The organism is Bacillus sp. FSL K6-6540 (assembly GCF_038007545.1).
Genome location: NZ_JBBOXH010000001.1, coordinates 7076542 through 7191884 on the forward strand (window position 1 = coordinate 7076542; position 115343 = coordinate 7191884).

The following is a 115343-nucleotide window of genomic DNA, read 5'->3' on the forward strand; positions in this document are numbered from 1 at the left end:
GGGTTACGCAGAGGGTCAGCAAGGAAAAATACAGCAGCCTCTTTTCCCTATTCCCCAGTAAAAATAAAATGAGTGCATAAACGGAATGCATAAGAAAGATAACGGCTCCCAGCGTTTGCATCGAAACCGAGAGTTTCATTTCTTTGGCCACGGCTTCCTCTGAACCCAATTTAATGGACCTGGCTATGCCGCTGCTTCGGCTATCCACATAATTGGCCGCCTGAATCACTAATTCGATGACGCCGTTGCCGTCCGCCGTAAAGCTTGCAGAATACGGCAGGTTCTTCGCGGTATAGGCTTCCTTCGTGTCCGCCACCCGCCCGGATTCGGCAAGCAAACGGCCATTGACATATAATTCGGATGACGAACGTACGCTAGGCACGCGAATGCTATAATTCAGCTTCTCCTCGGGATTCACTAGAATACGCAGGCGATAGGAAGCAAATCCATATGGAGACGCTTTGCCATTACCATGCAGAGCTTGATTCCATCCCCCCGGAACCGCAATCAGCTTCGGCGGCTTCGGCCCGCCTGATGTATCCTGCCCGCTCCCATCCAGCAGCCACTGCATGGGATAAAACTCCCACTCTCCGTCAAGCAACAGAATGCCGCCTTCTTCGGCATCCCATTCGCGCAAATCGAGATACCCCTTCTTTATCGTCACCTGCTGTTGATCAGGGAACACTTCCACCCACAGCAGGCGCATGCTCGATAGAATCACTATGAGTAATCCTATTAACCATAAAATGTGGCTCTTTTTTATTTGGTGACTTGGTGGGCTCTTTGCCAAGAGATATTCCTCTCCTAATCCACTTTAACGTAAGCATAGCTCCATTATTTACAATTGCAAACCCAAATGAAAGAACAACCATTGATGACTACCATGCCATCAATGGTTGTTTGCGTTACTCTTATTTATCGGTCAGACCGGTCACTTTCAGCATTCTTGCCATCAATGCCGTCCTCAGCACGCGTCATTTGCGCAGCATCCATATAGTGTCCTACATCAGATTAACAACCCTATCTATACAAAATCTATACACGACGCGCTGGCTCAGGGCGTAAACGGCGATTCTATGACCGATCGGGGCGATATAAATAACCAAAAAAGAGTGTTCCCCAATTAAGGGAAACACTCTTTCTAGTCATCCGCATTATTTCAAGCCCAGCACTTCTACATCGTAAATCCGTGCAGCCGTGTCCCCGCCCTGTGTCGCCTTCTCGATCTGAAGACGCACGTACCGTGCGGAGGTAAGTTCGATGGCATGGCTGCTGATCCCTTGCGTGTTGTCCTTGACCGAGACGGCATCCTTCCACTCCTTGCCGTCCGAGCTTACTTGAATGGAGAAGGCCCGCGTGTTGAACGCGGCCGGCTCGCCTCCGGCTTCCGCGTGCTTGATCACGAATTCGCTGACCTTGTGCTCGGCTCCCAAGTCTATCGTCAACCAGTGCGGTCCGTCTCCGACGGCACACCATTTGGTGGCGGCATTGCCGTCCACTGCAAATGGCGGCGCTTCCTTCTCGTTCACAAAGCTGGATGCGGACGCGCTTTTGCCTAGAGCAAGGTTGCCGACGCCGTTCTCGGCTTCCCGGGTTACCGTGATGAGCTTCTTCTGGATCCGATCCTCGCCAACGCTATTTTTAGCGGTCAGCGTGACCTCATACGTTCCTTCCTCGGGATAGGTCACTTTAGGATGCTGGTCCGTGCTGGACGCCGGCTGCCCGCCAGGGAAGCTCCAGCTCCAGGACTCCGTCACTTCCGAGGAAAGATCCGTGAATTGCACCGTTTCTCCCGGCGCAATCAGGGTTTTATCCGCCTTGAAGGCTGCCGTCGGCTTCGGATATTCCGGCCAGTCGAAGCTGGCGGATGCCGCTTTTCCTTGCTGGTAGTGGCGGTTTACCGGAATCACAACCATTTTGGTTGCCTCCTCCTTAAGCGAACGCTTCATTTCCGGTACGTAATAAACGGTATTTCCCGTCATGCCCATCAGTTCGTACTTGCCGTCCGGATGGACGCGGTAAACCTGATAGTACAGAACGTCTTCATTCTGTTTCGGCGCTTCCCACGACAAGCGCGCATCCCCATATATTCCATCGCGGAAATCATTCTCGGTTACCTTCAAATCGTTCACCGCGTGCGGTTTCTTCGCCTTGTCGTTCACCTGCGTAACCGCCAGGCGGCCGATGTTGGCCCGATAATCCGCCTGATCCGCCGCGGACTCGAATTGAAGCGAGATTCCGGTGATCGTACGGCCTTTATACTTGTTCAGCTTGACGCTTCCCTGCTTCCAATCCTGATTCGCGCCCGTCGCGGTCCACTTGCCAGGCTCGAAAAATTCGTACCGATCCGGCGCATCGGAGAATGCCAAGCCGATCTTCACCTTGGCGTCGTTGGCATTGTCGGCATACACGAGCGATACTTCCGTGGTCGCTTCCACCGGGATATTCGCCTTGTACAGCTTGAGATGGGTGGAGGAGCCTTTGCTTACGGCACCCGCCACTTGAAGCGAGCTGCCGCCGTAATAGGACTTGCCGAAATCAAATCCCGGTTTCAGGGCCTCGCCTTTGCCGTTAGTCTCCGTGATCCATCGCCAGGTCGGCAAAATATCCTGCAGGCTCCGGTTGCTCCAATCGCGGCTTCGCATCACTTTGCCGTCCACCGCAAACAAATGGCCGTTGCCCGTATTGAAATGGGTGACGAATTCGGAGTCGGTCAGCACGGTTTTTGCAACGACATCATGGGCAATCCCTCTCCAGGCAAGCGGATCGGTCCCTTCGGGTTGTAACGTGTTCGCCGGATTCATTCCGGGTCCCACCCAGAAAATCTGCTCCTTATTCATGTACTCCTCATGGGTTTCGGAGCTGTTGTACGCCCAATCCGGACGGTAAATGCCCAGGGAGGTCGTGGCTTTCTTCCCGTCCGGGAACAGAACCGGCCAATTGAACCTGCCTTCGTAGCCCTTCGCCTCCACGTCGATGCCGGCATATAGATCATACGGACTGCGGCCAAGCTCTGCCGCTTTGGCCGGGGAGTTCAAGAACGGAGTAATGTAATCGTATTGGCCGTTCTTCTCGTCTTTGAACTGCCATCGGAAATCGAGGAACATATTGTCGGAAACCCGCTGATTTCCCTTTTGGAAGAACATTTCGTTCTTATCCGTCAAAGCGCCCTGCCACTTCACCGGCCCCTCCTCGATCATGGAATCGTACCAGATCACTTCCATGCCGGGCGCTTGGTTCTGCTGCAGGTAAGTCAGAAACTCAGCCATCTTGGCCGCATCTTCCGGCGTTCCGCCCTGCGTTTCCTGATTGATGAACCAGCCGTCGAATCCATAGTACGTCGCTACCTCGATCAGCTTATCCGCAACCGGGAAGGTGCCGTCCTCCCGCTGCTTTAACAGATCATGCAGCCACTGGATTTTGCCCCCGTGCTCGGTTTGCGGCAAGAAAACGGTTCCAAAAACAGGAACCCCATTCTTATGGGCCGCATCGATGACGTCGCTGCTTGGCGGAACTATTAATCCTTCGCCTGCGGAGCCGCCCCACATGACCAGCTTGTCGATGTACTGCCAATTGCTGAACGTATAGGTATGGAACTTCTCAGAGCCTTGCGAAGGAGCTCCGCTTGTGCTCGGATACATGGAAGCGATCGATAGCACCTTTACTTCTTCCTTGGCATTGCCGTTTACTTTGCTTCCTTGGATGCGCTCATCCTCCAGCTTCACCGTTCCCCGGTTAAAACGGGCATCCTTGTCCTTGGACGGCGACCATTCCAGCAGCGTGTTCGGATACCAATACGACGAATGCGGCTGGGCCGCTTCGGCTTCCCCGGCAAAGCCCGTCAGGGATGCGGCAAGCAACGCCGTGCTCATCCAGGCCGCCATTCTGCGCTTCCACTGGGTTCTTGCGTAATAATCCGGTTTGATTCGTTTCATGGGAAAACCTCCTATTATTCGAAGATCATTTCGCTTACGCACATTGGAGCCTTTGTCAGTGAAGAAAGAAAGGACAGAGAGAAACGGCCGTAAGGAACAGCCGCTTCTACCCTTCATCCCCTTTACGGATTACTTGTTTTGAGCCTTCCACTCATCGAACTGCTTTTGAGCTTCGGCGATCACTTTGTCGATGCCGGCATCCTGGAACTTTTGTTTAGCTTTCGGCAGATATTCTTCAGGATCGACGGAGCCGGTGTACAGCGCCGGAATAAATTCCTTGGCTACGTTCGTGATGGCCGCGACCTCCGTTTTGACCGGAGCCGTGTCGAAATTAAAGCCGAACGTAGGCGCCACTACGGCAGAGGTGTTGAATTTCTCGAATGCTTCCCATTTGTCCTTCGGCTCGCCTTCGTGAAGGTACGTCAGGAACATGTTGCCGAGCGCGAAACCAGGCATCGCGTAGTTCTCCTGCATGGCAGGCATATCCTCAATATACGGCTCTTCAAGCTTCTTGTAGTGCGTTCCTTCCAAGCCGTATTGAATCATGTTCCGGAGTTTCACGTCCGTGTTCAGCAGGTTCAGGAACATCATCGCCCGCTCCGAATTTTTGGAGTAAGAAGAAATGGCCATCATCGAACCTGCTGCGGAGCTGGTGTAAATGACAGGATCATGCATCGGTCTGGTCACGATGTCATAGCCCGCGTTTCTGGACCAGCCAAGCTCTGCGTATGGCTGCGTAATTTCGCGGTCCACGAGCCATTTGCCGGTTTTGATGTTGTCGATGCCGTCCAGCGTTGCGATGTCCTCACGCACATAGCCCGCTTTATAGTATTTGCGCATGGTCTCAAGCGCCGATTTCAATTCAGGCGAATCCAGCAAATTCACGAATTTAAAGTCCTCGGTGTCCAGATACATGCCGATCGGAATTTCATCGCCGAGCGGGTAGTCAAACGGCATGTACGGTTTAAAGCCTTTCGGTACGGCAAGCGGCGTAATTTCCGCAGGCTCGTTCTCTTTAATCGTTTTGAGAAGCGGTTCCAGATCTTCAAGCGTGGTCACCTTGGAAATGTCCAGGTTGTACTTATCCAGATACTTTTTGTTGAAGCGCCATACAAATTGCTGTGCCAGTTCCTTGTTGGCCGGGATGCCATAGTTGACGCCGTTAACCTTCGTTCCTTCCAGGAAACGGGGATCCAGTACTTCTTTAATGCCTTTTCCGTACTGATCAAGCAGTTCGTTCAGCGGCTTAAACGCGCCTTTTGCCGCATTTGGAAGGTAATCGAACGCCCACGAGCTGGTGAAGGCGATGTCGTAATTCTCGCCGGAGCTCGTAATCACCTGCATCCGCTGGCTGTAATCGCCCCAGTCGATCATGCTGATTTCGATTGTTGCATTGATTTTTTCCGTCAAATATTTATTGATTTCCTCTTGAACCATAGGCAGGTCTTTCTGGTTTGGCCCGATCATGTACATTTTCAGTTTGACCGGATCCAGTTTGGAGGCATCAATGGTGCCGTCGCTTTGGACAGCCGCCTCTTCCTTCGCTGGTTCACTTGGCTTACTGCCGCCTTCCTTGCTGCCGCAGGCCGACAGTACAACGGTCAGCAGAAGCACGAGAGCAAGGGACAGTAAAGAAATCTTCTTCTTAAACATGAGTTTTTCCCCCTGTGTCACTTAATGGTTATTGCTATATTGATACCGCTTACACACCCGAGACATGAAAGCCGGATTTCTCCGGCAGTGTGCGCTTGCGGGTTCAACCTTATGAAATTATCCTTTGACCGAGCCTACGGTCAGACCCTGGACAAAATACCGCTGGAAGAACGGATACGCCATGACGATCGGCAGCGTGGCCAATACGACCATCGCCATCCTTACCGTCTCCGTCGGCAGGCCGGCGGCCACATCGAACGAGCCGATATTCTGCGCATTCTTCGTCAGGAAGTCCATGTTCTTCTCGATCTGCATGAGCATGAACTGCAGCGGTGGCGTTGCCTGCGGATTGTTATAATACAGCAAGGCGTTAAACCAGTCGTTCCAGTAGCCCAATGAGCTGAACAAGCCGATGGTGGCGATCCCCGGCAGCGAGACCGGCAGGACGATACGGATAAAGGTCAGAAATTCGCCGGCGCCATCGATTTTGGCGGACTCGATAATCTCATCCGGAATCGTCGTTTGAAAAAAGGTCCTCATGACGATGATGGAGAACGCGCTCAAGGATAGCGGAAAGATCAGCGCCCAGATCGTGTTCTGCAGATGCAGGAACTGGGTCATCACGATATAACCCGGTACCATGCCGCCCGAGAACAACATGGTGAAGAACGCCAGAAAGCTGAAAAACCCTCTAAATTCAAAGTTTCGGCGGGACAAGGCATACGCATAGGTCGTAACCAGCGCCAGACTCACCAGCGTTCCCAGTACCGTGACCAGGAGCGTCAAGCCGAATGAGGACAGCAATTCGCTTCCCGTTTTGAAAATATACTCGTACGCGGCCGTGCTGAACTGACTCGGCAGCAGCCTAAAGCCTTCCAGGACCAGCGTCTGTTCGTCCGTCAGGGAAATAATGATAACAAATAGGAACGGAAAGATACAGGAGAACGAGAAGAGCCCGATCACGATATTGAAAATCGTATTCCACAAAGGGGAGATGGCATTATAGTCTCTCTTCCTTGAACGCTTGGCCGACTGGCGGGCGGTTTGCGTTGATAGCTGCGACATTGATGTTACACCTCCCTCGGATTAGAAAATCGCATGATCTTTTTCGATTTTTCGAACGATATAATTGGCAACCAGAATCAGAACCAGTCCGACAAACGATTGGTACAAGCCCGCTGCCGTGCTCATGCCGATGTCTCCCATGTTGATCAGCCCGCGGTAGACGAAGGTATCGATGACGTTCGTAACCGGGTACAGCGCCCCCGAATCCTTCGGAAGCTGGTAGAACAATCCGAAATCGGAACGGAAGATGCCGCCGATTGCCAGTATGGTCAGGATGATCATGAGCGGCTTCAACAGCGGAATGGTGATGTACCGCACCTGCTTCCACTTGCTGGCGCCGTCGATGACGGCCGCTTCATAATAAGACTTGTCGATCCCTGTGATAGCCGCAAGATAAATAACGCTGTTGTAGCCTACGCCTTTCCAGATGCCGACAAAAATGATGATGAAGGGCCAATACTTCGCTTCCGAATACCAGCTGATCGGCTCTCCTCCGAAATAGGTAATGATTTGGTTCAGCGTTCCTTTGTCCACGCTCAGAAAGGTGAACGCAAAATAACTGATGATGACCCACGACAAAAAATGCGGCAGAAACATGCCGGTCTGATATACCTTGGCCGTCCGCTTGTTGACAAGCTCGCTCAGCATGATCGCAAATCCGACCGCAATGACCAGGCCCAGAATGATAAAGGCGAGGTTATAAAGAATCGTATTTCTCGTAATGATATAGGCATCATTGGTCGTAAACAGATACTCGAAGTTTTTGAATCCTACCCATTCGCTGTTGAACACGCTGGCGAAGAAACCGTCCGGGCTGATGCGGAAATCCTTAAACGCGAGCACGGTACCGAACATGGGCAAGTATGCAAAGATCAGAAACCAAATGGTTCCGGGCAGTATCATCAGCAGCATGAACCGGTTGCGTATAACCTTTTTGATGAACCCCGACATGGGCACTCCTCCTCTTCCCTGTTAAATGCAAGCGATGCGACCGAAGCTTTAAAATCTCCCATGATCGTTGTCAATGCGGCTTTATCCAAGAGCCGGCCGTTATCTTCTCACTCGTCCTTTAACTACTTTCATTGTGCCAAGTAAGCGCTGCCGCCCTCAAGTTGAAAAATACTAGAACGGGATGGATAAATTAAAGAATCCTCCACAAACAACAAGAAAAACAGGCCAAAGCGGATTCGCCTTGAGCCTGTCGCAAAGAGAAACGTTGGTGTTAGATCCGATACATGGACCTCATCTCGGTTGGAGAAACGCCCGTATATTTTTTGAACTGCCTGTAAAAGTACGAGCTGTCCGTGTAACCTACGCTGAAAGCAATATCCGCCGTCTTCTGATCGGTATGCAGCAGGAGCTGCGTCGCTTTCTCGATGCGGTACTGGTTCAAATAATCCGAAAAGCTTGCGCCGACCTCCTGCTGAAAGAGCTGCCCCAAATAATTCGGATGCATCTGCAGCCGCTGGCTCAGCGTCTTCAAGGATAGCTCTTCCGGATAATGGTGCTGCACCTGCTCGACAAGGAACGATACATGGAGGCTGTACCCCTGTTCTGCTTCCTGCAGGCGCTGGAGGCTGCGCTCGACAATGCGCCATACATGGCTTCGGAGCCCCTGGAGCGTATTGATCCGGTGCATTGGCGTGAACACCTCGCTGTAGTCGGGGCTTTTCTCCACGTCCTTTGCCGCTATCATCAGTTGGACTGCCGCATTCATGCAGGCTCCCCTGGGTACCGTCTGCGCCCCGCTGCCGCCGTCAAGAACGGATTCGATGTAGGCCTGCAAGGACGAAACATCGCCTTCGATCAGCAGCTTCGCAAAAGCATCGGGGCGAACCGACGGCGAAGATGCCGGATCGGACTCCGGTTCCGCAGGCGGATGGTACAAGGTCTCTTCATCTCCTGCAATCAGGCAGGCGTTGAAATGGCCTTTCGCTAGCCTGTAGCTCTCCTGAATATCTTTAAAATCATGGACAGCCGCATGACCTTCGGCGCACCACATACGCAAGCCGGTCAACTGCCGCAGCTTGGCCATGGCTCCTCGCATCCCCTCCCGCGCAGCATCCTTCCGCTCCTTCATCGAGGCCGTCAAAACAACGATGTCGTCATCCGCATCGGGAAAACAAATGACCTCATGATCTCCCCCAAGCTCCTCCGAAAGAGCTTGGCAGCATTCATCCGCCAGGCTGGTCAGGCGGAAGAGCTGAGATACCGAGCGCTCGTCGGATATGAGCCGCAGCACGTTAACCTGGTATGACGGATAATGCAGCGGAATGCCGAGAAGTTCGGCTCTTTGCTTGAGCTCCGAGCTTTTGATTTCGCCACTCACCCATCGCTGCAAAATATTGCTGCGGAGAACCTTCCAATCCTCCTCGGAGCGAAACCGCTTCAGCTCCTCGCGTTCCCAATCGCCCCGGATATGCTTGATCGTTGCTTCCAGCTCCTCGATGTTGATCGGCTTCAAAATGTAATTTTGGATGCCGAGCGTGATCCCTATCTTCACATATTCGAATTCCTCATACCCGCTAAGCACAATGAACTTGGTGCGGGGATGCATGGCTTTCACCTTCTTAATGAGCTCGAGTCCGTTCATTCTTGGCATCATAATATCCGTGATCAGCAGATCCACAGGCTCTTCCCTCAATTTCTCTAACGCCTGCAGCCCATCGTTGGCCGAACCGGACACGTGCAGATCGTATTCCTGCCAATCCACAATCGTGGCCAATCCCTGAGCAATCAAAGGCTCATCATCAACAAAAAACACGCTCCTCATGTCGTCTCCCCCTTGCGAAGCTTCGGTATTTCCATGCGGACCTCGGTTCCCCGCCCCTCCGTGCTGCAGATGGTCACGCCGTAATCGCTTCCGTAATTCAGAACGATCCGTTCATGCACGTTCATCAGCCCGATCGACCGGTAGCCCTTGTCCGGAGGCTGGAGAACCTTGTCCAGCGTCTGGCGGATCTGGATCAGCTTGTCCTCCGGTATCCCCGTTCCATTGTCCGAGACAGTAATCACGACCCGGTCCTCTGTCCCATGGGCCCGGACTGAAATTTTATTGTTGTCCTCGAGCGGACGGAATCCGTGAACGATATAGTTTTCCACGATCGGCTGGATGAGCAGCTTGATAATGCTAAGGTTTTGGATTTCCGGGTCGACCTCAATTTCCGTCTCCAGCCGCCCTTCATAGCGGATGCGGAACAAGTCGAGGTAAACCGAGCACATATCAATCTCCTCTTCAACGGTAACCATCGTGCTCTTCTTCACCATGTTCTTGAACATGACCGACAGGCTGTATATCATTTGGCCCACTTCCTTCGCTCCCACGAAATACGCCTTCATGCGAATGGATTCCAGCGTATTGTATAAAAAATGGGGATTGATCTGCGACTGCAGGGCAACCAGCTCCGCGTTTTTTTGCTTGATTTCCGAGGTGTACATCTTATCGATGTACTGCTCCAAACGGTCGCCCATGTCGTTGAACCGGCGGGAAATTTGCTGCAGTTCGTCTTCGCCGGACATCTGGATGCGCGTCGACAGATCGCCTTCGCCGATGCGGTTCATCGAGCGGATGATCCGCTGCACTTTTTTGGAGAATTTTCGAACGATCGTGAACGTAATTGCAAAGCTGGCCGCCATAAATACAAGCGTGACCAGGATCAGTCCGGTCCTCAAACTCTCCGTATTCTCCTCGATCGAGGATTTCGACACGATACCCACCACCGACAAGCCCGCATTCCCGACATTCAACATGTTCACCTTGGAGGGTTCGTCCAGCTCCACCCAGTCTCCGGCTTTTTCCGGTTCCAAGTGGTAGGGATAGGTTTGACCGTAATACACATCCTCCGAGTCGTAAATCACGGTTCCCTGGGCGTTCAACACCATGATCCGGCCTTTGACCGAAGCTCTGCTCTCGAGCCAGGTCGATATTTGCCGGGCGTCGAACTCCACGTTCAACATGCCTACCCGTTCCAGGGTCCAAGGGTCCTTCAGCTCTCGCGAATAGGAATAGGACCTTGCACTGGAGCCTGCGACTGAACCTGAAAGCTCGTTTAGCGGCATGGTATCCCAGCTGTGCTGCTCCCGGCGGGCGAACCAGTTCTCCCACTTGCTTTTGGAACCGGATTCATTATTCAGCTGCTGGTTGGTCCGGCTGATGTGCATATAAAAATCGTTCGGATAACTGTAGATGGACACGCTTTTGGCGCTGGGCTCCTGCTCCAGGTAATTCTTCAGCAGGGTATTGAAGGACCGCAAACGCTGCTCCCCCGTCTTGGTGTACAAATCCAGGCGGTATTTGAGGTAACTTTCATATTCGTTGTTCAAAAAATAGATCAGCTCGTCGCTCAGCGTGGCGTCGCCGTAAATCTGCTGGAATATATTTTGGATGCTCTCATACTGCCGGCTCAAATAGATATTCAGGACATGCGCGGATTTGAGATTGGCGTCCGTCTGCTCGCGGAGTATGCGCTGCGTCTGGTATTGATAGACCAAGGTCGCCGCAATCGCAAACAGCACGATCATGACGGCCGAATACAGCACGACGATTTTGTTGAACATTTTTCGCTTCAGATGGTTTAAATAAAATTGGCGCAGTCTGAAAATATGTAACACACCCTGTTCTATAATGGTCACTTCGGCACCCAGTGTACACCGTTTCCGTAAACCCGGCAATTGCATTCTGCATCTCTGTGAACGAGCACTGCTGTACTGGGACGGCATGGATGGGCTGTGCCGGAAACGGCAGGCTGGATTCCGTTCGTCCCCACCGAACGTGTTATTGAGACGATCTGCATGATACTGGATGTGGCGAATCCCTCAACTGGTCCGCATAGGATATCCAGAGACTAGCAGGAGGTTTTGCTGAAGAGAACGCAAAAGGAGGGCACCGCAGGTTTTTGAGGATCCGCCGCTTATGAAGAAGGCATGGCATGTCGCTGCTTTCAGATAATGTCCATCTGTCGCGAAACTAGAGGAATACCCTGCTGGATGTTGAATATTTATTAAGGATCCGTGTTAGCTACTGTCGTGTTCATGATGAATGAAACCCTTACGAACCGAGGATATGACTGATGAAACTTCAATTCCTATATAATGAATATCTGAATCTGAAATTCAATCGAGGATTACCGTCCACTCCGATAGGCGGCTTTGCATACGGCCTTCTTGAGGACGGTGGCGCTGCATTATTCTTTGCCGAGCGTAACGATGAGGCTTTTGTGGAGTGGACGTATGAATTGCAGCCGAGGGACGCCCATTATGTTGCGAGCCCGGATTGGAAGCCTGTGCTGTCCGATTCTTTTAAACAGCTGGACGTCTATGATGAATTGGTATTCTATTATCTGCTGTTTACGATCAATGCAACGACGTCCATAGCCAAGATCAACCCGTACAATGCCATGAATGATTTCATGAAGAACTATGCTTTCTTTCAGTTGTCTCAATTGAACGGTGTCACCCGCTTGAACGAGGAACAGAAGCTGCAATTAAGAGACTTTTTCTTCTTTTTCTACCTATACGCGCACCCGGTGAATGAGGAGACCCTCTACGCCTTTTCATTCCGCGGGCATGATTTGATCCATACCAAAACCAACATTCATGTTGAGCATTATGTAACTGCATATCACGATTACTACAGCGAGCATCTCGACAAGCACAAAGATCAAATATTCATTGCTCCCCCTGAAATCCAGGCATGCAAACATCTTACGTTGGAGCTGTTAAGGTCCATCGAGGGCAAATCGGCCAAGCTGGAGATGCCACCGGAAGAAGGATTAGAGGCCCTGCTGCGGCTGATCAATGACGTTGATGGTTTTATGCACATGCATTCGGTGGATAAAACGACCCTATTCGGGATCATGAGCGATTTCCTCTCGGACGCTCGCTCCACCCCTTACCGCGATCATTGCTTCCGTATGCTGCTTCAGAATTATGCCTGTTATGTCCTTTATTTTGAGTTTGAGCAAATTCATCATTTGGTGGATTATTTTAAAGATACGCCGGTATGGTGCGAGAGAATGATTAATTCCCTTTTTACGGATGCTATCTTTATGCAGAAGATCCTGCGGCATCATCGTATCGAGATTGCCGATTATACGAACGTGATTGCGTTCTTTAATGAGGAGGCTCGGAGGATTTATTTGTAATCGCTAAGGGAGATGGGCACCGACTGCATGGTGAGAACCGACATCTAACCTACTCTCAGTAAGGGGGAGAACAGACACTTGGAAAAGGAATTCATACTGACACATAAGCTGTTGACCCTGCTCGATTCCGAATATCGGTGGTTCACCCTTGCCGAGATTGAAGAGCAAATTGGCGTATCGGACAAAACCATTCGTAAAATTATCGATGAAGCCAAGCAGGAGCTTCCTCCTTCCATTCATTTTGAAATTTCGCGGGGAAAAGGCGTTATTCTCCATTACGATAAACGAAATGTCGCGATTGGCGAGGTCATCTCTTCCATGTACAGGCAGAGAACCTTCTACCAGCTGCTGGCTGTGCTTTTTGCCGAGGGAGGGCGCTACTCGCTGGAAGAACTGGCCGACAAGCTGTATATGAGTTCTTCCTCGCTGAAAAAGCTGATCATCCGGCTGAACAACCATGAATTGAAGCCATACCATTTGCGCATTGCGTATTCCATGCCAGAGGTCAAAGGCAGTGAAATCAGTATCCGTTATTTTTACTGGAAAATGTTTTACGATGCCTATGAATTCTCCGGCTGGCCATTTGCCGACATAGACCAAGCTCAGATCCATGAGTACATAACGGCAATCGAGTCGGAGAATGACATCGTGTATTTCCTTAACGCTAAGCGGAGCTTGTCTTTTCTGGCGGCAATCATGATTACCCGAGTGCTGCAGGGCAAATATGCGGATGTTCCGAGTGGACCATATGACTGGGAGAACCGCATGCTTCACGCCTCTGTTGCCGCATTAGCCAGAGGGCTGGAACAGCGGTACGCTATTCATTTGCCGCTGGACGAAATCCGGTTTCTGCAGGCCATGTTCAGCTTGGGCCAATACAATTATTATGATGAAGCGAAAGTCAGCTCGATGATATCGAGGGAGAAAGCAAATCTCGTGGAAATCACGGAGGAAAAATATCAAATCCTCAATCATTTCCTCATGCTGGCGCTTGCAGCGTTCCCTGCGATTGAAATGAACGACCGGTTCATCTGGGAAATCGGAGATTTCTTCGAGAAGCTCCGGCTGGAAAATGCGCTTCCCGATCTGATCGCCGTCTCGGCAAGCAGCCTGACGGAATATGTCCTAAGGGATTGCCGCCCCATGTACCAGGTCGTAAAGAGCTGCATGCAGGAATGGAGCCAGCGCTATCCGGGCATTCAGTATAACGACTATCATCTGACGAAGCTGACGCTGTTGATCAGCTCCAGCCTGCGCTATAACAGCAAAAAGGCTTTCCTGCTGATCGGCGAGGAATTCTCCATCCGCCATTACGTCGCCAAGCTCATCAAGAATGAAATCGGTGACGAGCTGATCATCAACACCTCCATTATGGAGGGGCTTACCGATGAAATGATTCAGAAGCACGGCATCGATTTCGTGATCAGCACGTTCCCCGTTGAGCTGCATACGGTGCCCGTGGTCATTATTTCAACGATACCGACCAAACGGGATTTAGAAAATATCCGCAAGGAATTAATGCAACCATGAGACCTCATGGTTGCATTTTTCCGTTAAGCTCCGTAACTTTCTGGTCTTGGTTATCCCTCCGATTCTGACTATGATGAAGGCATACAATATTAAAGCGCTTTCTTAAGAGGGAGGCCAGTAAGCAGGAGGAGCAAGATGAGCATACATTTGGGAGCACAACAGGGAGATATCGCAGAACGCGTGCTGCTGCCCGGCGATCCGCTGCGGGCGAAGTTTGTGGCAGAGCACTTTTTGGAGGAGGTATATTGTTACAACGAAGTGAGAGGCATGTACGGGTACACCGGCCTTTATAAAGGAGTTCCCGTTTCTGTCCAAGGTACGGGAATGGGCAACCCGACCATGAGCATATATGCGACGGAGCTGATTCAGGATTACGGGGTCAAAAAGCTGATCCGCATCGGTACTTGCGGCGCCATGCAAAAAGAGCTTCAGGTCCGCGACATCGTACTGGCCCAAGCCGTATCCTCGGACAGCAATCTGATGGAAAAAATATTTCATGGCTGCAATTACGCGCCAACCGCCGATTACGGCATGTTAAGCAAAGCCCATCAACTGGCTCAGGAGAAGCAGGTGAATGTCTTTGTCGGTAACATCTATAATTCCGATGAATTTTATAGGGAAACTTTGGACCGTCTTCATAAATTCATGGAGTTCGGCGTGCTCGCGGTCGAGATGGAAAGTGCCGCCCTATACACGCTGGCAGCTAAATACGGTGTCAGGGCCCTATCCATATTGACGGTAGGCAGTCATCTGCTGACCAATGAACGCTCGTCCCATCAAGACAGCGAGAAGTCCTTCCACGACATGGTCGAGGTCGCGCTCCATACCATCTTAGCGGACGAATAGGGATTGCTTGAAAACTAAACTATGCTCTAGGGGGAAAAATCAATGGGAATCAAACGCGGATTTAAATATGATTTTTCGTTGTTGGCCATTTTGTTGATCCCGATCGGGATCGCCATCAACTTTGTCGGTGCGCAAATCATACTGCTGCTCAAGCTGCCGATTTACCTGAACACCATCGGGACGATTCTGACGGCCATGATCGCCGGTCCTTGGGTCGGTATGATTACGGGGGCGAGCACCAATCTTGTTGTCGGCATAACGAACCCGGTCTCGTTCGCATTTACGCCTGTACAAATGGCCGTCGGTCTGGTGGTCGGCCTGCTCTCCATGAGAGGCATGTATACGAAGCTGTGGAAAGTCATCTTGTCTTCATTCGCTGTCGTACTGACCGTTCTGATCGTGGCCTCTCCGATCCAGGTGCTGATGTTCGGCGGAGCGACCGGCAACTCTTCGGATGCCGTGGTTGCTACATTCCTGGCCTCCGGTCAGCAGATCTGGACAGCGGTATTCTCAACCAAAATCCTGGTGGAAAGCGTCGACAAAATCATCAGCAACGTCATTGCCTTTGTCATCGTGATGAAGATGTCCCCAAGGTACTTGTCCAAGCTCAATTACGGTGCAGCTTTTATCAAAAAGAAATGACGTATAGTCCGTAATGGATACGCTTTCATAAAGGAGGGGTTCTTGTGAATAACGAACGGTCCTTGTTGAGCCGTCTTTATCCAACAACCAAGTTTATGATTATCATCGCTTTATGTTTGGCCGCATTTATCGTGCCCGGCTACGGGTTCAGCTACGCGGTTCTGCCGATTTGCATGGTGCTGGCCTACTTCGCCGGCAGCTTTAAGGAGTTTTCCAATCTGGCGATTAAGGCTCTGCTGATGATTGTTGTGTTCATCTTTATCCTGCAGAGCTTCTTCTATCCCGGCAACGACATTCTGTGGAGCTGGAGCATCTTCTCCATCAAGCGGGAAGGACTGGAATTCGCCCTGTTCCTGACATCCAAAATCGTGGCGGTCGCATCGGCCTTCATTCTGTTCTTCCGCATCACCAAGGTCAAGGATTTGGTCCATTCCCTGGAACAGATCGGCCTGCCGTCCAAAGTAACCTATGTCATCTTGTCCACCTTGCAGCTCATCCCGGAGATGAAAAAGCTGACCCACGTCATCATGGATGCCCAAAAAACACGAGGCGTTGAAACCGAAGGCAAGCTGCTTGTCCGCATGAAGGCCTTCCTGCCCACCCTTAGTCCACTCATTCTCGGATCCGTGGCCAGCACGGAGGAACGAGTACTGACGCTGGAGTCGAGAGCCTTCTCGGCCAATGTCAAAAAAAGCAGCATCTACAAACTGGAGAAAACAAAGCATGACCGGCTGGTTCGAATGCTGCTGGTCGTACTGCTTGCTATCTTAATCGTCTGGAGAGTTGCGCTATGAGTATCATTACGATCAAGAATCTGTCCTACCAATATCCGATCAGCGAGTCCGATGCACTCAAGAACGTGAATGTAACAATCGAAAGAGGCAAGCTGTATGCACTGATCGGGGCCAACGGAGGCGGAAAAACGACCCTGTGCAACGTCATTCGCGGGTTTATCCCCCACTTCTATAAGGGGGATCTGCGCGGCGAGGTGCTGATCGAAGGCAAGGATATCCGCGAATGGGAAATGGGCGAGCTCTCCCAAAAAATCGGCTATGTGTTCCAGAATCCTTTTACACAGATCAGTGGCGTGAAGGATAACGTGTTTGAAGAGATAGCATTCGGCCTGGAAAATCTGGGCATGGAGCCCGCACTGATCCGGGAGAAGGTAGATCAGGTCATCAACATGCTGGAGATCGGTTATTTGCGGGACAAAAACCCGTTCGAGCTCTCCGGCGGCCAGAAGCAGCGGGTTGCGCTCGCCTCCATCATCGTCATGGAGCCGGATGTACTGGTCATTGACGAGCCGACCTCGCAGCTTGATCCGAAGGGAACGGAAGAAGTGTTCAAGATTATCGAGCTGATGAAGAAAAAGGGGAAAACGATCATTCTCGTCGAACATAAAATTGAGCTGATCGCCGAATATGCCGACAATGTCATCCTGCTGAACGAGGGTGAAGTGGCCATGCAAGGCAGCTCACAGGAGATTCTTACCGATGAGCGTGCCCTGGCATTCGGAGCCGCGCTCCCCCAATACTCGCTGTTCGGCCTGGACATGCGCAAACGGGGGATGGATCTCGGGAGCATCCCCTTAACGGAAAAAGAAGCCCTTGAGGCCGTGAAGACATGGATGAAGAAGGGGGTTAACGCATGAGCTTTCTGACTTTGACGAATGTTTCCTTTGCCTATCCGAACGGCTACAAAGCGGTGGATGGCGTCAACATGTCCTTCCGAAAGGGGGAATCCGTTGCCATTGTCGGCCAGAACGGGGCAGGTAAAACGACCACCGTCAAGATGATGAACGGGCTCCTCAAGCCTTCCGAGGGGGATGTCGTCATTGACGGCTGGAATACGCGGGATTATACCACCGCGCAAATATCGCGGAAGGTCGGCTACGTGTTCCAGAACCCAGACGACCAGATTTTTCATAACGATGTGTACAGCGAGATTGAATTCGGCCCCCGCAAGCTGGGCCTACCGGAAGAACAGGTCAAAGCGAATGTCATGAAGGCGGCGGAGCTGGCAGGCGTCGTTCCGTTTCTAAAGGACAATCCTTACAATTTGCCCTATTCCATGCGTAAATTCGTAACGATTGCCTCCGTCATTGCGATGGATTCCAGCGTCATCATTCTGGATGAGCCGACGGCAGGTCAGGATCTTCCGGCCATGGCGCGGCTCGCCCATCTGATCGAGGCTTTAAACCAGGAAGGAAAAACCATCATCACCATCACGCATGATATGGAATTTGTCGTGAACAACTTCCAGCGGGTCATCGTCATGGCGAACCGTCAGGTCATTGCGGACGACGACAAGCGGGCCATCTTCTGGAATCCGGATGTGCTGGAGCAGGCGATGCTGAAGCAGCCGCATATCAGCAGGCTCAGCCACTCCCTGAATATCGGCGATAACATCCTGGCGATACCGGAGCTTGCGGACGAGCTTGCCAAGCATAAGTGATGGAGTAAGGGAGTGACAAGAATATGGAGCAGGAGCAGGTTAAACACATCCTCTTGGATGTGGATACCGGCGTGGATGATGCCCTGGCGCTCATCTTTGCCGTGAAGTCCAATAAGCTGCATATAGAAGGCATTACAACGGTATTCGGCAATGTGGACGTGAAGCAGGCGACGAAGAATACGCTCCAGGTGCTCGAATTGGCTCAGCCCCGGTACGAAATTCCCGTTGCCATGGGAGCGGATGCCCCTTTGTTTCGCCCTCGCCGGGAGAACGTAACCGCCATTCATGGAGCCAACGGCCTGGCCGGATATGAACTGCCGGAGGCGCGCCGATCGCCGGTGAACGAGAGGGCATCCGATTTCATCGTGCGGAAGGTGCGGGAACAAGCGCATGACATTACGCTGGTCTTCACCGGCAGGCTGACTAATTTGGCGGTGGCGCTCGCCAAGGACCCGTCGATCGCGCAGAAAGCCAAGCTGGTGCTGATGGGAGGGGCCATCAAAGTGCCGGGCAATATAACGCCCGTGTCCGAGGCCAACATCCACGGCGATCCCGAAGCGGCGCACCGGGTGTTCGAGTCCGGGATTCCGATTACGATGGTGGGCCTGGACGTGACCGGAAAGGCCAGGTTCGGCGAAGCTCATTATCAACAGCTCATGAGCGGCTTCACGGAGGAACAGGCAGAGTTAAAAGCTTTCATGCAGCATATATTCACCTTCAGCTTTGAGGCAAGCGACCGCTTGAACGAGGGCAGATACCGGCTGATGCATGATCCGCTGGCGCTGGCTGTCGTCGAGGACGCTTCCCTGGTGGAGATGGAGGATTATTACGTCTATATCGAGACAAAAGGACAGGTATCTTCCGGCGCAACGCTGGTCGACTTCAGACGCCCGCAGTCACGGACTAATGCCTCCGTCTGCATGCAGGTCCGTGAAGAGGTATTCCTGCAACATTATATCCAAACGGTGCTATCGTAACCGTCAGAGGAAGGAGCATGATTGATGCATCGAATCGTCTTGGATGTGGATACCGGCGTTGACGACGCGCTGGCGATTGCCTACGCTGTCCGGTCTTCGGCTCTCGATATCCTTGGAATAACGACTTGCTTCGGAAACGTACCGGTGGAGGATGCAACCCGGAATACGCTCCATGTGCTGGAACGGCTTGGCGCAGCCGGGGTTCCAGTCGCCATGGGGGAAGCCGCCCCCTTGTTCCATCCCTCGATGAAGTCGTATCCCGTCCAGTTTCATGGCGAGAATGGGCTCGGCAACTTGGCATTTCCCGATCCTGCAGCCAAGCCGGTCTCAACATCCGCCGCGGCCTTTATGGTGGATCAGGTCCGGCGATATCCGAAGCAGGTAACGCTCATCTGTGTCGGCCCGTTGACCAATCTGGCTGCGGCCATTCTGCAGGCGCCGGAGATAGCGTCGCTGGTCCGTCAGATTATCGTGATGGGCGGAGCCGTGGGCGTGGCGGGCAACCGCCGGATGCATGCGGAAGCGAATGTATACTCCGACCCGGAAGCGGCCCAGCTCGTTTTCCAATCCGGAGCTCCGATTACGCTGGTCGGACTGGATGTGACCATGCAGACCGAGCTCAGTCTAAAGGATATCCAGCGCTGGAGAGATCTGGATTCGGACCTGACCCGCTTTTTGGCCGACATGACTTCCTACTATATCGGAGGCTACCGGGAAGCCTATGGCGACCGGACCGGCTGTGCCCTGCATGATCCGCTGGCGGTAGCCGTGGCGATCGACCCGACCTTGGTCGAGGTCCAGCCGATGGTGCTCCAGGTAGATCTGGAAGGCATCCACTCCTATGGCAGAACCATTGCCGATCTGCGTCCGCGTTGTACCGACCAGCCGAACGTTAACGTCTGCATCGGCGTCGACGCCAAGCGGTTTCAGGAACATTTTATGGAGACCTTGATGAAATAAGCTGCAGCAAAAGGAGCGAACGCCGGGTGCGTTCGCTCCTTTTTATGTCCCCCTCCCTGCTCTCTCCTCCCACTTCGCCCTCAAACCTTTCAAATCCTAGACAATGAATCTTAGCAAATTGGGTCTTCTTCTTACGGCCAGCGGGTGATAGGTAATCCTTCAAATTCATGCCAACTCCCCCGCAGCTCCTTGACGGTGGCATTCTCCTTCTGCGGGAATAATCCTTCGACTACGACATTGCCAAAACCAAATAATACGAGTGGCTACTTCTGAAGGAGCTGCGACTGCAAATGCGGAAGGCATGCCACTCGGGTTGCAGGCTTATCGTAAGCACGGGTTGGCCGGCGTTTCAGCAAATAGGTGACGTAAACCGAGTGGATATCCATGCCCGCTTCCCTCATGCCGAGTTGGAGGGTTTCCTGGGTCCCGCACAAGAAGGGATTTCCTTCCCGGTCCTCCCTGGCTCCCGGATTATCCAGGATCAGCATCAGTGAGCCTTGCGGATTGCCTTCCCCCCAGATGACGCGATTCCGCTGTTTGCACAATTCGCAGCGTTCGCAATGCTTCATATCTTCGGGCGCTTGCGATGAAAGTCCTCGTCTAAACGTTATGCATGGTATGGTCCAAGGGTTGATTATCCGAGAACAAATCCGGATTGTCCTTGAGCATTTCCGTTATGACATCCGCCACCGCGGCCGCATCGCATACCCGGACGACGGCATCGCCAAGATGCCCCTTATGCATCGCGCCCCGACTTTCCAGGACCTCATCGACCTTCCAAAAATGCTCTGACCACGACAACCCGCAATGTCTGCGGGAAGGCACCGGGATTTCCGTTCCATCCGGTAAAACAGTGTACAGCTTCTCATGGCCATCCGTTAACCTGCCCGGGATGTCCACCCACTCCTCGACTCCATGAATAAAAGTGTTGCGCTTTAAATCGACACCCACTAACAAAATCGTCGCCTTGCGGTCAAGCAGCTTGCCCCAAGCGGATCCTCTAGCGCATGGCGTGTCGAACCGATGGTCGTCGTTTGTGAACGGGATGGCATCCCGCCCTAATGCCGCCACGGAATGCGTGGGGTGCAGCGAACGCACCACATCCGGACGTTTGCGAAAAAGCTCCGGCAGGATTCCGACGCAGGATGGGGATTGGTCCACGTAAAATCTCGGATTATCCGCATTAATATAAGACCACGTGTGGGTAGGCAGCACCAGCAGCCCCTCTTTCATATACGCTGTCAGCGCATCGAGGACCGTGTCCGCGCCGCCTTCGATCGGCCCTATACTCTTCATGGAAGAATGGACTAACAGCGTACCTTTTCCGTCAATGCCCAGCTGCTCTAATTGCCTCATTAAACTTTCCCATGTGTGCATGTTCTTCTCCTCCCGGGCCAGGATATCTAAACTGGCTGTCACTATTATTTTTTGATGATTTCCCAGTGCATTTCGGCGGATGTATCTCTTTTGATAGGCTTTTTACATAAGATAGGTCCATCATATAGAGGACTGGGAATATTTGCAATGTTCCTATGCATGTTGGTTCTAACGTTCCAAGCTTTACCTCTTGCGCCTCATCGGTTACACATACTTTCTTCTATACATCAAGGTAATCTGATCCGCAATGTATTCGGCGCTATGTTCGGTACCATCCTTAATCCACCACATAATAATCCCCAGAAGTGATGAGGCCACAATATCAACGGAGGCAACCCGACTTGTGGAATGGATGTTTCTTGCGTCTCTGCGTTGTTCTATCGTGTTTTTCAAAAGGTTCGACAAGTGGGTTTTGAAGCCTGTATGCTCAACCAACACGGCGAAAATGTTCCGGTATTCATAAAAATAATTTAAAAATGTAATTAGCTGCTCCCGCTCGTTTCTGCTCTTCACTTGTAATAGCGGCTCGACTTTCATGGACAGGTCGTCAAAGATCTCATGCACGATCTGGCGCAGCAAATCATTAATATCCTCATAATGCAAATAAAACGTGGCGCGATTTAGCTCTGCGCGGGTTGCAATTTTTTGGACGGTCAATTGAGAGATTTCCAGATTGTCGGCCAGTAATGAAAAAACGGCCTGTTTCAGCAGCTTTTTGGAGCGAACGGCTCGTGGATCCACTCTTTTATGTTCAGGCATGTCATCCCTCGATTATCGTTTATTTGACAGTTCATCGACCGATCTTCCCATACTGTCGTTTAGTCGACAGTTTCAGCAGAATTGTAAATAGGAATCGTTCTTCAATGCTGTTAAGATATATTTTATTGACACAGTGTCGAAAAAGCAATGAAGAGAGGACCGCAGCCATGCAAGAAGACATAAAGAACATAAATAAAGGGATATTACTAACCATCTTAATCCTTGGTTGTTTCTTATCCACGCTCAATCAAACGCTGTTAAATGTCGCCTTAAGCAATCTAATGGATGTATTTGATGTCACGGCAGCCACCGTCCAATGGATTTCAACGGGATTTATGCTGGTCAACGGGATATTGATCCCGTTAACGGCCTATTTAATGAAACGCTTTACCACGCGGCAATTATTTATAAGCGCCATGTCGTTTTTATTGATCGGTTCAGTCATCTGCGCGGCGGCGCCAAGCTTTGTTGTGCTCTTGTTAGGACGGATGGTCCAAGCAGCCGGTGCAGGAATCGTGATGCCCCTCATGATGAGTGTTGTGCTCGCCATCTTTCCCGTTGAAAAACGCGGCAGTGCTATGGGGCTGCTGGGACTGGCCATGATTTTCGCTCCGGCCATTGGGCCGACGCTCGCGGGATTTATTGTCGAATACCACTCTTGGCGGTGGTTATTTATCGGTCTCATCCCACTTGTCATCATGGTCATCGCATTGGCATTCAAATATTTGGTCAATGTCTCCGAAACGGCCAAGTCAAGGCTTGATGTGGGAAGCGTTCTTCTATCAACCATCGGATTCGGCTTTATTTTATACGGCTTCAGCAGTGCAGGCAGTAAAGGCTGGGACGATGCCATGGTCATCCTGTCCTTAGGCATCGGGATCGTGGTCACGGCCATATTCTGTATGCGACAAGTCAAGTCCGATGATCCCCTGTTGAACCTATCTGTCTTCAAAAACAAAATCTTTACGTTAACGTCCCTAATTAACGTATTAGTCACGATGTTGATGTACGCGGACATGATCTTACTGCCTATTTATCTGCAGGATGGTCGTGGTTTTACGGCATTCGATGCAGGACTGCTCTTATTGCCGGGTGCGGTTGTCAATGCGCTGATGTCACCCGTCACCGGCAGGTTATACGACCGTTTCGGTGCAAGGCCGCTGTTCATCATTGGTTTGCTGTTTATTATTCCATCCATGTGGGCGGTAACAGATTTAACTGAGTCGACCACGTATATGTATTTGATGATTCGTACCATTGGCCTGCGGATCGGATTAAGCTTCATTACCATGCCGCTCAATACGGCCGGTCTCAATGCGCTGCCCAAACACCTCGGTACGCACGGTACCGCGGTAAACAATACCGTTCGCCAAATTGCCGGCGCCATTGGTACTGCCGTCGTGATCACGATTTATACCGTGCAAGCAACCAGCCATGCAGCTGATGTGATGCAGAACAATCCTACAACGACTGCTGAGCTCCTTAAATCCCTTACATCCATCTTAGGGGCAAGCGACGCCTATTACTTCATGATGATCCTGGCCGTCATCGCGTTAGTTATAACATTATTTATGCCGATGAAAAACAAAACCAGGATCGAACAAAAGCAAACGCTATAAACCAAAAAAACTCTTCGAAGCCCGCCCGCATGCGAGAATCGAAGAGTTTTTCTTAGTGGCTTCTCAGAGCATGCTCGATTCGCTTATCCGGCATGAACCAGATTACGGCAACAAGTACGAAAAAGAAGCCGGATATCCAAACACTCACATATGCGGTCAAGGCCGCCGTCAAGTAGAGTAAAGGAGAGAGTTTCCCCTTCCGATTTTTACCCATCGTTCCAACGAATGAGGAATCGCCGGAATGCTGGTTCATAATCATGCGCTGAAGCAGCCAGTACGAGAGCGCAGCTAGGAATAGAATGATCCCGTACAGCGCCGTGGGTGTAGGTGCAAAATGGCTTTCTCCCATCCATGCTGTCGTAAACGGTACAAGGGATAGCCAGAATAAGAGCAGCAAGTTGAGCCACATCAACCTTCCGTTCATCGTTCGAACCATATGCAGCAGGTGATGGTGATTGTTCCAGTAGATGCCGACATAGACGAAACTGAAAATATAACTAATTATTTTGGGGCCAAGCTCGACTAGCGCATGCCAGTCATGGCCTTCCGGCACTTTGAATTCCAGCACCATGATCGTAATAATAATGGCCAACACGCCATCGCTGAATGCTTCCATCCGATTTGCTTTCAAATCGTCTCACCTTTTCCCCTCGCAACATATGTCTCTTATTCCATTATAGAGATCGTTTGTCCTGAGTCTACCTACTTTTCACCTGAATTTTCAGGTCGGCGAACAATAAATCATGACCACCCGTCCGAGCTCGCACTTCAATCCTATACAGCTTATTGGAAGGATCAAAAGAAAAAGGGGATAGTACCGCAAGAGCTTGAGCCTGAACTTCTAGCACTGGCATTAACCGCTCTAACGACGTATCCCATTATCTTCAGCAATATTGCCAACATCATTACTGGAGTCGAGTCGACTGACCCCGAATTTCAAGCGAGATGGTCAACATTTCTTACCAAACTAAGTGAATATATTTTAACAAGTAGCGACTGAAGGTTGCGATAGCCGGCTAATATCGGTTATATAATTCTTCGATACCCGACTTTAAGCGAGAGCATTCAAATTCGGTTGTGCTCACGGCTCAGCTGACGGAGAAATCAGCAAAGGAAGATCCGCCTTGATAGGCGCTACAGATCTCTACCGGTGCCTTCCGTTACTAAAACAAAAATCGCCGTCCGATTCCCCGGCAGGGATCGTGAACGGCGACCATTTTAGAGTCATCACCTAGGCAGCAGTCATTTCGGGTCAATGCCGATATCACTTTACAAAGCTAGTCGGCCAATTCCGCCAGCACCTTGCCAAGTCGGTCAAGCAGCTGTTCATTCGCTTCTACGCAGATGGGCTTAGCTTTTTCAAAATCCTCTTGTTTCTTGAAACGTTGACGGAAGGTGACCTTGGTGCGGCCATCGAAGCCCTCAAAGGTAGCCGTCACCCGAAATTCGTGAACGTTTAGATGATCAATCACGACCCGCTCCGTCGGCACGAACTCAACAAAGACATTATGGTTAGGATAATCCACGCCATCCGGTCCGTGCATGGTGAACTTCCACGTACCTCCCGGCCTCATATCGCACTCGTGAAACGTATTGCTGAAGCCTTTGGGCCCCCACCATTTTGCTAATAAATCAGGGGTTGTCCATGCCCGATACACAATCTCCTGCGGGACATCGTACTCGCGCGAAGCGATAAATTCATTCTCACCTATGGTCATGTTCCTACCTCCCCTTCTACTACCTTGCCCAGTGTCTCCAACATGATGTTAGTCCCGTGTTCCCGTATTTCTGGCGTATCATGTCCGTCAAAGAATGCACCTTGCTCTGTGAAAATCAACTTCGTACCACCCTCTACCTTGATAAGCTCGACCGTTGTGATCGAGACGGAGACACGTACGTCACCTGAATCCAATGTGTACGTATAGACAATACGCTGCTCTGGAACAAGCTCCTGGTAGCTGGCATCGAAGGTAAAGACCGGCCCTTCCGGCGGCCCGCCGCGGCTGTACTCCCGTCCCCCAACCTGGAAATCGAAGATCTCTGGCTTCGAAAACCACTTGGCTTTAGCAATCGGGTCGGCCCATGCTTGATAAACCCGCTCCGGTGGAGCGGTATAAATCCGTTCTACAACGAAGGTTCCATGCTTGACGAATCGTTCGTTCATTCATTTTCCTCCTTATGTTTCGAAAGTCCATTCTCTTCGGCAAGAAAATCTCCCAACAGGTCCAAATGCCGCTCCCAACTCGTTTGCCGCTCAATGACCGGTTTCTCAAATCTCATCTTCATCGCCTGCAGAAGGCTCGTGAAATCTTCAACCGTTAATTCCGCCTTGCCCTGCATAAGCTTGGATACATATCTTAGCTGCTCCAATAGCTTCTGCTGTAGTTTAATCTGTTCTTTGATTTGGTCTATCTGCAGTTCTACGATCTCAAGCGGACTGATCTGCCCGCCATTTAAAGCCGATTTAATCTCCTCCAGAGATAATCCCAGCTCCTTAAGCGACAATATCTGGTGCAAACGCGACAAGTCCAATTCATTGTACAGCCTATGGCCGGATTCCGTTTGTCCTGACGGAGAGAACAACCCGATTTGATCATAAAACCGCAGGGTTCGGACGGTAAGCCCCGTCAGTTTGGCGAGATCCCCGACCTTCCAATGTCTCTTCATGAACCATCTCCACTCTTTGGCGCTAGCTATGTACCGGTAGCTCTATTGTAAAACATTACGTTACGTAAGGTTCAAGTGAAATCGTGACGCTCTGCCAGAATTTTTTTTCGCCCTAATTTTGAACACAAGCTGTAGGTCCAAGCTTATGACGATCCTCCAGAATGAAAACAGCCTTTGCTAACAACTAGGAATTAGCAAAGGCTGTCATATTTCATTCTCTACTCCCCTTACTTGGAGTCAATACGCCCCAGCGGGATGGCGCTCTCTTCCAGAGCCGCACGAGCTGCCGGCCAGCTGAAATCTTCAAGGTCGAGCGCGTTGCGAAGGTAGGCCAACGTGAGCCGCTGGATCAAGGCAACTCGTTCGGGGCTCTCATCCGTCGTCTCCGCGACGCTATAGCCGGAGATCCCGCCGAGCGAGTGCTCTGCCCCGAAGAGAGTGAGCAGGCTCTTGCTGCCCGGGCTCAGGAAGTACGGGTCGGTGAACCAGTCCGGCCCCCGAGTGGACAGTCTGGACTGGTCATGGTCCCCCGCTACCACGAGGGTCGGCGTGCTCATCTTCGCGAAACTCGGATTCATGAAGGGAAAGTGCTCTGCCGCGAACGGACTCAAGTCAGCTCCACCCTTGCCAGTCGTGGCAAGCAGCACGCCCGCCTTGATGCGCGAGTCGGACATATCCTCTCCCGGCTCGCCGTTGTGATCGAGGACTCGCGCGCCGAGCAGCATGCTCACCGTCTGGCCTCCCCAGGAGTGGCCGGCTGCGGCGATGCGGCTCCGATCGAGGCGCCCACTAAGACCGGGAACGGAAGCTTCGATAAGATCAAGCTGATCGAGGATGCGCTTCAGGTCCTCGACTCGGAAACGCCAGATCCGTGGCGTGCGGGGATCGTCAGGAGGAAGATTCAGCGTCCTCGAGTCGAGATGAGTGGGTTGAATGACCACGAAGCCGTGAGCAGCCCAGTAGTCGGCCAACGGGCCGTAGCCGTCCAGCGACCAGCCAAAGCCGTGCGAGAAAACAATAATAGGCAATTCACTTCCTGCCGCGGGTGCAGACACTCGCACTTGCAGATCCTCGCCGCGCCCTGGGGCCGATAGAACTACCGGTTTCACCGAGATGACCGGAGCAGACACACTGATGTTGATTTCCATAATAAATGTTCCTTTCTTGGAGAAAGATTGACTCAACCGTTGGTGGGAAGAAGCGGTCAAGCAGTATCCTGATAAAAACCGAATTTACAGGTTGATGCGTCAACCAAAGTAACGATAACACATTGTAGTTGACACGTCAACCATGTTATGATGTTTCTATGGATAAGAACGAGCTGAACGAAGAAGAAATGCGAATATGGCACATGTGGAAAGGCTCCTTTCAGAGCATTTTCGGTCGTGTAATAAAAGAGATGTCTGAACACACAGGACTATCAGAGGGTGATTATGGAGTATTGGATCGGTTAGACCTTTTGGGGAACGGAAGCCTTCGCCAACAGGAATTGGCCGACTCGATGAACTGGGATAAGAGTCGATTGTCACATCATCTGACGCGAATGGAAAAACGCAGACTTGTGATGAGGAAACCATTAGACACGGATCGTGGTGTCCAAGTCGTCATCACTCCCGCCGGAAAATCGGCATTGGATGATGCCCGTCCCATAGTCTCCAAGGCAATACGCAAACATTTCCTTGACCAATTAACGGATCAAGACATTGAGTCGATTACGAAGCTTGCGGAAAGGACAAAATCAGGGTCTTCACCGTCTTGTGAAGCCCCGTCGACATGACTGCGTTTTTGAGATTCATGAAGTGGATAAGTGGATCGGTACTCAATGAAAGAAAAGAACTCTCCAGGTTTGGAGGGTTCTTTCATTTTTTATCCACATACTTCGCCCATATCGACAGTACGCTGGTATTCCGCCTAGTAGACGTTATTGTGCGCTTGTGCGTCGATTCCGTTTTTGCTTCCGGGCAAAAAAAACCGCGTCCTCCAAGGGAAGAACGCGATATAAAACAACTTGATTTCCTGTTTCAACATCGTCATAAACGCTTTCGGGCGACCACCGCTAACCGGCCGTTTTCGGTCGAGTACTCGCACGTGGACAGTACAATAAGCTTGTCGCCATACCGGGCTGTTACGCCCGTGTCATAAAGAGCGAGTTTTTTGATGTTGTGAACATACGAATCGAACTCGGCGGGCGTACTTACATTCTCAATCTGGTAGTATTTAAAAACGTCGTCCGATTTGCGATAAACTTGTGACAGAATGACGGCAACAATCTCATACTCTTCCTTTTCGTAAAGCGTGCTGAACTGGAACGTGGCATGCTCTCTATAAAAGCTTTCGTTCTTGTACTTCATTAAATCTTTAAACATCCAGCCGCTTTTCATGTGATGGCCATGAATCAGCAAAATGTCCGAACCATTGGTCCGGCTATGCGCGTCCAAAAAGGGGAGGCCGCCTTGGTTTTCCTTTTTATCGAAATCATGATTGAGATAGTAATCCGCATCCTGTGGATTCTGCATGACCGGGTACTCAATTCGGGTACCGTCCATCTTCAGCCAGCCGACGATGTCCGAGTTCCTCTCGTAAAGCTCTCGAAATTCGGGAAGCATGACCGGCTCATTCGCCTTATTGAACAAAACGGAGGGGGATGCAGCCCCTCCGCCTTTGTCCGACCCTTCCTCCCAAGCTGTTGCCAGCTCTTCGATTTTCTGCTGCTCCGCATAATCCCGCAAGAGAGTTCTCGAAAAATTAAAGAGCGAAAATACCAATACAAGGAAAGAAACGGCGATAAGAATTTTTTTGGTTTTGCTCATTTCTTACCGCCTTTCCGGTCACTGGATGTGCGTTTTCTTTTTGTTACCGAGTAGACAGAGCCCGATCGTCATCAAGGACATCAGCGCCAAAGCCAGATAGAAGATTGGCGACACGCTGTTGTCTCCGGTTTTCGGAGCATCGTCCAGCTCGTTAATTCCATTGCCCGCACCCTTATCGGCCAAGTCGCTGACATCAGGCACGTTGTCGTTGTTATTCCCATTGTTGACGTTGCCAGGCTCGGAATTACCAGGCTGGTCAGGAATAGGGCTGACAGGGCCTGGATTCTCCGGCTCTGGAACAGGGTTAACAGGGCCCGGATTCTCCGGCTCTGGGGCTGGGTTGACAGGGCCCGGATTCTCCGGCTCTGGAGCTGGGTTGACAGGGCCTGGATTCTCGGGCTCTGGGGCTGGGTTAACAGGGCCTGGGTTCTCTGGCTCTGGGGCTGGGTTAACAGGGCCTGGGTTCTCTGGCTCTGGGGCTGGGTTAACAGGGCCCGGTCCGCCGCCGGTTTTTATCGGCTTCATTGGCACGTCGTATCTTACAATGTCAAAATCGACAGAAATCGTATCACTCCTGTGCGTCTCGTATCCGTCCTTCGTTACGATCAGATAGTAATCCGCTTCAGGAAACACCATGTATGCATAGAAGCCATTGGCGTCGCTTTCCTGCTCCGGGCTCTTGTTGTCATGCGGCGCAAAATTCGGAACCGGAGGGAGCGTTACTTTCGTATCCGGAATGCGGCCGTTATCTCTATTCCGCTGCGTATCCGCATAATACAGCGTAACTTTGGCTCCAGCAATTTTCTTGCCAGTGGTGGCATTTCCTGTCGTTTCATCATAAACCGTACCGTAAGGGTCGACCAATGCCTCGGAAATATTCAGCTCTCCGTTAGCCTTCACGTCAAGCTGCGTCACTTTGAAGAGCAGTTCCTCGCCGTTTTCAGCTTGATAGCGAACTTCCATGGTGTACTGCTGCGCGCTCAGCTCTTCGTCTTCTATGGAGAAGGTGCCGTTCGAAGCCAGCGGGAACGCCTTAGGACGACCGTTCTCCTGAATATAATTGCCGTCCTTGTCCTTCAAATAGATACGCATCTGGCTGGTGAACGAATCGTTGAATAGCTCTGTTGTCCCATCCAACTGCTTGAACAGAACGATCCCTACCGCCGTTATGACCGCCGGAACGGTCTCGTCTTTCACGTTGCCATCCACATTTGCTTTTTGCGTGAACTCGATAGGCACATCTTTTCCGCCTACCGTATACACCTTCGTATACGTGATCGTATAGTCGGTGTCCGCCTCGGCAGGGACGAAATATTCACCCTTCTCACTCGTCTGAATCGTCTGCTTCTCACCTGTCTTCAGATTGGTCACCGTGATGGATGCATTCGGAATGACTTCTCCTGTGTTGTTGTCACGCAGCACGCCTTCCAGATACGGGCGAGTATTTTCAAAGTGTGCCTCTGCCAATGTTTTCTCCGGAATGGTGCCTGTGTGTTCGAGACTCTCAGGATCCGTCACATAGCCGTTCTTCGAATAATCATCCTGGGTCACCGTATACTTGAGATACGTCGGAAGACCTTCTATAACGAGCGTCTGGCCGTCGGTAAGCTCGAAGGTATCCCCGCTCGTGATTATTCCCTTGCTGCCGTCCGATTTCTCATAGGCGTAGGATTTGTCCGATCCCTCACCTGTGAAGGTGAGCGTGTACTGGAACGGCTTCGACTTGTCGTCGTCTTTGCCTTTAACCGTGTTGCTGATAAGCAGGCTGCCTTCGATAACTCGCACATTTGTGAACGGGGCAACTTCATCTTTCCCCACCATGACCCCGGTATACTGCCGTTCCTTAGGCGTGGTCACGTATTCGTCAGTTGTGTAGTCCTTCTGCGTCACCGTGTATTTCAGATCCTTAGGCAGTCCTACAATTTCCAGCGTCTCTCCATCCTTAAGTGTGAAGGATTCGCCGGACCTGATCGTGCCCGGTGTACTCGTCGCGCCATCCGACTTCGTATACGCGTAGCTTCCATCCTTGCCTGCTTCTTCAAAGGTGACGGTGTACTCGAACGCCTTCGTCTTGTCGCCGCCGTTGCCCATGACCGTATTGCTGACGGTCAGCTTGTTGACGGTCCGTTCATTGATGAAGTCCGCCTTATGATCGCCTTTATTCTCGATTGTGCCGGACAGCTCTCTGGTCCCCGGCGTGGTGATATAACCATCAACGGTCGTATAATCGGCCTCGGTTACGGTATAGACCAAATCCGCAGGCAATGTCGGGAGCGTCACAGATTCCCCGTGCTTGAGGGTAAACTTGCCTCCGCTCTTGATCGTGCCAAACGTATTATCCGACTTCTTATAGGTGTACTCTCCGTCCTTGCCTTCGCCGGTGAAGGTCACGGTGTATTCAAAATCCTTGGAAGCATCGCTGCCGTTGCCTTCCACCTTATTGCTGATGGTCAGCTTACCCTGGGCCGGCGTAGGCACGACCAGCGGATTATCGGAGGTTACTTTTACTCCATCTACCCAAATAGGCTTGCCTGGCGTATTTCCTACATACACTTGATACACATGGGTGATCGGCAGCCAGGTATTCAGATCAATGTAGGTTTCCTTCAGCTCGTAATAACCCGGATCCGGGAACAGCAGATTAAGCTTCCCTCCACTATCGGTTGTTCCTTCTGCAACTTTCGTTCCATCGCTCTTCTTGTACAGTGTAAATTGTACGCCCTGCAGCGGCTTACCATCGGGATCTACCTTTTTCAGGGGGAGCAGGGCATTGGAGCTTGAACTGCCGGCTACGTCTGAATTGTCCAGCGTGCTTTCACTTTTGGCACTGACCGTTTTCAGCTTATCATCGCCCATCAGCTTTACCTCGTTGCCCATTTTGTCGCCAGCTTTCGCTTTAGACGGATCAACCTCAGTTTGGTACACAAACTGGTAAAACTTATTAGGGTCTTTCATTTTGAATAGGAGAACCGTGGTGCCTCCCGCGCCTGGTGCAGCTTCTACTTGAACTTCACCATTCGGGTCGCTGAGGTCCAGCGCTGCGCCCTCTCGTTCCAAAGCACCGCTGGCAGACAGTTTAGCAGGATAGACTGCCATACTAGGCGCTGTCAGCACAAGCTTTCCGTTTTCTTCATAGCGCAGGTTCATACCTGCACCTAGGGTATCCTGCAAATAAACGCCCTGCGTCATGTTGAATGGCGGGGTATAGTTCACCGTCCATTCCAGCACGCCTGGAACTGGCTTCGTTACCGACTTGCCCAGGGTCTGAATAGGTACAATAACCTTGCGCTGTTCAGTAAGGACCTTCTCCACGCCGCCCCATGTCATGTGCAGGTCGGCTTTGTTATACAACACCTGCTTGTCTACGCCGTTGGCGGTGTATTCCTCCAAATATTTCTCCAGAGCCGCATTGGAAGGTCTAGCCTTTACTAAAATGACATATGGGCTTTCCAATTTAGAGAAGGTGAACGTTCCCTCGTTTCCATTATGGGAAAAACTTACTACATGAGCACTGGTACCTGGTTCAATAAGTGTTCTGGCATCGTTTCTAACACCATATTCTGTACCTGAACCATTGTCCGAATATCCTTTCCAAAGCTCAAAATCCTTACCTTCAGAAAACGGCACGAATTCCCAGCCTTCGGGCAGTGTGTCCACTAGCTTGATATTGCTGATGACTCGATCGCCGTCCTTAGCCATTTCCTCTGTGTTATATCCAGGCATATTTACCCCTAAACGGAAAGTGACCGTTTTGGTTGTCCTGTCATAGGCAGAAATCGTCCATGCTTCATTGTTATCGTTTCTAATATAACTGCTAACGTTATTCGGGCTAACATTTTCAGGCGTACCATCTGCTTGCAATGGCTTTGACGCAAAGAGCATATCCTTGTTCAGCATACGCAGATGCAGGTTGGTGCTGTTTTGCGCTTGTTTTACGGTGTCGCCGTCAATGAGCAAAGCCCGATTCCAGCTTGTTTTCCCTGCGTTGATATCCTGCCTGAAGAGGATGTCTGGGTTGGTCTCAAGTGCACGGAAGCTGAAAGATGCAGCTTTATCGGTGTATCCGGTCACCTTGATCAAATCCGCCACCACTTTACCGTTCACGGTTAAAGGAATAGCCTTCATGGTCAGGCCGGTTGCATTGGTCTTTAAGGTTCCTTTATGGTACTTTTTCCAAAGCTGCGCGGAATTCACATTTCCTTTGATTTTTGCAATCGTTTCCGCGCTCACCTCGCCGGTTTCATCCACAGCGTTGTCCAAGACGCTCAAATCTCCGTCATGCACCAGCACATCATATACCGCCGCATTAGGCAGGGCATACTGTGGCGTTAGATTAACGGTCCATGTGATGCCGCCCAGGTTATAATCCTCCATCGAAATAGAGCCTGTTTTTGCAAACGTGTGCGCGCCGATGTTGACAATTGCCTCATCCGTCACTGCGTTAGGTCTTGTACCGGTCACGACATCGTTGTTCTGTATGCCATCTGGCGTATTCAAATTCCAGTTGGCACGAGGATCTATTCTGAAGCTGGAGCCGCTTGTTACCTTGCTCTTAATCACTAATTCTACTCTACCATTAATATGCCCAAAGGAATAAACGCCGTTCGAATCTGGTGTAATTGGTGTTATTCCAGGTGAAGCGCCATCCTCCCATGTCTGCCATTCAGCTGATAAAAAGTCCAGCCCAGCAGGCAATACATTGGTGATAGTAAAGTCTTTTAACCCTTTTTTGTTATACTGGTTAACCGCGACCTTCCATGTAATGGTTTCATTCGGATGGTCATAAGAGCCCGATGCTTGAATCCAGTCGGGTGCAACCCACGTTTCCCGTACTGCACTGGCTTTAACGTCAGCACTCGTATCCCTCAGTTCAACTTTTGGGTCAAAACGCTGTCCGCCATTTCGACCGGGATCGATTGCCACGCCCCGATACTCTTTATAATACAGATCCTTATGAAACCATGCTTGATACTCGACCTTAGGGTCCACTCCCGTTCCTGCCGGGAAGATGTAGCTCAGACTGCCATCTACATCAATGTTCGGGTCTACCTTAGTGCCGTTTACCGTGAAGGATCCCGGGACATAGACCATACGGTAGTCGGAAGGCTTCGTATAGAACGTCAGTCCATCTACCGGCAACTTCATTGTTGCATCAAGCACATCAAAAGAGGATGGAGTAGCCTGGAAGGTCAAATAACCATCTTGATAGGCTGGGACGGTCACATACCACCAAGTCCAGCTCCCATTCTTTGGCCAGTTGTTTCCTGTCAAGTTGATACTGTACGCGGGCGTAACATCCGGGTTCTTTAGCTCATACGCTCCCCCGAAAATCGAGATAGGCTTTGTATCGCCGTAGTTCATGCCCGTTACATCCGAATTGGCAGTGGTTTCAAAGCCAAAGGTAACCGCTCGTCCAATACCATTGAAAAACACATCGTCGCCATTAAATACAATATTGATGCTATTAGGGGTGAAATAAGCGATGCCAAGCTGCTTCTGACCCGTTTCAGTTGTTGCCATCAAAGGTTTGGTAGCTGTTGGCAATACCACTTCCGCGAAGTAGTCATCCCTTTTTAGTTCGATCCAGTCACCCTTCTGAATGTATAGGTTTGGATCCGCATTAGTCGGATCAGCGTCATCACCATTCACGGGCACCTTAAGGCCCTCTGATTTGAGGGTAAATGCCTGTCGGCCCTGGATCGTACCGCCCGGAGCAATGTCGGTTCCCTGCGTCACCTTCAGCGGAAAGATTGAATTGGCATCCATGAACAACACCGTTTTGTCCGTCGGGCCCGCCGTCTTTACTAAAGAATTGTTCGGCACATCGTACACTGCCTCAGTTACTGACGTCGGTTCGTCCGCGCTCGGCAAATCCGCTTCGATAACAGCCGCCGGCCCGGAATCGCTTGGCGCGCTATCCGCATATCCAGTGACAGAGAATGCCACCGTCTGCAAGACAAGCATGATTGCCAAGCATAAAGAGAGTATTGCTTTACCTATACTGCGTTTTCGTTTCAAGAAACATTTCTCCTCCATTCCCGAAACTGCTGAAATTTAGCGACAGTAAGATCATCGACCCGATTACGCTCAAGTCGAGTAGACATCTTCCGTTTGCTTAATCCCAGCAGCCCTTTGCATCATCGAAATCTTGCGGAGTTCCCTCCTTTTATACCTCCTCCCTTATTCCGAATTTCCACACTTTCTTTTTCATAGTTTAAAAACCTAATCTCTACAAAATCTCTACAATGTGAAGAAGTGCCTCTCTTTACAAATCTCAATAATAGATTGGGAGGGTTATCATGAGGGAGGATATTCCTGAAACGATCTCAGTTATCGGAACGGAGGCTTGTTCAAAAAGTAATAAGTTTACTTGCGGAGATAAAAGAAAATGAGCCCGTATCATTACCGGACTCATTTCATTAAACTGCCTAATACTTATGGTGCCGTTCAAACGATCTCATGGCTTGCTCCCGCCATGAAGGCAGGAGGGTGCGGCATCCGGTTCGCGATCCCCCGCTCTCCCGTTCCTATTAAGGCTGAAGAAGTGAGTGGAAGCGTGACTTCCGCATCCACGCCCCCCTCCATATCGATTTGCTTCTGAGCCGAGATTTTTAGCTCATGGGATGCAATCAAGCCATCATACTCTGCCGTAATGAGCACGGTTCCTTCCGACTTGGCTGTTACTACACCGCTAGCGCTAATCTCCGCTATACTTGGATCACTGCTTGTGTAGATAATGTTTGTGTCTACCTTTTCACGACTTCCATTACTATATACTGCGGTAGTCACCGTATGAGCACTCTCTCCAACAGCCAGCGTAAGCAACCCTTCGAGCTCAAGCTCAGTCAGAGTAACCAATTCCACTTCGTTGCCTTCTGATACCGATTGTAAAACAGGCCGTTTAACAATACCGTCCCATCTCCAAACAGCGTTAAAGTCCCACCCTAATCTGTCCGTATAGGTGGATGGAGTCTCTATTTCAGTTTCAGACAGCCCTAATCCTTTAAGGGTTGTTAATGCTCCCTCAGTGACACCTTCTTTATTCACCATCATGCCGTCAAACGCATAATTATTTTCGAGCGTGGCGGTGTGCCCCGCAAGAACTCGTCCCATCACCCGGTTCGCCATCGTTGGCGCCGTAACCGAAGGGCCGAGGGCTATGACATTTCTGATGACTGTATCATTGTATCCGTATCCAGTCACTCCGCCCGCATTGCTCGTCATCGCTCGAACGGTTCCAGACGCATACACGTTTTCTGTTAGGCTGCCCGAGTTCGTAATGCCGATCAAGCCGCCGGCCTGACTTACCGGAGCAGTCACATCCGCGGTAGAATAGCTGTTTCTTACGATGCCATTGGAATAGCCTACTAAACCACCCACGGTGCTGGAGCCTGTAATGGAGCCTGTTGAAAGACTATTCTCTATCTCGCCATTGTTCGTGTTGACGAGTATGCCAATTCTGCTCCCGCCAGTGACGCCGGCATCGATCATGGCTATATTTTTAATCACTCCGCCATTAAGATGGACTAAGCCGCCGCTCGAGGAATTAAAGTTGACTATTTTCTTCCCGTCGCCATCCAAAACACCGGTGAACGAAACATCTTTAAAAAGTGACTCAGCCGGTTGTCCTGCGTAATCCAAATCATGGTCCAAAATATACTTTTCTGCCGGGAAGGCTTCCATAACATTCAGATCAGCAATGGACTTGATTCGGTAATAACCAGCTTCATTTCTTTCCAAAGGCACGACAGGCTCGCTTGCCTCTTCAGGGTTACTGCTCAATACCGGACGCTTTAAAGCATCATTCCACATCCAAACCGACTCAAAATCCCAGTTCAGTCGATCGGTATACGTGTTAGGGTCTTCAACCTGCTGCTGAGAAAGCCCCAAACCCTTTCTGTTGTCAGCAGCGGCAATACTCTCGCCTTCTTTATCCACAATCATGCCATCGAACGCATAATTATTCTGAAGCGTTGCGGTATGCCCGGCAAGGACTCGTCCCACCACGCGGTTCGCCATCGTCGGCGTCACGACGGAAGGGTTAAGAGCAATCACGTTTCTAACAACCGTATCATTATAACCGTAGCCAGTCACTCCGCCTGCGTTGCTTCTAAGCGCCTGGACAGCCCCGGATGCATACACGTTTTCCGTTAAGCTGCCTGAGTTCGTAATTCCGATTAGACCTCCAGCTTGGTTCAGTTGGGCCGTTACATCTGCCGTAGAATAGCTGTTTCTCACGATGCCATTGGAATAGCCCGCTAGACCGCCCACGGTACTGGAGCCTTCGATTGAGCCCGTGACATAACTATTCTCTACCGCTCCGTTGTTCGTATTAACGAGTATGCCGATATTACTTCCGCCAGTGACGCTTGCATCTACCATAGCTATGTTTTTAATGGTTCCGCCATTGAGATGAAATAAGCCGCCATTTTCTGATTTAAAATTGGTTAAGGATTTATTGTTCCCATCAAACGTGCCAAGGAATGGCGTCGCTTTAAATAAAGGTTCAAATAGCCGCCCTTCAAAATCAAGATCATCCTCCAATATATAATTCTCATTTGGGAATTCGGATATCGTTTTTAATTCTTGAATCGAGCGGATGATGTAGTACCCCTCTTCATTCCGATCAAGCTTCGGCTTCGGAATATGATCTTCGTCAATTTGTTCCAAATTACTTTGCAGTAATGGACGTTTGGCATCTTCATTCCAGATCCAGATCGTATCAAAATCCCAACCGAGAGTCTCAATGAAAAAAGATGGCTCCGTGAATGTTTCTGCACCGACCCCCTGTCCTTTCTCATTGTTCGGATCATTCACCGTAACGTTCTCACTGCTAACAAACATATTTTCATCAGCGTAATTATTGACTAAAGTTGCCGTCTCCCCAGCTAGTACTCTGCCGACAATTCGATTCGATGCAGTACCTGTAACAATAGATGGATTTAATGCCATACTATTTCGAATGACCGTATGGTTATATCCGTATCCGCTGATGCCGCCAGCATTTGATTCTTCTGCTATTACGGCTCCGGTTGCATAGACCTGTTCTGTTGTACTCCCCCGATTCGTAATCCCGATCAAGCCGCCGGCTTGCTTGCCTCGCGCATGGACTCGAGCTGTTGAATAACTGTTTCTAACGGTACCGTTCGAGTAGCCCACAAGACCGCCAACTGTAGAATTACCTCGAATAGATCCGGTACTGTAGGCATTTTCCACGATCCCATCATTCTGATCAACCAGGATCCCAATATTACTTCGGCGAACATCAATATCGGCATGGGTGATTCCTACATTACGAATCGTCCCTTCATTAATAGCAAAGAGACCGGCGCCGCCCGAGGAGACCATAACACCTGTAATCGTATGCCCTTGCCCATCAAACGTACCCGTAAATGGAGTGCCATTCGCGCCAATGGCTTCAAAAAACATGCCATTACCGTCAATGTCTTGAGCTAAAATAAAATGTTTGTCCGGGAACTCATGCATTTTATTGAGTCCACTGGCACTTTTGATTTGATAGGGGTTGCCTTCCGAACCATCGCCCAGCATGCCTTCTTTAGCTATGAACGGTTCCGTTAACGGCTCTTGATCGATTGGATTATTAACCACTCTTACGACGATCGTATGTTCATCGCCAAATGCAAGCGGGTTATCAAATAAGATGATTTGTTCACGTCCGAGATGTTCTAGCGTTGCTTCTTGAATAACCGTTTCCAGCAGTTGTTCACCTGTATGATCCCGCTTTTCCCCGATAACGGTGACACGTTCAAGGGAGCTCGGGTAATTCAGGACCCCGACGCCCTTCAAGACGTTATTTTCTATTATTGCGCTTGTTAAGTTCATATAATTTGCAGGTTGTTTCATCGTAAATGAATCAATTTCATCACCGTCGCTGTTGTAGGCTTTCAACGTAAGAGATTGATCGTTTGATTCTAAAATAACACCCGTCTGCTTATTTTCATCATATACGATATGATCCCAGTCAAACGATTTGTTATCATAGAACGTTGGACCTGATGAACCAACTGTCACAAAAGTTGTACCTAGATTCATCGCTTCTTCCGATATATCTTTTACACCGTTTCGTATGGTTGTCCGTTTATACAAATGATCATGACCGCCAATGTACAGACTGACACCAAGCCGTTCAAAGGCTTGAGACAATTTCACTCTCATCATGTCCATACCGGTCTCATCACCTGATTGACCGCCATAATAAGGATAGTGCCCCATAACGATTTTCCACTTCTTGTCGGTTGCCCGCAAATCTTTTTCCAGCCATGACAGCTGCTTGTCGAAATCCACCACGGAATTCAGAACAGCAATGTGCATATCGCCATAATCAAACGAATAATTCGTTTCCCGGTAACTGCCTTCACCGTTCTTCGGCAGGTTGAAAAACCCGGAGTACGGTCCGATTTTCCGTTCCGTCGCACGTTCACGGTCCCCGACAATGTGAGCAGAAACTAGACCCATATCATTGTTGTAAATGTTGCTAAACACATCATCCCATGCATACATATTGCCGCCGTTCTCGACCAAGTCTCCGACTTGAATCACCGTCTGTCCGTTTGAATTCTTCTCCTGCAGAACGTCCAGCATATTTTTAAAGAGCTGGAAGCTTTCCGGATTTCGATCCGGAACGCCAAGATCCCCCATCACATACATAACGGCTTCCTCTGAAGCTGGCGCGGTCCTATAGCTGTAACTGTCGCTCCAAGGTCCAGTCGGTGACATTCCATACCGATAGTCATACGTAGTCCCTAAGTCGAGACCTGTTATATTCGCTTCATGAGCTGCAAGCACGCGATAGTTACTTTTGGCAAATGTATCGCCATACGCGACTTGAAAATAAGAGACTCCCGCTTGTACCACTTCCGCATTGTCCCACGTCGCCTCTGACTCCGGTTTATACTGAACATATGACGTTTCTAACGCCTTATCCGTCACCAAATTTATTCCTACTTCACGTTCATTCCCACCTACATTAACAATGGGCTGAAATTCATTTAGAACTTTATCGGCATCCAGATTTTGTTGATCAACAAGGATTCGAATAAGTTCAACACGCGTATTTCCTTGGGCGTCGGTTGCTACATACTTAATGAAATACTCTCCATACATGTCGACCTTGAAATGCTGATTTAGAGCCGCCACTTCTCCCTTATCATTTAGAACGATGGCTTCCACCGATAAAGATTGACCGCTGTGATCTGTCGCCGAAGCGCCCAGCACTTCTACTTGATCCCCAAGCTTAATAGTATCCGGATATTGTCCATGAACCTTAATTTCAGGCGCATGCACCGTGCCCCTCGTCTCATCACCAATCCATATTGGAGCACTTATAGCCTCTTCACCGTCCACTTGGAAAGCTCTTACGAGGAAGTAGTCCCCATCTTTACTCGCTAAGGATACTTCCTGATTAAATTGATTGCCGGCAATATTGCCGTACTCCTTGATGATTTCACCGCTGTTTTTGTAAACAACGACTTTATCCAACACATCGTTAGCATCAGGGTCACTTATCTGTATCTTGAGATTAATTTTCTTTGTTTTGGCCGGAAGAATCGACCCCATCATCTGACCTTTGGCTGAAACCGCCATTTCTAAGTTGCGATCAAATGATACATAGGTGCGGTGGTTTCGCATCGCCTCGTAAAGGCCTTCTCTAGTAAGCTTTTTTCCCCACATACCGGTCACATGGGGCTGAACCATTCCCCAATTCCCTTTGTGCTCGTCCCCGCCAAACACGGGAGAAACATGCCAGCCTCGATCTAATGCTTTGGTATAGATTGCAAAATCATTGGAGGATTTGTATTCGATCAGATTAAGGTTTCTGTCAACTTCCCGGTTATAGTGTTTAAATTCATTGAAACTCCAATTTCCTGACGAACGTGGATGATTAAATTGCGCAATCGCATTCGGATCTTGGGCAAGTCTTGCGTAAAAGGTTGGCAGATCATATTTGATGTCGCTCCAGCCCCAAGTGCCATCCGCACCTACTCCATGTGTTCTTGCAAACCATGGAGCATTAAATAAATTGATATGGCCCGCTTCATCATACCAAGTCACTTCCGTGCCCGGCAGCGTAATAAATTCGTGATCACGATTGTGAGCATCGGATTGCTCATGCAGCAGCTTGTATTCTTCTGAATAAGAGTCTTGAACATTCGTAATAAAGTCACTGCCCGTACTGATATCATAAGTCACGTCGTGTTCCGTCACTGCAAAAAAATCAAAATCTGTATTACTTTTCACAAAATTATAAGCATCATTAGGCAGCAATATCCCGTCACTGAGAGAAGTATGGGAATGCATGTGACCTTTGAACAGTGAATTTCCTAAGTACTTAGCTCTATCTTTTTTAGAGACAACATTCTCTGTCTCTGAAGACGCCGCGAATACATTAATGCCGTAATAAAGACTAACAACCCCCGCAATCATACAAGCCACCACAATAAAAGGCAGACTTCTTCTTTGGGACTTCAATTAAAATCCTCTCCTTTTTCGGCTTAAATGGTAAGACAGGTGTCTGACTGATAAACAAACAGCCCCTAAACCAAAAAATGCAGTCTGAAGGCTGTTCATATCATCTGTCTTGTTCATCACAGTCTCAACAATCGCTTAATGATAGGTGCAAGCGACTGTGCCATGCGCAAAAATCCGAGGTCCGTTGGATGTGTTCCGTCAACCGTACAATCATTGACGAAATCATCGCCCAGCAGCTTAAAACCGTCAACGAAATGGATATTAGCGTCTCCTTCTGTCCGCCTCTGCTCCACATTCTCGATCTGGATCAGCCTGCGGCGGTCATTAAGATCCCTCCTCTCTATATAGAATTGGTCTTCGGCAGTACTAATCCTGGAGACTACCAATATAGGAACCTCTGGATGCCGGTCTCTCAGAATTTGGATGAAGGCAGGCAGCGTTCGTGCGATGTTTCCGGCCTCCCCCGTATTCCCTTCATAATCAAGAATGAATAGAGCCGGATCATCGATTTCCGACATGATATGCGCGAGTTCCGGCTCGCCCTTTCCATTCCCCGAGAAGCCAAGATTGACGAACTCCACCGGAATCATACGGCTGAGAATATTAGAATAAGCCATACCCGGTCGGGAGGCGCATCCCCCTTGCGTAATCGAAGTTCCATATATAATAACGGGTCTACTGCTAGCATAGGCAGGTGCATCGCTTATGACAGCATCCTTATCTACACCGATCCACACCTCTTCTACCCCTTGATAGAGCGGTAAATTTAAGGTGACGGCCACATCTTTTTTTGAATCCCACTGATAAAGCTGGGATTCATATTCACTTTCCGTTGGTTTGAATCTAGCCGTGGTGATAAAGCTCTGCTCTCCCGGCTCTCCAAGATAGCAGTCAACCCCGCACTGCCCTGTAGGCGGCATATGATACATATTGGCCGGTCCGGCAAGACGTACCCTTATGACCAGCCTTGAAGAATTGGTGCGAAAGCGAATTTGTCCGCCTGCCGTACAATAAGCAAGCGTATCAACCGCGGGCGACAAGACAGCCCCGGAAGCCAAGGGCAGGCGTCTGTATATCCCATCCTGCGCAAGCCAAGGGAAGCCCGCGATGTGAAAGGGCGCTTCCAGCGGAGAATGCCATCTCAACTGTTCGCCATTTGTTGTCTCCGGGTATATCGTTCCGCCCAGTTGATCTAAGTTTATCTCTTTCGATTGTACGGCCATCTATATCTACTCCCTCACTATATTTACTAGAGGTTGTTCAAAAAGTCGCCTTTTGATCACGAAGTGAGCCAAGAAGTAACTCGGCATCGAATCTTGAATTCAGCCGGGCCTTCCGGTGCTCACGTACCCAAAACGTACGCTCCGCTCCTCACTCCCTACCTTCATCCAACCTTCTCGGTGCTGAAAATCCTACTTTTTGAACTCGCACTATTAGAATACCTTTGATGGGTTTACTCCATTTGGAATACATATTTCCGAATCGCCTGAGCAACGCCGTCCTCGTTGTTGGTAGCCGTGATTACGTCCGCTATGGATTTGATATGCTCTTCACCGTTGGCCATCGCCACACCGAGACCTGCCGCCTTCAGGAGCTTCGCGTCATTATCACTGTCACCCATAGCAATGACATCGGACATCGAGAAGCCCAGCGTCTGACAAACCTCGCGCACTCCGCTTTCCTTTGTAATGCCTTTAACTGAAATCTCCATATTAGTAGGAGCCGAATGGGTAACCTCGAGCGTGCCCCAACTGAGCAGCTCTTCCTTAATTTCCGCAAGCTTCCGCTGATCATTACTGCCAATGCCGAATTTCATCCAATCCCGTTCGAACATCTCCGGCGTCCAATCCTTGTCGCCCGTCAAGCTTTCCACGCTGTAGCCCCAGTACCACTCGCCCCGCTTGGCAGCAATGGCGTGCATATCGCGGACCGCGTCCCGAGGGAGGAAGACTCGCTTTTTAAGCCTGCCCGGTCCCTCCCAAACTTCTGCTCCATTGAGCAGCACCATGGGGGAATCGAGCCCAAGCTCATCCCAAAAGCCCTTGGCAGTTTGCAAACCTCTCCCGGTGGAGAACATGACTTTAACACCCTGATCTACTGCATATTGAAGCCACTTTTTGGTCTCATCCGTAATGTGCTTTTCATCCGTCAGAAGCGTCCCGTCCAGATCCAATGCAATCAGCTTATATTTCGCCTTCACTTGCTCTGCAGTATTCATCCCTTCACCGCCCCCATGGTCGCGCCTTCCATAAGAAGTTTTTGGAAAAGGATATAAATAATAATGGACGGTACCATCGCAATGGTTACACCGGCAAACAAAGTTACCCAATCCGCAGTAAACTCCATTTGCTTATTCGCAGAATACATTTGCACCGCAATGGGATATTTCTTGGGATCGCTCAAATAGATAAACGGCGCTAAGAAATTGTTATAGAACCCTAAGAACTTGAATACGCCAACGGTTACAATTCCCGGTGTAGACAAAGGAACGATAACACGCCAAAACTTTTGGAATAATGTAGCGCCATCCATCGTTGCGCTCTCTTCAAGCTCCATCGGCAGAGAGCTCATAAACCCTCCGAGCAGCATAAGATAGAACACGCTTTCACCCAGACTGGACAGAAGAATTAATCCGGTCAAGCTATTGGTCAAACTCAGTTCCCGCATAATGACATACTGGGGTACAAGCGCATTGATGCCAGGCAGGAACAGGGACAACATAATCAAGCCCCAAATCAATTTTCTGCCTTTGAACTGCATTCGAGTAAGCGCATAGGCGTTAATTGTCGTAAAGAAAAGCCCAAGCACCAGACTTCCGCCAACATAATAAAGGGTATTTAAGAGTGATTGCCCAAAACCGTATTGATTCCAAGCCTTCGAATAATTCTGCCATCTTAGTTCCGAAGGCAGCGCCCATATATCTTTAAAAAACTCAGGATTGCTTTTTAACGATTCATAGATAACCCAGACTAAAGGAAATAATATGGTCAGCGACCAAGCATAAAGCAGCACACGCCACACAACGTCCATAAACGTTCGTTTTTCCTTCAAACTTTATCCCTCCGAACTTCATATGGAAACTAATACTCGTAGCCTTTGTTCGGCACAAATTTATCGATTAACAGCTTTGCCGTTACTAATATGACGAACAGGATCATACCGACTGCGGAAGCGTAGCCGTAATTCCGATACTCTACGCCAAAAGCCAAGTTAAACATGTAGAGGCCGATGACATCCGTCGACCCGAATGGGCCCCCATTTGTCATAATGAGGATGATTTCAAAGCCCTTCATCGTGCCAACGACCAGGAACAAAGCGCTGACCCGAATAATGGGCGTAACAAGCGGCATTGTAATTTTAAACAAACGCGTCATATGTCCGGCCCCTTCAAGAATCGCCGCCTCGTACAATGACTTTGGAATCGCCAGCATCGCATTGGCAAAGATAATGACGTACAAGCCGACGCCGCCCCATACCCATGCCGGGATAATCGACGCAAGCGCCGTGTTTTCATTGCCCAACCAATAGAAATTACCGGTATCAATGCCAATGAACTTTAGAAGCCCATTCAGCAAACCGTACGATCCGTCATAAATAAAAGCCCAGAGGAGCGCGACTACGACCGTAGATAAAACATTCGGAAAGAAAAACAATATCTTCAAAAACTTATTTTCTTTATACGATTTATTTGTAATTAAATAGGCAAGTATCAAAGAGATGATAATAACAAAGAAGGGCACCGTTATCATTAAAATCAAGTTGTGGGTAAGTGCGCGCCACACGTATTTATCTTGAAATGCGGTGACGAAATTGGACAACCCGACAAACGTTGCATCCGTAAACCCGTCCCAATTAAGCAGCGCATAATAAACGGATAAAATGTTCGGAAACAACGTGAAAAGCAAATATCCGCCAAAGGGAGGCACAATGGCTATGAACAGAAATATCCACTTCTGCGTATTCGCTTTATCAAGACCCAGTTTGCGCAGCACAGAGGGCCTTGGTGTCTTCACAGCGGTTAAATCAGACACGAGAGATCAACTCCTATCTTACTGGAAGTGAAAATCCGACTTTTTGAACACGTACTATTAGTCATTTTCAGCGTGTAGCCTATGGGGTCGCAGAAGTTAAAATGGAAGAGCGGAGATGAATCCTCCCCGCTCCATCACGTCTTATTTTTTCTTTTCAGCCTCTACAGCTTTCTTCAGCAGCTCTTCGGCTTGCTCCAGAATCGGTTTCGGATCCTGCATACCCATAGCAAATTTAACAATATTCTCATTCAATAACTTTTCCGCTTGAGCAAGATTCGGATCCGAAATACTGATAGACCGGCTTGCTTTATAAGTTTGAGCATTATTATCCGCAATGTACTTCAGAACAGATTGGGCGGAACTGGAAAGGTTAGCCGTTCTGGCAGGGTCTTCCGTCAAATCCTTGCGCATTGGCAAAGCGCCTGCTTTTTCAGCAGCAAATTGTTGATTTTCAAGCGTAACCATCCACGTGATCAATTCTTTGGCCCACTTTTTGTTAAGCTCCGGCTTAGCTGCCCAGATATAGTTGAAGTTTGAAGTTCCGCTTCGAATCCAAAGCGTTTGATTTGTGTCATCTCTGAAAGGAACAGCCATGAAGCCCCAATCGAAATCCTCGGGTGTTGCTTCCTTCATCTCATTCTCGACATGCGTCCCTGTCGATACCATCGCCGCTTGCCCCTGAATAACCTGCATTTGCGATTGCGTATGGTTCAATGCCGGAAGTCCTTCTGCAAAATATCCTTGTTGGCCAAGCTCATAGATGCGCGTCCAGGTTTCAACTGTCTCCGGATTTGTGTATTGCGGCAGAGCATAGGTTCTATAATTTTCGATAAATTCATCGACATGGCCATTGATATCAGCCAGCTCAAAATTTTTGGCTGTTCCGAAAGCCCAGTTATGGTAGCTTGGATGAATACCCGGGAACGTTATGGGAGCAATGCCGTCCGCTTTAATGTCTGCGAGAAGTGCTTTAAATTCATCCCATGTGTTCGGGTTTTGGTTCCAGCCATGCTCTTCGAATAGCTTTTTGTTAAAAAACAACCCGCCAAAGCTGCTCGCCGTAGTAAATTCATACCTTTTCCCATTGATCAGCTGCGTTGACTCGTACATGCCCGGCATCATAAGATCTTTGACCTTTTTGTCCGGCACATCTGGAAGAGGGTATTCCCAAATGTCATCCATGGGTTCAAGCTTGCCGGCTTCAGCGAGCCCCACAATACCTCCCGCTGGATCTGTATTAAATAGATCAAACATGTCATTATCATTGCCCGCAGAGATTTTTGTAGAAAGAATCGTCTTCATATCAGCTGAAGCCGTGATGTCTATTTTGACATTGGGATACTTGGCTGTGAACGATTCAACTGCATAATCGAACCACTCCCGGCCATATCCTCCTACAAAAAAGCCTACCTTTAGCGTTACTTCCTCATTCTTCGGCAATCCATTCTCATAAACTTCTACTTCTGCTGATACACCCGGCTTATCCGAACCAGCAGGAGTTGTACTTGGACTAGCCCCGTTCTTTCCGCTGTTTCCACCGCAACCAGCCAGCATGGTTAAAGATAATACCGCTGCAACACCCGTGCTCATGAATCGTTTCATTTTTCCATTCAACATTATTTCGCTCCCCCGTTAATTAATAAATAAATTGGATTAACTATTTAAGCATAACTATGTTTTGTTAATCAGCAATCAAGTCAGGGTAAATAATTTGTAAATAAGTACTGGCTTTAGACTGCTAAGCCTCACCTCCATAATATTCTGTAAACGCTTTCATTTTAATTACGAATTGGTCATTTGTCAACCTTTTTGTCAATTGTTTTGATCATTAATGACCCTCTTAATAATGGGGAGAGTTAATCGAAATGCCCGAATCTCCAAAAAGGTTAATTTAAGCTGGAATTCCACAATGCTTCTAAGGCTTCGATTAGCGTAGAATCCGCCTTTTATGCCAAGACGATGCATAATATACTTCGTGCGGCGGACATGAAATAAATTGGTTATGATAACAAAAGATTTTAGCTGGTACTGCTCCATCAATTGCTTGCTAAAGATTAAATTTTGAACAGTGTTGTTTGACTTGTCTTCTTTTAATACTCTTTTTGCTGGGATGCCCTTCTCAACCAGGTACTTCTTCATCAGCTCCGCTTCCGAGCGACGTGAACCAACCGCTCCCCCCGATACAATAATATATTCGTGCCCATATTGCCGAAATTGTTTGTAAGCTTCATCCAGTCTTTCTTTAAGCAACGGGTGTATTCGGCCGTCTTTAGATACATAGCCAAGTACAATAAGCGCGTCTGCTTTACCAGGTTGTAACATAACTGCATGCAGCCAGCATATGTAAGTCAGCACCGTCATCGCTGCTATTGCAATGATCCATCCAATCCATACCATCACTTACTCCTCTAGGCGTCAATTTGTTGTATTTAATCAAATCAGTTTACAAATATAATATCTTTTTTTATTACAATGTCAATACAATTCTTTTCGTTTTTTTTATTGTTTTTGGATTGAGAATTGTGGTATTAATGGTATCCTAACGCATGAAATCGCCATCCATCATCGTTTTTCTAGGAATTTAAAATGTATGTTCACTGAATTAAACGAACTTGCAACTTTTATTCGCCTCTTATTAATGCTACACTTGAAGCAAAGTATGTTCCTAATTTGTCAAATGTTTTGAATCTATATTATATAAAACGTTGTTGGAAAGAGGATGCATATCGTGAGTGATTCGGTTAAACAAACCAGCCATATGTTATTAAAATCAATAAATCAGCAGAAGGTTCTGTTTCTCATTTATTCAGAGGGGCCGATCTCTCGCGTAGAGCTTGCGGAAAAGACCGGACTAAGCAGACAAACGGTAACCAATATCGTGAATCGCCTGTTGAAGGAAAAAATAATCGTGACAGGGGAGCTTATCGACTTGGAGGCAGGTAGCGGAAGGAAAAGAGTCGGCCTTCATATCAACAGCGGCCATTTTTATGCCATCGGGCTTGAGCTCGCCGGCAAATACATTCGCGGAAAAGTGTTCAACCTGCGTCAAGAAGCTGTCGCATCCGCAGAACGCACGAGCAACAAATATGGTTCTATAGATGTGCTGATGCAGCTGTTGCATGAAGTTATCGATGAGCTGCTCACCCAGGTGCCCAACACCTCCAAAGTAAAAGGGATCGGAATCAGTATGCAGGGCCTGGTCGATTCTCAGCATGGCATCGTTCTGCGGACACCCGGCATAGGCGTTCATCGCCTGCCGCTCAAGCAGCTGCTTGAAGACAAATATGACATACCCGTGTATATCGAGAACGATGTCAATCTTCTCTCTGTCAACGAGAATATGAACGGCTGCTTGAAGGATTCCAATAACAATATCACCATCAAGTTTGATTATGGTACAGGCGGCGCGATCGTCCATGATAAACAAATTATTGCAGGATCAAGCTTTGTTGCAGGTGAATTCGGGCATTATAAAGGCTTCTATGGAGAAGATGCCTATCCTTGCCATTGCGGCAGATCCGGATGCTTAACGACGCTGGCTTCCAGCAGCGGACTTAGTGTTTCCATCAAATGCACACTAGAGGAGTTCGCAGAAGGCATAAGAACAGGAGATCCTAAGTTCCTTGGTTTGTACGAAAAAATTGTCGATGGCATCGCGATCGCCGTTACCAATATCATTACATTTATCAATCCAGACAGTCTGCTTATGACTGGCCGAGTCATTCCTACCATCAGTCCCGAAATGTTCAACGAGATTAAAGCTAGAGTGATGCACCAGTTGCCTGTGACAGTTAATAACGTACAATTGATCCACCTTCATGACAAACCGGATGAAACCAAGCTTGCAGCCGGGTTAGTTATTAAACGTGCATTTGAAATACCGCTGGATACTTTATCTCTTTAATTGCGCCCCTTCATGAATTCTCTCCCCCTTGGATGGAGTTCTCCGGTTAGATTTTTGCACGGTAGGATACCTTGATTTCTTGACTATAAGTAAAAGCAGGCCCTCTGTAAACTTGCAGATGGCCTGCTTCAATAACCTTTATCCTTATGCCTTTTTCTTCAGATCAGGAACAATCCCCTGCAAGCAGCAGGATGCATCAGCCAACAAATAGCTGTGCATATTCGTAGCCGTATTTGGTACCTTGTTGTTCTTAAATACGATATTATTAAAGTACAGTAATCCCACTCTCAAAAATGACTTTCAAATAGTCACCTTCAAAGTGAAACTCAACGCTCAAAGTCAAATCGTTGGGTTCGCCATCTGTCGTCAATGCATATTCGTAAGCAATTCCGCTTCCATCGTTAAAGTGATAGAAAGATTCTTGTTGATAAATACTGCCGTCTTTATAAACAGGCCTAAAGGTACATTCTACATCAAACCGATCGATCTGTTCCAACTCATTATCTTCCTTAAAACTCTCGATGACCTCTTTTAACAGCTCAATGTCCCAATTCTGCATATCATCAACGTTTCGGGCAATTTCCTCATATCGTCCATCTGCGATGGAGTCAACAATCTCTTTTGCGAACGCACGAATAACATCTTCCTCTTTGCCTAACACCCGTTTAATCATACCACGTGCTCCTTTATCTCCAGAATAATATGTATCTTACGGAGAGCGCCCTTTCACTACTCCATCACGATGTCTTACTCACTCTGCAGCAACTCGTCCCGCGCTTCGGTCAGCGCGAACCCCAGCAGGTTTCGGCCCCGCCATTTCACGGGATTCTCCGCATCCGGATTGGACTGGCCCATGCCGATCCCCCATATACGGTCCCGCGGGCTGGCTTCGACGAGGATGCGGTTCTTCGTCGACTTGAGATAATCGCCTAGCTCCGGATTCTGCGAAAACTTGGCCAAGCTGGCTCTTTTGACGATGCCGTAGCATTCCTTGTCCCAAGTATCCTTGTCAAAGTTTCGGACCGCGCGCCCATAAGCCTTCATCTCCTTGGGATGCTTAGCCGTAAGGATCGACTCCAGCATTTCGTTGTCGCCGAACAGCCTTGCCTTCTCGGCCATCATAAACTGCTCGGCACAGGAATACTCCGTCCCCTCTACCGTGAACGGGCACATCCACCACTGGCTGAAGCAGCTTTTGTCGACGCTCCCGTCCTTAGGCGGCGTATGGCCCCAAAAGAATACATATTTGAACGTTTTTCCTTCGTTATAAGCTTTTCTTAGCTCATCGAGATTGTAAATCATCCTTTAATCCTCCACTTTTCTCCGATACAACCGGGATGGCCGATGTCCCGCATTTTCGGTGTAATGATCGGTCTCCGCCACGAGATCGGCCACCTTGCGCCGGAAGGCCGCCTTCAATAGCTCTTTATCCATAATAACCTCATAAACCTGCTGCAGTTCCGTCAAGGTAAAAAGCTTTGGCATTAAGTGCAGCGCAATATCGGTATAATTCACTTTTCCCCGCAGCCGCTCGATCGCGCACGCTATAATCTTCGCATGGTCGAAGGCCAATCCGTCATTCGATACGATCTTATACTCCGTGCTAGTCGATGTCGTCTTCACTGTCAACGTTCTGGCCACGACCGCCGAAAGCTCCTCTTCACCGCTTAGCTTGAGTTCATACTCCAGCGTCTTGACGTATCCGTCCTCCATCAACTCTTTCTGCTCCCGCAGCAGCCGATAGGAGACCTTGAACCAAGAGGCGTCGGCCGCATCGTCTCCCGCTCTAAGCTCCAACTTGTCGCTGTTGATCAGAGCCATGTAGCTGCAGCTCATCACCCAGGTTCGGGGATCTCGCCCGATATCGCTGAACGTATACAACTGCTCCAAATAAACGTCGTCCACGCCGGTTTCCTCACGCAATTCCCTTGCAGCGGCCTGCTCAGTCGTCTCGCTCGGCTGGACAAAGCCGCCAGGCAGCGCCCATTTCCCCAGGAAGGGGTGACCTCCCCGGCGGATGAGCAGGATGCGGAGCTCCTTTTCCGGTAATTTCCGATAGCTGTCAGCTTCCTCATCCGTAACCGTGAAGATCACCATATCGGCTGCCACCGAAGGCCGCTCGTAATCTCCTGCCCGGTACTGCTCCAAAAATTCGCGTTCCGTAAGTCCGTTCCGATCCAACAAATCCAATGGGTGCGCCTCCTTGTTTTTTGATTCTAATGAGGTTATGGGTTCATTTTACTCCCTGCATGCATCTAATTCTAAACGTTTTAGCTCCCCGAAATAGTTTCGATAGGGCTCGAACTTTGCCAGCACCTCGTCTACCTTGCGCATGCGCTCTTCCAGGCTCCCCCGCAGCGTAATGTAGGGGATGCGCCGCTCCTTCAAATCCGCGATGATCTGTTTATGAAAAACATGCCGCTTCTGATCCCCGCTTCGATCCCACGTATCGTCGTAAGGAATATCATCGTCGCACAAGAAGAACAGATCGTAGCGCTGCGCGTTCTCCAGAGCAATTCGGGTCAATAGCTCCGGGGCCCGGCCGTGGTAATCCAAGGCGAACATATATGTCGTAATCGCATTGGTATCAACGAACAGGAATCGATTCGCCGCAAGCAAAGCCTGCTCTTCACGCTCGATATGACCCACTGCGATTTCATCGAACGCCTCTAGGCCGATTCTGCGGTCCACCTGATGCTCGGTCCAGTAATCGCGTCCGTATTCGCTCGCGTAGGTCGTGTTATACCGTCTTGCCAGCGCTTCGGTGATCGTCGACTTCCCCGTCGACATCGCCCCAACAAATACCACCTTCGTGATTAAGTCCCGGTACACAATATCACTTATGAACTCCCTGTACTTATATGGGTCGGAACGGATCATGGTTGCAGAGATCGGAACCCGCTCGCGGGCTTCATCGACCCGCCGGTCGACCGAGCCCAAAGCGAGACTCATATGCCTGCCGTAAAACTCGCTCGAGTAAAAATGCGTGACTTGCTCGCCGTTCAATAAACCGAGTATATACTGTTCTTCCCGAACCTCATGCTCTCGGTCATCCGAATACCCGTCCGGTCCGTCCCAAGCTTCGATAACCCGGACTGCCGGGTATAGTCGCCGTATCCAATTCGCCCGGATATGAAGCGGGATCGGAGTGACCGGCGTCTCGTAAATGACCACGATTAATTCATCGACCTCTTGCAGCGCCGTTTCGATCATGAACTGATGGCCTTTATGCAGCGGGGCAAACTTCCCCAGCGTTAATCCGAGCGTTTTCATGCCGCCACCTCCTTGGCCCCTTTGTTCCAATTGTAATACCCGTATACCGCATTGACCAAATACGCGCTCCACATGACGATCATCAGCATGCCTTCGCTGCTGCCCTCCAGCAATCGAATTGCCCACAGCAGCACCGTAAACAAATTCAACACAATATAGACCAGCCATTGTTCCTTGAATCTGCGGACCATTAAAAAGGTGGCCACAACGGACAGCACCGTCGTAGTCGCATCGATGTAAGGCGAGTTCTGTCCCGGGATGAACGATAGCCCATATCCCAGCAGCAAACAGCCTAATACACAGACTGCCCCAACGAGAAGCAGACCTCTAAGCTCCATTTGGCGCATGATCAGCTTGCCGTCTTGGCGGTGATTTTTCCACATGTAGAAGCCAATGACGTTCATCGGAACGAAGAACAGCAGATTCAGCATAACCTCTCCAAACAACCCGTTAATATAGGCGAGATAAGCGTAACCGATGGTATTGTACATGCCGAAAACATAGCTCATCAGGTTGCCCTTCGCCGCAAGCACCACGCATAGCACCCCGGTAATAAAAACGGTAAATCCGAATAAAGAATCCTTGGACATCACCGTAAATCCCACCGCAATCGAGGTAAACAGCGCCAACCAAGCGATTTCGAACAGGTTCCAGCCGCGCGCAACCATCTTCACAATACATCCCTCTGCTTTCTTCACTGGTTTATAGAGCGAAACCACTCAGTCAATACTTAGTATCATTTTGTTAATAACATTTTGTTACTATCAAAAATAACAGAAAAGCCTGCGCAGGGCAAGTGAAATCTGCCCATTTATCGCAGGTTTGATTTTTACCTTCTGTAGCCCGGTCAACAGATAACGAAAAACATGGGAGAGGACGAACACCACTTGTTACAACACGGAATATACAAATATATAGGCACTTATCCCAATCATGCTTATTCTGTAAACTTGGCAAATCGGAATAGGCACAAAGGAGTGTGTAGGTTGGTACTACAATCATCTCACTATTTTGCCCACGGCAACACTGCGCGCGGGGCTCATTTCTTGTATACATCCGCATTTGGTGGGCTGAACAAGATATTTGTCCTTACGGGGCCCCAAGGCACGGGGAAATCGACGGTCATGCAAAGCTTGGCGGATAGCCTGCTTGATCAAGGCTTGCATGTGCAGTGCTTCCACTCCCCTCTCCGTCCCGACGAATTGGATGGCATCATTTTTACGGAATTGAAGGTGGGTATTGTCGACGGGCGAGTCTGTAAGGGGATATCGGATAGCGGGGCTAGGGAAATCGCCTTTATCCATTTCGAGGAAGCGTTTGATAACAGCCTTATTTCATCGGAAGACTTCATCACGATAGAAGATCTTAGAGGCAAGCTTGAGAGTGCCTACTCAAATGCGTATGAAACGTTCGCAACGGCATTGCGGATTCATGACGAGTGGGAAAAATATTATATCGAAAATATGGATTTCGCGAAGGCCGACCAGATTGCGCAGGATTTGATTCAAGAATTATACGCCGGTCATGAAAGCGATACGCCAACCGCTTCGCGTCACTTATTTTTCGGAGCTGCGACTCCGAGGGGGGCATTCGATTTTATTCAAAGCTTGACCGCTCAGCTGGAAAGACGGATTTTCATCAAAGGAAGGGCGGGATCCGGCAAATCGACGCTGCTGAAAAAGCTTGCCTCCGCTGCCGAACAGAAAGGAATCGACGTTCAAGTGTTTCATTGCGGCTTTGATCCGAACAGTCTGGATATGCTGATATTCCCGGAGCTGCGAACAGCTATCTTCGACAGTACTGCTCCGCATGAATACTTTCCGGATCGGGACGGGGATGAGATCCTTGATATGTATATACGGACTATAGCTCCTGGAACAGATGAAGCCCACGCTGCCGAAATAGCCGGTATCAAAGCACGCTATTCGGCAAAAATGAAAGAGGCCACCTCCCATCTGGCCGAAGCCGAAGCCATCGATTCTCAAATTAAGGCCTACTATGTTGCGGCCACCGATTTTTCGATCGTAGAGAAACTCCATCTGCAATTACAGTCCGAATTGAATGAACTGATCGGCTCCATTCAGCCTTCATAATAAGATCCCACCCAAAAGCGTCGATTTCAGACGGGGCTCAGCAGTCTAAAACAAGCTGAGCCCCGTTTGAGATTGAATCTGCTTCCGCTTCTCCTATGGTCTTCTCCAAAACGACTGTGCGTATGGGACAGCAACGGAGCGCTCTCCCTTTATTCATGAATACATCTCTATGATCTGCGTGTACATTCGCCGTTTTCCCGTTATGCGAGACACACTATAACGTGTGTCGTATACAGGGATATTTTTAATTCGGTTACCAATTTGCATCTAATTTTCGCCGTTACTTATACTTACGGCTCAACGCGTTGTCTGTAACGGCAAGTTTGAAGGCCATCCTTTACGGCCCGTCAATGTCTACCTCTAAACCGTTTAATCGCATCCTCGGTCACCGGCTCGAAGAGGTTAAGAAGGTTGCCATCGGGATCGCGGAACAGCATAGAACGGTTCCCCCACGGCATCATGGTCGGTTCCTTTACCCAATGATCGATAAATGGCTTCAAGCGCACATATTCGGCTTCGACATCGTCGACCCGGAACTCGATAATGACCGTGCGATTATTGGCGCCCACTACGGAACCGGCGCCGAATAGCTGCGCCGTCTGGGAGTGGCCGATTGCAAGGGTGCATGATGGCACAACGAGTTCGGCAAATACAGGCGCGGGTCGCTCCGCCGAAACCCCCATGACTTTCTCATAGAACTCGACGAGACGATCCACGTCGTCAGTAATGATGCGTATAGAAGCGAAATTCACTAGATATCATCCTTCCTAATAATAGGTTTAGCTGTGTCCCACAGCCGTTGTAGAACATATATTTTAATTATCTATCTCCTTTACATTTACATGTCCAATTATAAAAGAACGCTACTGACAACGTTATGTCAGTAGCGTTTTAGAATTTTTTGGCTTCCTCACGAAGAGTACTTTTAAGCCATTGACCCCTCTACTGATGAAACAGAGAGGTCTTTTTGTGTTCCTAACTTATAACAATATGGAGTTCACGATTGCAGTCTAGAAGTTGTACCTATAGTATTAAATATGACGAAATGACACACTTTGCCGAGAAAGCACAGAATTAGCGAGAGAAATCAAATATTTTACGAGGTGTCTGAAATGACTGAAAAAGAAAAATCACATGCTGGCTTGTTATACCAACCTAATGACCCAGAGCTTGTTGCGGACCGTGATGTCACTGTGAAGAAACTGTACGACTACAACAATCTACACCCACTGGAGCGCGATTTACGACGTGCCGCTATACGCGAATTACTTGGTAAGGTCGGCGAAAATTGTGTTGTGGAGCAGCAGCTTTTTTGTACTTATGGGTATAATACCACGCTGGGCAATAATTGCTTCATTAATCTCAACTGCAAACTTATGGACAGCGGATTCATTACGATTGGAGACAACGTATTTATCGCCCCCAATGTTTGTATCATAACGGAAAATCACGCGATGGATGTGGAGCGACGTTTGGCGGGACTAGAATACACAGCTCCTGTCACGATTGGCGACAATGTCTGGATCGGTGCCGGAGCCATCATATTGCCAGGCGTAACGATCGGCGCGAATAGTGTAATCGGTGCAGGCAGTGTTGTTACTAAGGATATTCCGCCGAACACCTTGGCTGTCGGCAACCCTTGTACGGCAATCCGCTCACTTTAATTGTCACACAGACTTTATTATGCCGCATAGTTTTAGTTGAGCCTTTGTGGCATAAGGTGAAGTAGATACTTGATAAGAATCAGTGCTAGCAAGGAGGGAGGGCGTACACACTCCCTCCTTTTTCGCCCTATTTATGATACGGCTCAGCTTAACATCTATAAAGCGAAATCAAGAAATCTGCCAAAAGCCTGCTACAGGGGGTGTATCTCGGTCGCCCCTGTATAGCGAAAGATATAGAGTGATCCAAAACCAAAAGGATAATTGTAATCATGTTGAACCAGCATTTCTGGGTAACCATCTTCATACTTTTATCATTACTTCACTTTTAGCATTTCATAATCAGGGTGCCATTCACAAGTAAACCAGCTAGTTCTACTACTTCAATCAACGATATAAACATTTGCATCTAGCCTTTAACCCCTTTATGTCCATTAAAGTCTACGGCTTTTCGGACGCAACGCCCAGGAAGCGATGCCAAGCGCAGCATAGACAAGCGGAAGGATGACATGGAATCCGTAATCGCCGTAATCATTGGCAAACGCATGAGATAAAGCCGCACCCGTCATGAGAAAAAAGATACCGCTATAGGCCCATTCCTTAACCCGGGGCAAACCTGGCATTATAATCGCAATGACTCCAAGCAACTTCCAAGCTCCAAGAATGTTCGTGACATATAACGGGAAACCAATATCGGCCACTAAATCAACATTTCCTCCATAGCGCATCAGCTGTCCGATCCCGCTTAATGCCATTGAGAATGCAAGTATAATGGTAACAGTCCAATAAGCGGCCTTCCGTCCAATTGAGCGGGATTCTACCTTCGTGTTTTTTTCATTTCCAATAGTCGCACTCATTTCCATCATAAACACTCCCTTTTGGATTTGGCCAAATGCCTTTTCCTATTTGATGTGTTTATCATAATCATTAATCATGTCAATTGATGATACTGTTTTAGAAAACAATGGCACTACAAAATATCCCCCTAGAATCCATCACTAGGGGGATAAACATATACAGTATCTTTGTCCGCTATCCGAACAGTTCTCTCGTCTCTTCTAATACATTAAGACAAAATCTGAAACCTATGTAGATATGCAAATCACATGTTCTTTCATATTGGCATCTTTTAGCGGCTTTTCAGAGCATGTTCGATTCGTGTATCACCTCTATTGTTGATAGTCAACTTCAATCTCTTTTTCGTTTTAATTACCATCCCTACTTCAGCTCTTATTGCATCATATATTTTGGTTTTTTCACTTGTTACCTCGAAGCTAACTACAAAGGAATAATACATCTTTTCTTTTCACCTTCAATAGGGTTGCTATTTTCTGTAGGTTCTCGCTGCTCTAGTATATGAAATGTTTTTATCTCAGTTGAGCTATTTTTGATAGATAGGCTCTTCTTTCCATACTAAGGTATTCAATCATATTTTCCTCTTCATTTTTCTGAAAATGATCACAATAATCTATTTTGAGTTTCATATGTGTTAATTTCCCTAAATAATTTATATTAAAATCTTTCCTATACTGCACACTATCTTTGAAGATTATTGATAGATTTTTTTCTTCATGCTTATTACGATGGTAATGAGCCTCTACTGCTAATTTAAGTTCATTATATTCCTTATCAACATAATCCCATAATCTAATGTAACGTGTATTGAGCTTTAGTAATTTTATGAAATTATTCCCTCTTAATTTACTTTTAGGAATACTACTAACGTTTTTTAATGCTACTAACCCTATTCTCCTATTATTAGCATCAAAATTAAAGCGAATGGAATGTTGGATATTATCAAAATACGGATGTAGTATAGGAATTACCCATCGATGATGTTTCACCTGATTGCCATTACAGATAGAACAAGCGCATATGAGGTTTTCCCAATACATACTTAAATAGGGGAAGAATGATTTGGGAAGGAAATGATCCATATTTGTTGTTAAAGATGAATCAATATCCACTAAATCGCAATATGGACAAACGCTCTTCCCTTCACTAATCCTATCTCTTACTTGGTTTTTTGTTTTATACAAGTTTCCCGAATTATAAACCTTCCAGAAATACTCATTGTCGATTAGTGTTTCATAAAAGTAATCGAAAATAGGCTTTATACAATCAATCGTCGCTTGATCGAGTAATGGTATTAACTTTACCTTACCTCGTATAATTTCCCGGTATTTTTTTGTAACATAAAGATAATGGCGATATACTTTTTTTATTTCTGTGCATTCTGATAGCGCCTTCATATCTTGTTTTATTCGCTTATAATGCGAATATTCTGTGAGAAGTCTTAATTTAGGACTCATTCTCGTATTTGGGATATCCCGAATGTCATTTAACCGAGGGTTTTCAATGGCCCACCTCAATATATCTTTAATGAAATGATCTGTAAATTTGTAAATGCGATATTCAGCTGACAATCTGACACGCCTCATTTTTTTAATCTCCTAATATATCTTTATACTTTTTAAATAGTTCGTATTTTTCCATTGTTGTACTTAGGTCATTATAAATTCTGCGCGCCTTCTCTATTTTCACAGTATCTTTGGAAAGAATAAGCTCTTCAATTAAAAGTAACTTCTTTGACGAGAATTTCCCAGTAATTTTATCGAGGTGAAATACATCACGTAATATTTCACTTGCATGACCTCCAAGAGTTCTATCCATTGGTGGTAGTTGATGCAATTGGCCATTCTTATTAATTAATCCAATTATACTTTCCATTGGTACATCTGAGGCAATAATTGGCGAATGCGTTGCTATAATAATATGAGAATTAAATTCGTTGAATAATTGAACTAAATATTCAATAAATTCTTGTTCCCATAAAGGATGCAAATGAGTTTCTGGCTCATCGATTAATACCAAAGCATTATCATCCATTTCAACCGTAAGTGGTAAGAATCGGAATAGCATGGTTAATTGTCCCGAACTCATATCTGATAGTGGAACAATCTGATCATCAAGACTGACAAACCAAATGTCTTTTATTAATGTATCTAAATCTAAATCCAGCATCTTGTAATACAAATATGATAATTCTTTCCCAAAATCCTCAACTGAAATAAGAGCCCTTCCCGCTGAAAGGCCTTGGGGTGGAATACGAAATTTCTTTTGTCTTATTAATAACATTAGTTTTTCGTAATATTCTCTAGCAATGTCTAATGAGGCTTCATTATATAACTCATTAACCTTTTTATTTAAAATGTGGTGATTTCTAACAAACTCAAACCACACAGCTTCCCGGTAACCCGTCTTATGTAGCAAGTCATAATAACATTTTTGTTGTTTTATATCGGCTTCAGAAAAATAGATTGTTTTAATAATTGCATTAACAACTGAATCCAAAGATGAATGTCTCGACTCTAAAGGTCCGCAATATACATAGTTAGCTTCATGGTTAGAACTTTCCTTTTCTCTATATTTGATCCGAGTGGGGAAGTATGAATACTTTGTAAATGGATCGAATACAGAAAATGTTGAGACTATTATTTTCGGCGGGAAATAATCTGGGTATTTTTCATTTGATTGATAATACACTTCCATACCATCAATATCATAACTTATTTGAAAATCTATCTCTAATCGATTAGGCTTCTTATTCCGCTCTGTAGGACAAAAGATTTGTGTTAAGGCTTGTAAAATTGTGCTTTTCCCAGTCCCATTTTCTCCAACCAATATAGATAGGTTCAGCTTTTCAAAATAATTATAATTTGGTTTTGAGAATGTTAAGTCAAATTCATTAAAGCCCTTAAACCGCAATATTTTCAACTTATTAATAAACAAATGAAAATCACCACTCTCAAATGATATAGGGTAAGGTGTAAACATTTTAAAGTCGTTTCAAATCAATTTACCACATACAGGAACTTACATCCACACGTTATAAACGATCTTGGGGAGAGCTTTGAAACTTTACGTGATATTTCAATGCAACATACTGTCACAAGGCCACCTAAGCAACAATCTTACTTTTATGTGGCCTCATCTCTAGTAGGGTAACTATTCTCCTCGAGCCTTAAGCGATTGGTACCATCAGTCCCCTCTACTTGTGATACGGTTCACCCAATTACTTATAGAGCGATTATAAAAGATCCACTCACCTAAACTTATGGGGTTATCCCAAAAGTGTGCGCGCTTACAAATTTACATGCGAAAGGACCCTAATTTCCAACTATAAAGTGAAAAAGAGGTCCCTTTAAAAAAATGGAATCTAATGATATCCAAAGAATATAAATTATTTGGGCAGCTTCATTCAAAAAAACCTTCGTATAATAGCCTTATTCCTTTATTTCATTTGCTTCTTTGTCTATTAAACCATGCTCCCCATTGTAAAAAGTATATTTAGTGTATAACTTATCGAATTGGGTTGGGGGTGTATTTTCAACGAGAATTATTTGATGATGCTCACCTAGTTCAACTAAAATTTTATAAAATTCTTCATAAACTTCTGGGTCTCTAACTTGATTTTTTACTGAACCCTCAACAATATTTAAATCCTGATTTTCTTTCTTCAATGTACCTACATATTTGCTAATTGAGTCTAGCAACAATAATCCTGGGTGACCTTCGGCGTAACCAGCTTCCTTGCTATTGAGAATTGCACCTAAGTAAGATAGCTGCATACTCTCTAGCAATCCTCCGCTTTCATGTGCATAAACGCTAGCTCCATTATAATATGGAATGAAATTTTCTCTGCTAATGTATGTATCTTCAAGAAAATCATATTTTAATCTGGTCATGAATTGCCGATACTCACGATCAAGGAAATTAAAAATATTGTCCTTTTCCGCACCTTTAACCTGCAATGCTGCTAGTTTCCCCTTTAATTTCTCTTCTTCAATCCCCAAAGAAATAACAAGAGCTTCTTTTTCCTCTACTTTATGATAAATTCTAATGCTTTCTTTAAGGATTTCTAGATCTCTTGTCAGTCTGTTAATTATGCTGTTTAAAGTTTCTATTTGGGAAAGGAAAGGAACTTCCGTTTTTTTGCTGAAAACCTTAATCGCCTCATCAAATATTTCACGTCTTTGATTAAGACTGGAAATTTCATTATTTAGTTGTTTTACTTTCTTTTTTTCAGTTTCCATTAATCCTGATACTAAAGTTTTTTTGCTTTCAATCTCCTTTCTGGCTTTTTGTAAAATCATTTCCGTTTCAATATTATTTGATGAGTCTTTGCTTGTATGATTATGCCTAATTTGTGAATTACATAAAGGACACTCAAGTATCTGATCAGAAATAACTAACTTGTAATTTACATTTAGGGTTTCTTCTATTTCAGTCATTTCAACTTCATATTCTTCTAATAGCAACATTTTAGAGGATATCGATAGGTTTAACGACTTTTCCTCCTTCTGTAAATTAAAAACCTGATTAGAAATATTCTCTATATCCTTTTTCAGTTTAATATACATTTGGTTCTCTTTGTTCTCATTAGATCGGCTATTTTTTACTACATCCCCTTTTTCCTTTTTTCTATTATCTATTTCTTTTTCAACCTTCTCAATTTTGAGCTGCAGATTAAAGGGGTCGTCTACATCTCTGTCCTTTAAATATGATTTCAATCCTACAATTTCTCTTTTTGCTTCTGAGATTTTGTTTTGGATCTCTACCATTTTTTCATTTAAAGTGTCTTTATCCACCTCAATTAAATTAAACATTATTTTAAACGCATGTGGATTTTTATTTGCTTTGAAAGTACTATTATTTTCAAGAAAGTTATCAGTCCCTAAATCATGTTGGTGTATGTATACATACCTGAATATATCTCTAAAAGAGACTACATCAATCTCCTTCTCCGTACTATGCTGCTTATGTCTAATTAATTTGTACTCATTAATACTTAACTTTTGCATTATTATATTCATTGCTTCTTTTAAAGATACTATTTTGGGAGTGAATTCATCTATTTTTACATATGGACAAAAATATAATTTTATCTTTTCAAAGTTCTTTTTTAAAGCCCGATTAAAAGTAATAGTCTCATTATTAATGAGTGTCTCGAGATAGACCTGATCACAATTAGCATCCAACTCTTTCTGGACAGTCAAATCAATTTTGCTACCTTTACCAAGACAATAATCAATTAAACTTAATATTAATGATTTTCCAGAAGTTTTTTCACCACTGATAATTGTAAAACCTTCATTAAATTCAATTGTCCTTCTGAACGAAATACCCTGTACAATAAGCTTTTTTAAGATTATCCGACTCAAGATTTTCCCTCCTTTAGTATCTTTAAATTTGTAGTGTTATAATTTAACTTCTCAAAGGTTGATATATACTTATCTTGTAATTCCTGAAAAAACACTGAGTTGTGTTCTTTGTAGAACTCTTTTCCACTGTTTGATATTCTAATCTTAATATCATCTGTTTTTGTTGATAAGTTCGCCTTCAAATCAATAAAATCCAAATTTTTCATATAAATTACAATATTGCCTATCCTCGACTGAAATCGAAAAAATAAATTGGGGGAGGGCGTTGTTTTTATATCTTCAAATATTTTAACAAGATTAAAATTTACAAGTGCAAAGTAAAAAACAATTTCTGAGATCGGTACATAGCGCTTGCTTTTTAAAGATATAGAATAGATTAAACAAAGAACTTTCATTAATTCTAATTTCTCATTCTCGAATAACAATTCAATTGATCTCGGAACAGATAAATATTCATTTCTATCATTTAGCATCTTTTCTCCCCCCACCATACTTCCAACTTCTCATCCTCTGCCAAAAGATGAATTAGCCCTCTGATCTCATCTTCATCTGCTAGATTGTCCTTTAATAATTTTTTAAGTCTCCCATAGTCAATTTCTTTCAAACTGGAATGAACAATTGCTAAAAACTCCTCACTATTTCCGTACCGCTTATACGTATCTGCATATCTTTCTTTATACTTAGTAAACACCTTTCTCAGCATCATATCTATAATATTTAAAGGTATGGCAGCTCTCTTTAATTCTCGAATATATTCTTCAGAAGCAATATAAAATACAGAACTAAGTTCGATTAAAGATTGATCTATCTGTTCTATCTTTAATTTTTTATAAAAGAGATTATTAGCCATATCTTTTTGAAGATCGTCAATACCCGCCCCTACTATGATTGTGTGATTAGGTGTACTAGTATTTTCACCTTCGTTTTTTACCATTGAGCTTAAACCACTCATTGCCTGTAGAATCGCTCTTATACCCTCTGCATGTGAAGATCCCTTTGTGCTATAAGGTATAGTAAGCAACCCAAACTCCTCCCTAAGTTCTCTAACTTTTTCAGGAGTAGGGTTGGCTAATATAATGTAATGCTTTGTCATAAAGAACTCTTTATGTTCTTTTATAAGTGTTCGAATAAATTGGTCATCAAATGAAAAACCCATAAAAAGCAGTTTTTTAGTGCCTGTAACTAATTTTAAAACATTCTCATATTTCTTATCGTTATATAGATTTCTATAACTTTCCTTACTGATAACAATTGTTCCGTAGTTAGAAGTTGTACCGTGTAGTTGGCAGACTCTTTTTTGATCAAACAAACCTTGAGTATTAAACTGTAACTCTTTTAATAAAATTGGATTTAATTCGCATTGCAAATAGTTGTGTAATATATTTTCATAATTTGTAGTTAAGAAAAGCTTAAAGTCCATTTCTTTTAAATCGGAGTAATTATGAAGCAAATCATTTTCTACTTTTTTAATTTTTTTCTGTACGGTTACTGCTATATATTCTTGTATGTCCTCTTCTTGGACTGTTGTATAATTTTTTAAAGCATCTATTGCCTGCCAGTAATTGTATCTCTGTAGATCCTGTTCCACAGCAGACTTTACAAAAGACAAATCACCTACAGCATATTTTTCTGCTATCTCACGTATTAAATCTCCCCAATCTGGCACATTAAAAGGTATAGATAACCCTGCACCGATAAAAGGAACAACTCTACCCTCATGGTAATCTTTACATAAATCATCTAAATGTACGCTCATATATGGCTCCTCATTCAATTGGAATTGATTACTCTCATTTCTTAATAGTACCAAATTATATGGGTGTATCATAGTTCAATTGAACTTCAGACATTTTTCTAACCCTCTGAAAATTGGGTGTTTCGCCCTACTTGTGATACGGTTCCCCCCGATTAATCTTCACGGCTCGATAGATCTGCTCCACCAGCACCAGACGCATCAACTGGTGCGGCAGGGTCATCCGTCCGAAGCTGAGCTTCGTCTGGGCACGCTTCAGGACGTCCTCGGAGAGGCCGTTAGAGCCGCCGATGACAAAAGCCACGTTGCTGGTCCCGTACGTGCCCAGCTTGTCCATATGGTCCGCCAGGTCCTCGCTGGACCACAGCTGGCCGCCGATTGCCAGAGCGATGACGTGGGTGTCGGGCTTGATATGGCCGAGAATGCCGGCGCCCTCCTTCTCCTGCACTTGATGCATCTCGGCTTCGCTCATGTTCTCCGGCGCCTTCTCATCCGGCACCTCGTGCACGGTCAGGCGCACATACGGCGCAAGACGCTTGCTGTACTCCGCAATGCCCTGAACCAGGTACTTCTCCTTCAACTTGCCTACGCATACAATCTGTATATTCATGGCGCTGTTTCGCTCCTTAAACTCGACTTTATGACGTTCATTCTAACATGGTACCGCGGCCAATTAAAGGACATACACAGACCCGCCTTCCTACAGCAAGCCCCCACATTTCCTTTTCAATACAAAATCAATCCAGCAGAACATTAGAGTTTTGAGAATCGCAAACTCATACTTCTAAGCTTGTTCGACCGAGTTTGGCCAACTTTCGTCGATTATTGAAAAAAAGCCGCTCTCCCTGAAAGCGACTCTTATCTTCCTATCTATTTTAAAATGACCGGCAGTTCTTTCAGCGCAAACATCATCGTGCTGTCCATCCGTGCCAGCTCTACGGAGCGGTCCCGGCGGTAATCGGGGTAACGGTCCAGCAAGGTCTGGAGGGCGATTCGGGACTCCATGCGGGCTAACTGAGAGCCCATGCAATAGTGGATGCCGCTGCCCAGACCCAAGTGAGGGTTCGGATTCCGGTGAATGTTGAATACGTCCGGCTGCTCAAATACATCCTCGTCATGGTTGGCCGAGGCCATCCAGATATAAACGAACTGTCCCTGCTTCAGCTCCTGCCCCCGCAGCACCGTGTCCTGCTTCACGCTGCGGAACATCAGCTGAACGGGCGAGAAATAGCGGAAGACTTCCTCGATGGCCCCAGGAAGCAGCGCTGAATCTCCAAGCACCTCTGCACGGACCTCAGGCGAACTGTCGAAGGCGAGCACGGCCGAAGAGATCAGGTTGGTCGTCGTTTCGTTGCCGGCTACGAGAAGGAGAATGCAGAACCCGATAATCTCCAGTTCGGTCAGGTGTTCATTGTCGATGCGGGCCTCGACCAGCTTCGTGATCAGATCGTCCTGCGGATGTCGGCGACGGTCCTCCGCGATTTCGAAGAAGTACTCGCTCATCTCGCGCTGGCATTGGTAATAGGCATCGGGATTGTCGCCCACCAAAGCATCCGACCAGGCCTTGAACCGTTCCCGATACTCCATCGATACGCCGAGCATTTCTGCGATCACCGTGATCGGTAACGGACTTGCGAGATCGGCCACGATATCCATCTTCCCCTTCTTCTCAGCTTCGTCCAACAGGGAGGTCGTGATCTCCTGGATCTTGGGGGCAAGCGATTCGATCATGCGAGGCGTAAAAGCATGGGATACCAGCTTGCGCAGCTGGCGGTGCTTCGGCGGATCCTGCCGCAGTACACTGGATTCAATAGGGTCATCGGAGGATGAGGAGCCCTGGGAAGAGAACACTTCGTAATTCGTGAAGACCGCTTTGACATCCTCGTATTTAAATACGTTCCAGGCTCCGCCACCATCAATGGCCGTCACCGGAGATTCCGTCCGCATCTGGCGAAACCATTCCAGCGGGAGTAAACCGTTCTTATTCCATTCCATGCTTAACACCTTCGCTTTCCTCATCAAATTTGAACTGACTGGTCAGTTATACACATGTAAAAAAAGAAGGCCTTGCTTATTCAAGCGATATAAACAGGCCTTGGGTAATCATCGTGAATGCAAACCGCTCCAGATCCTCGCGCGCATACCGATCTTGATGATTCAAGTAGTAATTGCAAGTGCTCTCCAGCGTACCGACGATGCTGGCAGCGGCCAGGTTGGGATCCACGGCACGGCACAGGTTCTCCTCACACTGTCCTTCCTCAATCATGCTTGCCAGAAAGCTTAAATAATTTCGCTTAAGCTCCTTTAACTCATCTAGGACATCCTGCTCGATACCGTTCGAAATCTCATTGAATACGATATGCGAGAAATGTCGGGATTCCAGAAACAAATCCAAATGATGGCGAATCGTCCGCTCAATCTTCTCCTTCATCGGCAGCGAGGAATTCAGATCCGCTTCCGTCCGCTGCATGATATCCTCAAAGCCCTGCTTCACCACCGTCTTGAAGAGCTGGGATTTGCCCGGGAAGTTGTAGTACAGTGTTCCCTTGGCAACCTGGGCGCGGGCGGCAATCTCGTCCATGCTTGCACGGTGGTATCCGTTCTCGGAGAATACTTCAATGGCTGCTTGGATAATTTTTTCTTTGCTCACAATAGGCTCTGCCCTTTCACAACTAAATTTCAGTTCGCCGTTCTTATTCTGACTGGTCAGTTCAAAAATAAGATACCATGTTGGGAAATATTAGTCAACTGAAGACGTTCCTATATCCATAATATTGTTGGATTCCATCTCGATCTATTTCGATTCTTAGGTTTATTTCCGTGGTATCCTATACATATGGACAAATACGGTGTATATTTCAACAGGGCTGGTAAAGAATCAGCATATAGGAACAAGAATATACCGTAACGGAGTGATGGGTTGAGTAAATCCAAGGGCAAGGGCGGAACAGGCAGAGGCACGGGCAAGAAAGGCTGGAGCCGATGGGATGCAAGCGCAAGAAGAGCCAAGAGTAAACCCAAACCTTATACCAGTAAAGGGACCAAGCAGGCGGACAATACAGCGGACGCCGGTAATCATAAAGGTACCCCATAATGAACATATGGTTTTAAGAACCCCTGATACAACCTAATGAAGGAGATGAACGGATTGGACAATCAAGAAGTTTTGACGGACATGCCGTCGAATTATGAGGAATTGAAAAGCTCCGCCAACCGAAACGCCAATTGGAGAGAACGCTTAAACGCCGTTGAAGAGCTGGGAAAATGGAAAAATCAAAAATCCATCGATATTTTGCTGCATAGACTGAATACGGATGCGGTTCACCAAGTGAGGGAGGCAGCCTATCATAAACTCCGGGCCTTTGGCGAGGACGTGCAGATGCCCGATAGACGAAAAGGCGAGCTGATGAAGGACGTTTCGAAGGTGCTCCTGCGCATCAAAAAAAGCCTTCCCCGTGACCACACGTATGAAGACTTCAAAGAGAAGCTGAAGAAGATGAGAATCGACATCTACGATACGTACGAGGGCGACAAAGGCGCCGATTTCGACAGCTGGCTGGAGCAAACATGGTCTTCACTGTTAAGAAGATGACGGGGCGCGTCCAGCCTTACGGATGCTTACCATGTATATGAGAATTCCGGTTATGTTATACTGAACACAAATATTAATTTATAGGAGTGGTACTCTGAGAAAGCAAAAGCCCATGTCGTTTGATGATCTGCTGAAGGAATTACAAGGCCAAAAATCGGTACAGGAGGATCCGGATAACATTTCTCTGGAAAAGCTGTTCAATGAATCGTTTATGCGTAAGCATTCTTCCCATACCAGCTTTGGGGATTTTGTCGTAAAAGGTAACTTCCAAGTGGAAACGCACGAAGATATCGATAACATTCCGGACGAACTGTTTGACCGTCATGTTTCCAGAGAAACCGATTTCCCGGATTGGAAATCGATGCTGGAGCAGGCCAAAGCCGATCATGCGGCTGCCATGAAGTAATATCGCTGCTATGACGCAGCTATGATCAGGGGCCGAAGGCCCCTTTTTCTATTCCATCCGTTTAAGTGGTATGCATTCGACATCAAATTGCTCACTTCGTCTCGGATTTGGATTCCGATTCTGTCTCGGCCTTCTCCCTGAATTTCTTATAGAGCTTTGTAATATTCGCCGTATTGATCTCGATGTTGTGCTCGTAAGCGTACTTCACTGCATATCCAAGCGCCAAGGTTGTAGCACCCGCTACCGTCGCTCCGGCGACCGATCCAGCGCCAGGGAACACCTTCACGATCTGCCGGAAAATGCTCTTCCCGATATTCCCGAATATCGTGGCAATGACGAGCTCCTTCGCCGTCTCCTTGCTGATCGGCTTATTGTACAGCACCGCAAGCCGAGTAAGCAGACTCACTTGAATGCCGGTAATCGGAATGATATCCGATCCCGGAATGGGGGATGCGCCTACCGCTCCTGCCGAGATCGAGGCACCGATGATCCACCCGTTGGCGGTCGCCGACTTTTCCTTGATGCTTTTGGCAAAGAGGATGTCTTTAGACTTTTTTTTAAGTATCTCCAGAATGCTGCTCCGCAGCCGATCGATGTTCTGGCCCGTCCGTGAGGACACCGGCACAACCTCATAGCGCCCTCCGGTCTCCTTCCGGATACGCGCCACCAGGCGATCGACTTCATCCGCGGCGTCGATTTTGTTCAGCACGATCAGAATGTTCGAGTTGACGCTTTGAATTTTCTCAAACGACTTCTTCTCCGCCTCCGAGAAGACGGTGCCTGCAGCGTTCAGAAAGAACAGCACGATATCCGCCTGTTTATAGTAATTCAAGGTCACCTCCGAATTGGCGGTGTTCACATCATTCAGTCCGGGTGTATCGATAAAGGATATATGGTCCTTGTACTTGTGCGGATGAATCACCGTCGTTTCCCCAGGCTCGGCCCCGACGCCGGCCACCTCCTCGCCCACGATCCGGTTCATGGTGGAAGACTTGCCCGTATTCACGTCGCCAATCAGCGCAATGAGGATTTCCTGCTTCAGCTGGCGGTTGATTTCATCCATTTCCTTCTCGTAGGCCTCATCGGCTGCCCGCTTGATCTCTTCTTCCCAAGCTTTTCCGTAGTCATCCATGTCTGATCGTCTCCATTCACGATAGGTTTTCGCGCCTCCGTGCAATCTATACATTCATCATACACTACCCAGGACTGTCCACCGAAGCTGCGTTTCTTCGATTCCCTTCATGATTCTCTTAAACAAAAAAAGCGTGAATTCATCACGCTTTCCCATTCGCATTATTTATTGAATTAAAAAATTCACATTACACAATTAAAAATTCAGCATGCTTCTCGCACTCCGCGCACTTCACCGGTGGGTCCCAGTCCGAAAACTCGGTCTCCTTCAGATCAACAATATCCGGGGCATCCTCATATTCATCCACGAAATTTTCGATCGCTAGTTCCACATGTTCCTTGCATACGACGTACATTCTATGCATCCTTTCTATCTTTCGCCTCATGTTGTGTTTACCTTCAAACCAGTATAGCCACTCTTCTGTTCTACCACACTCTACGAGAAAAAGAAATGTTTTTAATCCAATTGCCCATCCCCGCTGTATTTCAACCCACAAAAGCTTCCGATCCATCCATGGATTTCACATCCCAAGGCCTTCAGCCCAACTTAATTACAGGTGAGCAGCAAAAAAAGAGCGTGTTTCACGCTCTTCTTTCGCGGCCGTTTCAACGGCTCGTATCTAACCTTTTTCAATCTCTCTATATATGGATACTATTCCATGCTAACGATAATATATACCCGCTATTTGTTTCTATAAACAACGAACAAGCACATCTTTGTTGAAAAATGGTACACTCGCGGATTGTCCGCCAAGGGCAGCCTGCGTTATTCTCCAGGCTTCTCTTCCAGCTTGACCTTCAGCGACTGCAGCTTGCCGTCACGATAGAAGGTCACGTTCAGGTCTCCGCCCACCTTCGTGTTGTAGTACAGGTGCTTGCGGAGCTCGAGCGTCGTTGTAATCGGTTTGCCATCCAGCTTCACGATCACGTCGTTCAGCTGCAGACCGGCATCCAGCGCAGGTCCAAGCGCATCCAGCACGACCACGCCTTCGGTTACCGTCTTCGGCAGCTTGAGATCCTCCTTCTCCTTCTTGCTCAGCGGAGCATACGGATTACTCAAGTCGACGGTGTATACGCCCAGATAAGGGCGGGCAATATGCCCCTTCAGCATCAGCTCGGTCACAACCTCCGTAATTTCGTTGACCGGAATCGCGAACCCGAGTCCTTCGACGCCGGTGTCGGCAATCTTCATCGTGTTGATGCCGATGACTTTACCGTTCAGGTCTACCAAAGCGCCTCCGCTGTTGCCCTCGTTAATGGCTGCGTCGGTCTGAATGACCTCCTGCTCCCAGTCGTAAATGCCGTCCTGGTTCAGGGATACCGGAATGATGCGGTTGGTATAGCTGACAATCCCGGAGGTCAGCGTATCGCCCAAACCCAGCGGGTTACCGATAGCGATGACCGTTTCGCCGAGACGAAGCTTGGAGGAGTCTCCAAATTCGGCAACCTCGCCGATGCCTTTGCTGTCAATCGACAGAACGGCAATATCGCTGACGTTGTCCGTGCCGACCAAGGTCGCTTTTTTCTTTTCGCCGCCTACCAGCACAACCTCCAGGGAATCGGCGCCTTCCACCACATGGTTATTCGTAATCACGAAGGCTTTGCCCTCGAGTTTCTTGAAGATGACGCCGGATCCAAGGGCATCCTCTTGCGAGCCGCCGAAATCTTCACCGAAATCAAAATCATCGCCGAAGTCGAACCCTTCCGGAAGCTCGAAGTCGCCCTCATCCTCAGGCAGCGTGCCGGATTCCTCTTCCAGCCCTTCACCCTCGATCCCTTCCTCTTCAGGCAGCGGAGTCTCTTTATGCGTCAATACGCTGACAACCGCAGGACGCACCTTCTGGGCAGCGCTAATAATCCGTTCATAAGGATCCCCATCCGACGTGGACAGCTGATGACTGCCATTGATCATGGTAATCGGTGACGACGTCGCAGGATGACCTGTAATGAAGCTGAACAGCATCACCGCAATCAAGGCGCTGCACACGGAACTGATCGCGGAAATCTGGAATGTGGATAAACCCTTCCTGCGGCGGGTGGACCGCCACTTCGTTCGCTCAGATCGGTCCTCGCTGGTATTTTTGCTCCGTCTGGAAATTTTAGTTGAATAGAAATCATCGTCAAACAATCCCATTGCGATCCCTCTCTCCCCTTGGTTGCTACGCGTCAAGATACTTTACCAGCTTCAGACCTACCGCCATTACCGACTGACCTACTAAAATCATCTTGTCGTCATAACAACCGCCTTGCACCGCATGTATCTATCTTTCTATGAATCGGCAGCGTGCCACCTGTTAAATATCTCTCTATTGTATGACTCTTCTGCGGCTCAAAAAGTTGCATTTTTGAGCACGGTCTTTGAACTTTTAGTGAAATATCGCTCCTTATCCAATATTTGAACCCACAGCCAGCAATCTAGTTCCAGAAAAGGTATGTATTGACACCCGACCGTTCAAAAAAGACCCTGTATCCTTCTATTACCACAAACAGGGCGTTTTAAGCGCGAAACATCCGTTTTTTTCTAAAAAAGATGGGAATACCTGGGTTGGCTGCATTTGGCGTGTACAAACACCCCGTCCTCTAGTTCGTTGCAGGTGCTTAACCAAAGCCCTCAGACCTTCCGGTGCTCCTATTGTACCACACGAACACAGGTTCACGTCAGCTTTCTTTGGTAAAAACAAATGCTAAATTGATGGCAATTTTAAGAGTCTGTGTAAAGAGAGATTTTACATTCGATCCATAGCGATTGTCCGGGTGAACACAATACCCTTGTATACGAGCCAGACAGCCAAAAGGTTCCATTTTTCGAGGATATCCATGATCCCTCTTCCGGCATACCCGCAATCCTGGCAGCGGTAGCCCTTGATTCGTGCATTCCCCCTTTAAAGACTATACCGAACAAATGTGTTAAGAAAATGGCAACAGGGTTGGTCTTCCTGGCCAAAAATGTTCATTTCGGAATGCCGCGCCGCAGCTCTCCGGCGACCCACACATCATTCCTATTTGGGTTCATCGTCACTTATTCTTTCCTAAGCTCTCCACTGCAAAAATACTTCCCCGTCCCCTCTGCAGTGCACCTGCAGACAAGGCTCGTCTACCCTGTTTGGCCTATCAAAAAAGCACATTGCCTGCGCAAGCCATAGGATTTCGACCTGCTTCTCCGCTTTCTGGCACTGGTTAGGTTATCCATTCATCTGCAGGTTGCCCGCAGGGAATGTTATGAAGGGGGAAACCATATGCAAGGAGGGTTAAGGATGGCAAGAAGATCACGGCGGCACCGGAGTCCCGAAATGCAGCAGTTCATGACAAACGTGATGCGAAACGAAGGCTATCAAGTCGACCCGCAGCGGCAGCAGGACCTCAAATACGAGGTGGCCAAATCACTCGGCGTACCGCTGAAACCCGGCGACAACAGAGACCTGACCACCGAACAGGCGGGTAAAGTCGGTGGTGCAATCGGCGGTTCCATGGTTCGGGAAATGGTTCGTATGGCGCAAGAAAGCCTCAGCAAGCGTTAGGACGAGCCGTTTCTCAGCATGTGATGCGTCCGTCCGCAACAGCAAAACAGCCCCACGTCATCATGGGGCTGTTTTGCTCATACCTATTTTAAGATATCCATGTTATGAATGCTGAATTCGTCCAAGGCAAGCTGTCTCACTAAACTATTCCCCGACTTTATCCCAAGGGGTCGGACGGTCATAATACGTATCGCACAATTTAAACTCGCTGTCCTTGAAGAAGCAGCCGCGGTCTTCCATCGTATCGCGTACGGTCATTCTTGCCAGGTCCATCATGTTGTGATCCAGGCTGAGATGGGCCAGATACGTCCGTTTGGTGTCGCCCGTCAGCAATTCGCTTAAAGCATCGCCTGCCGAGTTATTCGACAAATGCCCCATATCGCCGAGAATCCGGCGCTTGGTATTCCACGGATACCGTCCCATCCGGAGCATCTCGATATCGTGATTGGCTTCCAGCACCAGCACATCCGATCCATCCAGCGCTTTCTTCACCTTGTCGCTGACATAACCGAGGTCCGTGGCAACGCCCAGTTTCTCGTCGCCGTCATAGAAGCAGTAACCGACCGGTGCCGCAGCGTCATGGGATATTTCAAACGGCTCTACCCGCAGGGTGCCAAAATCCTTGACCTCATGACTCTCCAGCACAATCCGGTTCTCTTCCGCAATCTTGCCCAGCGACTTGCTCATCGCTTCCCACGTCTTCTCATTCGCATAGATCGGCAGATTGTATTTGCGCGCCACCGCGCCAAGCCCCCGGATATGATCCGAATGCTCATGCGTGACCAGGATTCCGTCGATTTCTTCTCCCATCATTTCGCGTTCCTTCAACAGCTCATCGATGCGCCTTGCACTTAGGCCCGCATCGATCAGCAGTGTCGTATCCTCATTGCGGACAATGGTCGCATTGCCCGTCGAGCCGCTCGACAGCACGGAAAATGAAATCCCCATAGTCTTGTTACTCCTTTGTCGTATCGCTTTTTGGCGTCAGCACGTCCCCGCTGATGCCCTGCACATAGATCATCTCGCCATGATCCAGTGTAAACCGCCAGGTCGGTGCTGCCAACTGATCCTCTGTATTAAACAACTGCCCATAATAACCAAGCTGAATATCGCGTACCGCCGAATCAGGCGGGATGAAATTACGTTCGATAAGGGTTTCCAAGGCCTTCGATGCAGGCAGAACCTTCTGTTCCTCCATATCGCTGCTTGGCAGAATCTCAAACACGGGTTCGCGAAACGCATGGATCTTCTGGGCTTCATGGATAAACTCCAACTCCACGTTAAACAGCGGCCATTCCTTCTGCACCAACGGCCGGAATATGAAGACATTCTCCTTGTCTGACGGCTCGTCATGGCGATAGTTCCCGAGATCCGCAATCTTGCCTTCCAGCGCATTGCGCAATTCCTTCTCATCGGCATAAATCAGCTTCGTGTCCACCGGCTGCTCCAGCCCTACCGGCTCGCCCTGGGCTTCCGCGCTGTAGATATAATTAATCTTGGGCAGCTGCGGCGTTTCCGTCGGGATCGGACTCAGCAATTGAATCCCATTCTCCTCCATCACCTGCTGGGTGCTCTCGGAAAGCGAGGTGAAATCCAGATTGGAGCCGACCTGCTCGCGGTAGTCCATCCAGAGCTGATAGCCCAGCACCAGATTCAGCAGCAAAAACGCGTAAATCAGAACATTTTTGGCACGGCCCCAATCCATGAATATCCCTCCTTGTGATTCAATGTACCCCGTATGATTACTCGAGTATGACAACCGAGCCGTTCTGGAGCTTTAAAGCCCATACAGGCTTCAGCAGCAGCCCTTCTCCCGTCAGCACCGGTAAATAGGCGGGATCCAGACCTGTAACCACACTCTCCTCGTAAGGCTTCAGCTTCGCTTCCAAGGCCTCGCCTCCCGTAAGCTTTACCATCTGTTTCTTCAAAGAGGCCGGCTCGAGATATAACAGCGAGCGCTCATAGGAGGTTACCGTTCCCTGCTGCAAGTCCAATTCCATGACGCCATATTGGAAGCCTGACGTATTCAGGATCGGAAATCCGCCGTAGTATTGCTGGAATTTCACCAGCGTCCGATCTTCGGATTCACCCGCTTTAGCCAGCCTGTATGTGCCATTCCAGCCCCCGTGCTGATTCACGAAATCAATGGCGGACAGCACATCCTTGCCGGGACTGCTCTCTCCGGATGGCGGTGCAGCCGGATCGGTATAGCTGATCCATTTCTGTCCCTGGTCTACCTGGAGGCTCCGCTTACTGTCCGTATAAATCTCGGAGCCGTCTTTTTCCCGGATGTTGCGGGTGATGCTCGGGTCAAAAAACAGGCTGCGCTGCATTTGATCAACCGTATATTCCCCGATCGGCAGCTCAATGCTGACCATATTCAGCTCCTTCTCCGGGGTATAATACCGGCCATCCACCATCTTATACGGCGTCCAGCTCAGCCCGAAGTCCACCAGCTGATCCACGTCCTGTACGGTCAAATCCGCCTGGGCGGCTTCATAGACGACATCGCCCTCCGTACTGAAAAACATGACATGGATCTTCGCTTCGCCTTCCACGCTGTACAGCCACATTTTGTTGATGCTTTCCCCTTCAAACAGGGTGTCCGGGACGATTTGCATCACTCTCTGGAGCAGCGTTACCGGAATGCCTGAATCAAAGCTCAGCTCAATGCCTCGATTCTCGGAACGAACCTTGGCCCAATCGATGTTGCTGACCATCCGCCGCTGGAAATTATCAAAGGTCCGGCCTTTAAGCCGGTTATACACGAGATTATAGAACGTATCGTTCGGATAGAACACCGTATGCTTGTCTTCGCCCAGATGAATGACCATTTTGTCGGGAAAGAGCAGATTCTCTGGCTTCTCTTCCGGCCCCATCTCCTCGGTTCGGATATAGGCGTCCTTCGATTGCACAACCGAGTCGCTGCCCGGAAAACGGAAAATCAACACATAACTCTGTACCAAGCTGCCAACGACCAACAGGACCAGCAGCACGGTCTTCAATCGCTCCTTCACGCTAACACCCTCCCCTCATCGTCCAGGGGCAAGGTAAAGGTCACCGTGGTGCCCTTCTCCAATTCGGATTGAAGCGTAATGAAACCTCCATGTGCCCTGACAATTTCCCGGGCAATGGACAAACCGAGGCCCGTTCCGCCCAAATTGCGCGTCCGTGCTTTATCCACCCGATAGAAGCGCTCAAAGATCCGGTCCAGATCCTTCTTCGGAATACCGATCCCGGTATCCTTAACGGATAAGGATAACATGCCTTCCTCCGTTATGCTTGCATCCATGGTGATGGTGCCTCCGTCCGGCGTATATTTAAGGGCGTTGGATATCAGGTTATCGAGAACCTGGTCAATGCCGTCCCGGTCCAGCATCGCCGTGGATACGCCCGGCTTCACTTCGATAATGGTGCGAATATGCTTTTGCTTCATTTGGAAAGAGAATCGGTCCTCTACGTCCTCCAGCATTTCCACGATGTCCGTCCGCTCCTTATGCAGAGCGGCCTCCTTGGAATCCAGCCGGGACAAATGCAGCAGGTCCGTCACCAGCCGGATCATCCGGCCGGTCTCATTCTGGATGACGCCGACGAATCTCGGCCCCATCTGTTTATCCTCCAGCGCGCCATCCTCCAGCGCCTCGGTATAACTCTTGATGGTTGTCAGCGGCGTGCGCAGCTCATGGGATACATTCGCCACGAACTCCCGCCGGGATGCCTCCAGCTTCTCCTGCTCGGTGACGTCCTGCAGCACGGCAATCGTGCCCGTGATGCCAATCTCCCGCCGGTGAATCGGCGTGAAGGTCACGCGCATCATGAACGGCTCGCCGCCCTCGCGCGGCGTAATCTCTAGCAGCTTCGAATCATGGCCTTCGCCGCGCGCCAAGGCTTCGGATTCGGATTCTTCCAGGCCCAGCAGGGACACGATATCGTGCCCTGCCAGTTCTTCCCCCTCCACGCCCAACATTTCGCCGGCGCGCCGGTTCATCAGGATGACACGCCCCGCCTCATCGGTTGCGATCACGCCGTCGCTCATATTCGTCAGGATCGAAGCAAGCTTCTCCTTCTCTTCTTCGTTCTGCGAGAGAGCTTCGCGCAGACGGCTGGTCATATAGTTGAACGCCTGGCTGAGCTGGCCGATCTCATCGCTGCCGAACACCGGCGTTTTCTCGGTAAACCGGCCGTCCGCGACGGCCCGCGCATGCTTGGTCAGCTCCTTGATCGGATGAGTAATCGTATGCGACAGGATGACGCCAAGCACCGCGGTCAAGCCGAGGGCCAAGAGAATGCCCGATATAAAAATATTGTTGATCCGCTGCATCGTGCTGTACAGCTCGCTCATGCTGGCAACGATATATATCGCGCCGACGATTTTCTCGTTGTACATGACGGGCTTGGCCACCACTTTTTTGCGGATATTATCATCGTCGATGATGTACTCTTCATTATCCTGTATTCCCTGCAAGGCCCGACTGACAACCGTCTGCGTGTTCTTGGTGCTCACATAATCGGCGTGGGAGGGCAGCGAGGTGGTCAGCACCCGCCCGGTGGAATCCAGCACCTGAATCTCGGCGCCGTTCAGGTTGAACAGGTTGTTCACCATGACGCGCAGGCTCTCGATCGGATCCTCCTCGGTATCGTTCTCGCCGCCAAGGGTTTTGGCGGCCAAAACCGACATCAGTTCGGCGCGTTCCTGCAAGTCCTTCGTGAAGTTGCTGGTCAGCGAGTTCTTCATCGCACTAACAAAATACACCCCGATCAGCTGCATCGCGATCAGAATGAGAAGGACATAAATAATGATGACCTTCGCCTGGATGGTGCGGAAGAAGGACAGCCACTTCATTACAGGCCTCCGTTTTTCGCGCTGCGCATCAGGTAGCCCAGTCCGCGCCGAGTCAGGATATATTCCGGTTTGCTCGGATTCTCTTCAATCTTCTCGCGAAGCCGGCGGATCGTCACGTCCACGGTCCGCACGTCGCCAAAGTATTCAAAGCCCCATACCGCCTGCAGCAAATGTTCCCGAGTCATCACTTTGCCGGCATTACGGGCCAAATAATAAACCAATTCATATTCGCGGTGCGTCAGATCGAGCGCTTCCCCGCTTTTGTATACCATGTACATGTCCGTATCAATAAACAGCTCAAACAGCCGCAGGCCTTGTCCGCCTGCACTTGTGCCGCCTGTGTTATCCGCCGAGTTATCCGGCTTCTGCTGACGTCGCAGATGCGCCTTCACGCGTGCGAGTATTTCTCTCGTGCTGAACGGCTTCGTCACGTAATCATCCGCCCCGAGCTCAAGCCCAAGCACCTTGTCGATCTCTCCGTCCTTCGCCGTCAGCATGATGATCGGGATCTGCAGGTTAGCGGCACGTACCTCACGGCACACGTCCATTCCGTCTTTGCCGGGCAGCATCAAATCAAGCAGCATCAAGTCCGGCCGCTGGGTGAGCGCAATCTCCACGGCGCTGATGCCGTCAAAGGCGCAGATGACCTCATAGCCCTCTTTTTCCAAGTTAAACTTTAAAATATCGGCGATGGGCTGTTCGTCATCCACCACCAGAATGGTTCCCTGCATCTTCCTGTTCACCTCATACCTTCTTAAAGAGGATGTTCAAAAAGTCCCTTTTTGAACTCACACTTAAACGGTCTTCTTTTCATTTTACCACACCTGCCGCCGCTACACACCCACTGGTCCGCCATTCGGAGAGCGGCAGCGATCGCCTTTGGATTCGGAAAATCTCATCGTAAGCGGCATTCCTATTTTCCGAATTCAACAGCGACGGAGAAGGACACCGCTTGCGACACCACGGCAGACTATTTTCCTGTTCGGTCCCACATCCCCAAATCACCGCCTGCAAGACGCAAAGATGGCCGCCCCCGTTAAGGAGCGGCCATCTTCACTATTATGATATATGAACCAATAATGGCTTATGTCGCATTGGTTTACCTAGTATAACACAGAACTACAGATATTTCATCGGATTTTGGGCAACTCCATTTTTTTGCACTTCGAAATGCAGATGCGTTCCGGTGGAACGGCCCGTATTACCCATGACGCCCAGCTTGGAGCCTTGTCCAACAGACTGACCGTTGCCGACGGAAATCTTGCTCATATGCCCATACAGCGTGCGATATCCATTGCCGTGATCGACAATGACGACGTTGCCGTAACCGCTCTGCTGACCCGCGAAGACCACTCTTCCGGAAGCCGCTGCCATAATGGTGCTTCCGCCAACCATATCAATACCCTCATGGCTTCTTCCCCAGCGATGTCCGAAGGAGCTCGTAATGCGCGCCCCGCTCACCGGCCAAGCGAACATGCTGCCGCTGGACTTCTGGGTCACCGCTGCCGCTTTTTTCTTCGGTGCTACCTTGGTGCCTTTGTACACCACTTCCGGTAGGGATTCCTGAACCACCTGTTGGCCTGTCCACTGCTTGGAGATAACCTTGCCGTTCTCTTTGGTCACGATGTAATCCACCGTCTTCACGCCGTCCCGTCCGGGACGGACGACCTTCCGTTTGCCCAGCGGGAGCTCGCTGCTCTTGCGAACGATCGTTTCTGGTTTGCTCGGCTGCTTCACCGACACCGTCTCCACCGTTCTGACCGTCAGCGGCGCTTCCGGCTTCGTCACCTGCAGCTCGGCCCCGATCTGAACGTATTTCTCTTCGAGCCCGGGATTGAGCGCCATGACGTCAGCAGACTTCATGCCAAAATGCTGTGCGATCGAGGAAATCGTATCTCCCTCTTTCACCGTGTACACCACCGGCTTGTCCTTCGTGCCGGTCAGCACCTTGACCGCTTCTTCCACGTCCAGCACCTTGTTCGGGTCAGCCTTCGTGTTGGCAAGCGAAATCTTCTCCTTGATGTCCACGGACTCGAGCCCGCTTGCGTCATCCTTCTTCTTGCTCGATGCCGATGCGGACGTTTTCGTGAAAGCGACTCTCTGCGTCTTCTCCTTCTGCGCAGCAGCCGGAGCGAACTTCAGCTTAGCCGCTTCGACGGCAGCCTTGGCCGTCTGTTGATCCTTCACGATCGCCACCGTCTTGCCATCCACCTTCAGCTCCACGCCGCGGGCATATGCTTTCAACATGCCATCCAGCTTATGAAGCGTCTCCTCGCTGTTCACGACCGGTTTATAGGAACGGTCGGCCTTCGTGGTGATGCCGTCGGTATGAAGTACCATGGGCACATCAGGGTACTTCTCCTGATATTCCTTTTGCTTCGCTTTCAGCAGCTGGTCAAGTTGGGCATCTTCTTGAATGGTACCGATCGATTTCCCATCGACATACACATGATAGAACGGAATTGTATTCGCGTTCACGTAAGCTTTTCCGCCGGTATATATCGATCCTGCTATGAGCAATACCCCTGCCGACATCCAAATCCATCTGCGCGGTGATGTCCACCCCCGCTTTGGCGGATTCGACGACATCGGGGACTCCTGATTTGAGTTGTGATTGAGGGTAGACTGATCGGCCGCTTGCTTGCGCAAGATGCTGTCCATCCACCGTTTCCCCTTAGAACCTTTCATGTCTCTCTCCTTTAAGCCTTGTCCATATGTAAGAATCCGTTATTCGTTCATCTGAACTTGCTGACTTAGCATTGAATGTGACACAACCTGTCAAAAGGTATCAAAATTTTAACCTTTTCGATCTTCGTATACTTTAACATAGCCTTTACAATCATTTCAAGTTTACGAAAACAGCGAAAAACCCGCGCCCCGCGCGGGTTTCCTGATATTTTCCAATATGGGGCTTTTGCATGTCGGTGACAAAACGGTGACAGAGCCTGCCTGAAACCCGTCATACCGTTATTCTTTGAGCATGGTGATCAGTTTATCGAATTCTTCCGGATTCAAATATTTGGATATGCCCTGCTCGATCTCCGCAAGCTCCGCAGCGGTCAGACCGTCCTCCATCGCCTCAGAGATCTTCTGCATTTCGGATTGGGGCAGCTTGTTCATCAGCATGGTGAAAATCTCTTCCTTCTCCTCCGTTGGCAAACGGTCCTTCCGGTCCACGATGTCCCCCGGTGTCATGACAATCTCCTGATCTTCCAGGGAGGAGTCGCCAGACTCTGTCGTATTCGTGCCCATGACGGGCAGGGAATTATCCGGTGCCTCTTCATCGTTCGAAGTCTCCCCTGACGTTCCCGTTGATCCTGAACTCGTCTCTTCGTCCTCCTTGGCCCCTCCATTCGTTTGGGTGCCGGCTTCCGATTCCGGTTCATCGTCCGCTGCGCCCTGATCTTCTTCCAATTGGCGATTGTCCTTCGCGGCATTGACGCTGCCCGCATCCGGCTTGGTGCCGGAGCCCACGCCCAGCATCGACTTCATAATACCTCCCACCCCCATCGGCTCCGCTTCCAGTTGAATGTTAAAGCTGGATAACACCGATTGAATATAGGCATTGACGACGATGCCCGTGGTCACAATCGTAAGCGTGCTCACCAGAATGGCGGTCAAACTGATTTTCAGCAGCCATTTCATCCACTTCATCCGTATCTCCTCCTTCCTCATGCATGCTGCAATGACATGACGATGATTGCTTTCTTTTTCCAGTATTGACCGCTCGGGATCGCTTCAATCGTGGGGATCGCCAATTTTTCTACTTCGATCTGATATATTTCATGATTCGGTTCCTTTTAGGCCACACTACTTCCATGCGATAGAGCGCTCCATCGACCGCACCAGGGAATGTATGATACATATATAGTCATTGGAACGCTTATGAAGGAGGTCAATCTAGCAATGATTCATATATTGATCGCAGATGACGACGCGCATATTCGAGAGCTCCTGCTATATCATCTTCAAACCGAAGGATACACGGTATTCACTGCAGCTGACGGGGAAGAAGCTTCTGCCCTTTTGGCGGAAGAACAGGTTCACCTGGCTGTCGTGGATGTCATGATGCCGAACAAGGACGGGTATCAGCTCTGCGAAGAAATCCGGCGTTATTATGATGTTCCCGTCATTCTGCTGACCGCCAAGGATCAGCTTGTAGACAAGGAGAGAGGTTTTGCCGTCGGCACGGATGATTACTTAACCAAGCCGTTTGAACCAAGGGAGCTGCTGTTTCGAATCAAAGCCCTGCTGCGGCGGTATCAAATGGTCAGCGCAGACAAAATCCGTCTGAACGAAACGACCATCGACCGCAAAAGCTACGAGGTTCAAGGACACGGAAAGGTACTGATGCTGCCGATGAAAGAGTTTGAGCTGCTCTCTCAGCTTGCGAGCTATCCGGACCGGACATTCTCGCGCGAGGAGCTGATTCAGCTCATCTGGGGAACGGATTTTGACGGAGATGACCGGACCGTGGACGTTCATATCAAACGACTCCGGGAACGCTTCGCTGACCGAAGCGGCGATTTCCGGATACGGACCGTCCGGGGCGTAGGATATAAATTGGAGGGGGCGCCGCAGTGAAAACCCTCTATTCGCGCATCGTCCTCACCACCATCGCCATCATGGTGATCAGCAGCTTGATAGCTTTTGTGCTGTCTAATCTGTACTACCAATACAATCTCAAGCCCTTTAACGATCAGAAGGTCACCACCATGGCCAAGGATATCGGGGACTTTTATGACAGCCACCCGGAGACGGACATCCATGATTATCTCCATCACATCGGTCAGCTCGGTTATCAATTCTATTTGGTGAACGATCAAGGCAAGGAGTGGTTCTACGGCGGCATGTTCCGTGAACAGGACCTCTCGCCCGAAACGGTGCGGCAAGTGCTGAACGGGAAGGTGTACCATGGCATTGCGGAGTTTCCGTCGGAGCTGTTCATTACCGGCTTTTTCGACAATGTCCTAAGCAACTCCATCGGCATCCCCATACAGGTAGAAGGCAGCCCTCACGCACTCTTCCTCAGGCCCGATATTACCGTCCAGTTCGGGGAGATGCGTATCTTCTTCTCCATCATTATGGTCATTGCCATCCTGCTGAGCATCCTGCTTGTCGGCATTATTACGCGCTATATCGTGAAACCGATCGTGAAGTTAACCGAGGCCACCCAGAGCGTGGCGCAGGGCCAATATGACATTAAGCTGAACGTTACCCGGCGTGACGAGCTGGGGCAGCTTGCTGACCATTTTTCCCAGATGGCCAAAGGGCTAGCGCAGTTGGAGCAAATGCGTCAGGAGTTTGTATCCAATGTCTCGCATGAAATCCAGTCGCCGCTGGCCTCCATTCAGGGCTTCTCGCAGACGCTGCAAACCAAGCGCTTGTCCGAGGAACAGCAGCAGCATTATTTATCGATCATTGAGGCGGAGAGCCGCCGGATGTCGCAGCTCAGCAAACAGCTGCTTATGCTGGCATCCCTGGATAAGGAAGAGAACATTCTCGATAAATCCACCTTCGACGTGGCCGAGCAAATCAAGCAAGTGCTGTTCCACACCGAATGGAACTGGCGCAGCAAAGATTTGACCATCGATATGTCGCTGCCGCCGACCTATGTCTACGGCGATCAGCAGCTGCTGCATCAGGTATGGACGAACCTCATCACCAACAGCATTAAATTCACCGCACCTGAGGGCGCCATCTCCCTACGTGTGATCGAACACAACACACAATGCCGCATCGAGATCTCCGATACGGGCATTGGCATTCCGCAGGAGCATCTGCCCCACATCTTCAACCGGTTCTACCGCGTGGATGAGGCCCGTGACCGCTCCGAGGGCAGCAGCGGATTGGGTTTATCCATTACCCAGAAAATTGTCGAACTGCATGGCGGACGTATTGAGGTCACGAGTCAGCCTGGAAAGGGAACCACCTTCACCGTGATCCTTCCTAACGTATAATGCTGCCTAATCTCAAGTTCATGCTCTGTTCATATTCCATTCCTATACTTGGGGCATATCCCGCAGAGATTAAAAACCGAGGGATGTGCTGCTTAATGATCAGGAATGGAGATGAGAAACATGTTTCTTGCACTGCGTGAACTTCAACATGCGAAGCTGCGCTATCTGCTGATTGGCTTCATTATGGTACTGATTGCCTGGCTCGTCCTGTTCGTCACGGGATTGGCCCAGGGTCTTTCCTCCGATAACGCCTCTTCCATACAAAATATGAAAGCCGACTACCTGGTGCTTCAGGAGGAGTCCGATCATCGGATCAATCGTTCCGTACTAACCGGCGAGATCTGGAACGAAGTGCAGAGCCGCCCGGGTGGAAACCCGGCCACTCCGCTCGGCGTACACATGAACACCTTGACCAAGGAAGGCTCCTCAGCCAAATTCGATGCGGCTTTTTTTGCCATTGATGTGGAGAGCATGCTGGCACCCCGAGTCGTTGAAGGCACCATGATTAGCAATACGGATGCCGACCTTGTGATGGCCGACCGCTCCTTGAAAGAGGACGGGTACCGGCTGGGCGACCGGATCGTGGATCAGGCTACAGGCGCCACGTTTACGATTGCTGCCTTTACGGAGGGACAATCCTTCAGTCATGCCCCGGTCATTCACATGAACTTTGAGGGGTGGAAGACGCTTCAGCCAAACCCGGCGAAGCCAGCGCCTATCTATAATGCCATCGCTTGGAATGGAACTCCGGAGCAGAAGGAAGCCTTGGTCCGGGACGTATCCGGCATCGAGATGATCACGAAAGAGGAAGCCCTGCAGGGGATTCCCGGTTTTCAGGAGGAGCAGGGTTCTCTCATCATGATGATTGTGTTCCTGTTTGTGATTGCAGCCTTCGTGCTGGCCGTGTTCTTCTACGTCATGACGATTCAGAAAATGAATCAGTTCGGGGTCCTGAAAGCCATCGGCGCGGGGACCGGCTATCTGGTGAGGAGTCTGATCTTTCAGGTCCTGACCCTCACCATCGTCAGTCTTGCGATCAGCATCGGCTTGACGTACGGGGTTTCGCTCCTGTTGTCCGGCATCGTGCCGTTTTCGTTAACGCCTTCGGTCGTTCTGCTCTGTTCCTTGCTGTTCCTGGCGGTTTCCCTGATGGGATCGCTATTATCGCTATATCGGGTCATCAATATCGATGCAATCGAAGCTATCGGGAGGGCTGCATAATGACATCATCCAAGCTGTTGATGGATCAGGTAAGCAAAGAATTCGGTGACGGGGACACCTCAGCTAAAGTACTGGACAACATTTCACTGGATATCAAGGGTGGGGAATTTGTCGCGGTGGTCGGACCTTCCGGGTCGGGCAAAAGCACCTTTCTCTCCATTGCCGGGGCACTGCTATCCCCTACCCGGGGACGAATATGGATGGGCGATCAAGAGGTCACCCGGCTCCCCGCCAAACAAATGAATCAGCTGCGGCTGCGCCATATCGGATTTGTCTTTCAATCTTCCAATCTCATTCCGTATCTGACGGTCCGCGATCAGCTGCTCTTGATGGCCAAGCTGGCTAACCAGCACGGCCAGGAGCCGCAGCGGCGGGCAGATGATCTGCTTCACCGGCTGGGCTTGTCGCATCGCAAGTCTCGGTATCCCGAGAGCCTGTCCGGCGGCGAACGGCAGCGGGTTGCCATTGCCCGGGCATGGATGAACGATCCGGAGCTCATATTGGCTGACGAGCCGACGGCAAGTCTGGATTCCGAGCGCGGCCGGACGGTCGTTCAAATGCTCGCCGATGAGGTGAAGCTGCGCCGGAAAGCTGCCATCATGGTCACGCATGACAAGCGCATGCTGGATCTATGTGACCGGGTCGTCTATATCGAGGACGGCAAGCTGTCCGAACGGACGCAGCCGATTGTGTTGTAGCATGACAAAAACCGGATTCATCCCTAGGCAACCTAGTCGATGAATCCGGTTTTTTACTATGCTGGACCGCCGTGTACCTTGTCCAGCACTCAAGAAGGCCATACGTCTTTTCGAAGGTTCGTATGGCTTCTGTCCCCCCTACATGGATCTGACTGCATTCATCCGCTGTTTTTAGCCCCAATTCCAAATGATCAGCGTGCTGCCCTCTATGTCTATCTCCATTATAGGGTGGATGGGCGGATGACTAGGGGATAATATTCTTTAGCTGAAGGGACAAATTCTTCTACCTATTGAACAGCGATGGTATGCTCGAAAGCCATCTCCTATCCCGGATCTTCTACAGCCATAAAAAAGCCCGCCGAACCCTATCTTCGGCGGGTGTATTTCACATAACTTAAAGTTGAACTTTCACTCTCTCTATTCTTGGTCCAACGCTTGATTACTTCTCATAAATCGGCAGCACTTGATTCGTCTGCTCCCGGTTGCGGCCGACGGAGAAGATGGCAATCGGAATGCCGGTCAGCTCGGATACCCGCTCAACATAACGGCGAGTGTTCTCAGGCAGATCCTCCAGCGTCTTCGCGCCGGTAATGTCTTCGCTCCAGCCCGGCAGCTCTTCATAGATGGCTTCGCACTCGGCTAACATTTTCAAGCTGGCCGGGTAGTGCGTAATCTCCTCACCGCGGAATTTATATGCGGTACAGATCTTCACGGTCTCCAGTCCGCTGAGCACGTCCAGCGAGTTCAGGGACAGGCCGGTAATTCCGCTTACGCGACGGGCATGGCGCACAACTACGCTGTCGAACCAGCCTACGCGACGAGCACGCCCGGTTACCGTGCCGTACTCATGTCCTTTTTCACGGATATATTCGCCGATTTCATTATCCAGCTCCGTCGGAAATGGTCCGTCTCCTACACGCGTCGTATAGGATTTGGCCACGCCGATGACCTGTTGAATCTTCGACGGCCCTACGCCGGAACCGATGCAGACGCCGCCTGCAGAAGGATTCGAAGACGTAACAAACGGGTACGTCCCTTGGTCGATATCCAGCATGACGCCCTGCGCGCCTTCGAACAATACCTTTTGATTCTCATCGATGGCATCATTCAAGACAACGGAAGTGTCGCGCACATATTTACGAATAACTTCGGCGTACTCCAGGTATTGCGTTAGAATCTCTTCAACATCAAGCGCTTCCCCGCCGTACACCTGGGTAATCACTTGGTTCTTCTCCTTCACCAGATGGCGAAGCTTCAATTCGAACTCTTCCGCATCCATCAGATCTGCGATCCGGATGCCGTTGCGTGCCGCTTTATCCATGTAGCAAGGGCCGATCCCCTTGCGCGTTGTACCGATTTTGTTCGGACCTTTGCGGTCCTCTTCCAGAGCATCCAATACCATATGATAAGGCATGATAACATGAGCACGATCGCTGATTACCAGATTGTCGGTGCTGAACCCGTTATCATGAATATAATTAATCTCTTCAATGAGTGCAGCCGGGTTAACGACCATACCGTTACCGATTACACAGGTTTTATCTTTATAGAATACTCCGGATGGAATCAAGCTAAGCTTGAATTTTTTACCGTCAATCAGAATGGTGTGGCCGGCATTGTTGCCGCCTTGGTAACGGGCTACCACGTCGGCGCTTTCCGCCAAATAATCCGTGATTTTCCCTTTCCCTTCATCTCCCCATTGTGTTCCCACAACGACTACCGTTGACATATTCATTCCTCCGCCCGGGCTGTTACACCCTTATGATTTCGCGTAACACTGATGAAATAAATCTCTGCAAGCTGATTATAGTTCAACCTCACTGCACTAAAGCAGCAATACCAGTGTAACAGTCCCCATTTTTAAAGTCAAATACAAAAACGAACAATCGCACATGAGTGTGTACGATTGTTCGGAATTAGGACGAGATTATAGATGGATAACCGTATTATTCGGGGAACTGCCATAAGAAAAACGACTGTCGACGTACTTTCTCAGAAGACAGACCTCGGTTAGAGGAAGTTTTTCTTGCGATATCAGGAAGGCTCAAGCTTCGAAGTTTATACTTGATATCTTAAGAAATGCCCTATACTTACAGCGAGCGGCAGGTATTGGCCCGATCTCCGAACTTTAGTTTAGAAGCTTCCTGTTTCATTAAGCAAACATGAAAGCCCGGCTAAGGGTGAATACCGTCGTTACCCGGCGGCAAAGGCATCGGCATGCGTTCGCTCGTAATTGACGAATTTATTAAAGTTCTTCAGGAAGACCAATTCCACTGTGCCTACCGGACCATTACGCTGTTTGGCAATGATGATCTCGATGATATTCTTCTTCTCGGTTTCCTGATTGTAATAATCATCCCGGTATAAGAACGCAACGATATCGGCATCCTGCTCGATCGAACCGGATTCCCGGAGGTCACTCATCATCGGACGCTTGTCCTGACGCTGCTCCACGCCCCGGCTGAGCTGTGACAGCGCGATGACCGGCACTTCGAGCTCACGGGCAATTTGTTTGAGCGTACGCGAAATCTCGGATACCTCCTGCTGCCGGTTCTCTCCGGGCTTGCCGCGCCCATGAATGAGCTGGAGGTAATCGATCAGAATCATGCCGAGCCCCTTCTCTTTTTTCAAACGGCGGCATTTCGCACGGATATCGGCTACCGTGACGCCAGGTGTATCATCAATGTAAATCTCCGCCTCGGATAAAGCGGCGATGCCCATCGTTAGCTTGGACCAATCTTCGTCGCCTTTGAAATCGCCATTCCGCATCACGCCCGCATCGAGGTTCGCCTCGGCACAGATCATACGCTGAACGAGCTGTGGCGCGGACATCTCCAGACTGAAGATGGCTACCGTTTCTTTGGCGCGAATGGCCACGTTCTGGGCGATATTCAGTGCGAAGGCCGTTTTACCTACGGAAGGACGGGCCGCCACGATAATCAAGTCGTTGCGCTGGAATCCGCTTGTCATTTTGTCCAGATCCACAAAGCCGGAAGGAATCCCTGTCGTATTCCCCCGGTTCTGATGAAGGACCTCCACCTTCTCGAAGACTTCCATCAGCACGTCGCGAATCGCAATAAACCCGCTGCCCGTGCGTCGATTGGAGATCTCGAGTATGCGGCGCTCCGCCTCGCTGAGCATACCGGATACATCTTCTCCTCCGGTATAGCCTTCACTGACAATCTGGGTTGCCGTTCGGATCAAACGCCGCAGCATCGATTTCTCTTCGATGATTTGGGCGTAATAATCCACGTTCGCAGCCGTCGGGACGGCATGAGCCAGCTTCGCTAAATAGCTGACTCCACCGATCTCTTCCAGCTGTCCTTTATCTTGCAGAAGAGATGTAAGGGTCACCAGATCGATCGGTTGATTGCCTTCCCCGAGCTGCACCATGACTTCATAAATCATCTGATGTGATTTATCGTAGAAGTCCTCAGCCTGCACCCGCTCCATCGCCGTGATCAGCGCTTCACTCTGCAGCAGAATGGCACCGAGCACGGCCTGCTCTGCCTCAAGGTTCTGCGGGGGGACCCGATCGAAATAGAGTTCTCCTCCCATATTACTCCTCCGTAATTTGAACCTTGAGCGTCGCCTTGACGTCAGGATGCAGCTTCACCGGAACCTGGGTAACGCCCAGGCTGCGGATCGGATCGCTAAGCTCAATTTTGCGTTTGTCGATTTTGATCTTCTGTCCTGCCAATGCTTCCGCAATTTGTTTGCTGGTAATGGCGCCGAACAGACGTCCGCCCTCTCCAGCTTTGGCTTTCAGGATCACCGTCATCTCTTCCAGCTTCTTGCCGAGCGCCTGCGCCTCTTCCTTCTCCTGCGCCTTGCGCTTCTCCTCGGAGGCCTGCTGCTGCTCCAGCGTTTTCATGTTCCCGTCGGTAGCCGGACGAGCGACTCCCCGCGGAATCAGGAAGTTTGTTGCATATCCTTCCGAAACTTCCTTCACTTCGCCTTTCTTGCCTTGGCCCTTCATATCTTTTATGAAAATGACTTTCATTCAAATAACCCCTCTTTCGCTTCGATGTCCTTCAGTACCTCCATCAACTTCTCCTCGGCTTTCTCAGGCGTCGTATCCAGTTGTACTGCGGCGTTCGTTAAATGTCCGCCTCCCCCGAGACGTTCCATAATCATCTGAACATTCATCTTGCCCATCGAACGGGCGCTAATGCCAATCTTGCCGTCGGTGCGCTCGCTAATGACAAAGGATGCCTGCACATCCGTCATATTCAGCAGCATATCCGCCACTTGAGCAATGAGCAGCTGCGGCATGGGCTCCCCGCTCTTCGCCACCGCGATAGCGATATGGTCAAATACCATTTTAGCATGTTTCACGATTTCTGCCTTCGCTATAAATTCTGTCAGATCTTCCTTGAGCACCCGCTGAATCATCATGGTGTCAGCTCCGTGACGCCGCAGGAACCCGGCCGCCTCGAACGTTCTCGATCCCGTGTGGAGGGCAAAATGCTTGGTATCCACCGTAATCCCTGCCAGCAATGCCGTGGCCTCAACCGGAGTAAGGGATACCCTGTCATGAATATACTGCAGCACCTCCGTCACCAGCTCGCAGGTTGAAGAGGCATACGGCTCAAGATAGATCAGCACCGCGTCATTAATAAATTCTTCGCCGCGCCGGTGATGATCCATCACGACCACCCGGCTTGCGCGATGAACCAGCCTCGGCTCCATCGTCATGGAGGCTTTATGGGTATCCACGACAACGAGCAGCGTGTGCTCCGTCATCATCTGCATCGATTGTTCGGTCGAGATGAATCGGCTCATCAAGGCTTCATCCTTGCGGACCTCTTCCATAATCCTCGAAATGGACGGATTCATTCCCTCCATCACGATATAAGCCTCGACTTTATACATTTGGGCTGCTTTCAGGATGCCGATCGCAGCGCCGACCACGTCCATATCCGGCAGCTTGTGGCCCATGATGATCACTTTGTCGCTCTCCTGCATCAAATCGCGCAGCGCATGGGAAATGACTCGCGCTCTTACGCGCGTTCGTTTCTCTACCGCGTTGGATTTACCGCCATAGAAGGAGAGCCTTTGGCCGGCTTTGACAGCGGCCTGATCTCCGCCCCGGCCCAGTGCCATATCCAGACTGGATTGGGCAAGCTGCCCCAGCTCCGTGATATCGTCTGAACCGAAGGCAAGACCGACGCTCAGCGTAAGCGGTACCTTCAGATCGGCCGTCATCTCCCGGACTTCGTCCAGGATGAGAAAACGGCTGTTCTCCAGTGCATCGAGCGACCTGTGGTTCAGCATCATCAAATAGCGGTCCGAGGAGAGCCTCCGTAAGTAGACGTTGAACTCCCGGGCCCAATTCGTAATCTCGCTGGTGACCTTTGCAATGAGTGCCGTCCGCTGTTGATCATCCATTCCCTGCGAGGCCTCATCGATGTTATCCATCATGATAATGCCCAAGGCCAGCCGCTCATCCTCGTACCGCTGCCTGAGCACCGCCAGCTCGGTGATCTCATCCAGATAAATGAGTCGCTCATCCGGAATTACCGTGGCTCCATAGTACTTATCCTCATGGGAAATCTCCAGCCGAATTTCCTTCGGCGGCTTCTCTTTGCCATCCTTCTTCTCCTGGATTTCCTTTAGCGCTGTCACCAGCTCGGGGAACAGCTCCTGCAAGGAAGCGCCCACCAGCGGCTGTTGGGGAAACATATTGACTACGAATCGGTTATGCCATTCCACGGTCTTATCCTCGCTGTACAGCACAATGCCAAATGGCAGCACGCTGACCGCTTCGCCCTCGACCCGCTGAATCCGAAACGACAGATCTCCGATATAATCGACCAGCTCGCGGCGAAACTTCATCTCCGCCTTCAGCATCGCGTAGCCGCCTACCACCGCAAGCAGCAGCCCGACCAGCCCCAGAATCGTATTGTAGAACGACAGAAAAATAACAAGCAGAAGCACCAGCGCAAACGCCCAGACGGTATGATAGCCGTGCCAGCGTTTCTGCAGAAATTTAGGCATGACTCATCACCCTATCTTTTGTTTTTACTAAATGCCTGACGAAGTGGGAACGCCAGATCCAGGATTCCGATAATCATTGCCGGCGGGAACAGAACAATCGGTATGGCCGTCAAAAGCGGCGCGATCGGATGCCACTTCCGCTCGTGTGCCAGATAATAGAAGAAGCTTAGCGCTTGAATCATGAAGCAGATTTGCAGCAACGGCGTAGCGTTGGCTACTATCATCTTCATGAAGGTATTGTCCGAATTGACGGTTGCTATGTTGATGAAGAAAATGAGCAGGTAGTACCAGATCAGGGAACGCGGGAGCATCCATTCTCTGGCCGGCTTCAGCCGCGGCACGGATAAGCCCATGCTGTTGAGGGTGGGCCGTGCCAAAGCATGAGTGACCACCGTCATAAGGAACGAGCTGATAATCATCGCGAACGGAACCAAACGCATCGTTTGATCTTTAATGAGTTGTGTATCGAGTTCGGTGCCAAGGAACTGGCCGCCCAGGCCGCCTTCAACACCCATCTCGGTGAGCGGAGCGGTCGTCATCTTTACGATCTCATCCACATATTCCGACAGATTCAATTGGAAGAAGGCCGTGCTGATCATCAGCAGGACAAGCAGTTCCACCAGCATGACGGCCATGCCATACTTCAACACCTGCATGGCTGCCTTCCGTTTCCGGTATAAATACCCCATCACGATCCCCGGAATCGCAAAATAGATCGCAAGCAGTAAATAAATGGGATGAATCAGAAGAGCAATCAGCCACACCGGCACCACATGCATGATAAATGATTTTGTATTCAAAGCCGTAAACAGAATCGCAACCGGCAGAACCAATAAGAAAGCCGTTACGATCGAAAAGGGTGTGAGTAGTGACAGCAGCAGCAGCAAATATACAATGCTCCATACCGCCGTAGTCCAGCGCAATTTCAATATGTTCACCTCTTACGCAAATGTTCTTCGAGCGCGGAAATATCCTGGTACCAATCCTCCAGCTGATGTCCTTCCTGCTTATGCTTTTTCAATTTCTCCAACAAGAGATCGTCCAAATCCCGATAGGTCAAGCCGAGCCTTCGGCCCAGTATGTAGGAGCTCATCATCAGGCTTGCCAAACTGTCTCCAACCTTTGTAGTGCTGCCTTCCCATAGAGCTTTGAATAACCGGGATACATGATCAATTACTTCGGTTTTAAGCCATTCAATCACTTTGGCGCGTTTCGCTACATCCAAGTCCTTCGGCATATTCGGCATATCCATCTCTCCCTGAAAACAGCTTTATTCTCCATTATAGCATAAAAAAAAGCCGCCCACACAAAGGCCCCGGGGCACCCTGTCCAACCTTAGTCCCCATGGCGGAGATAACTTACCTTCTCTTTGTACTCCAAATGGCCACCGGTTATTCCCCCTGCATGCCGGCTGCAGCCCCGTCTCTATAGAAATAGGACGTGTTACCCACGATGTCCCCGTGGTCCCACGCCCTTTGTTGTTTGCGTTCCTACATGATTATGTTGCCCCTTGGGATTCCATCGTCTCCTTGGAAACAAAGCGTTCACAGTACTCGATGATAAGGCTTCTGCGGACAATCCCGATAAATCGGTTCATGTCGTCCACCACCGGCACAAAGTTCTGTACCTTGGCCAAATTAATCAGATCCTCCATCCGGGCATCAATCGATACCGGCTTGATATCCATGCGGAACGGAACATCCTTCAGCAAAAATTTCGAAGCGTTCTCAAAAGTGATTTTGCCTTCCGAGTTCTTCATATGCCATAACAGATCTCCTTCGGTTACGGTGCCTGCATATTGACCGTTCTTATCCAGCACGGGCACCGCCGTGTACCGGTGAAACTCCATCCGTTCCAGCGTCTGCCTGAGCGTGGAGTCCAGCGTTAAACAAATCACTTCCTGCTTCGGTAATAGAAAAAAAGCGATATTCATAATGCATTATCCTCCTTATGACTCCAACCTCATGGAGTCATGTTAAGTAACCTTCCTGATCCAAAAGCTTGGTATGCAGGTTACTCCTTCCCCTATCCATACTCATACATACGTTAACTCCGTCGTTTCGATTCCCTTGTATAGGGCACAAAATCAGCAGCCAGGCAATCCGGACTGCTGATTGAGATGAAGCAACGTACTATGACATCATCCGGATGTACCGGTGTTTATGTTATTGCAATTTCTGTTTCTCTGCATCTTTAGGCTGCAGCAGCTGGTCTGCCGGCGTATCCGGGTTCATCCAGTTGTCGATTAGGTCGCGGGCTTCCTGCACGTCCTCCATGTCGGCCTCATTATAATAGATGCCGTTAATTTTCATGCCTTCTCCCATGATCGTATAGCTGGTCATATCCACTTTGCCCCCGGTCAGCATCTGCTTCGCCAGGTCGATAATGAATTTAGGCTGCATATCGGTTTGGAAATTATCTCCCATAATCTCGATCAGTTCAGGCACCTTGCCGATCTGATCCAGCTTCATGACCCGCTTAGCCGCTACATCCAAAAATACCTGCTGTCTCTTCGCCCGATTAAAGTCGCTATCTTCACGATAACGGACATAATTCAAGGCTTCCTCGCCATTGTAAATCGGTTTGTTGGCTTCAATCGTGAACTTCTCATGATCCCTGCCTTTGTTGACGATATCCTTGCGGATCGGCAGCTCAACGCCGCCAAGGGCGTCAACGACATCCTTCAAGCCTTGAAAATTAATGGAGGCATAATAATCAAGTTCCTCATCGAAAAATGCTTCCATCGTATCTTTCGCCATTTGGTGACCGCCATATGCAAACGCATGGTTGATCTTGTCTTTCTTGTCCTTGCCGATAATATCGACGTACGTATCCCGCGGTACCGAGATTAGGAGCACTTTGGACTCCATGGGACGTACAACCGCATAGATCAACGTGTCCGAACGGGCTGGCTCGTCTTCCCGCTGGTCGCTTCCCAGCAGCATGACCGAGAACGGCTTGCTCTGGAGTACGACCGGTTCAGGCGTCTTGTCGCTCTGGAGCGGCTTATACGATTTCTGTAACGATTCCTCTACGTCCTTTGCCATAAACAGGTCAAATGCCACGACCGCAAGCTGCGTTCTAAACAGAAATGCGGATGAGCCCAGCAATATGACAATAGCGAGCGTAATATATAATGATTTCCTCTTCATGAGTTCAATTCCTTCTTTATTATAAAATAAATTAATGGATAAGTCAGATCGTTAAAGGTCTTTGCTTGCACCCTAAGCTGCTTGGCTCACCCTCCTCTCTTATTAAACGGGAACTCCTCCCGTTGACTCACTTCATACTAGTAGGCTAGTTGCAACACATCATCTATTGTAAACCAGAATATTGTCAAATGTGAACCCTTCACGGGCAGTTCTATAAATCTACCAAATCCTCATTGATCCGTTAAACCGGTCTGTTCTCATGCTGAAGAGCGGCTGCGGTTCCCGAATATTGGAACCAGTCGTCCAGCCGCTCTCTCCACGTCAAGGTCTTGGAAAATCCGTAATCGAACAGCTTTCGCGTCTCTTCAAACCTTGCTTCTTTGGATTCGGTACCCATGACAACGGCAATAAGCCGGCTGCCTTGCTTCTCGGCTGTTCCCGTAAAGCAGTACCCTGCATTCGCCGTGTATCCTGCTTTTAATCCATCGGTGCCTTCGTAGGAATAAGGGCCGCCAAGCGAGGGCAGCATCCAATTGGTGTTGCTCAAATATAAATTGCGTCCGCTTATCTTCGTCTGCGTTTTGCTGGAAGTGCTTAGTATATCCGGATGGCTTCTAATGAGATGCGCGGCTAGTTTAGCCGTATCTTCTGCGGTCATTACCGTTTCTCCATCCGAGGACCAGGCGTGACCATTGGCAGTGCCCTGCTCGACGCCTGACGCGTTCACGAAACGGGTCGCGCTGGATAAGCCAATCTCTTTGGCCTTGGCATTCATCTTCCGAACGAACGCTTCCTCGGAGCCCGCAAAATGCTCGGCAAGCGCCACGGACGCATCATTGGCGGAATAAACCGTTATGCTCTGGAACAATTCGCGAACCGTCAATATTTCGCCGGACTTCAAGGCGATTTTAACGCCTCTGACGTCGCTTGCCGTATCGCTTATCTTGACTTCATCGTCCCAGGATCTCTTCCCGGTCTTAATATCATCCAGGATGACCAATTCGGTCATCAGCTTGGACATGCTAGCAGGCGGTAAGGGTACGTCGCCATTCTCGCTGAGCAAAATACGCCCGGTGTTTAAATCCATTAAGACGACGGCTCGCGCGTCAACCTTCGGTTTAAACCCCGCTCGTTCTATATTTCCTATGACAACCGCCCCTATGGGGACGATAATTAGCAACATCATGACCAGCCAAAGCCACCGTTTTTTCATAGAATAAGCCCTCCATAGTTATAGACGGTTGAAAGAGGCATTTGGTCTGCTTTTTTTTTGAATTTTCTGTTTAGAAATTTTTGTAAATGAAACGAATGTGTCAGGAAAACGAAAAAGACCTCCAACCGTCCGCAGACGATAGGAAGTCCTTCTATGAATCTGTAAATCTTCTAATCATCATGCTGATTGCTGTCAGAAAACCTGGATATGAAGAGTCCTATTAAGCGTAGTGACAAGCAACAAAGTGATCATTTCCTACATTGCGGTATTCCGGCACTTGCTGTTTGCACAGGTCCGAAGCCAGCGGGCAGCGTGTGTGGAATTTGCAGCCTGAAGGCGGGTTCGCCGGACTTGGAATGTCGCCTTTCAGTACGATCCGGTCGCGCTTCAGCGTTGGGTCCGGTACCGGTACGGCAGACAGCAATGCTTTCGTATAAGGATGCAGCGGGTTGCGGAACAGCTCTTCCTTGCTTGCCATTTCTACCATCGATCCCAGATACATTACCCCAATTCGGTTGCACAAATGCTCTACAACACTGAGATCATGAGAAATGAACAAGTAAGTCAGCTGCTTCTCGCGCTGCAAATCACTTAATAAGTTGATGATTTGTGCTTGAATCGATACGTCCAATGCAGATACCGGCTCATCCGCGACGATAAAGTCGGGATTCAGAATCAACGCGCGGGCAATCCCGATCCGTTGTCGCTGTCCGCCGGAGAACTCATGCGGATACCGATCGTAATGATAGGCGGCAAGGCCGCAAATTTCCAGCGTTTCAATCACGCGGTCTTTAAGTTCCTTACGATTAACTAACCCATGGTCAATGAGTGCTTCGCCGATGGCTTCGCCCACTTTGATTCTTGGATTCAGCGAGCTGAATGGATCCTGAAATACGATCTGCATCTTCGGACGCAAGGCTCGCATCTTCTCCTTGGACAAGGAATGGATGTCGGTACCATTAAAGATGACTTTGCCTTCCGTTTTTTCCAGCAATCGAAGAATGGTTCGTCCAATGGTGCTCTTGCCGCAGCCCGATTCACCTACGAGCCCGAAGGATTCGCCTTTGTTGATGGTAAAGCTGACTCCGTCAACGGCCCTTACATTGCCCACGGTTCGTTGAAATACGCCGCCGGTGATGGGAAAGTATTTCTTCAAACCGTCTATTTCGATCAGTGCTTGACTCATTAGGCTTTCCCCTCCTCTTCATACAGCCAGCAAGCGACCTTATGGCCGTTAGGATCCGTACCGAGCGGAGGCGTTTTCTCCTTGCAGATCTGCATGCAGAATTCGCAGCGATCATGGAAATGACAGTTGTCTCCAAGATCTACCGGGTTAGGCACTTGTCCCGGAATCGAATACAGACGTTCTTGCGTCTGATTAATGACCGGCTTCGCCTTCAGAAGACCTTTGGTATATGGATGCTTCGGTTGTTTGAACAGCTCGATGACCGGCGCTTCTTCTATGACTTTGCCTGCGTACATAACAACAACATAATCCGCCATCTCGGCAACAACGCCTAGGTCATGCGTAATAAGCATAATCGAAGTGTTGAGTTTACCCTTAATGTCACGCATCAAATCCAAGATCTGGGCCTGAATCGTAACGTCAAGCGCGGTTGTAGGCTCATCCGCGATCAGCAGCTTCGGATTACAGCTAAGGGCAATCGCGATCATGATCCGTTGACGCATACCGCCGCTGAGCTCATGCGGATAAGAGTCGAAAATCTTCTCCGCACGCGGGATTCCAACCAAATTAATCAGATCGATGGCGCGTTGTTTTGCTTCTTTACGGTTAACGAGCTGATGAAGCAGGATCGGCTCCACAATCTGCTCCCCGATCGTTAATACCGGGTTGAGCGAGGTCATGGGTTCCTGGAAGATCATAGCGATATCGTTGCCGCGAATCAAGCTCATCTCGCGCTTGCTCATCTTCAGCAGATCCTTGCCTTCATACAGGATTTCTCCCCCCACCGGAGGTGTATCGATCAAACGCATAAGAGACATGGCTGTTACGCTCTTACCACAGCCCGACTCACCCACCACGCACAGTGTTTCACCTTCACGGATTTTGAAGCTAACATCGTCGACGGCTTTCACGGTGCCTGCGGAGGTTTGAAAATGCGTTTTTAAATTGCGGAATTCTACTAATTCTTTTGCCATATTCGCATCTCCTACTTCTTCATTTTCGGGTCAAGTGCGTCGCGAAGCCCGTCACCGATCAAGTTGATTGCAACTACGGTAACAAGAATACACATCCCTGGCGGTATCCACAGCCACGGCCGCTTACGGAAATCAATCAAACTGTTTGCGGCCGAGATCATGTTCCCCCAAGAAGGTGTTGGCGGAACGACCCCAACTCCCAAGAAGCTTAACGCCGATTCGTAAATAATGGCTCCGGCTACGCCAAGCGTTGCGGATACGATAATAATCGGAATTGTATTCGGCAGCAGATGGCGGAAAATTTTGCGTCGGTCTTTAAGTCCCAGCGCTTCCGTTGCCTGCATAAACTCTTGTTCACGTAGCGTCAATATTTGTCCGCGTACAAGGCGGGAAATTCCACTCCAGCCTAAGATACCTATAATCAACATCAAGAAATAGATTCGTTCAGAAGGATCAACCTTTAAGTCTGACAGCACCGCGCCCAAAATGATCAGGATCGGGAGCGTCGGAATCGCCATAAATATATCGGCAATACGCATAATCAGAGTATCGACCCATTTTCGATAGAACCCGGCCAGCGCGCCAAGCGTCGCCCCCACGATGACCGAGATACCCGTTGCGACAAGACCGACCGTCAGGGAAATCCGGCCTGCAAGCATCATACGCAGAAGAACATCGCGGCCTAGCTTATCCGTGCCTAGCCAATATTTGGAGCTTGGAGGCAAGTTTTTATCTTTTACACTGTAGTCATACAGTGAGTATGGCGAGAACAATGGACCAATAAAACACAGCAAAAACATAAATACGATTATGATAAGTCCGATGACAGCAAGACGGTTTCTGGAAAAACGGCGAATAGCGATCCGCCACGGGGAATCCGGCTGCTTCTTCGGTACTGGTAGATTCGTTTTTAATGGTGCAGCCTCTGCGGACAAATGAATCTCCTCCTACTTTAAGCGAATTCTTGGATCTGCAGTTCCATACAGAACGTCAGACAACAGGTTGCCCAGAAGTGTCAGTACGGATATGAACACCGTGAAACCAAGCATGAACGGATAGTCCCGCATATTGATCGATTCCAGATAAACTTGACCGACCCCTGGCCAAATGAAAATTTTCTCCATGATGATGGCGCCGCCAAACAAAGCTGGCAGCTCAAAGCCCATCAGGGTGATCGCAGGAAGCATTGCATTACGCAGAGCATGCTTGAAAATTACCGTACGTTCCTTTAGCCCCTTAGCACGAGCCGTCCGGATGTAATCCTGACGAATAACCTCCAGCATGCTTGTACGGAAATACCGCGTCAAGCTGCCTGTGCTAAGCATCGTGAGTACCGTAACCGGCAAGAACATATGCCAAGCGATATCAACCAATTGTTCCCACGTATTTCCATTCATTCCGGATGTCTTCATACCGCCAACCGGGAACCACCCTAGATCCAACGCCAAAAATTTGATGAGAAGAAGTCCGATGAAGAAAGAGGGCAGTGACATACATAAAAAGATTAATAGCGTAATGATTTTATCGAATAAAGAATACTGGAATTTAGCCGAGAATACGCCGGCAAAAATAGCAATAATCCAACTCAATATCAAACTGAAAATAGCGATGAAAAAGGAGTTCCATACATAATTGCCCATAACGGTTGTAACAGGTTGTTTGTGCACAAGGGAATCTCCGAGATTACCCTTCAGCATATTGCCGACCCATGTAAGATAACGCTCTACTGGCGGCTTATCTAAACCATAAATTTCCCGAAGCTGAGCTGCCTTCTCAGCAGTCATCGTCGGGTTATTCACTGCAGTGATATAGTCACCTGGAACCAATGCTGATATTGCAAATATGATAATCGAAATCCCGATCATTGTCGGGATAATCTGCAGCAGCCTCCGGATAATGTACTGCTTCATAATATTCCTCCCGGCTTATAAGTGGATATGCCCAGCTCTTGCGAGCTGAGCATATGTTTCCTGCTGTTATTGTTGAATTTCGGCTTTATAGAGATCGATGGTGAAGTCTTTGTATGGAGTGATGTCCATGCCGTTGATTCTGCTGTTAATACCCCACATATCGCGTCTTTGATAGATCAAGAGATCCGGAACGTTTTGGTTCAGCACTTGATATGCTTCAGCGTAAGCTGCTTTACGTTCTTCAAGATCAAACGCGTTCAGACCTTTTTTCATAGCTGCATCGTAATCTGGATTGGAGAAGCCGATATCGTTCTGCTGTCCATCTGTAATGTAAACCGTGGAATCCGGATCCGGAGTCAAGCCCCAAGCTGCGAAGAACATTTCGAACTCGCCTTTGTCCTTCTTATCCATGATAGCGTTGAAATCCAACGTTTCAGCAGTCAATTTGATGCCAAGTTCTTGGTAGTTTTGCGTCATAACCGGAATCAGAGCATCGATTACCGGGTTGTCAGCTGTTGCAGAGAAATGAATTTCGAATTTCTTGCCGTCTTTTTCGCGAGTACCGTCTGCACCGGCTACCCAACCTGCTTCATCAAGAAGCTGCTTCGCTTTTTCCATGTCGAACTCGTACGGCTCAATGCCTTCGTCCGTGTAAGCCCAGGAAACGCTGGATTGTGGAATATTCAATACGTTCGCATAAGGACCATAGATGATTTCTACTACTTCTGCACGGTTCAAACCGTACATCAATGCTTGACGAACCTTAACGTCTTGGAATTTAGGATCATTGTGGTTCATGGCAACATATCCGTAACCGTTGGTTGGGAAGATGTTGACGTCCAGGAAGCCCATGCCTTTCAATTCTTCTACGTTGTCTTCGTTAACGGTAACCATATCCATATCGATTTCGCCGGATTGGAACATGGCCAATCTGGTTTCTTCAGTTGTAGTCTTGTAAATAACGTTCTTGATTTTCGGTGCGCCCAGGAAGTAGTTAGCGTTAGCTTCGAGTACTACCTCTTGACCTGGGGAGTAGCTCTTCAATACATATTGACCGCTTCCGATTGGTTTAGCGTGCAGATCTTTCATGTACTCCAGGTTGCCTTGCTTGTAACCTTTGCCATAGTAGGCTTCTGGTGCAAAAGCAACCGTACCGAGGTTATCCTTGGTCATTGCATTTGCTTCGGTAACTTCGATTTCAATGGTATTGTCGTCGATGACTTTAATACCGGAGATATCGGTAGCTTTGCCTTCGTTGTACTCTTTACCGCCTTTGATATGAACGGACAACAGATCGGATTGGCCGTCATAGCTGGAATCATGATAAACTTTCATTGCAAAAGCATAGTCTTTTACAGTAACAGGAGTGCCATCGGAATACGTCACGCCTGGCTTCAATTTGAACGTGTACTTCAATTTATCCTCGGAAACTTCTACGCTTTCCGCCAAACGGTTCTGGTACGTTCCGTCGCCTTGAACTGCGAAGAAAGAATCAAAGATAGCGTCTACGACATATTTGTCATAAGCAGTCTGCCAGTAGAACGGGTTAAATACCCCTTTAGGTGCGGTCATACCTACAACAAGTGTGTCTTTACGATTCAATGCAGTTGCTGGATTCAAAGATGGGTCTTCAGCTTCAAAATAGCCTTGGCTTTCGTCACCAGATTCAGCTGGCGGTTCTGTAGTTTCTTCGCCATCGCCTTCAGCTGGTGGAGTTTGCTCCGTTTGATCCCCTTGACTTGGTGGCTGTTCTGCTGTTCCTCCGCCTCCGCAAGCTGCTAATACCGTGATGGCCAGAAGCATGATTGCCAGCAGGAGTGACATTCTTTTCTTCATGCGAATCCTCCTCTTAAAAAATGTTGTTGCAATATAAATTATCAGGACGAATATTGAAATCATCCTTAAATAATTTCGGTACTGAACGTTACGTTCTCTAGGATGTCATTGCATGATGTGAAATAACTTGAAAGTTTTACAGAAAATATACCATTGGTCAATTAGTGCCAAAGTCTCTAGCAATATCTTCTTGCCTATAAAATTAATGTTATGATACGTGTAAATTTAGGTAACGTCAATTACTTTTTTTCATATTTCTCAAAAATCATGTTTTTATCGTCGTTTTCGAGGTTAATAATTAAGTTTATCTCCGTTGTATATCCTTAGTTTACTGAAAATGTATGTAATATCAAGATTTATTTACAATTTATAACTATAATCGCTTTCGGTTTTGTGGAAATGATGTAATGTTATATTACAAATAATTTTAATTCAGATTTAAAACCTTGATTAAAAGTGCTAAAAGGTAAGTTTTATGTTAAATTATATCACACTATTCTAGTCTATCTCTGCTCAATCTAGATAAAGCCCATTTTTATGTAATATTTCATCCTAACCGTAAGCTTCAATTCCGTATTAGATGACGCCTGTTTGGAGGTATTACCTTTCATGGTTTCGTTCCTCTACTGCACTAAAACCTAAAAAGCAATCCGGATGCATCTTCCGGATTGCTTTCATGTTCTGTTTCATGTCAGATAAATCAACCACGTTCTTTCATACTTACGAACTACAGGTTCTTCACCCAAGCAAGCTTCAAATCCATTTCTTCAATGCACTGCTGATGATCATGCGTATCGTCGGCCACCAAAGGCGTTACCGGATATATGCGCATCTGTCCGCGGTAAGTATGAAGCAGCGGATGAACCGCATGCCTTCCCTGGATTTCCGGGTCCAGCCACTTGGCCATGTTATCTTCCGACAAGATTGCCGGCATCCGTGTTTCGAACTCCGATATCGCTTCATTTGCATCCGTCATCAGAACCGTGCAGGTTCTCATTTCATTTCCTCTGGCATCCCGCCATGTCTCGTATAGGCCCGCCATACCGAATATTTCATTCTCTCCGATCACGGTCCGTACGGCATAACTCCGTTTGCCGACCGTCCTCCAGTAATATAGTCCGTTGCAAGGTATAACGCAGCGTCTCGTATCAATCGCTTTGCGATAAGTGGGATTCTGATCAACTGTCGTAATATCGGCGTTGACCGCATCTTTCCCCCAATACGGAACCAAGCCCCACCGATACTCATCGAGTACCCGCTCCCCCTGTTCCTGTACAATGACCGGCATGGTTTGGGTAGGACTAATGTTGTATCGGCTCTTGTAGTAATACATGACCCGATGGATGCCAAAGCGTTGATTCACTTCTTCGAGCCCTGCGGACAGCGAAAATCTTCTGCACATACGACTTACCTCCTTTTTCCTTTATCGTTTGGATAATGGAGGAGGAATATGCATAATAAGACTAACATCATGGAGCTTCCACTCTATGTACGCTTGTATCCCTGGAGAGGACATCATCAGATTGAAAAATTTCTGCAATTTTAGTGTAATCGCATTATTAAATTTTCCTTACCTCACGGTTCGTGGCCATCTTCGTATACCATGTTTGTACACGATAGACATCAAACTTCATACGAGAATAAGAAATAGGCTCGTACCATTCTCTTTTTTCGATATATGAAAAGGATCGCATTCTATATACTAGACAAATATCATTCCACCCTTCATGCTAAGAGGCTACAGATACCTATATATAATAGAAGGAATTTTTTCAGCCTACTTTGCGATCGGCCTACATTTAAGGATTCCTTTATAGTAGGAACATCCATTATTATTATCGTTGTATTGCTTACAATAGACACTGTCCTTTCGAAGTAGACATGATTTCAGGGCTTTAAAACTGGAAAGCTTTACACCAGGCTTGTATTTATCGATCGCTTCTACTTTATAACAATGTACACTCAGAGGAGACACGATTCTTCCGTGAAGACATTATATCCCAACATTTGGTTAAGCCTGTTTGAAACCGAAATGGTCTGTCCCTGCTCTTGTTTTATATATCTGATGTAACCTCTGCCTCTCAACATGAATGCTTTCACGATTCACAATGGGCAGCGACGTGGTCTTGCAAGCATCTGCCGACATTGCTTACTCGACGACAGACCGCATATGGCCGAGGTATCCCTTGCGAGATGTTGAAGTAAGCACTTGAGTTTGTACCTAATAAAAAAGCGGCCCAGCCTATGATTAGGCTGAACCGCTTTACACACAAAGGATTACTCCGTTGTGTATGGAAGCAATGCGATTTGACGGGAGCGTTTGATCGCAATCGTCAGGGCACGCTGATATTTAGCGCTAGTACCTGTTACACGACGAGGCAGGATTTTTCCGCGCTCGCTGATGAATTTCTTGAGCAGGTCTGTATCTTTATAGTCAATGTGAGTAATTTTGTTCACAGTGAAGAAACATACTTTACGACGCTTGTTGCGGCCGCCGCGGCGTGCCGGTCTTTTGTCGTTGTCTCCGCCTTCTCTTTGTTTAAAAGCCATGTGTTGTCAGTCCTTTCCGTATTAAAATGGCAAATCATCATCCGAAATATCGATCGGTTTTCCTTCATCGGAAAAAGGATCCTGATTGTTGTTTCGCGAGTAGTTATTGTTCCCCCGGTTTCCGCCACCGCTATTGCCGTTGCTTCCTCCGTTAAACGATGATTCCTCACGATTTCCTCCGCCACCGCTTGTTTCACGGTTTGACTCCAAGAAGCGAACATTATCGGCAATGACTTCGGTGACGTATACACGCTTACCTTCGTTATTCTCGTAATTCCGCACTTGAATGCGCCCTTCTACAGCCGTCAGACGGCCTTTGCGCAGATAGTTTGCACAAGTCTCCGCAAGCTGTCTCCAGGTCACGACCGGAATGAAATCCGCCTCGCGCTCCCCGCCTTGTCCGGTAAACGGACGATCAACAGCAAGTGTAAATTGCGTTACAGCAACACCTGAAGGAGTATATCGCAGCTCGGGATCCTTAGTCAGTCGGCCAATCAAAATGACACGGTTCAACAATCCAATCCCCTCCTTAGAACGAAATCAATTACAAAGTTTGGTCCGTATTAAGCAACGTCGTTCGTGATGAGATAACGAATGACTTCGTCAGAAATCTTCATGAGACGCTCAAGCTCAGCTACAACTTCAGGTGTTGCGTTGAAGTTTACCAGAACGTAGACGCCATCACGGAATTTCTTGATCTCATACGCAAGACGGCGTTTACCCATTACGTCATGCTTTGTAATTTCTCCGCCGTTGGAGATGATGCCTTGGAATTTATCGACTGCAGCTTGAACAGCTTCTTGTTCAATGTCAGGACGAATAATGTACATCACTTCATATTTGCGCATATGTTTCACCTCCTTATGGACTTCGGCCCTCAATCGATGTTGAGAGCAAGGAGCGAGTCTAACTCGCACCATAATACTATATCAGAACGGATGATCGGATGCAAGTTTCTTTTCGAAACCAAACATGCCCTCTTCCCTTTATTACCGCGCCTTTCTCTCTTTCCCTGCAATGATTTAAGGTCTGTTGGCGCATGATAATACATGCAGTCCATCCATCATAATGAGGAGGAATTCCACAATGGGAGAACAGACCGAATTTCGTGCAGGCGACAAAGCGCCAAACAACGGCATTTATATGGAAGTTGGCGTTAGAGACCATATTATGGGCATTGAGAACCCGCGTCAAATTAAAATGAGCAAGGGCGAGACCTTCCCTGAAACTCAAAATGATGATCGCGTATGGTTAAACAAGCGTCGGGTGCAGCCTAAGTAACAGCCTGGAGTGTTCCAGACGCATGGTATTGTTCGGCGTCCGTCCTATTGCATCCTGAGCACTGCCCCACGATCGAGCTTTGCCTATATGGCTGTCGTTCAAGCAATAAGGCTGACCATTTACTCTAAATTTTCATTCGTTGAAATTAGCATGTATACAAACAGCCCTTTATGCGCACATTATAATCAGGCGGTGCATGAGAGAGGTGTGGTTCCGTTGAACGTTGCAACTGAACAACGCAGAAGGTTTCTGATCGTCGCACGAATTGCAAGCTGAGGAAATGAGCCGAGTGCTTGACCTTTAGGACAAGTGAAGCTGTTGACAAGGTTCGCAGAAGTGCTGATAAAATGATTCCAATTCACAAGCACCGCCTACCCAGAAAGAAGGGCCCATTAGGGCCCTTCTTTTTATGTCCGCTTCCTGATCTGGAGTCATCCTCTCGACAACGAAAAACACCCTCGGCAGATCATCTGACCTGCATGAGGGTGTTTTATTCAAAGGCGTCCGTACAGCTTAACGCCTCGGTTTATGTAACAATATCGTCTGCATCCATAACAGCGGAACTTAGAACGATTGGTGGCGGAAAGGGTGGGATTCGAACCCACGCACGCCTTGCGACGCCTAGCTGATTTCGAGTCAGCCCCCTTGGGCCTCTTGGGTACCTTTCCACAGCAAGATTGATTATATCATGGAAACGTTCTCTGGTCAATAGCTTGTCTCCATCTCTTTTTAGCTGCTCGATCAGATTCGCCTTACCGGCTTCATGAACACTGGCTTGGGAAGCTTCCGGGGAGGAAATATTAAGGTGTATCCCCTGCCCCTTCCGCTTCCTGCGCCGAACGTAAAACCTTCTTCATATTCTTCTCGAACTTTACACGGGGGATCAACACGCTGTGCTGACACTTCGTGCATTTAATCCGAATATCCATCCCCATGCGAATAATCTCCATCTCATTATTTCCACAAGGATGGGGCTTCTTCATCTGAACGATATCCCCTAACTGAAAAACCTTGCGCTCCATGGTTACCGCTCCCTTTTGTTTCGTCGCTTCATTATCTATTATATAACATCGGATCACCGAATAGATCAACCCTGAGCGCGTTCTTGCCCCAGCTCGCGTGCTTCAATGGCCTGTTTGATATCGGTAAAAATCTGGCGTTCCACGGCTTCCCTGGCATTCGGATTACACTCGGCTACGATGCGAACCACATATTCCGACGTTGTCAAAGACTGGATCCCAAGCACATCCGGCGTACGCTGCACCTCGGGCCGGCGGTCCATGATTCCCGTAAGTGCCGATTGAATCAATGTGATCGTATCCTTCACCTGCTGATCGTTCTTCACAGGCAGATCCACTATCGCGAGCGAGTTGGAAAGAGAGTAGTTCGTAACGCTGGTAATCATCCCGTTCGGAATAATATAGGTTTCCCCGTTCAGCCCCCTGACACGCGATGTGCGCAGTCCGATCATTTCGACCGTTCCCCGGTACTCGCCGCTCTTGATCACGTCACCTACGGCGAACTGATCCTCGAATATAATGAAGAATCCGGTAATAACGTCCTTCACCAAACTCTGTGCACCGAAACCGATGGCAAGACCCAGTACACCGGCACCAGCCAACAGTGGTCCTAGCTTGAAGTTGAACTCCGACAGAATGATTAAGATCATGACAAAATTACATACGACGGAGGTTACATTTTTTAACAATTCCCCTACTGTAACAAAGCGTCTTGAGTTCACCTGGATTCGGCTCTTCTCCTGCCGGAGCAGGAACTGATCAATCATTTTATACACAACCCGGATCACGAGACGCGTCAGAATAAATATGATGATTACCCGAATGCCGGATGACAGAATATTCATCCACATCTCCTCATTCGTTAACCATCCCCAGATCTTATCTTTCAAACCCTCTGCCTCCTCAGCTATCGTTTGCAAGTCTACACCATCTTCTGTAGTTTCCCCAGACAAGTAACCAAAGCCCCTCATCCCTGATGTCCTCCCTTACTCTTCGATGTTGATATACCTCTCGTTGTCATCAAGCGCAAAAATGCCCCGGATCTCCACATGCTCCAGCCGGATAATCTCTTGAACATCCTTTAACGCATCAGAGGGGAATTGAATCGATAATGCACAGCCAGCCGTAATCTCTTTCGGCGTAGGGAACAGATCTATTTCGATATCCGCATACTCCAGCAGCATTTCCGCGCGCAGCGCCTGCTGGGTGGAATCGAATGCGATCACCATCGCACCTTCCACTGCCAAATCCTCCTTCATGCTGCCTATCATTTTAGTTGTATATATCTCTCATTATCATGTCCGGCAAACAAGGGTTTTATATAAAACTCTTAAAATAAATCAACATTTCATAGAACACCTGCGGGTCCATGTCCTATACATATTCAAAGCACGGCTACCGCTCGAAATGATTAAATCGCATTTTAAGCAAAACGCAAAGTATAAAAACAGTCTTTCATCCATATACTGATACTACCAAATGCAGACGAAAGGAAGATTCTATGAACCGTCTATCTAAAATCACGTCTCGCCCGGAGGCTTCCAGCTTAAAAATACCACACACGGACCCTAATATCCATTCTGCTATTATACATCGCTTGCTCTTTCATCTCTCCGACGCCCGTATTCAGCACCGGCCGCTTGTCATTGTCTGCATCGGCACCGACCGGTCCACCGGTGACTGCCTGGGACCGCTGGTCGGCACTTCGCTTGCCCGCTACAACAGTTCGCTGTTTCATCTATACGGGACGCTGGACGAGCCTGTCCACGCCATGAATCTGAAGGATACGCTGACCGCCATATATGAGAAATTCGATAACCCTTTTGTGATCGGGATTGACGCCTGCTTAGGCCAATCAACCAGCGTAGGCTCCATTCAGATCGCCGATGGCCCTCTTAAGCCTGGAGCCGGCGTACATAAAGAATTACCGCCGGTTGGCGATATCCACGTCACGGGAATCGTCAATGTCGGCGGCTTTATGGAATACTTCGTATTGCAGAACACTCGATTAAGCTTGGTCATGCGGTTATCTGATATTATTGCAACCTGCCTGTTTGTAGGGATCAAGGAGTGGAACCGTTCTTCCCTTCTTGCAGCGCAAGAGTAACGGCCTCCTTTTCTTCCGGAGACAATGGATATTTGGATTGCCCATCCTTCAATGGTTTGGCGTACACATAGGAGCTCTCCCGGTTATGCAGACCGGTCAGAACGATTCCTTCCTCCTCCTCACTCAGGATAGCCAGGGAGAAGCTCATTTCGTTCCCCCGCTCGCCAAATGCATTATATCTGACGATGCCAACTTTGGATTTCATTCCTTTCAAGCTGCCGTTGATGGAATCCAGCATTTTTTGATGACTGGCATGCCCTTCTTCAATTTCATCCATTTGGATTTTCAATTGGACCAGCAGCGATTCGATATCTTCTACCCCGCTGCCTGCCATCATCGCATCGTATCTTCGCTTCATCTTGCGCAATTTTGCCCCTTGAACAATTAAGGTTATCCATAAGATCAAGATGATCATGACCATTCCGACGACAAACCAATGAAGCTGCTCCATGATCAATTCATTTAATTCAGACATGCTTTCTTCCTTCCTCTTCTCCATCTTGATCTGTTTGTTTAACTGTGAATTTCCTTGATCGCTTTTCGCATGAATTCGATTTCGTCACGGCTCGTAGAAATCCCAACGCTCGCTCTGACTGCACCCGTATGTTCCGTTCCTGATGCCATATGGGCAAGCGGTGTACAATGATAACCGGCACGCACGGCAATCCCATATTCCCGGTCCAGTCGAAAAGCTATTTCGGACGCATCGAATTTTTCAGACACAAAAGCCACGATGCCTGTCCGTGCTTTTCCAAGAGCAGGGCCGAGTATACGAAGGCCTCTCACCTCTTGCAGGCCGTCCATCATATATTGCGTTAATTCCCATTCATGCCGGTATATATGCTGTGGCGTCCATTCAAGCACCTTCTGCACACCCGCTTGCAATCCCGCATATCCAATCGTATTCGGCGTTCCTGCCTCATATCGATCCGGACGCACCGTCGGCTGTTCAATAGCCTCCGATTGACTGCCGGTACCTCCATGCAGCAATGGTTCCAGATCAATATCAGGCGAGATATACAGCCCCCCTGTTCCTTGTGGCCCCAGAAGCCCTTTATGCCCGGGGAACGCCAGCATACCCACATGCATCTTCTCTACATGAATATCCAGCATACCGGCACTCTGGGCAGCATCCACGAGCAGTATAGCCCCTTTCTTCTTCGCCAGTTCTCCTATCTCAACAAGTGGAATAATGGAACCAAGCAGATTGGAACTATGATTGCACACAACAAGCCTAGTATTAGAACGAAAGGCTCCCTCGATTCGTTGCAGATCAAGCTGACCTTCCTCATCAACGGGAACATAGTCTACTTGTATCCCCCGGGTGCGCTTCAAATATTCAAGCGGCCTGCGCACAGAATTATGCTCAATCATCGTCGCAATGACATGATCGCCTTCACGCAAACACCCTTTGATGGCTAAATTAAGCGCTTCGGTCGTATTCGATGTCAACGCAATATCGTTGGGGTTCTTCACTCCAAACAAATCTGCCAACGTCTTCCGAGTCCCATAAAGGACACGAGATGCCTTCACCGCCATTCGGTGACTTCCTCGCCCCGGGTTTGCAGCCGCCTCTTCCATGGCCCTCTTCATTGCCTCAAACACTTCAGGAGGCTTGGGCCACGAAGTCGCGGCATGATCCAGATAAACGATCGGGTCCATGATGTTTCCCCTTCATTTTTCCGTAGTATTTTCCCTTTACAATACACATTCAAGCATTCTCAACTTCCGCTGCCAAACGAGGCACCTCACGTTTAGTTAAATAAAGACATATCTCATTCCCTTTCAGGAACGTCGACATGTCTTTGGTTTTAATCTAACTCACTTTTTAACCAGCCACTCATCAACGGAGCCTTCAGATACCAAGCCTGCTCTTATTGAAGAAGTTCCAACAACCGCTCCAAATCCTGCTTGCTATAATAATTAAGCTCAATCTTCCCTTTATCCTTATTGTGCTTAATTTTGACGGTCGTTTTAAATCGTTCTCTAAGATCCTCTTCCAGATGATCGATATAAGGATCGCGATTCTTGACCTTAGGCTTCGCTTTATCCGCTGGTTTGCGGTCCAGATTCTTAACCGCTTCCTCCAATTCGCGGACACTCCATTCCTGCTCCACGCATTGTTTCGCCAGCTGTTTAACAAGAATCGGATCCTTAATTCCCACGATCGCTCTAGCATGTCCCATCGACAATGTTCCACGTGAAACATTTTCCTTCACTTCTTCTGGTAACGAAAGCAATCGCAAAAAGTTAGCGATATGGGAACGGGATTTACCGACCTTCAATGACAACTCTTCTTGGGTTAAGGAAAATTGTTCCATGAGCCCTTGATAAGCTACTGCAATCTCCATGGCATTCAGATTCTCGCGCTGCAAGTTCTCAATGAGGGCGATTTCCATTACTTGTTGGTCGCTGAAGGAACGAACCACCGCCGGAATCGTTGCTTTGCCGCAATATTGGGATGCCCGGAATCTTCGCTCCCCGGCAATAATCTCATAACCCTTCAGCACGCTGCGGACAATAATCGGTTGAATCACGCCATGCTGACGGATCGATTCCGCCAGCTCCTGGATCGCCTCATCGTTAAAAGTCTTTCGCGGCTGATACGGATTCGCTCGCAATTGACTGAGCGGAATTTCCACTACCTTGTCATCATCATGAATAGACAAAGATGGAATCAGCGCATCCAGCCCTTTTCCCAAACGTTTACTCATAAGAGATCACTTCCTTTGCCAGCTCCAAGTATACTTCCGCTCCCTTTGAACGGGGATCATACGTAATGATCGACTGCCCATGAGACGGTGCCTCACTCAAACGAATATTTCTCGGGATAATCGTTTTGTACACTTTTTCCTGAAAATACTTCTTCACTTCTTCAATCACCTGAATGCCCAGATTCGTGCGCGCATCCAGCATCGTCAGCAATACGCCTTCTATCTTGAGTGATGTATTCAGATGTTTCTGAACGAGGCGAACCGTATTCAGCAGCTGACTCAAACCTTCCAATGCGTAATATTCACATTGAATCGGGATGATGACCGAATCGGCCGCGGTCAATGAATTGATCGTTAAAATGCCAAGCGATGGAGGACAATCAATCAAAATATAATCATACTGGGGTTTGACTAATTGGAGTGATTTCTTCAATCGTACTTCACGAGAAATCGTAGGAACAAGCTCAATCTCGGCACCAGCCAATTGAATGGTGGCCGGAATGATGTCCAAACCTTCGATATTAGTCCCACAGATGGCGTCCTTCGGGTGTACTTCATTGATGATAATATCGTAAATGCAATTTGCAACATCGGCTTTGTTAATGCCAACCCCACTCGTTGTGTTACCTTGGGGGTCTATATCCACCAAAAGCACCCGTTTGCCTAGCGAAGCCAATCCAGCTCCCAGATTGACGGAAGTCGTCGTTTTGCCGACACCGCCCTTTTGATTTGCTATGGCAATTATCTTTGACACTCATTTCACCTCAATGTAGGAAGACTCTTCTAAGTAGTCGCAATAGATGATATACAGCGAAAGGCTGTATATGTAATATGTGAACGATCCCGTAAAATACGGGATGCCCAGGATATAGCACTCGATGAAAATGAGTAATAATAAAATTACATATTTCTCATCTGCAGCATAAAACCTAATAAGCAAAGATATCGCTGCTGCAGAGAATCTTGATCTCTTGATCAACAGAAAAAGCGGTACGATGCATACCGCTTCACACCATATCTTAACGTTTAGGTATTTTTATAACGATTTCATAGTGATCTTCGTGATCATTCTCCGTTGTTTTGATCGCCATCCCGGAACCGGATACCATATCAATCGATTGACGAATCGTATTCAGGGCCAGGCGAACATCCTTACTATACGATATGCGCTTGGCCTTCTTCATTGTCGTTACTTCTTTATAAAAGGCGATACGTGCTTCCGTCTGTTTCACATTCAGTTCTTTGGTTATGATTTCGTCCAGCACTTTAAGCTGGGTTTCTTCATTATCCAAGGAAAGCAGTGCACGCGCATGACGCTCAGTGACCTTGCGTTCCATTAAAGCCACTTTGGCCGCTTCCGGCAGCTGCAGCAAACGAATCTTGTTTGCAATCGTGGACTGGCTTTTGCCTAGTCGCTGTGCCAAGCTCTCCTGCGTTAATTGGTGAAGATCGATCAGCTTCTGGTAAGCTACTGCCTCTTCAATTGAGGTAAGACCTTCACGCTGCAGATTCTCGATTAACGCAATGGAGGCTGCTTGTGAATCGTTGAACTCCCGAACAATGGCCGGAATCGTGTCCAGACCCAGCTTCTTAACCGCACGCCAGCGGCGTTCCCCTGCAATGATCTCATACACGCCATTTCGAACGCGAACGACGATAGGCTGAATAACTCCATGGGTTTTAATCGTCTGAAGCAGCTCATCAATCTTCTCGTCATCAAAAATCGTCCGTGGCTGGTATGGGCTGCTGACAACCTCGTTTACCGGGATTTGTTTCACTTCATCCCCTTGGTTCCGCTCTGCCGCTAAGCCAAACAATCTCGAAAATTGTTCTTTCATTCCGTATATTACCACCTAATTTCATGATAGCACGGATAAGCCTCCGGTTTATCCCGGAATCGGTTAAACGATTGAACAACCACAATGTGGAGCATACACGGATCGTTCCAGCTACCATGTAGAACTAGTCATTTAAGTTGTTACGGTGCTGGAAATCATTGTGATGTCAGGCATTTCCCTGCAAAAACAGATTTCATGCTGATTAGAGAAAAACGTCTGTGTCGATAGCCGTGTTTTCTCTGATCGAACCCGCTGCATGAAGCGGTTGCTTCTTGAGAGATAGATCAGGAGGCAATATCATGATGTTTACTATCAATCGATATCTCACAAGCGGTATATATTTTGTTCTACTTCGTATGAGGCCAAGAACCCCCTTGGGTTAACCTGGCACTTCCAAAAAACAGCAGTCACAACAATCGAAGGTTGTTGACTGCACGAAGCAAGGATGGAAAAGTCACCAAGCCAGGATTTATACTCTTTCATCCCTTCAAGGATCGGGCAATAGGGCCCGCCAGCTCAAATGGATACTACGATTCTATTCTACCACTTTTTGTCCTATAACTCTATTCTCCAATATCACCTTTTTTCCTGCATTTCTCGCTTGCTTTATACAGGATTTGTGCACAGTTCCAAAGTTTATCCGTCAAAATGATGCTCTTGAACCGCATCTCCCCTTCCATAGCCTTATCTATGATCACAGCATTCATAATAATTGTGGGATTTGCCAATTCAAGAACTCGCTTCTATCCTCATCTGCAAAGAAAGCAATTGACTCTTTCTTAAACGATTAATAAAATGGGAAGCTTTCATTCAAGAGAGTTCCATCCAACTTATTCCTTAAGAAATATCTTGGCGCAGATCACAACTCTAGCAGGAAATATAATCCTACCATAGATATCATTTATTCAGCGCACTCAAACATTTGAAATGTTTCACGTGAAACATTCAAAGCTTAACAGATATATCCAAGGGACAAAAGTTTAGTAGCCAATGTGTTACAACTGTTTTAGAAACAACACATTTCCGAACTCAGCCTTTCGCTATCCAACGAATGACACTTCCTATCATTCAAGACGATGGCTAGCCAACTAAACACCCGGAATTAATTGAGAGCCTCACGATATACTCCATATAAGGATGAATGAATGCATCAAGTTCACTAACATGCCCTCTCTTAATCAATAATACAGTAAATAAAAAAGAGGAGAACTCTTATAAGAGTTCTCCCCTAAATCCGTTCGTATCTCATTTCCGAAGTCGCTTTTGCTTACACGATCGGCGTTTTGCTGGCCGTACCCGCTTTACGGGGATACTTGGAAGGCGTGGCTC

Annotated in this window: 99 protein-coding genes, 1 tRNA gene and 1 pseudogene (2 of these 101 only partly in view); 24 read left to right on the forward strand and 77 right to left on the reverse strand. The window is 48.4% G+C overall.

What is annotated here, in order from left to right:
* From MHH82_RS31895 to MHH82_RS31925, 7 genes are all read right to left on the reverse strand, one after another.
* Positions 1–721: the start of an ATP-binding protein gene (locus tag MHH82_RS31895; protein ID WP_445661985.1), read on the reverse strand. It extends 2348 nt beyond the left edge of the window; 721 of the gene's 3069 nt are visible here — the first part of the coding sequence; it begins with the start codon at positions 719–721; its stop codon lies beyond the left edge, outside the window.
* 433 nt (positions 722–1154) lie between these two features.
* Positions 1155–3935 (reverse strand): endo-beta-N-acetylglucosaminidase, encoded by a 2781-nt coding sequence (locus MHH82_RS31900; RefSeq protein WP_340969578.1) that lies wholly within the window; start codon positions 3933–3935, stop codon positions 1155–1157.
* A 129-nt stretch (positions 3936–4064) separates the two neighbouring features.
* Positions 4065–5588 (reverse strand): ABC transporter substrate-binding protein, encoded by a 1524-nt coding sequence (locus MHH82_RS31905; RefSeq protein ID WP_015738044.1) that lies wholly within the window; start codon positions 5586–5588, stop codon positions 4065–4067.
* A 117-nt stretch (positions 5589–5705) separates the two neighbouring features.
* Entirely contained in the window at positions 5706–6653 is a 948-nt protein-coding gene (locus MHH82_RS31910; RefSeq protein ID WP_009590967.1) for a carbohydrate ABC transporter permease, read from the reverse strand.
* A gap of 21 nt (positions 6654–6674) precedes the next feature.
* Positions 6675–7604 (reverse strand): ABC transporter permease, encoded by a 930-nt coding sequence (locus MHH82_RS31915; RefSeq protein ID WP_009590960.1) that lies wholly within the window; start codon positions 7602–7604, stop codon positions 6675–6677.
* Between the two features lie 271 nt (positions 7605–7875).
* A complete protein-coding gene (locus MHH82_RS31920) occupies positions 7876–9426 on the reverse strand; it encodes a response regulator transcription factor (protein WP_015738045.1) in 1551 nt (516 codons plus the stop codon).
* Entirely contained in the window at positions 9423–11330 is a 1908-nt protein-coding gene (locus MHH82_RS31925) for a sensor histidine kinase (protein ID WP_340969581.1), read from the reverse strand. The genes MHH82_RS31920 and MHH82_RS31925 overlap by 4 nt, the downstream gene beginning before the upstream one ends.
* A gap of 392 nt (positions 11331–11722) precedes the next feature.
* On the opposite strand from MHH82_RS31925, the gene MHH82_RS31930 reads away from it, so the two are divergent.
* From MHH82_RS31930 to MHH82_RS31970, 9 genes are all read left to right on the forward strand, one after another.
* The gene (locus MHH82_RS31930) at positions 11723–12796 is read left to right on the forward strand and encodes a hypothetical protein (protein WP_340969584.1); all 1074 of its coding nucleotides are present in this window, start codon (positions 11723–11725) and stop codon (positions 12794–12796) included.
* A gap of 78 nt (positions 12797–12874) precedes the next feature.
* Entirely contained in the window at positions 12875–14326 is a 1452-nt protein-coding gene (locus MHH82_RS31935; protein WP_251502069.1) for a helix-turn-helix domain-containing protein, read from the forward strand.
* Between the two features lie 135 nt (positions 14327–14461).
* Positions 14462–15172 (forward strand): purine-nucleoside phosphorylase, encoded by a 711-nt coding sequence (gene deoD, locus MHH82_RS31940; RefSeq protein WP_015738049.1) that lies wholly within the window; start codon positions 14462–14464, stop codon positions 15170–15172.
* A 42-nt stretch (positions 15173–15214) separates the two neighbouring features.
* On the forward strand, positions 15215–15814 hold the full coding sequence (locus MHH82_RS31945) for an ECF transporter S component (RefSeq protein WP_015738050.1): 600 nt from the start codon (positions 15215–15217) through the stop codon (positions 15812–15814).
* A 44-nt stretch (positions 15815–15858) separates the two neighbouring features.
* Complete coding sequence (locus MHH82_RS31950; RefSeq protein ID WP_340969590.1) at positions 15859–16608, forward strand: energy-coupling factor transporter transmembrane component T; 750 nt, start codon at positions 15859–15861, stop codon at positions 16606–16608.
* A complete protein-coding gene (locus tag MHH82_RS31955) occupies positions 16605–17465 on the forward strand; it encodes an energy-coupling factor ABC transporter ATP-binding protein (RefSeq protein ID WP_015738052.1) in 861 nt (286 codons plus the stop codon). Before MHH82_RS31950 ends, MHH82_RS31955 begins: the two co-directional genes overlap by 4 nt.
* Positions 17462–18268, forward strand: coding sequence for an energy-coupling factor ABC transporter ATP-binding protein (locus MHH82_RS31960; protein WP_015738053.1), 807 nt, complete (start codon positions 17462–17464; stop codon positions 18266–18268). Before MHH82_RS31955 ends, MHH82_RS31960 begins: the two co-directional genes overlap by 4 nt.
* Before the next feature lie 23 nt (positions 18269–18291).
* Positions 18292–19245, forward strand: a complete 954-nt coding sequence (locus tag MHH82_RS31965; RefSeq protein WP_015738054.1) for a nucleoside hydrolase — start codon at positions 18292–18294, stop codon at positions 19243–19245.
* A gap of 24 nt (positions 19246–19269) precedes the next feature.
* Positions 19270–20205, forward strand: a complete 936-nt coding sequence (locus tag MHH82_RS31970; protein ID WP_015738055.1) for a nucleoside hydrolase — start codon at positions 19270–19272, stop codon at positions 20203–20205.
* Positions 20206–20301: 96 nt separating this feature from the next.
* On the opposite strand, the pseudogene MHH82_RS31975 reads toward MHH82_RS31970, so the two are convergent.
* The 3 genes and pseudogenes from MHH82_RS31975 to MHH82_RS31985 form a co-directional block, all read right to left on the reverse strand.
* A pseudogene (locus MHH82_RS31975) lies at positions 20302–20774 on the reverse strand (uracil-DNA glycosylase).
* Between the two features lie 31 nt (positions 20775–20805).
* Positions 20806–21582 carry an AAC(3) family N-acetyltransferase gene (locus MHH82_RS31980; RefSeq protein ID WP_340969602.1) on the reverse strand — a complete coding sequence of 259 codons (777 nt, stop codon included), beginning with the start codon at positions 21580–21582 and terminating at the stop codon, positions 20806–20808.
* Positions 21583–21786: 204 nt separating this feature from the next.
* The gene (locus MHH82_RS31985) at positions 21787–22341 is read right to left on the reverse strand and encodes a TetR/AcrR family transcriptional regulator (RefSeq protein WP_340969604.1); all 555 of its coding nucleotides are present in this window, start codon (positions 22339–22341) and stop codon (positions 21787–21789) included.
* A gap of 167 nt (positions 22342–22508) precedes the next feature.
* Between MHH82_RS31985 and MHH82_RS31990 the strand changes: the two genes are divergently transcribed.
* Entirely contained in the window at positions 22509–23960 is a 1452-nt protein-coding gene (locus MHH82_RS31990) for a DHA2 family efflux MFS transporter permease subunit (protein WP_340969606.1), read from the forward strand.
* 52 nt (positions 23961–24012) lie between these two features.
* Here the strand turns inward: MHH82_RS31990 and MHH82_RS31995 are convergent, their stop codons facing one another.
* The 5 genes from MHH82_RS31995 to MHH82_RS32015 form a co-directional block, all read right to left on the reverse strand.
* Positions 24013–24591 carry a TMEM175 family protein gene (locus MHH82_RS31995; RefSeq protein ID WP_340969609.1) on the reverse strand — a complete coding sequence of 193 codons (579 nt, stop codon included), beginning with the start codon at positions 24589–24591 and terminating at the stop codon, positions 24013–24015.
* A gap of 646 nt (positions 24592–25237) precedes the next feature.
* On the reverse strand, positions 25238–25678 hold the full coding sequence (locus tag MHH82_RS32000; RefSeq protein WP_015738061.1) for an SRPBCC family protein: 441 nt from the start codon (positions 25676–25678) through the stop codon (positions 25238–25240).
* Positions 25675–26124 carry an SRPBCC family protein gene (locus tag MHH82_RS32005; protein ID WP_340969611.1) on the reverse strand — a complete coding sequence of 150 codons (450 nt, stop codon included), beginning with the start codon at positions 26122–26124 and terminating at the stop codon, positions 25675–25677. The genes MHH82_RS32000 and MHH82_RS32005 overlap by 4 nt, the downstream gene beginning before the upstream one ends.
* Positions 26121–26627, reverse strand: a complete 507-nt coding sequence (locus MHH82_RS32010) for a MerR family transcriptional regulator (RefSeq protein ID WP_340969613.1) — start codon at positions 26625–26627, stop codon at positions 26121–26123. The genes MHH82_RS32005 and MHH82_RS32010 overlap by 4 nt, the downstream gene beginning before the upstream one ends.
* Before the next feature lie 227 nt (positions 26628–26854).
* Entirely contained in the window at positions 26855–27775 is a 921-nt protein-coding gene (locus tag MHH82_RS32015; RefSeq protein WP_340969616.1) for an alpha/beta hydrolase family protein, read from the reverse strand.
* Positions 27776–27933: 158 nt separating this feature from the next.
* Between MHH82_RS32015 and MHH82_RS32020 the strand changes: the two genes are divergently transcribed.
* Entirely contained in the window at positions 27934–28404 is a 471-nt protein-coding gene (locus MHH82_RS32020) for a MarR family winged helix-turn-helix transcriptional regulator (protein WP_340969619.1), read from the forward strand.
* A gap of 253 nt (positions 28405–28657) precedes the next feature.
* Here the strand turns inward: MHH82_RS32020 and MHH82_RS32025 are convergent, their stop codons facing one another.
* The 9 genes from MHH82_RS32025 to MHH82_RS32065 form a co-directional block, all read right to left on the reverse strand.
* A complete protein-coding gene (locus MHH82_RS32025) occupies positions 28658–29437 on the reverse strand; it encodes a class B sortase (RefSeq protein ID WP_015738066.1) in 780 nt (259 codons plus the stop codon).
* Positions 29438–29455: 18 nt separating this feature from the next.
* Entirely contained in the window at positions 29456–35455 is a 6000-nt protein-coding gene (locus MHH82_RS32030; RefSeq protein WP_340969625.1) for a DUF7601 domain-containing protein, read from the reverse strand.
* 429 nt (positions 35456–35884) lie between these two features.
* A complete protein-coding gene (locus tag MHH82_RS32035; protein WP_340969628.1) occupies positions 35885–41926 on the reverse strand; it encodes a CehA/McbA family metallohydrolase in 6042 nt (2013 codons plus the stop codon).
* 116 nt (positions 41927–42042) lie between these two features.
* Positions 42043–43149 (reverse strand): SGNH/GDSL hydrolase family protein, encoded by a 1107-nt coding sequence (locus MHH82_RS32040; protein WP_015738069.1) that lies wholly within the window; start codon positions 43147–43149, stop codon positions 42043–42045.
* Positions 43150–43379: 230 nt separating this feature from the next.
* Positions 43380–44144 carry a Cof-type HAD-IIB family hydrolase gene (locus MHH82_RS32045; protein WP_036659529.1) on the reverse strand — a complete coding sequence of 255 codons (765 nt, stop codon included), beginning with the start codon at positions 44142–44144 and terminating at the stop codon, positions 43380–43382.
* Positions 44141–44977, reverse strand: a complete 837-nt coding sequence (locus tag MHH82_RS32050) for a carbohydrate ABC transporter permease (RefSeq protein ID WP_015738071.1) — start codon at positions 44975–44977, stop codon at positions 44141–44143. Before MHH82_RS32050 ends, MHH82_RS32045 begins: the two co-directional genes overlap by 4 nt.
* 29 nt (positions 44978–45006) lie before the next feature.
* Entirely contained in the window at positions 45007–45957 is a 951-nt protein-coding gene (locus MHH82_RS32055) for a carbohydrate ABC transporter permease (protein WP_340969633.1), read from the reverse strand.
* A gap of 141 nt (positions 45958–46098) precedes the next feature.
* On the reverse strand, positions 46099–47574 hold the full coding sequence (locus tag MHH82_RS32060; RefSeq protein WP_145039710.1) for an ABC transporter substrate-binding protein: 1476 nt from the start codon (positions 47572–47574) through the stop codon (positions 46099–46101).
* A 195-nt stretch (positions 47575–47769) separates the two neighbouring features.
* Positions 47770–48354 carry a YdcF family protein gene (locus MHH82_RS32065; protein WP_036659531.1) on the reverse strand — a complete coding sequence of 195 codons (585 nt, stop codon included), beginning with the start codon at positions 48352–48354 and terminating at the stop codon, positions 47770–47772.
* 322 nt (positions 48355–48676) lie between these two features.
* Between MHH82_RS32065 and MHH82_RS32070 the strand changes: the two genes are divergently transcribed.
* Positions 48677–49861 carry an ROK family transcriptional regulator gene (locus MHH82_RS32070; protein WP_235201598.1) on the forward strand — a complete coding sequence of 395 codons (1185 nt, stop codon included), beginning with the start codon at positions 48677–48679 and terminating at the stop codon, positions 49859–49861.
* Positions 49862–50126: 265 nt separating this feature from the next.
* Here the strand turns inward: MHH82_RS32070 and MHH82_RS32075 are convergent, their stop codons facing one another.
* The 5 genes from MHH82_RS32075 to pnuC all read right to left on the reverse strand — a co-directional run bounded on the left by MHH82_RS32075 (position 50127) and on the right by pnuC (position 53802).
* Positions 50127–50534 carry a DUF7668 domain-containing protein gene (locus MHH82_RS32075; RefSeq protein WP_145039716.1) on the reverse strand — a complete coding sequence of 136 codons (408 nt, stop codon included), beginning with the start codon at positions 50532–50534 and terminating at the stop codon, positions 50127–50129.
* Positions 50535–50608: 74 nt separating this feature from the next.
* Positions 50609–51163 (reverse strand): NADAR family protein, encoded by a 555-nt coding sequence (locus tag MHH82_RS32080; protein ID WP_015738077.1) that lies wholly within the window; start codon positions 51161–51163, stop codon positions 50609–50611.
* 3 nt (positions 51164–51166) lie between these two features.
* The gene (locus MHH82_RS32085; RefSeq protein WP_145039719.1) at positions 51167–52051 is read right to left on the reverse strand and encodes an NUDIX hydrolase; all 885 of its coding nucleotides are present in this window, start codon (positions 52049–52051) and stop codon (positions 51167–51169) included.
* 48 nt (positions 52052–52099) lie between these two features.
* Complete coding sequence (locus MHH82_RS32090) at positions 52100–53134, reverse strand: AAA family ATPase (protein WP_145039721.1); 1035 nt, start codon at positions 53132–53134, stop codon at positions 52100–52102.
* On the reverse strand, positions 53131–53802 hold the full coding sequence (gene pnuC, locus MHH82_RS32095) for a nicotinamide riboside transporter PnuC (protein WP_251502092.1): 672 nt from the start codon (positions 53800–53802) through the stop codon (positions 53131–53133). Before pnuC ends, MHH82_RS32090 begins: the two co-directional genes overlap by 4 nt.
* Positions 53803–54120: 318 nt before the next feature.
* On the opposite strand from pnuC, the gene MHH82_RS32100 reads away from it, so the two are divergent.
* On the forward strand, positions 54121–55227 hold the full coding sequence (locus MHH82_RS32100; protein WP_340969648.1) for a PRK06851 family protein: 1107 nt from the start codon (positions 54121–54123) through the stop codon (positions 55225–55227).
* Positions 55228–55574: 347 nt separating this feature from the next.
* Here MHH82_RS32100 and MHH82_RS32105 read toward each other — a convergent pair whose 3' ends face one another.
* Positions 55575–55979, reverse strand: coding sequence for a VOC family protein (locus MHH82_RS32105; RefSeq protein ID WP_340969651.1), 405 nt, complete (start codon positions 55977–55979; stop codon positions 55575–55577).
* 360 nt (positions 55980–56339) lie between these two features.
* On the opposite strand from MHH82_RS32105, the gene MHH82_RS32110 reads away from it, so the two are divergent.
* Positions 56340–56891, forward strand: coding sequence for a sugar O-acetyltransferase (locus MHH82_RS32110; RefSeq protein ID WP_340969653.1), 552 nt, complete (start codon positions 56340–56342; stop codon positions 56889–56891).
* A gap of 431 nt (positions 56892–57322) precedes the next feature.
* Here MHH82_RS32110 and MHH82_RS32115 read toward each other — a convergent pair whose 3' ends face one another.
* From MHH82_RS32115 to MHH82_RS32155, 9 genes are all read right to left on the reverse strand, one after another.
* Positions 57323–57745 carry a DoxX family protein gene (locus MHH82_RS32115; RefSeq protein ID WP_340969656.1) on the reverse strand — a complete coding sequence of 141 codons (423 nt, stop codon included), beginning with the start codon at positions 57743–57745 and terminating at the stop codon, positions 57323–57325.
* Positions 57746–58255: 510 nt separating this feature from the next.
* Positions 58256–59329, reverse strand: a complete 1074-nt coding sequence (locus tag MHH82_RS32120; protein ID WP_340969658.1) for a hypothetical protein — start codon at positions 59327–59329, stop codon at positions 58256–58258.
* 4 nt (positions 59330–59333) lie between these two features.
* Positions 59334–60680 carry an AAA family ATPase gene (locus MHH82_RS32125; protein ID WP_340969661.1) on the reverse strand — a complete coding sequence of 449 codons (1347 nt, stop codon included), beginning with the start codon at positions 60678–60680 and terminating at the stop codon, positions 59334–59336.
* Between the two features lie 494 nt (positions 60681–61174).
* A complete protein-coding gene (locus MHH82_RS32130; protein ID WP_340969663.1) occupies positions 61175–63112 on the reverse strand; it encodes an AAA family ATPase in 1938 nt (645 codons plus the stop codon).
* Entirely contained in the window at positions 63109–63585 is a 477-nt protein-coding gene (locus MHH82_RS32135) for a hypothetical protein (RefSeq protein WP_340969664.1), read from the reverse strand. Before MHH82_RS32135 ends, MHH82_RS32130 begins: the two co-directional genes overlap by 4 nt.
* The gene (locus tag MHH82_RS32140) at positions 63579–64868 is read right to left on the reverse strand and encodes an ABC-three component system protein (RefSeq protein WP_340969666.1); all 1290 of its coding nucleotides are present in this window, start codon (positions 64866–64868) and stop codon (positions 63579–63581) included. Before MHH82_RS32140 ends, MHH82_RS32135 begins: the two co-directional genes overlap by 7 nt.
* A gap of 127 nt (positions 64869–64995) precedes the next feature.
* On the reverse strand, positions 64996–65475 hold the full coding sequence (gene rlmH, locus MHH82_RS32145; protein ID WP_340969669.1) for a 23S rRNA (pseudouridine(1915)-N(3))-methyltransferase RlmH: 480 nt from the start codon (positions 65473–65475) through the stop codon (positions 64996–64998).
* 260 nt (positions 65476–65735) lie between these two features.
* On the reverse strand, positions 65736–66860 hold the full coding sequence (locus MHH82_RS32150; protein WP_340969672.1) for a cytochrome P450: 1125 nt from the start codon (positions 66858–66860) through the stop codon (positions 65736–65738).
* Between the two features lie 76 nt (positions 66861–66936).
* Positions 66937–67515 (reverse strand): TetR/AcrR family transcriptional regulator, encoded by a 579-nt coding sequence (locus MHH82_RS32155; RefSeq protein WP_251502016.1) that lies wholly within the window; start codon positions 67513–67515, stop codon positions 66937–66939.
* Between the two features lie 270 nt (positions 67516–67785).
* Between MHH82_RS32155 and MHH82_RS32160 the strand changes: the two genes are divergently transcribed.
* The 3 genes from MHH82_RS32160 (at position 67786) to MHH82_RS32170 (ending at position 68863) form a co-directional block, all read left to right on the forward strand.
* Positions 67786–67959: a DUF3934 family protein gene (locus MHH82_RS32160; RefSeq protein WP_119850760.1), complete on the forward strand. Its 174-nt coding sequence runs from the start codon at positions 67786–67788 to the stop codon at positions 67957–67959.
* Positions 67960–68013: 54 nt separating this feature from the next.
* Complete coding sequence (locus MHH82_RS32165) at positions 68014–68457, forward strand: HEAT repeat domain-containing protein (protein WP_445661986.1); 444 nt, start codon at positions 68014–68016, stop codon at positions 68455–68457.
* A gap of 112 nt (positions 68458–68569) precedes the next feature.
* Positions 68570–68863 (forward strand): hypothetical protein, encoded by a 294-nt coding sequence (locus MHH82_RS32170; RefSeq protein WP_015738093.1) that lies wholly within the window; start codon positions 68570–68572, stop codon positions 68861–68863.
* 91 nt (positions 68864–68954) lie between these two features.
* On the opposite strand, the gene MHH82_RS32175 is transcribed toward MHH82_RS32170, so the two are convergent.
* From MHH82_RS32175 to MHH82_RS32185, 3 genes are all read right to left on the reverse strand, one after another.
* A complete protein-coding gene (locus MHH82_RS32175) occupies positions 68955–69995 on the reverse strand; it encodes a GTPase (protein WP_145039753.1) in 1041 nt (346 codons plus the stop codon).
* A 187-nt stretch (positions 69996–70182) separates the two neighbouring features.
* A complete protein-coding gene (locus tag MHH82_RS32180) occupies positions 70183–70350 on the reverse strand; it encodes a CxxH/CxxC protein (RefSeq protein ID WP_007129186.1) in 168 nt (55 codons plus the stop codon).
* Positions 70351–70760: 410 nt separating this feature from the next.
* Positions 70761–72128, reverse strand: a complete 1368-nt coding sequence (locus MHH82_RS32185; RefSeq protein ID WP_015738095.1) for a S1C family serine protease — start codon at positions 72126–72128, stop codon at positions 70761–70763.
* 1120 nt (positions 72129–73248) lie between these two features.
* Between MHH82_RS32185 and MHH82_RS32190 the strand changes: the two genes are divergently transcribed.
* Positions 73249–73512 (forward strand): alpha/beta-type small acid-soluble spore protein, encoded by a 264-nt coding sequence (locus MHH82_RS32190; RefSeq protein ID WP_175495081.1) that lies wholly within the window; start codon positions 73249–73251, stop codon positions 73510–73512.
* Between the two features lie 144 nt (positions 73513–73656).
* Here the strand turns inward: MHH82_RS32190 and MHH82_RS32195 are convergent, their stop codons facing one another.
* The 7 genes from MHH82_RS32195 to MHH82_RS32225 form a co-directional block, all read right to left on the reverse strand.
* A complete protein-coding gene (locus MHH82_RS32195) occupies positions 73657–74460 on the reverse strand; it encodes an MBL fold metallo-hydrolase (protein WP_009591509.1) in 804 nt (267 codons plus the stop codon).
* Positions 74461–74467: 7 nt separating this feature from the next.
* Positions 74468–75217, reverse strand: coding sequence for a two-component system regulatory protein YycI (yycI, locus tag MHH82_RS32200; protein ID WP_009591504.1), 750 nt, complete (start codon positions 75215–75217; stop codon positions 74468–74470).
* Positions 75218–75254: 37 nt separating this feature from the next.
* Entirely contained in the window at positions 75255–76529 is a 1275-nt protein-coding gene (locus MHH82_RS32205) for a YycH family regulatory protein (RefSeq protein WP_015738097.1), read from the reverse strand.
* A complete protein-coding gene (walK, locus tag MHH82_RS32210; protein ID WP_015738098.1) occupies positions 76526–78355 on the reverse strand; it encodes a cell wall metabolism sensor histidine kinase WalK in 1830 nt (609 codons plus the stop codon). Before walK ends, MHH82_RS32205 begins: the two co-directional genes overlap by 4 nt.
* Complete coding sequence (gene yycF / locus MHH82_RS32215; protein ID WP_009591483.1) at positions 78355–79086, reverse strand: response regulator YycF; 732 nt, start codon at positions 79084–79086, stop codon at positions 78355–78357. Before yycF ends, walK begins: the two co-directional genes overlap by 1 nt.
* A 388-nt stretch (positions 79087–79474) precedes the next feature.
* Positions 79475–81043 carry a peptidoglycan DD-metalloendopeptidase family protein gene (locus MHH82_RS32220; RefSeq protein ID WP_145039755.1) on the reverse strand — a complete coding sequence of 523 codons (1569 nt, stop codon included), beginning with the start codon at positions 81041–81043 and terminating at the stop codon, positions 79475–79477.
* Positions 81044–81322: 279 nt separating this feature from the next.
* On the reverse strand, positions 81323–82009 hold the full coding sequence (locus tag MHH82_RS32225; protein WP_145039757.1) for a hypothetical protein: 687 nt from the start codon (positions 82007–82009) through the stop codon (positions 81323–81325).
* A 252-nt stretch (positions 82010–82261) separates the two neighbouring features.
* Here MHH82_RS32225 and MHH82_RS32230 point away from each other — a divergent pair, with 252 nt between their 5' ends.
* From MHH82_RS32230 to MHH82_RS32245, 4 genes are all read left to right on the forward strand, one after another.
* Entirely contained in the window at positions 82262–82939 is a 678-nt protein-coding gene (locus MHH82_RS32230) for a response regulator transcription factor (protein WP_015738102.1), read from the forward strand.
* Positions 82936–84315 carry a sensor histidine kinase gene (locus tag MHH82_RS32235; protein ID WP_015738103.1) on the forward strand — a complete coding sequence of 460 codons (1380 nt, stop codon included), beginning with the start codon at positions 82936–82938 and terminating at the stop codon, positions 84313–84315. Before MHH82_RS32230 ends, MHH82_RS32235 begins: the two co-directional genes overlap by 4 nt.
* A 120-nt stretch (positions 84316–84435) precedes the next feature.
* Entirely contained in the window at positions 84436–85536 is a 1101-nt protein-coding gene (locus MHH82_RS32240; RefSeq protein ID WP_145039760.1) for an ABC transporter permease, read from the forward strand.
* Positions 85536–86234 carry an ABC transporter ATP-binding protein gene (locus MHH82_RS32245; protein ID WP_036659563.1) on the forward strand — a complete coding sequence of 233 codons (699 nt, stop codon included), beginning with the start codon at positions 85536–85538 and terminating at the stop codon, positions 86232–86234. The genes MHH82_RS32240 and MHH82_RS32245 overlap by 1 nt, the downstream gene beginning before the upstream one ends.
* 439 nt (positions 86235–86673) lie before the next feature.
* Here MHH82_RS32245 and MHH82_RS32250 read toward each other — a convergent pair whose 3' ends face one another.
* The 18 genes from MHH82_RS32250 to rpsF all read right to left on the reverse strand — a co-directional run bounded on the left by MHH82_RS32250 (position 86674) and on the right by rpsF (position 105903).
* On the reverse strand, positions 86674–87963 hold the full coding sequence (locus MHH82_RS32250; protein WP_009591501.1) for an adenylosuccinate synthase: 1290 nt from the start codon (positions 87961–87963) through the stop codon (positions 86674–86676).
* Positions 87964–88427: 464 nt separating this feature from the next.
* Positions 88428–89792: a replicative DNA helicase gene (dnaB, locus tag MHH82_RS32255; protein ID WP_015738106.1), complete on the reverse strand. Its 1365-nt coding sequence runs from the start codon at positions 89790–89792 to the stop codon at positions 88428–88430.
* Between the two features lies 1 nt (position 89793).
* The gene (gene rplI, locus MHH82_RS32260) at positions 89794–90237 is read right to left on the reverse strand and encodes a 50S ribosomal protein L9 (protein ID WP_036659565.1); all 444 of its coding nucleotides are present in this window, start codon (positions 90235–90237) and stop codon (positions 89794–89796) included.
* Positions 90234–92234 carry a DHH family phosphoesterase gene (locus MHH82_RS32265; RefSeq protein WP_015738108.1) on the reverse strand — a complete coding sequence of 667 codons (2001 nt, stop codon included), beginning with the start codon at positions 92232–92234 and terminating at the stop codon, positions 90234–90236. The genes rplI and MHH82_RS32265 overlap by 4 nt, the downstream gene beginning before the upstream one ends.
* An 11-nt stretch (positions 92235–92245) precedes the next feature.
* Complete coding sequence (locus MHH82_RS32270; RefSeq protein ID WP_036659569.1) at positions 92246–93163, reverse strand: DUF2232 domain-containing protein; 918 nt, start codon at positions 93161–93163, stop codon at positions 92246–92248.
* 5 nt (positions 93164–93168) lie between these two features.
* Positions 93169–93471, reverse strand: coding sequence for a MazG-like family protein (locus MHH82_RS32275; RefSeq protein WP_175320760.1), 303 nt, complete (start codon positions 93469–93471; stop codon positions 93169–93171).
* A gap of 261 nt (positions 93472–93732) precedes the next feature.
* The gene (locus MHH82_RS32280) at positions 93733–94167 is read right to left on the reverse strand and encodes a CBS domain-containing protein (RefSeq protein WP_009591456.1); all 435 of its coding nucleotides are present in this window, start codon (positions 94165–94167) and stop codon (positions 93733–93735) included.
* A gap of 232 nt (positions 94168–94399) precedes the next feature.
* A complete protein-coding gene (locus MHH82_RS32285) occupies positions 94400–95386 on the reverse strand; it encodes an LCP family protein (RefSeq protein WP_015738109.1) in 987 nt (328 codons plus the stop codon).
* A 241-nt stretch (positions 95387–95627) separates the two neighbouring features.
* Positions 95628–96599 (reverse strand): D-alanyl-D-alanine carboxypeptidase family protein, encoded by a 972-nt coding sequence (locus MHH82_RS32290; protein ID WP_015738110.1) that lies wholly within the window; start codon positions 96597–96599, stop codon positions 95628–95630.
* Between the two features lie 220 nt (positions 96600–96819).
* The gene (locus tag MHH82_RS32295) at positions 96820–97785 is read right to left on the reverse strand and encodes an ABC transporter ATP-binding protein (RefSeq protein WP_009591536.1); all 966 of its coding nucleotides are present in this window, start codon (positions 97783–97785) and stop codon (positions 96820–96822) included.
* Positions 97785–98759, reverse strand: a complete 975-nt coding sequence (locus tag MHH82_RS32300; protein WP_009591511.1) for an ABC transporter ATP-binding protein — start codon at positions 98757–98759, stop codon at positions 97785–97787. The genes MHH82_RS32295 and MHH82_RS32300 overlap by 1 nt, the downstream gene beginning before the upstream one ends.
* An 11-nt stretch (positions 98760–98770) precedes the next feature.
* A complete protein-coding gene (opp4C, locus tag MHH82_RS32305; RefSeq protein WP_015738112.1) occupies positions 98771–99694 on the reverse strand; it encodes an oligopeptide ABC transporter permease in 924 nt (307 codons plus the stop codon).
* Positions 99695–99706: 12 nt separating this feature from the next.
* Positions 99707–100669: an ABC transporter permease gene (locus tag MHH82_RS32310; protein ID WP_009591558.1), complete on the reverse strand. Its 963-nt coding sequence runs from the start codon at positions 100667–100669 to the stop codon at positions 99707–99709.
* 66 nt (positions 100670–100735) lie between these two features.
* Positions 100736–102505, reverse strand: a complete 1770-nt coding sequence (locus tag MHH82_RS32315) for an ABC transporter substrate-binding protein (RefSeq protein ID WP_036659571.1) — start codon at positions 102503–102505, stop codon at positions 100736–100738.
* 727 nt (positions 102506–103232) lie between these two features.
* Positions 103233–103907, reverse strand: coding sequence for an SOS response-associated peptidase (locus MHH82_RS32320; RefSeq protein ID WP_015738116.1), 675 nt, complete (start codon positions 103905–103907; stop codon positions 103233–103235).
* A gap of 875 nt (positions 103908–104782) precedes the next feature.
* A complete protein-coding gene (gene rpsR / locus MHH82_RS32325) occupies positions 104783–105055 on the reverse strand; it encodes a 30S ribosomal protein S18 (RefSeq protein ID WP_006207333.1) in 273 nt (90 codons plus the stop codon).
* Between the two features lie 21 nt (positions 105056–105076).
* The gene (ssb, locus tag MHH82_RS32330; RefSeq protein ID WP_015738118.1) at positions 105077–105571 is read right to left on the reverse strand and encodes a single-stranded DNA-binding protein; all 495 of its coding nucleotides are present in this window, start codon (positions 105569–105571) and stop codon (positions 105077–105079) included.
* A gap of 47 nt (positions 105572–105618) precedes the next feature.
* A complete protein-coding gene (rpsF, locus tag MHH82_RS32335) occupies positions 105619–105903 on the reverse strand; it encodes a 30S ribosomal protein S6 (protein ID WP_009591503.1) in 285 nt (94 codons plus the stop codon).
* Positions 105904–106141: 238 nt separating this feature from the next.
* Here rpsF and MHH82_RS32340 point away from each other — a divergent pair, with 238 nt between their 5' ends.
* Positions 106142–106336, forward strand: coding sequence for a YjzC family protein (locus MHH82_RS32340; protein ID WP_145039762.1), 195 nt, complete (start codon positions 106142–106144; stop codon positions 106334–106336).
* Between the two features lie 577 nt (positions 106337–106913).
* Here MHH82_RS32340 and MHH82_RS32345 read toward each other — a convergent pair.
* The 4 genes from MHH82_RS32345 to MHH82_RS32360 form a co-directional block, all read right to left on the reverse strand.
* Positions 106914–107004 (reverse strand) — tRNA-Ser (locus MHH82_RS32345).
* 132 nt (positions 107005–107136) lie between these two features.
* Positions 107137–107358 (reverse strand): DUF951 domain-containing protein, encoded by a 222-nt coding sequence (locus tag MHH82_RS32350; RefSeq protein WP_015738120.1) that lies wholly within the window; start codon positions 107356–107358, stop codon positions 107137–107139.
* A 65-nt stretch (positions 107359–107423) separates the two neighbouring features.
* Positions 107424–108326 carry a mechanosensitive ion channel family protein gene (locus MHH82_RS32355; protein WP_015738121.1) on the reverse strand — a complete coding sequence of 301 codons (903 nt, stop codon included), beginning with the start codon at positions 108324–108326 and terminating at the stop codon, positions 107424–107426.
* Between the two features lie 15 nt (positions 108327–108341).
* Positions 108342–108596, reverse strand: coding sequence for a DUF3343 domain-containing protein (locus tag MHH82_RS32360; protein WP_015738122.1), 255 nt, complete (start codon positions 108594–108596; stop codon positions 108342–108344).
* 260 nt (positions 108597–108856) lie between these two features.
* Between MHH82_RS32360 and yyaC the strand changes: the two genes are divergently transcribed.
* Positions 108857–109462, forward strand: a complete 606-nt coding sequence (gene yyaC / locus MHH82_RS32365; protein ID WP_015738123.1) for a spore protease YyaC — start codon at positions 108857–108859, stop codon at positions 109460–109462.
* On the opposite strand, the gene MHH82_RS32370 is transcribed toward yyaC, so the two are convergent.
* The 6 genes from MHH82_RS32370 to rsmG all read right to left on the reverse strand — a co-directional run.
* On the reverse strand, positions 109419–109937 hold the full coding sequence (locus MHH82_RS32370) for a DUF4446 family protein (RefSeq protein ID WP_015738124.1): 519 nt from the start codon (positions 109935–109937) through the stop codon (positions 109419–109421). The genes yyaC and MHH82_RS32370 overlap by 44 nt on opposite strands.
* Before the next feature lie 38 nt (positions 109938–109975).
* Positions 109976–111124, reverse strand: a complete 1149-nt coding sequence (locus MHH82_RS32375; protein ID WP_340969718.1) for an aminotransferase class V-fold PLP-dependent enzyme — start codon at positions 111122–111124, stop codon at positions 109976–109978.
* Between the two features lie 212 nt (positions 111125–111336).
* Positions 111337–112176, reverse strand: a complete 840-nt coding sequence (locus MHH82_RS32380) for a ParB/RepB/Spo0J family partition protein (protein WP_009591559.1) — start codon at positions 112174–112176, stop codon at positions 111337–111339.
* Entirely contained in the window at positions 112169–112930 is a 762-nt protein-coding gene (locus MHH82_RS32385) for a ParA family protein (protein ID WP_009591460.1), read from the reverse strand. The genes MHH82_RS32380 and MHH82_RS32385 overlap by 8 nt, the downstream gene beginning before the upstream one ends.
* A 265-nt stretch (positions 112931–113195) precedes the next feature.
* The gene (gene noc / locus MHH82_RS32390; protein WP_009591452.1) at positions 113196–114014 is read right to left on the reverse strand and encodes a nucleoid occlusion protein; all 819 of its coding nucleotides are present in this window, start codon (positions 114012–114014) and stop codon (positions 113196–113198) included.
* Positions 114015–115281: 1267 nt separating this feature from the next.
* On the reverse strand, positions 115282–115343 hold the 3' portion of the coding sequence (rsmG, locus tag MHH82_RS32395) for a 16S rRNA (guanine(527)-N(7))-methyltransferase RsmG (RefSeq protein ID WP_251501990.1). 661 nt of this gene lie beyond the right edge of the window; only the last 62 of its 723 coding nucleotides appear in the window; its start codon lies off the right edge, out of view — the gene reads right to left on this strand; the stop codon is at positions 115282–115284.

Excerpts from the sequence above, each read along its gene's own strand:
- MHH82_RS31960 (WP_015738053.1), top strand. The coding sequence starts at position 17,462 with ATGAGCTTTCTGACTTTGACGAATGTTTCCTTTGCCTATCCGAACGGC.
- MHH82_RS32010 (WP_340969613.1), bottom strand. The coding sequence starts at position 26,627 with ATGAAGAGACATTGGAAGGTCGGGGATCTCGCCAAACTGACGGGGCTT.
- MHH82_RS31920 (WP_015738045.1), bottom strand. The coding sequence starts at position 9,426 with ATGAGGAGCGTGTTTTTTGTTGATGATGAGCCTTTGATTGCTCAGGGA.
- MHH82_RS31955 (WP_015738052.1), top strand. The coding sequence starts at position 16,605 with ATGAGTATCATTACGATCAAGAATCTGTCCTACCAATATCCGATCAGC.
- MHH82_RS32370 (WP_015738124.1), bottom strand. The coding sequence starts at position 109,937 with ATGTCTGAATTAAATGAATTGATCATGGAGCAGCTTCATTGGTTTGTC.
- MHH82_RS32295 (WP_009591536.1), bottom strand. The coding sequence starts at position 97,785 with ATGAGTCAAGCACTGATCGAAATAGACGGTTTGAAGAAATACTTTCCC.
- MHH82_RS32240 (WP_145039760.1), top strand. The coding sequence starts at position 84,436 with ATGTTTCTTGCACTGCGTGAACTTCAACATGCGAAGCTGCGCTATCTG.
- MHH82_RS32225 (WP_145039757.1), bottom strand. The coding sequence starts at position 82,009 with ATGAAGTGGATGAAATGGCTGCTGAAAATCAGTTTGACCGCCATTCTG.
- MHH82_RS32040 (WP_015738069.1), bottom strand. The coding sequence starts at position 43,149 with ATGGCCGTACAATCGAAAGAGATAAACTTAGATCAACTGGGCGGAACG.
- rplI (WP_036659565.1), bottom strand. The coding sequence starts at position 90,237 with ATGAAAGTCATTTTCATAAAAGATATGAAGGGCCAAGGCAAGAAAGGC.
- MHH82_RS31945 (WP_015738050.1), top strand. The coding sequence starts at position 15,215 with ATGGGAATCAAACGCGGATTTAAATATGATTTTTCGTTGTTGGCCATT.
- MHH82_RS31990 (WP_340969606.1), top strand. The coding sequence starts at position 22,509 with ATGCAAGAAGACATAAAGAACATAAATAAAGGGATATTACTAACCATC.
- MHH82_RS32275 (WP_175320760.1), bottom strand. The coding sequence starts at position 93,471 with ATGCCGAAGGACTTGGATGTAGCGAAACGCGCCAAAGTGATTGAATGG.
- MHH82_RS32195 (WP_009591509.1), bottom strand. The coding sequence starts at position 74,460 with ATGGGGATTTCATTTTCCGTGCTGTCGAGCGGCTCGACGGGCAATGCG.
- rpsR (WP_006207333.1), bottom strand. The coding sequence starts at position 105,055 with ATGGCTTTTAAACAAAGAGAAGGCGGAGACAACGACAAAAGACCGGCA.
- rpsF (WP_009591503.1), bottom strand. The coding sequence starts at position 105,903 with ATGCGCAAATATGAAGTGATGTACATTATTCGTCCTGACATTGAACAA.
- noc (WP_009591452.1), bottom strand. The coding sequence starts at position 114,014 with ATGAAAGAACAATTTTCGAGATTGTTTGGCTTAGCGGCAGAGCGGAAC.
- MHH82_RS31930 (WP_340969584.1), top strand. The coding sequence starts at position 11,723 with ATGAAACTTCAATTCCTATATAATGAATATCTGAATCTGAAATTCAAT.
- MHH82_RS32020 (WP_340969619.1), top strand. The coding sequence starts at position 27,934 with ATGGATAAGAACGAGCTGAACGAAGAAGAAATGCGAATATGGCACATG.
- MHH82_RS32245 (WP_036659563.1), top strand. The coding sequence starts at position 85,536 with ATGACATCATCCAAGCTGTTGATGGATCAGGTAAGCAAAGAATTCGGT.
- pnuC (WP_251502092.1), bottom strand. The coding sequence starts at position 53,802 with ATGGTTGCGCGCGGCTGGAACCTGTTCGAAATCGCTTGGTTGGCGCTG.
- yycF (WP_009591483.1), bottom strand. The coding sequence starts at position 79,086 with ATGCAGGGAACCATTCTGGTGGTGGATGACGAACAGCCCATCGCCGAT.
- yycI (WP_009591504.1), bottom strand. The coding sequence starts at position 75,217 with ATGGATTGGGGCCGTGCCAAAAATGTTCTGATTTACGCGTTTTTGCTG.
- MHH82_RS32150 (WP_340969672.1), bottom strand. The coding sequence starts at position 66,860 with ATGGAATGGAATAAGAACGGTTTACTCCCGCTGGAATGGTTTCGCCAG.
- MHH82_RS32265 (WP_015738108.1), bottom strand. The coding sequence starts at position 92,234 with ATGCCTAAATTTCTGCAGAAACGCTGGCACGGCTATCATACCGTCTGG.
- MHH82_RS32075 (WP_145039716.1), bottom strand. The coding sequence starts at position 50,534 with ATGATTAAACGGGTGTTAGGCAAAGAGGAAGATGTTATTCGTGCGTTC.
- MHH82_RS32180 (WP_007129186.1), bottom strand. The coding sequence starts at position 70,350 with ATGTACGTCGTATGCAAGGAACATGTGGAACTAGCGATCGAAAATTTC.
- MHH82_RS32140 (WP_340969666.1), bottom strand. The coding sequence starts at position 64,868 with ATGAGCGTACATTTAGATGATTTATGTAAAGATTACCATGAGGGTAGA.
- MHH82_RS32090 (WP_145039721.1), bottom strand. The coding sequence starts at position 53,134 with ATGAAAACGCTCGGATTAACGCTGGGGAAGTTTGCCCCGCTGCATAAA.
- MHH82_RS32080 (WP_015738077.1), bottom strand. The coding sequence starts at position 51,163 with ATGATTTACAATCTCGATGAGCTAAGAAAAGCTTATAACGAAGGAAAA.
- rlmH (WP_340969669.1), bottom strand. The coding sequence starts at position 65,475 with ATGAATATACAGATTGTATGCGTAGGCAAGTTGAAGGAGAAGTACCTG.
- MHH82_RS31910 (WP_009590967.1), bottom strand. The coding sequence starts at position 6,653 with ATGTCGCAGCTATCAACGCAAACCGCCCGCCAGTCGGCCAAGCGTTCA.
- MHH82_RS32170 (WP_015738093.1), top strand. The coding sequence starts at position 68,570 with ATGTCGTTTGATGATCTGCTGAAGGAATTACAAGGCCAAAAATCGGTA.
- MHH82_RS32380 (WP_009591559.1), bottom strand. The coding sequence starts at position 112,176 with ATGAGTAAACGTTTGGGAAAAGGGCTGGATGCGCTGATTCCATCTTTG.
- MHH82_RS32115 (WP_340969656.1), bottom strand. The coding sequence starts at position 57,745 with ATGAGTGCGACTATTGGAAATGAAAAAAACACGAAGGTAGAATCCCGC.
- MHH82_RS32135 (WP_340969664.1), bottom strand. The coding sequence starts at position 63,585 with ATGCTAAATGATAGAAATGAATATTTATCTGTTCCGAGATCAATTGAA.
- MHH82_RS32280 (WP_009591456.1), bottom strand. The coding sequence starts at position 94,167 with ATGAATATCGCTTTTTTTCTATTACCGAAGCAGGAAGTGATTTGTTTA.
- yyaC (WP_015738123.1), top strand. The coding sequence starts at position 108,857 with ATGAACCGTCTATCTAAAATCACGTCTCGCCCGGAGGCTTCCAGCTTA.
- MHH82_RS32220 (WP_145039755.1), bottom strand. The coding sequence starts at position 81,043 with ATGAAAGGTTCTAAGGGGAAACGGTGGATGGACAGCATCTTGCGCAAG.
- MHH82_RS32045 (WP_036659529.1), bottom strand. The coding sequence starts at position 44,144 with ATGAATACTGCAGAGCAAGTGAAGGCGAAATATAAGCTGATTGCATTG.
- MHH82_RS32110 (WP_340969653.1), top strand. The coding sequence starts at position 56,340 with ATGACTGAAAAAGAAAAATCACATGCTGGCTTGTTATACCAACCTAAT.
- MHH82_RS32185 (WP_015738095.1), bottom strand. The coding sequence starts at position 72,128 with ATGGGATTGTTTGACGATGATTTCTATTCAACTAAAATTTCCAGACGG.
- MHH82_RS32190 (WP_175495081.1), top strand. The coding sequence starts at position 73,249 with ATGGCAAGAAGATCACGGCGGCACCGGAGTCCCGAAATGCAGCAGTTC.
- MHH82_RS32015 (WP_340969616.1), bottom strand. The coding sequence starts at position 27,775 with ATGGAAATCAACATCAGTGTGTCTGCTCCGGTCATCTCGGTGAAACCG.
- MHH82_RS32355 (WP_015738121.1), bottom strand. The coding sequence starts at position 108,326 with ATGAGGGGCTTTGGTTACTTGTCTGGGGAAACTACAGAAGATGGTGTA.
- MHH82_RS32340 (WP_145039762.1), top strand. The coding sequence starts at position 106,142 with ATGGGAGAACAGACCGAATTTCGTGCAGGCGACAAAGCGCCAAACAAC.
- MHH82_RS32175 (WP_145039753.1), bottom strand. The coding sequence starts at position 69,995 with ATGGATGACTACGGAAAAGCTTGGGAAGAAGAGATCAAGCGGGCAGCC.
- MHH82_RS31925 (WP_340969581.1), bottom strand. The coding sequence starts at position 11,330 with ATGCAATTGCCGGGTTTACGGAAACGGTGTACACTGGGTGCCGAAGTG.
- MHH82_RS32000 (WP_015738061.1), bottom strand. The coding sequence starts at position 25,678 with ATGACCATAGGTGAGAATGAATTTATCGCTTCGCGCGAGTACGATGTC.
- MHH82_RS31915 (WP_009590960.1), bottom strand. The coding sequence starts at position 7,604 with ATGTCGGGGTTCATCAAAAAGGTTATACGCAACCGGTTCATGCTGCTG.
- MHH82_RS32290 (WP_015738110.1), bottom strand. The coding sequence starts at position 96,599 with ATGAAAAAACGGTGGCTTTGGCTGGTCATGATGTTGCTAATTATCGTC.
- MHH82_RS32025 (WP_015738066.1), bottom strand. The coding sequence starts at position 29,437 with ATGAGCAAAACCAAAAAAATTCTTATCGCCGTTTCTTTCCTTGTATTG.
- dnaB (WP_015738106.1), bottom strand. The coding sequence starts at position 89,792 with ATGGGAGGAGAACTCTATTTCGATCGGGTCCCCCCGCAGAACCTTGAG.
- MHH82_RS32070 (WP_235201598.1), top strand. The coding sequence starts at position 48,677 with ATGCATATCGTGAGTGATTCGGTTAAACAAACCAGCCATATGTTATTA.
- MHH82_RS32350 (WP_015738120.1), bottom strand. The coding sequence starts at position 107,358 with ATGGAGCGCAAGGTTTTTCAGTTAGGGGATATCGTTCAGATGAAGAAG.
- MHH82_RS32285 (WP_015738109.1), bottom strand. The coding sequence starts at position 95,386 with ATGAAGAGGAAATCATTATATATTACGCTCGCTATTGTCATATTGCTG.
- MHH82_RS31905 (WP_015738044.1), bottom strand. The coding sequence starts at position 5,588 with ATGTTTAAGAAGAAGATTTCTTTACTGTCCCTTGCTCTCGTGCTTCTG.
- deoD (WP_015738049.1), top strand. The coding sequence starts at position 14,462 with ATGAGCATACATTTGGGAGCACAACAGGGAGATATCGCAGAACGCGTG.
- MHH82_RS32060 (WP_145039710.1), bottom strand. The coding sequence starts at position 47,574 with ATGTTGAATGGAAAAATGAAACGATTCATGAGCACGGGTGTTGCAGCG.
- walK (WP_015738098.1), bottom strand. The coding sequence starts at position 78,355 with ATGAAGTGGCTGTCCTTCTTCCGCACCATCCAGGCGAAGGTCATCATT.
- MHH82_RS32120 (WP_340969658.1), bottom strand. The coding sequence starts at position 59,329 with ATGAGGCGTGTCAGATTGTCAGCTGAATATCGCATTTACAAATTTACA.
- MHH82_RS31980 (WP_340969602.1), bottom strand. The coding sequence starts at position 21,582 with ATGCACACATGGGAAAGTTTAATGAGGCAATTAGAGCAGCTGGGCATT.
- MHH82_RS32300 (WP_009591511.1), bottom strand. The coding sequence starts at position 98,759 with ATGGCAAAAGAATTAGTAGAATTCCGCAATTTAAAAACGCATTTTCAA.
- MHH82_RS32375 (WP_340969718.1), bottom strand. The coding sequence starts at position 111,124 with ATGGACCCGATCGTTTATCTGGATCATGCCGCGACTTCGTGGCCCAAG.
- MHH82_RS32005 (WP_340969611.1), bottom strand. The coding sequence starts at position 26,124 with ATGAACGAACGATTCGTCAAGCATGGAACCTTCGTTGTAGAACGGATT.
- MHH82_RS31970 (WP_015738055.1), top strand. The coding sequence starts at position 19,270 with ATGCATCGAATCGTCTTGGATGTGGATACCGGCGTTGACGACGCGCTG.
- MHH82_RS32320 (WP_015738116.1), bottom strand. The coding sequence starts at position 103,907 with ATGTGCAGAAGATTTTCGCTGTCCGCAGGGCTCGAAGAAGTGAATCAA.
- MHH82_RS31985 (WP_340969604.1), bottom strand. The coding sequence starts at position 22,341 with ATGCCTGAACATAAAAGAGTGGATCCACGAGCCGTTCGCTCCAAAAAG.
- MHH82_RS31900 (WP_340969578.1), bottom strand. The coding sequence starts at position 3,935 with ATGAAACGAATCAAACCGGATTATTACGCAAGAACCCAGTGGAAGCGC.
- MHH82_RS31965 (WP_015738054.1), top strand. The coding sequence starts at position 18,292 with ATGGAGCAGGAGCAGGTTAAACACATCCTCTTGGATGTGGATACCGGC.
- MHH82_RS32315 (WP_036659571.1), bottom strand. The coding sequence starts at position 102,505 with ATGAAGAAAAGAATGTCACTCCTGCTGGCAATCATGCTTCTGGCCATC.
- MHH82_RS32250 (WP_009591501.1), bottom strand. The coding sequence starts at position 87,963 with ATGTCAACGGTAGTCGTTGTGGGAACACAATGGGGAGATGAAGGGAAA.
- MHH82_RS32065 (WP_036659531.1), bottom strand. The coding sequence starts at position 48,354 with ATGGTATGGATTGGATGGATCATTGCAATAGCAGCGATGACGGTGCTG.
- MHH82_RS32230 (WP_015738102.1), top strand. The coding sequence starts at position 82,262 with ATGATTCATATATTGATCGCAGATGACGACGCGCATATTCGAGAGCTC.
- MHH82_RS32310 (WP_009591558.1), bottom strand. The coding sequence starts at position 100,669 with ATGAAGCAGTACATTATCCGGAGGCTGCTGCAGATTATCCCGACAATG.